Here is a 101,119-nt window from a genome sequence, read left to right on the forward strand (position 1 = left end):
GCCGCCGGGCCACGCCCTGACGGGCCGCCGCCCGGTCGGGCCGCCGCGCCGCGCCCCGACGGGCCCCCCGCACCCGCCACCCCGCGTCCCGGGTCCGCCACCCCACGCCCGGACGGCGGGCCGGCCCGTCCCGGCCCGGTCGTCGGTCCGGGCCCGGGCGGCCCCCGCCCGGCGCGCGCCGACGGACCGCCCGCAGCGCGCGCGGGCGTTCCGCAGGCCACCCCACCGGTACGCGGCGGCTGGCCCGCCGCACCCGAACAGCGTCCCCGCCCCGGCGAGGGTGCCTGGCCCGGCCCGGCGGCCGGGGCGCGCCCCGGCCAGCGGGGGCCCGAGCGACCCCAGCCGGACGCCGCCGGCGCCCCCGTCTCCGGTGCCGGTGGCGGCGCGGCGGCCCGCGCCCAGGCGCCCCGGGCTGCCGGTGCTGGTCAGCAGCCTTCCGGCTGGGCGGCCCCGGGCGCCGAGGCGTCGGCACCCGCCCCCCGAGCCGCCGGCGCCGCCTCCGGACGCCGCACCGTGCCCCGCGAGGGCGCTCGTCGCCCGGCCGACACCGCCGATCCGGCTCGTCGCGGGCCGGCCTTCCCGCCGGACCCGGCCTACCCGAACCCGGTCAGCGGCGGCCCGCGCCCGGACCAGACGCCGGTGAGCGGCGGGCCCCGTCCTCCGACGCCGGTCAGCGGGGCGCCCCGCCCGGACCCGGCGGCCCCCGAGCCCCGTGCCGGCCGGGGTCGCCGCGCCGCCGCGGAGCCGACCGGCGGCGAGGAGCCGGGTGGCGCCGCGCGCCGAGGCGGCCGTGGCGCGGCCGCGGAGCGGCCCACCGGTCGACGCCGCGCCGCCGAACCGGACCAGTCCGTGCCGATGACCGGCAACGCCCCACCCGTGCCGCCGACCGCCCCCGTCTCGGGCGCCGGCGCCACCCCGCCCGGCCCGGTGCCCGCCGGACGGGACTCCGACGGCCGACGCCGGGCGCGCGCCGACGAACCCGGCACCGGACGTCGGGCCACCCCGCCCGGCGGTACGCCCCGCGGCGACCGGCCGGAACGGCCGGCGGACTGGCTGCGCCAGGCCGGCCGGACCTCGCACACCGATCCGGCACTGCCGACCCTCGACCGCTCGACCCCGGCCGGCCGTACCGCCGTGCCCCCGGGCACGCCGGCTCCCGGCCGTCGTGGTGGCCCCGCCCCGGTGGGTCGGGCCCGCCCCGGTGCCGAGCCACCCGCCCCGCCCCGCGATGGCGTACCCGGTCAGCCGGGTCCGGCACGGGGAACAGCCCGACCGGGCGCGGTCCCGCCGGTGTCCGGCCCGATCTCCGCCCGGCCGGACGGAGCGGACCCGCACCCCGACGGCACCACCACCGCCCGGGGCCCGCGTGCCGACGGTCCGCACCCCACCGGGGGTGCCCGGGCCGAGGGGGCCGCACCCGTCCGGGGTCCCCGTGGCGACGGCCCGCACCCCGGCCGGGGTGCGCGTCCCGCCGGCCCGGAGGCCGGTGCCCGGGGGGCCGCCCCCATCCGGGGCGGGCGCCCCGGCGCGTCCCCGGCCGGCACCGGCCCGGTGGCCGGGCCCCGTCCCGTCGTCCCCGAACAGCAGCCCGGGGCGCGCCCCGGCGGGCCGGCCCGCGCGGCGGTGCGCCCGGACGGCGCCGGTCCGGGCGTCACCCGAGCGGCGGGCGACGACCCGCGTCGGGGCGGTCCCCAGTCCGAGGCGGGGCCGCGTGCCGGGACCTCGGGCCAGCCGGCGGTGGCCCGCGCGGCCGCCCCGGGCCTGCGCCCCGACGAGCACCCCGACCGGGCCACCGGGCCGCAGCGGCAGGCCGCTCGGCCGGAGCCCGGCGGCACCGGGTCCGCTCCGCCCCGCCCGGGCGAGCCGGTGGGCGTCGCCCGCGCGGCGGCGGTGGTGCCGGCTGGGCCGCGACCGGCCGTCGAGCCGGCCGGCGGTCCGGGGGGGCTCGACGAGGAGGAGCCCGCCGGCGGGCTGCAGGGCGCCCGCTCCGAGCTGCGCCGGCAGATGCGCGAGCGGCGCCGGCTCCGGCTGGGCATCCTGGTGCTGGTCAGCGTGGTGCTGCTCGGCGCGATCCCGCTCTATTTCGGCATCCGTACGCTCAGCCACGATCCGGTCTTCGACACCCTCGACGAGCTGGACGTGCCCGGCTGGGCGGCGGCGCAGACGGTCGACAACGTCAGCGGCAGCCGCTGGTGCCTGCAGGACTGCCGGCTGCGGGAACGCACCGTGGAGTCGGAGCGCGCGCCGGAGGAGACCGCCGGGGTGTACGAGGCCGCGCTGCGCAAGGACGGCTGGGAGCCCTGGCAGGTCAGCCGCTGCCCGGAGCAGAAGGAGAAGGGCCGGTACACCTGCTGGCGCCGCGACGAGCTCACCCTCGACCTGTGGGTACGCGAACCGACCTGCGCGGCGCCGCCGGCCGCCGGGGAGTCGACGGTCCCGCCGTCCACCGAGGCGTCGCCCGCTGCGGGGACGTGTGCCGGCTCGTTGGTGTCGGTGAAGGTCCGCAACGCGATCGACGACGAACGGACCCGGCCGCAGCCGAGCACGGACCCGTCGCTGACCGGTGAGGATCCCTTCCCGACGTTCACCGAGGATCCGCTCCAGGAACTGACACGCTCACCGTCCTGAGCCGGTTTTCATCACGGACGGTAGGGTCTGGGGCTGGCGTGCCCGCCCGCTCCCGCCGGCCCCTCGTGGGCGCGGAGCGACGGCGGGCCCGGAGACGGTCGCGCGTTCCGGACGTTCGTTCCGGAACTCTGCTTGAGGAGGACATGCGTGGATGGTGGACAGATCGCTGCGCTGATCGCGGCCGGCGCGTTCCTGATGCTGGTGCTCGTGCTGGCGGTGCCGATCCTGCGCCTGCGGCACACCGTGGACGCCACGACCCGGATGATCAACGACATCAACGAGCAGACCACCCCGCTGCTGGGGGACGTGACCACCACGGTGAAGAACGTCAACACCGCCCTCGAGCAGGTGCAGACCTCGCTGGACGGGGTGAACCTCCAGCTCGCCAAGGTCGACACCATGACCAGCCACGCGCAGAACGTCACCGCCAACGTGGCGAACCTGGCGACCGTCGTCTCCGCCGCCGCGGCCAACCCGCTGGTCAAGGTGGCCGCCTTCGGGTACGGCGTACGCCGGGCCGCCTCGGCCCGCCGGCACGCCGAGACCGAGCGTGAGGTGCGCGACACCATCAAGCAGCAGCGCCGTGCCGCGCGGCGCGGCAACCGCTGAGCCGGTCGGCGACGAGCCGGAGGGATGAGAGCATGAGGCGACTGTTCTGGCTGGGCATCGGCCTGGCCGTGGGCGTGGTGGTGGTCCGCAAGGCGACCCGCACCGCGCAGGCGTACACCCCGGCCGGAATCGCGAGCGGGCTGTCCGAATCCGCTGGCAGCCTGGTCGAGTCGCTGCGTAGCTTCGTGGAGGACGTACGGGTCGGGATGGCCGAGCGCGAGCAGGAGATCCACGAGGCGTTCGCCCGGGGCGAGGCGTTCGACGACCAGTTCGCCGAGCTGCGGGAGGCCCCGCGCATCGGCGACCGAGAAATCTTTCCGGAGGAACACCAGCGATGAAGACGGCGGAGATCAAGCGGCGGTACCTCGCCCACTTCGAGGCGAACGGACACACCGTGGTGCCGTCCGCTCCGCTGCCCGCCATCAGCGACCCGAACCTGCTGTTCGTCAACGCCGGCATGGTGCAGTTCGTCCCCTACTTCCTCGGGCAGCAGACCCCGTCGTACCGGCGGGCGGTCAGCGTGCAGAAGTGCATCCGTACCCCGGACATCGACGAGGTCGGCAAGACCAGCCGGCACGGCACGTTCTTCCAGATGAACGGCAACTTCTCCTTCGGTGACTACTTCAAGGACGGCGCGATCCCGCTCGCCTGGGAGCTGGTCACCAAGCCGGTCGCCGAGGGCGGCTACGGGCTGGACCCGGAGCGGATCTGGCCGACGGTCTACCTCGACGACGACGAGGCGTTCCAGATCTGGCGCTCGGTGGGCGTGCCGGCGGAGCGGATCGTCCGGCGGGGCAAGGCCGACAACTTCTGGTCGATGGGCATTCCCGGCCCGTGCGGCCCCTGCTCCGAGCTGTTCTACGACCGCGGTCCGGAGTACGGCCGCGAGGGCGGCCCGGCGGTCGACGAGGACCGCTACATGGAGTTCTGGAACCTCGTCTTCATGCAGTACGAGCGGGGCCCGGGCACCGGCAAGGAGAACTTCCCGATCCTGGGCGACCTGCCGGCGAAGAACATCGACACCGGCATGGGCCTGGAGCGGATGGCCTCCATCCTCCAGGGCGTCGACAACCTTTACGAGATCGACGAGGTCCGGCCGATCCTCGACCGGGCGGCCGAGCTGACCGGCAAGCGGTACGGCGCCCAGTCCGGGCACGTGGCCAGCGAGTCGCACCCCGACGACGTGCGCCTGCGGGTGGTCGCCGACCACGTGCGGACCGCGCTGATGCTGATCGGCGACGGGGTGACCCCGACCAACGAGGGCCGCGGGTACGTGCTGCGGCGGATCATGCGCCGGGCGATCCGGGCGGTGCGCCTGCTGGGCTACCAGGACCGGGCGATGCCCGAGCTGCTGCCGGTGGCCCGGGACTGCATGTCCCCGTCGTACCCGGAGCTGGCGGAGGAGTTCGACCGGATCTCGCAGTACGCGTACGCCGAGGAGGACGCCTTCCTGGCCACGCTGCGCGCCGGCACCACGATCCTGGACACCGCCATCGCCGAGACGAAGTCGGCCGGCAAGCCGGCCCTCTCCGGCGACAAGGCGTTCCAGCTGCACGACACCTACGGCTTCCCGATCGACCTGACCCTGGAGATCGCCGCCGAGCAGGGCCTGCAGGTGGACGCCGACGGCTTCCGCCGGCTGATGGCCGACCAGCGCAACCGGGCCAAGGCCGACGCGCAGGCCCGCAAGACCGGGCACACCGACGTGTCGGCGTACCGGTCGGTGCTGGACGCGGGCGGGGCGGTCGAGTTCACCGGCTACACCGAGCTGAACCGGGAGTCCCGGGTCCGCGCGGTGCTCGCCGACGGCGCCCAGGTGGGCGCGGCGGTCGAGGGCGACACGATCGAGCTGGTGCTGGACACCACCCCGTTCTACGCCGAGGGCGGTGGCCAGCAGCCGGACCAGGGCCTGATCACCGTCGGTGGCGGCCAGGTCGAGGTCTTCGACGTGCAGCAGCCGGTGCCGGGGCTGATCGTGCACCGGGCCAGGGTGCTGCGCGGCGAGGTGCGCGCCGGGGAGACCGGGTACGCGGAGATCGACGTGAGCCGGCGGCGGGCGATCTCCCGCTCGCACACCGCGACCCACCTGGTGCACCAGACGATGCGCAACTTCCTCGGCGAGTCGGCGACCCAGGCGGGTTCGCTGAACGCGCCGGGCCGGCTGCGGTTCGACTTCAACACTCCGACCGGGGTGGCGCCGAGCGTGCTGCACGACGTGGAGCAGCAGGTCAACGAGGTGCTCCTGGCGGACCTGGAGGTGCACGCCTTCACCACCACCCAGGAGGAGGCGCGCCGGATCGGCGCGATGGCGCTCTTCGGCGAGAAGTACGGCGAGCGGGTCCGGGTCGTCGAGGTCGGCGACTACGCCCGGGAGCTGTGCGGCGGCACCCACGTGGCCCGCTCGGCGCAGCTCGGCCTCGTCAAGATCCTCTCCGAGGCGTCGGTGGGCTCGGGCGTGCGCCGGATCGAGGCGTTGGTCGGCATGGACGCGTTCGGCTTCCTGGCCCGCGAGCACCTGCTGGTCTCCCGGCTGGCGGAGCTGTTCCGGGTGCCCGGCGACCAGGTGGCCGACCGGGTCGAGCAGACCGTGACGCAGCTGCGCGACGCGGAGAAGGAGCTGGAGAAGCTCCGGGCCCAGCTGGTGCTGGGCGGCGCCGCGGCGCTCGCCGGGCAGGCGAAGGACGTCCGGGGTGTGGCGTACGTCGGCACCGAGGCGCCGGAGGGCGCGGCCGGCAACGACGTGCGGACCCTGGCCCAGGAGATCCGCGGCAAGATCGACCCGGCCCGGCCGGCGGTGGTGGCCGTGGCGGCCCGCGCCAACGGCAAGGCGTCCCTGGTGGTGGCCGTGAACGCGGCGGCGCGGGGTCGCGGGCTCGCGGCCAACGACCTGGTCAAGGCGGCGTTCTCCGGCCGCGGCGGGGGCAGCCCGGACGTCGCCCAGGGTGGCGGCCTGCCGGCGGCGGAAGCGCCGAACCTGCTGCTCACCGTCGAGAAGGCGATCGCCGAGGCGTGATCACGCACGATGGAACCCAGGGTGGACCGACCCGGTCCGCCCTGGCTCGTTCCGCCGGGGAAGTGGTCCGCCGTGGGTGAGTTGACCCGGGGCGTCCGGCTCGGCGTGGACGTGGGGCAGGTCCGGGTCGGGGTGGCCCGGTCGGACCCGCACGGCGTCCTGGCCACCCCGCTGGTCACCCTCGCCCGGGACCTGACGGCGGCGCCCGACGCGGTGCCCAGCGACATGACGCAACTGGCGCAGCTGGTCGCCGAGCACGAGGCGGTGGAGGTCGTACTGGGCCTTCCGGTCAACCTCGCCGGTAAGCTCGGTCCGGCGGCGCGCCACGTGACGGCGTACGCGGACCGTTTGGCCGATGTAATAGCGCCGGTTCCGGTGACGCTCACCGACGAGAGGATGTCGACCGTCGTCGCGTCTCGTAGGCTGGCGGAGCGAGGCGTCCGGGGAAAGCGCCAACGCGCGGTGGTGGACCAGGCCGCCGCGGTCGAGATCCTGCAGAGCTGGCTGGAAGCGCAGCGGAGGCGGACGGAATGATCGACGATCTGGACCTCGGGTTCGACGAGCCGGAGAGGGGTGAGAAGGGCCGGCACCGACGCGGCTTCGTCGAGAAGCGCAAAGGCAGGTCCGGCGGCCGGGGGAAGACCATCTTCGCCCTGCTGATGGCGCTCGTCCTGTTGGGTGGCATCGGCGGCGGCGCCTTCTACGGCTTCGACCGGGTCCAGAACTACTTCGTCACCCCCGACTACGACGGCGCCGGCACCGGCGAGGCGATGGTCGAGGTGAAGCAGGGCGCGCTGATCGCCGACATCGGCGACACCCTCGTCGCCGCCGACGTGGTGAAGAGCACCAAGGCCTTCATCGAGGCGGCCGAGGCGAACGCGCTCAGCAAGAACATCCAGCCCGGCCTGTACAAGGTGCGCAAGCAGATGAGCGCCGAAAAGGCGCTGGCCATGCTGCTCGACCGGAAGAACAAGATCACCAACCAGGTGACCGTCCCCGAGGGGCGCACCGCCAAGGACACCTACAAGCTGCTCTCCGACAAGACCAAGATCCCGGTCAAGGAGTTCGAGGCCGCCGCCAAGGACCCGGAGGCGCTCGGCGTGCCGGACTTCTGGTTCGTCCGCAGGGACGGCAAGAAGGTCACCAAGTCCATCGAGGGCTTCCTCTACCCGGACACCTACGAGATCGCGCCGAACGCGACCGCCGAGGGCATCCTCAAGGACATGGTCAACAACTTCCTCACCGTCACCGAGGCGATGAAGTTCGCCGAGCAGGTCCAGGAGAAGCGGGGCGGGATCAGCCCGTACGAGGCGCTGATCGTCGCCTCGATGGCGCAGGCGGAGGCGGGCAACGCCGACGACCTCGGCAAGATCGCCCGGGTCGCCTACAACCGCGCCTACACGGGCAAGTTCCCGTGCAGCTGCCTGGAGTTCGACGTGTCGGTGAACTACTACTGGCAGCTCACCGGCAAGAAGACCAAGGCGTCGAAGGACATGACCACCGCGGAGATCCGCGACCCGAAGAACCCGTACAGCACCCACGCCCACCCCGGCCTGACCCCGACCCCGATCAACAATCCGGGCAAGCAGGCGTTGCAGGGGGCGATGGACCCGCCGGAGGGCGGCTGGCTCTTCTTCGTCGCGATCGACAAGCAGGGGCATTCCGCCTTCGCCTCCACCAACGCCGAGCACGACCGCAACGTCGCGAAGGCGAAGGAGAACGGCGTCCTCTGAGCGGCGAGGCGGTGAGCGGGAGGAGTGACGTGACGGTGCACAGGGCCGCGGTGCTCGGTAAGCCGATCGCGCACTCGCTCTCCCCGGTGATCCACAACGCCGGCTACGCCGCCGCCGGGCTCACCGGGTGGTCGTACACCCGGGTGGAGTGCGCGGCGGCGGAGTTGCCGGCCCTGGTCGCCGGCCTTGGCCCCGAATGGGCCGGGTTGTCGGTGACCATGCCCGGCAAGGAAGCGGCGCTCGCGGTGGCTGACGCCGTCTCGCCGGTCGCCGCCGCCGTCGGTGCCGCCAACACCCTGGTACGCCGTCCCGACGGCTCCTGGTACGCCGACAACACCGACGTCAGCGGCATGGTCGAGGTGCTGACCTCGGCCGGGGTGGCCCCGGGCGGCACGGTGACCGTGCTCGGCGCCGGCGGTACCGCCCGCGCGGCGCTGGCCGCGGCGGCCCGGCTCGGCGCGGCCGCGGTGACCGTGGTGGCCCGCCGGGCGGCGGCGGTCGACGAGCTGCGACCGGTCGCCGGCGCGCTCAGGGTGCCCCTGACCGGCGCCGACTGGGCGGAAGCCGCCGCGCACGCCGGGGCCGACGTGGTCGTCTCTACCGTGCCGAAGGGCGTGGCCGACCCGCTGGCCGGCGAGATCCGCTGGCGGCCCTCGACGGTGCTGTTCGACGCCCTCTACGACCCCTGGCCGACCCCGCTGGCCGCGTCGGCGCTCGCCGCCGGTGCCCGGGTGGTCTCCGGGCTGGACCTGCTGCTGGCCCAGGCGGTCGGCCAGTTCGAGCAGTTCACCGGCGTGCCCGCCCCCCGGGCGGCGATGGCCAGGGCGCTGGCCGCGCACCGGACCGGGATTTCTTAGCTGCCGGTTAATTCGGCGCGGCAACCGGACGTCCGACGGACGACGAGCGTCAGGCGTCGATACGCTGCTGCCGGTAATCGTCGCCCACACGGGGAGTGTCCCTTGAGCCGGCACGGACTCCACCGCGCAGCATCCCGCCTCGGCGCGCGCCGCACGGCCGTCGTCCTGGGTGTCCTGAGCGCCGGCATGGTGGCGGGCGTGGTGGCCACGATGATGCCGCTGGTGGCGGCGGAGGTGCCCCCGCTCGTCGTGGCCGCGGCGGCGGACACCACCGCCACCCAGGTCCCGCAGGACGGGGACAACGGCGTCAAGACCACCCTGGCCAGCTGCCCCCGGCTCTGCGACGGCAACCGCACCGGCGAGCGGAACGCGCTGGTCGAGTTCGCGGTGCGCGACCTGCCGGCCGACGCGGTCGACGTCCGCGCCACCCTGCGGGTGCACGCCTGGCAGCCGTTCTCCTCCCGGGTGCACGCCCACCGGGCCTTCGGTACCGCCGCCGGCACCGGCGCCTGGTCGCTGCGGCCCGAGCTCGGGCCGGCGTTGTCCAGCGTCGAGCGGGTCGGCCAGGGCTTCAACGAGTGGGACGTGTCCGGCTCGGTCATCGGCAACGGCCGGTTCGCCTTCGCCCTGACCCAGGAGACCTGGAACACCCGGATCTACTGGGCGTCCCGGGAGAACGTCAAGGTGGCCATTCGGCCGCAGCTGGTGCTGCGCTACGGACGCGGCGGCCGGCCCGCGCCGACCCGGACGACCGCGGCGCCGAGCCCGATCGCGACCACCGCCGCCCCCGCGCCGTCGCCGAGCCGTACCGCGTTGCCCACCCCGAGCCGGACCGCCCCGAGCCCGCCGCCGAGCACCACCGCGCCCGTCCCGTCGCCGACCACCCGCCCGGGCGAGCAGGTGCCCGGCTGGCGGCTCGTCTGGTCCGACGAGTTCGACGGCGCCGGCGTGGACCGGTCGAAGTGGAACCTGCGCGACGACGAGGGACGCGACATCGACCGGGGCTGCAACGTGGACGACCCGGACAACACCGTCGTCGCCGGCGGTGTGCTGACCCTGCGCGCTCAGCGGGAAACCGCGGTGTGCAGCTCGCAGACCCGTGAGTACACGCAGAGCTACCTCGACACCATCGGCCGGGCGTCGTTCCGGTACGGCCGGTTCGAGGTGCGCGCCCAGTCGCCCAACGGGCCCACCGGCTCGAAGGGCCTGTGGCCGGCGTTCTGGCTGCGCCCGGACGACGGCGGCCGGGGCGAGATCGACGTGGTGGAGCTGCCCGGCGGCGGCGCGTTCTACCAGGCCGCCACCTTCGGCATCTTCTCCGACTACACCCCGGTCAAGCAGGACCAGCGGTACCCCTTCCCGACCGGCTACCCGGGCGACGGCTTCCACACGTACACCACCGAGTGGGAGCCGGACGGGATCCGCTGGTACGTCGACGGCCGGCTGGTCTGGCAGCGCGACCGGGCGACCACGCCCTGGTTCGACGAGGTCTTCCACAAGCCGTACAACCTGCGGTTGAACTTCCAGGTGGGCGGCTGGCTGGGCGACCCGGACGCGGCGACCCGCTTCCCGGCCGACTTCCGGGTCGACCACGTCCGCGTCTGGCAGCGCTGACCGCGGCCACCGGCACCACGCCGCCCGGCGGGCTCGCAGCCCGTCGGGCGGTGCCTTGCCCCCGGGCCCTATCGTGTCCGCCAGCGCGGACCGGTGGCAGGTGCGGGCGGACGGGAGACGGCATGGCGGCGCACCGGGCGGACGATCCCCGCGAACGCTCCGACGGCATCGGCTGGGTGAGCCGGGCGATCTTCGGCGACCCCCGGTTGTGGCTGGACGTCTCCGCCGCCCCGCCCCCACCCGGGCATCGCGTCGCCGCCCGCTACGCGCTGGTGCCGTCCGCGGCGCGGGCGAAGTTCCTGCTGCCGTTGGCCTCCCGGCGGGTCGGGGCCGCCTCGACGCTGGCGTACAACGCGCTGCGGCCACCCCGGGTACGGGCCAACCGGCTCGCCGTCGGCGTGCTGGCCGGGCTCGGCGCCACCGGGCTGGCCCGGATGCCGGTGCTGACGGTCGCCGTGCCGGCCGGGGCCGAGGAGACCGAGCTGCTGCTCGCCGCCCACCTGGGCCGACTGGCCGGCCAGCCGCTGCACGCGGCGATCGGCATCCGGCCGCCGGACCCGCACCACAAGCCGACCTTGCAACTCTTCGACGACCGGGGCGCGGCCCGCGGGTACGCGAAGATCGGCTGGAACGACGCCACCCGGGCGATGGTGGCGGCGGAGGCCGTCGCGCTGCGCGAGCTGCCCCGTGACGGCGGCGACTTCCCGGACGTGCCCCGGTTGCTGCGCGAGCTGCGCTGGGGCGACCTGGCGGTGACCCTGGTCGAGCCGATGCCCGCCCGGGTCCGCCGGCTGCCGCAGCCGCAGCGTCCCGAGGTGGCCGCCATGCTGGCGGTGGCCCGCCGGGGTGGCCCGGCGGCCGCCCCCCGCCCGCTGCGCGGTTCGCCGTTCCTGGCCGACCTCCTGGCACGCGCCGAACGGGCCGGCGGTCCCGTCGTCGACGCGGTCGCCGCGCTCGTCGCCCGCGACGGTGACACCACACTGGAGTTCGGCCACTGGCACGGCGACTGGGTGCCCTGGAACCTCGGCCGCCACGGCGGCCGGTTGGTCGCCTGGGACTGGGAGAACAGTGGCGCGCACCGCCCGGTCGGGTTCGACCTGGCCCACCAGGGGTTCCAGAGCGCGCTGTCGCTGGGCGGCCGGCCGGTGCCGGCGGCCGCCGCCGAGATAGTCGCGGTGCTTCAGCGGCACGGCGAGGCGCTCGGGCTGGACGCGACCCGCCGCCGGCTCGTCGCCGACGCGTACCTCGTCGAACTGTGGCTGCGTACGGCGGAGCTGGCCGCCGGGGGCGGCGGCTGGAGCGACCGGCTGCACCCCGCGCTGCTGCACGTCCTCGTCGAGCGGCTGTCCGACGGGATTGGTTGATCGGGGCGGCGACCGTCGGGGAGGCGACCGGCAAACCCGGGGAAAAGCCGCGTGAACCAACTGCTCACTACCGCTCATCGGAAGCGGTCCTCTAGGGTGTCACCACCCGATCACCACCTGCCGGCGACGGCGTGGTCGATCCTGCCCGGCGTGGGGGCGCCGCCGGGCTCCGGTGTGGGGGGCCGGCGATGGGCCGGCGTGGCAGGGGGACGGATGGCAACGGCAGGCGACGTCGGGCGCGGGGCCGCCCGGCGGACGGTGGTCGGCGGGTCTACCGGCCGACGGAACGGCGGCGACCGACGATGACGCTCATCTACGCGCTGGGGCTGCTGGCGGTGCTGGTGCCCGCGGTGCTGACGCCGGTGGCGGCGACCCGCTGGGCGCCGCTGGTCCGCGACGGTCGGGCGGCGCACCGGCTGCGGGTGGCGGTGGCCGGGCTGACCGACGCGTTCGGCCGGACCGGGGCCGCGCTGGTCGTGCTGCTCGCCGGCTGCGCCGCGGTGGTGGCGATCTGCTGGCCGCTGGGGGAGGCGCTGTCCCGCCTCGAACCGCACGTCGACCATCCGGTCTTCGACTACGTGCACGCCCGACGGGTCGACACCTGGGCGGAGCTGAACTCCTTCTACACCGCGCTCGGTGACCGGTACCCGCTCAAGTGGGTCACCGGCGTGGCGACGCTGGTCTTCGTCGTGCTGTGGCGGCGCCGTCGGTGGTGGGTTCCGCTGCTCGTGCTGCCCCTGCAGTTCGTCGTCGAGCAGTACGTCCAGGCCATTCTGGCGACGATGGTCGACCGGGGCCACCCCCCGACCGACCTGGGAACCTACCCGTCGGGCGGCTGCGCGCGGATCATGATGACCTTCGGCACCATCGCCGTGCTGGCGATGCTGACCTGGCGCCTGCCGCGCGGCGTCCGGGTGGCCCTGATGGCCCTGGTGGTGACGCTGGTCAGCCTGGAGGGCTACACGCGGATCTACGCCGAGAAGCACTGGCTGACCGACGTGCTCGGCGGCTGGATCTTCGCCGCCCTGCTGTTCGCGGTGGCGGCGCTGGCGGTGCTCGTCGCCGAGGGTCGGGTCCGGCCGCCGGCACCGTCCGACGTGACCACCCCGGCGACCCGTGACCGCGTCACGACCGCCACCTGAGCACGAGCCCCGACGCCGCACCCGTCGCGCGGCGGCGGGAACGCCCGATCCACCACTCCTCACCACGGAAGCTGGCACCGACGTGACCACCCTTCTCGTCGCCTCCACCGGTGGACACCTCGCCGAACTGCACGACCTGGCCCCCCGGCTCGGTGTGCAGGACGACTGCGTCTGGGCCACCTTCGACTCGCCGCAGAGCCGGTCGCTGCTCGACGGCCAGGAGGTCATCCACGTGCCGCCGGCCACCACCCGGGACGCGGTGGGCGCCCTGCGCGACCTGCTCGCGGCCCGCCGGGTGCTCGGCGGCGGACGGTTCCGGCAGGTGATCAGCACCGGCGCCAGCGTGGCCATGTCGTTCTTCCTGCCCGCCGTCCGCCACGGCGTGGCCTGCCACTACATCGAGAGCGCCACCCGCACCGAGGGGCCCTCGCTCACCGGACGGCTGGTCGCCCGGGTGCCCCGTACCCGGCTCTACACCCAGTACCCGGGCTGGGCCGCCGGCCGGTGGACCTACGGCGGCTCCATCTTCGACACCTACCTCGCCACCCGGCGGACGACGCCTCGACCGGTGTCGCGGATCGTGGTCGCTCTCGGCACCCACGACCGGTTCGGGTTCCACCGGCTGCTGCGTCGCCTGGTCGACGTCCTTCCGCCGGAGGCGGAGGTCCTGTGGCAGGTCGGCTCGACGGTCGTTCCGAAGATGCCCGCCGGCGCCCGCCGCCAGGTGCCGTACGCCGAGATGCAGCAGGCCATGCGGGAGGCGGACGTAGTCGTCACGCACGCCGGGGTCGGCTCGGCGCTGGCCGCGATGCGCGCCGGGCACCGCGCGGTCTACGTGCCCCGTCGGCGCCGGCACGGCGAGCACGTCGACGACCACCAGGTCGCGATGGCCCGCGAACTGGACCGCCGCGGGTTGGTGCTGGCCCGGGAGGCCGACGAGATCACCGTCGACGACCTGGCCGAGGCGGCATCGTGGACGGTCGGCGCGAGCGGCGCGCCGGCTCCGTTCCGGTGGACGACGTGACGCCCGGCCCGGTCGGGACGTCCACCGGTCGAGGCGCGATCCTCGTCCACCGTGGGCGGTGCCGCCGCGACCCGGACGACGGGACCGGACCGAGCCGCCGTCGGAGCGGACCGGTCGGTTGATGGTGCGACAAATCGGAACACAGCAAGCTACGCAGGATCTCACTTCATCATTGGGGGCGCCCGTGCTGCTCAGAACGTCGTCTCGATCGCGCCGGGGGCCGGCGCTGCGGCGGTGGCTCGCCGCGCTCGCCGCGGCGGTGCTGGCCGTCGGCCTGCTGGCGGCACCCGCCCAGGCGGACGGCCTGCCGCCGGTGCCCATGACCCTCACCTCGGCGAACCCGGCCGACAACATCCCGCACGCGCAGAACGGCGACGTGAAGGCCTTCGCCGAGATTGGCACCACGGTCTACGTCGGTGGCTCGTTCACCTCGATCAAGGCGGCCGGCGACGCGAGCTGGACGGCCCGCAGCTACCTGTTCGCGTACGACCGGGTCAGCGGGGCGCTGAAGGCCGGGTTCGCGCCCGTGCTGGACGGCGCGGTGCACGCGCTGGCCGCCAGCCCGGACGGCAAGCTCATCGTCGGCGGCGCGTTCGGCACGGTCAACGGCGTGGCCCGCAAGAACCTGGTCGAGCTGGACCCGACCACCGGCGCCACCGTCGCCTCCTGGGTCGGCCGCAGCGACGGCGGACTCGTCCGGCGCACCGTCGTGCTCGGCAACAAGCTCTACATCGCCGGGGCCTTCCACTGGGTCAACGGCACCCAGCACTCGCTGCTGGCCCGGCTGGACGCCACCACCGGCGCCATCGACCCGACCTTCCAGATCGACGCCAGCGTCGCGCGCAGCAGCGCCGAGCTGGTCTGGGGCCTCGCCGTCGCGCCGGACGGCAGAACCCTGGTCGCGGTGGGCAACTTCACCCAGGTCAACGGGCAGGCGCGCAACCAGGTGGTGGTCGTCGAGAACCTGACCGGCACGCCGGCCGTCGCCAACTGGAGCACCCAGCGGTACGTGGCGCCCTGCTACAACGGCTTCCCGTTCTACGCCCGTGACGTCGACTTCTCCGACGACGGCAGATACTTCGTGATCATCGCGGACGGCGGCCGGGCCGACGGGGCGTACTGCGACGCGATCGCCCGGTTCGAGACCGCGACCCGGGGCGCCGCCATCGACGGCACCTGGGTCAACTACACCGGCACCGACTCGGTGACCTCGGTCGAGGTGGCCGACAACGTGGTCTACGTCGGCGGGCACTTCCGCTGGCTGAACAACGCCAACGGCAACGACTCGGCCGGCGCCGGGGCGATCAACCGGTTCGGCCTGGGCGCGCTGGACCCGATCAACGGCCTGCCGCTGGTGTGGAACCCGACCCGCTCGGGCGCGCCGGCCGGCACCACCGACTGGGGCCCCATCCTGTGGGAGCTGTGGCGGGGCAGCAACGGCCTGCTCGCCGGCTTCGACAACGACGGGCTCGGCAACGAGTACCACGGCCGGATGGGGCTGTTCCCGCTGGCGGGTGGCCGGACGATCCCGGCGGTCAACGCGCCGTCGGCCGCTTCGGGCTACCTCTACGTCGGCACCGCCGACGGCCAGGCCACCAAGGTGCCGTTCGACGGCACCACCCTGGGCACCCCGGTGGCCAGCAGCCAGCCGAACCTCACCGCGGCGGGCGCGGCGTTCTCCGTCGGCAACAAGCTCTACTGGTCGAAGACCGACGCGAGCGCGCCGAACGGCAGCTACCTGGACGTGTCGATCTTCTCGGGCGGCTCGGTGGGCGCGCCCTGGATCAGCAGCGGCTACAACAACTGGTTCAAGGCCGCCACCATGAGCGGGGCGTTCTACCTCGACGGCCGGATGTACTACACCAAGGCCGGTACGAACAAGCTGTTCTACCGCTACCTGGAGCCGGACGGCTACATCGTCGGCTGCACCGAGTTCACGCTGCCCAGCCTGAACCTCGCCTGGGGCAACGTCCGGGGCATGGCCTGGGTGAACGGCAAGATCGTGTACGGCAACACCGACGGTTCGCTGCGGGCCGTCCCGTTCGACGAGACGGCCGTCGACGGCACCGCCTCGGTCCAACTCGCGCCCGCCTCGGCCGGCGTGAACTGGTCCAGCCGGACGCTGTTCTTCGCCACCTCCTGACCCGATCCGGTTCCGGGCGGTCCGCCGGTGTCCCCGTGACACCGGCGGACCGCCCGTACCGCAGGGGGCCGGTCGGCTGTCGACCGCGGGTGAACGGTCGGCGACAATGAGACGACCCACCGGCCCGGCGCGGTCGTCACCCGGCCGGTGCCGGCCACCCCTTCCTCATCGCGCAAGGACCTGACCTGATGGACGTGACCGACGTCGCTTCCGCCCGGCAACGCCCGGTCGGCCTCGTCGAGCTGGCCCGCATCCCGCTGCGGCGGTGGCGGATCGTGCTCGCCTCCGCGGCGCTGGTGCTGGCGGCCGTGCTGGCCTACCTGTTCGTGCTGCCGGCCACCTACACCGCGACCACGGCCGTGGTGGTCCGGCCGGTGGTGACCGACCCGTTCTCGGTGCCGTCCGGCGGCGCCGACCGCGCGGTGAACATGACGGCCGAGAGCGGGATCGCCACCAGCAACGACGTCATCGACAAGGTCGCCGGCATCACCGGGCGGGACACCAAGGAGGTGGCCGACGCCCTGGAGGTGGAGACCCCGGTCGGTGGGCAGGTGATGCGCTTCAGCTACGCCGGGCACAGCGAGCGGGAGGCGGTGGACGGCGCGAACGGCGCCGCCGAGTCGTACCTGGAACTGCGCAAGGGCATGTACGAGAACCAGCGCGCCGCGGTGCTCAAGTCGTACGACGACACGATCGACCTGGTCACCGCCCAGCGCACGACGACGCAGCGGTCACTGCCGGCCAACCAGAGCTCCAGCAACCCGTCCCCGCGCACCAGCGCCCTGCTGGACCAGCTGCGGGCGCTCAACGACCAGCTCGCCACCCTCGCCGAACAGCGGTCCAAGGTGGCCTCCGCCGACCTGAGCCCCGGCTCGGTGACCAGCGCCGCCCGTACCCCGGTGCCCTCCAGCCGGGACGCGGCGCCGCTGCTCCTGGTCGCCGGCCTGCTCGGCGGGCTGCTCCTCGGCGGGCTGGTGGCCTTCGTCCGGGAGTCCCTGGACCGCCGGGTGCGCACCGCCGCCGAGGCCGCCGCGACGATCGGCGCGCCGCTGCTCGGCACGGTGCACTGCCGCCGGGGCGGGCAGCCGGACGAGTCGGACCTGCGCTACCTCGTGCTGGCCCTGGGCCGCTGGGTCGACGGGCCCCAGCGGACCCCGCTGGTGGTGCTCTCCTCGGCGACCGACGAGGGCCGCGAGCAGATCACCGCCGGGCTCGCCGCGGTGCTGGCCACCGCCGGGCACGACGTACGCCTCGGCGTCACGCCGGAGAGCCTGGACCGGATCCGTCCGCTGATGCTGGACGCGCAGCGCCGCAACCCGCCGGTGGAGCCGGCCCGTTCCCGCCCGCTGCCCCGTCCCCGCCCGGTGCCCGCCACCACCCCGGCGACGACGGGCGCCGCCGGGCCGGAGGACACCGCCGTGATCCCGGCGGTCCGCAAGCCCCGACCGTTCCCCACCTCCGCCGAGGCGAAGAACGGCGCGGTCTACCGTTCCACCACCACCGGAGAGGACAAGACGGAGATCATCCCGACCGCCCGGCCGGCTGCCGCCGGCGCGGCGACCGACGGCCAGGAGCTGCGCATCGGCACCGGCAAGGTCCGCCTCGTCGACCTGGACGGCGCCGCCTCGGAGGGGCTCACCGTGCTGGACGCGCCGCCCGCGCTGCACGACGAGCGCGGGGTCCGGGCCGCCCGGGAGGGCCGGGCGCTGCTGGTCGCGGCCCGGGACCGGACCCGGACTTCTCAGCTGACCCAGCTGGTGGACCGGCTGCGCGCCGTCGGGGTGGAGCCGGTCGGATTCGTGCTGACGGGAGACGGCCGTGACTGACCGCGACCAGCCGGGCGCCGCAGCGGCGTACCCGCCGGTGACCGTGGTGGTGGCCACCCGGGACCGGCCGGGGCTGCTGGAGCGGGCCGTCCGGGCGGTGCTCGACCAGGACTACCCCGGGCCGGTCGAGTGCCTGGTGGTGTACGACCACACCGAGATCCGCCCGCTCGACCTGGCCGTGCCGGCCGGGCGCACCCTGCGGTACGTCACCAACACGCACCGGCGCGGACTGCCCGGCGGCCGCAACGCCGGCGTGGACGAGGCGACCAGCGACCTCATCGCGTTCTGCGACGACGACGACTTCTGGCTGCCGACCAAGCTCGCCCGGCAGGTGGAGCTGCTGGCGGCCCGCCCCGACGCCGCCGCCGCGAGCTGCGGCATCCGGCTGGAGGGCCCGGGCATCGCCAAGGAGCGGCGACTGGACACCGCCGAGGTCGGCCTGCCCGACTTCGTCGAGGACCGGGTGATGGAGGTGCACTCCAGCACCATCCTGGTCCGGCGGTCCACCTGGGACGCGGTCGGCCCGGTCGACGAGGAGCTGCCGGGCGGCTACGGCGAGGACTACGAGTGGCTGCTGCGGGTGGCCGCGCACGGCCCGGTGGTGATCGTGCCGGAGGTGCTGGTGGTGGTGGACTGGCACGGCGGGTCGTTCTTCTTCGGCCGCTGGGCGATGATCGTCGACGCCACCCGCTACCTGCTCGCCAAGCACCCCGAGCTGGCCGGCAGCCGGACCGGGCTGGCCCGCCTGCACGGCCAGATCGCCTTCGCGCTCGCCTCCGGGCGGCGGCGCCGGGAGGCGCTGCGCGAGCTGGGCCGGGTGGTCCGGCTCAACCCCCGCGAGAAGCGGGTGCTGGTGACCGTGCCGGTGGTGCTCGGCCTGCTCTCCGGGGAGCGGGTGCTCCGGTTGGCCCAGCGCCGGGGCCGGGGTGTCTGACCGGCGGCCCGGGGCGACCGCGCCGCCGCTGCCCGTCTGGCCGCTGACGGCCATGTTCGCCCTGGTGCCGCTCTGGTGGGCGCTGGGCGCGTTCTACCTCGGCTGGTCGGTCTTCGGGGTGGTGCTGCTCGCCCTGCTGGTCACCCGCGGCCGGGTCGCGCTGCCTCCCGGCAGCGCCGGCTGGCTGGTCTTCCTCACCCTGGTGCTGCTCAGCGCCACCCGGCTGGACCGGGTCACCGCCTACCTCACCTTCGGGCTGCGCTTCGGCTTCCTGGCGACCGCACTGGTGGTCTGCGTGTACGTGCACACCCTGGTCCGCGAGGGCGCTCGGTGGGACCGGGTGCTGCGTCCGCTGGGCTGGTACTGGCTGGGGGTGGTGGCGCTGGGCTGGCTGGCCGTGCTGATGCCCACCTTCGCCCTGACCACCCCGGTGGAGATGGCCCTGCCGCACAGCATCTCGGGGGAGCGGTTCATCCAGGCGCTGACCCACGTCCGGGCCAACGAGTTCAACCCGCAGTCGCGCACCCCGATCTACCGCACCGCGGCGCCGTACCCGTACACCAACAACTGGGGCACCGCGTACGCGTTGCTGGTGCCCTGCGTGCTGGCGTACCTGACCTCGGTGCGTACCGGGCGGTTCCGGGTGGCGCTGTGGGTGTCGCTGCCGCTGTCGGTGGTGCCGGCGTTCCTGACGCTCAACCGGGGCATGTTCCTCGGCCTCGGCGCCGGCCTGCTCTACCTGGGCCTGCGCGCCCTGGTCCGGGGCAACGCCCGGCTGATCGTCTCGATCGGTGGGCTGGTCGTGCTGGTCTGGGTGGTCAGCCTGGTCGTCCCGGTGCAGGAGATGATCGACGCCCGGGTCAGCAGCACCGACACCAACGTCGACCGGATGGACCTGTACGTGCGGACCTGGCAGGCGGTCGAACGCTCGCCGCTGCTCGGGTACGGCGCGCCGAAGAGCGTGGACACCACCCTCGCCGAGGAGCCGCTGGGCACCCAGGGCCTCATCTGGCAGATCCTGTACAGCCACGGCATCCCCGCGCTGGTGGTCTTCCTCGGCTGGCTGGTGCTGGTGGCCCGGCGGCTGGCCGCCGCGGTCTCGCCGGCCGGGCACTGGCTGAGCACCGTTCCGGTGATCGCGCTGGTGGTCATCCCGGTCTACGCCTACATCGACCCGAACCTGTCGGTGATCTTCTTCGCGGTCGGGGCGGGGTTGGCGGCGGTCGGCGGGCCGGTCAACCGGGCGTCGACCGGCCCGTCCACCATGGCCCAACCGGTGCCGCTCGCACCCTGGCGTACCCGGGGGGTCGGCCGGGCTTCCGTGCCCGCGCCGCCGGTACCCCCGCCCGCGCCGCAGCCGGCGACGGGGGTGGCCGCCGTCCCGCTGCGCATGCCGGAACCGCTGGCTCCGCTTTCCGCGCCGGCCGTCCCGGCCCCGAGCGGCGCGCCGGTCGTCCCGGCGCCGCGATCCGCGCCGGCCACCCCTCCCGCGCCGGTCCCGGGCCCGAGCGCCGCGCCGGTCGTGCCGGCGCCGCGATCCGCGACCGCCCCGCCCGCGTCGACCGCCGCACCGTCGACGGCGGCGGACGCCACGAGCGCCGTGCCCGCGCCCCGGGCCGCGACCGCCCCGCCTCCTGCGCCGGCTACGACGGCCGGCACCGCCGTGCCCGCGCCCCGGGCCGCGACCACCCCGCCTCCCGCGCCGGCCCCGACCGTCCCGGCGGCATCCGAGGCGGCCGGGCCGCCGGCGGCCGACCCGGACCGGCCGGTCGCGGACGCGCCACGCCAGGGAGGGACGGCATGACCGATCGGGGTACGCGGCCGACCGGCGCGGCCGCCACGGCCGTCGCGGACGCCGGTGGGTCGGCCGGCGAGCGGGAGGTACGCCGCAGCACGCGCAGCGGGATGATCGGGCTGGCCGGCGCGGCGGTCAACGGACTGCTGGGCTTCGTACTGACCGTGGTGATCGTCCGCGGGTTGGGGCCGGCCGGTTCCGGCGCGATGTTCACCGCGATCGGCGTGGTAGCGATCATGGGCGTGCTCTGCTGCGCCGGCGCCGACACCGCGCTGGTCTGGGCCCTGCCTCGACGCCGGACGGGTCGCGACGGTGACGCCGCCCGGCTGCTGCCCGTCGCCCTGCTCCCCGCGCTGCTGTTCACCGTGGTCGTGGCGATGACCGGCGTGGCCCTCTCCGGGGCGCTCGCGCCGGTGCTGTTCGACCCGGGCACGCGCGAGGGCGCCGGCCTGCTCCGGCTGGCCTTCGCCGGCCTGCCGTTCGTGGTGGCGACCACGGTGCTGCTGGCCGCCGTGCGGGCCGTGCGCCCGGTCGCCGCCCTGGTGGCGGTGCAGTACGTCTTCGTGCCGGCGGCCCGCCCGGCCCTGGTGTCGGCGGCGCTGCTCGCCGGCGCGGGGGTGACGGTGGCCTTCGCCGGCTGGCTCGCCCCGATCGCCGTGGCCGTGCTGGTCTGCGTGGCGCTGCTGGCCCGGCCGCTCGGCCTGGGGGCCGGCGCCACGCTGCGCCCGGTCGGCGCGGACTGGCGGACGCTGTGGGGCTTCGCGCTGCCCCGGGCCGCCTCGGCGACCATCGACGCCAGCAGCATGTGGCTGACGGTGCTGCTCACCGCCGCGCTCGCCGACCAGGCCGAGGCCGGCATCATCGGCGCGGTCGGCCGCTACGCCCTGGCGGGCCTGCTGATCATGCAGGGCCTGCGGGTGGCCGTCGCGCCCCAGTTGTCCCGGCTGCTCGGCCAGGGGCGTACCGGCGAGGCGGCCCTGGTCTACCGGCGGATCACCGCGGTGATCATCGCGTTCTCCTGGCCCGGCTACCTGCTGCTGGCGGTCTTCGCGCCCGGTTTCCTGCGGCTGTTCGGCGCGGAGTTCACCGCCGGCGCCGCCGCCATGGTCGTGCTCGCCGGGGCGATGATGGTCAACTCCGGGACCGGGATCGTGCAGACGCTGCTGCTGATGAGCGGCAGCAGCGGGCGGCACCTGCTGGCCGCCGCCACCGGGCTGCTGCTCAACGTGGCGCTGGCCGTGCTGCTGATCCCGCCGCACGGGGCGCTCGGCGCGGCGGTGGCCTGGACGGTCGGCATCGTGGCGGAGAACGTCATCGCGACGGTGGCCGCCCGCCGAGTGGTCGGCGAGGCGCTGATCACCCGCTCGGTGCTGCGCGCCGCGGCCGCCGCCGGCAGCGCCACCGCCGTGCTGGCCACGGCCGGCGCGGCCGTCGCCGGCCGGGGCGTGGCCGGCCTGTTCCTCACCCTCGGGGTCGCGGTGCTGCTCGGCGTCGCGCTGCTGCTGCATCCGGGGGTACGCCGACGGGCGCGGGCGACGGCGCCGACCCTGCTCGGCCGCGGGCCGAGCTGACGAGGAGGACGAGATGACGATGCGGGACAGGGTCAAGGCGCTGGTGCCGGCCCCGGTGCGGACCGGGGTGCGCACCTCGCTGGTCCGCTACGGGGAGCGCACCAGCGACCGGCGCCCGCTGCCGGACTTCCTCATCATCGGCACCAAGCGCGGCGGCACCACCTCGCTCTGGCGCTACCTGCTGGAGCATCCGCTGGTGCCCCGGCTCTTCCCGGCGTGGAACACCAAGACCTCGCACTACTTCGAGGACACCTTCGCCCGAGGCGAGACCTGGTACCGCTCGCACTTTCCGACCCTGCGGCAGCGGCGGGCGCTGGAACGCCGGCACGGCGGCCCGACCCGGGTGGGGGAGGCCGCGCCGCTGTACATGTTCCACCCCCAGTCGCCGGGGCGGGTGGCGGACCTGATCCCCGCCGTGAAGCTGATCGTGCTGCTGCGCGACCCGGTGGAGCGGGCGTACTCGCACTGGAAGGAACGGCGGACCGAGGGCGTGGAGCCGCTGGACTTCGCCGAGGCGCTGGCCCGGGAGGAGGAGCGGACGGCGGGGGAGCGGGAGAAGCTGCTCGCCGACCCGACGTACGTCAGCACCGCCTACGACTGGTACACCTACCGGGCCCGGGGCCGCTACCTGGAGCACCTGGAGCCGTGGCTGGACCGCTTCGACCGCGGGCAGTTGCTGATCCTGCCCAGCGAGACGCTGTACCGCGAGCCCGCCGCCACCTACGCCCAGGTGCTGGACTTCCTGGGCCTGCCGGCCCACCAGCTCGACCGGTACGAGGTCTTCAACGACCGGCGCAGCAGCGCGATGGACCGGTCGGTCCGCGACGAGCTGACCCGGTACTACGCGCCGTACAACGAGGCCCTGGCCGGCCGGCTGGGCATGACCTTCGACTGGGGGAGCTGACCGTGGCGAGCGGGACCCGGACCAACGACGACAACCCGACGGCACGCCCCCGGAGTTCCCTGAACGCGCTGCGCTTCCGCCTGGTCGACTCCCCGGACTCGTACGGCGCGAAGCGCCGGGCGAAGCGGGCGCTCTGGCTGTCGGAGACGTTCCCCGACCTCGCCCGGATGTCCGTGCTCGACCTCGGCGGCCGGGTCGACAGCTGGTCGACGGCGCCGGTACGCCCGAAGCACGTGCACGTGGTCAACCTGGAGCCGCTGCCGGCGGAGCTGCCCGACTGGGTGGAGGCCGACCACGCCGACGCCTGCGAGCTGCCCCCGGCCATCCTGAGCCGCCGCTACGACCTGGTGTTCAGCAACAGCGTGCTGGAGCACGTGGGCGGGCACGAGCGGCGCCGCCGGATGGCCGAGGCGATCCGGACCCTCGCCCCCCGGCACTGGGTGCAGACCCCGTACCGGTACTTCCCGGTGGAGCCGCACTGGGTGGCGCCCGGCATGCAGTTCCTGCCGGTGCCGGCCCGGGTGGCGGTGGCCCGCAAGTGGCCGCTGGCCTACACCCCGGGCAAGTCCTGGGACCAGGCCATGAAGCAGGTGCTCACCACCGAGCTGATCGGTCGGGCCGAGATGCGCTACCTCTTCCCCGACTCGACCATCCGGGCCGAGCGGATGCTCGGCCTGACCAAGTCGATCATCGCGGTCCGGACGGCCTGACCGGCCACCGGTGACCCGCCCGGCGGACGTCCGCGTCCGCAGGGCGGGACGCGCCGGGCGGCACGCCGGGGCGGCGACCGACCGTGACAGACTGAGCGCTGTGTTGCGCTGGCTGACTGCAGGTGAATCCCACGGACCCGCCCTCGTCGCGATGCTCGAGGGGGTGCCCGCCGGGATCGAGGTGACCACCCGGGAGATCTCCGACGAGCTGGCCCGGCGCCGGCTCGGCTACGGCCGGGGCGCCCGGATGTCGTTCGAGCGGGACGAGGTCGAGGTCATCGGCGGCCTGCGGCACGGCGTCACGCTGGGCAGCCCGGTCGCCATCCGGGTCGGCAACTCCGAGTGGCCGAAGTGGCAGACCGTGATGGCCGCCGACCCGGTGGACCCCGACGAGCTGGCCAGGCAGGCCCGCAACGCCCCGCTGACCCGCCCCCGGCCCGGCCACGCCGACCTGGCCGGCATGCAGAAGTACGGCCACACCGACGCGCGGCCGATCCTGGAGCGGGCCAGCGCGCGGGAGACCGCCGCGCGGGTGGCCGTCGGCACGGTGGCCAAGGCGCTGGTGAAGCAGGCCCTCGGCATCGAGATCGTCTCGCACGTGGTGGAGCTCGGCCCGGTCGCCGCCAAGCCGGGCCTGCGGCCCCGCCCGGAGGACGCCGAGCGGATCGACGCCGACCCGCTGCGCTGCCTGGACCCGGAGGCGAGCGCCCGGATGGTCGCCGAGGTCGACGCCGCGAAGAAGGCCGCCGACACGCTCGGCGGCGTGGTCGAGGTGCTGGCGTACGGGGTGCCGCCGGGCCTGGGCAGCCACGTGCAGTGGGACCGCAAGCTCGACGCCCGGCTGGCCACCGCGCTGATGTCCATCCAGGCCATCAAGGGCGTGGAGATCGGCGACGGCTGGCAGCAGGCCCGCTCCCGCGGCTCCGAGGCGCACGACGAGATCATGCCCACCGCCACCGGCGTCCGCCGGGTCACCGACCGGGCCGGCGGCCTGGAGGGCGGCATCACCACCGGTGAGCCGCTGCGGGTGAAGGCCGCGATGAAGCCGATCTCCTCGCTGAACCGGGCGCTGGCCACGGTCGACGTGACCACCGGCGAACCGGCCACCGCCATCAACCAGCGCTCCGACGTCTGCGCCGTGCCGGCCGCCGCCGTGGTCGCCGAGGCGATGGTGGCGCTGGTGCTGGCCGAGGCGGCCACCGAGAAGTTCGGCGGCGACTCGGTGGCGGAGATCCGCCGCAACCTCGCCGGATACCTCGACGCGCTGGTGATCCGGTGACCGGCCGGGCGGCGGCGGGACGGAGCGTGCTCCGGTGACGAAGCCGCTCTGCGTGCTGGTCGGGGCGCCCGGCTCCGGCAAGACCACCGTCGGCGAGGAGCTGGCGGCGCTGCTCGGGGTCGACTTCCGGGACACCGACGCCGACATCGAGCGGATGGCCGGCAAGCCGATCCCGGAGATCTTCATCGACGAGGGGGAGGCGCACTTCCGTACCCTCGAACGGGCGGCGGTGGCGGCGGCGCTGGCCTCGCACGGCGGGGTGCTCGCCCTCGGCGGCGGCGCGGTCCTCGCCGAGGAGAACCGCGCCGCGCTGGTCGGGCACACCGTGGTGCACCTGTCGGTGGAGCTGCCCGACGCGGTGAAGCGGGTCGGGCTCGGCGCCGGCCGGCCACTGCTCGCGATCAACCCGCGGGCCACCCTCAAGCACCTGATGGACCAGCGCCGCCCGCTCTACGCCGAGGTGGCGACCGCGACGGTGGTGACCGACGGGCGTACCCCGCCGGAGCTGGCCGCCGAGATCGTCGCCCTGCTCAAGCCCTGACCCGACCGGCTGCCGGCGGTCAGCCCCGGGCGATGGTGTCGAGCAGGTCGGCCAGGGCCTTCGGCTCGCTCAGCATCGGCCAGTGACCGGTCGGCAGGCCGTGCAGCTCGGCGCCGGTGAGACCGGCGAAGAACGGGTGACCCTCGGCGATCATCGCGGCGGCCACCTCCACCGGGAAGGTGCACGCCACCAGCGCGGTCGGCACCGGCCGCCCCCCGGTACGCCGCACCGGGTCGGTCGCCGCGCCCAGCGGGTGTCCGGTGGACCGGCGCCGCAGCAGCGTCAGCGCGCCGTCGTCCAGACCAGCCAGGTTCTGCGGGTCCTCGGCCGGCTCCCAGGCCGGCGGCGGCAGCAGGTGCCCGTCGCCGATCCGCGCGCGCAGCCGCTCCTGCTCCTCCGGCGGGTTGACGTCGAACTGGGACATGCCGTCGGGCAGCGGCCCGCTCTCCACGTAGACCACCCGGGCGATCCGGTCCGGCATCCGGTCGGCCGCCTGGGTCACCGGCATCCCGCCGCCGGAGTGCCCGACCAGCACCACGTCGCGCAGCTCCTCCGCCTCGATGAGCGCGGTGAGGTCGGTGGTGTGCGTCTCCAGGCCCACCTCCGGGCCGGCCAGGTGGGCCCGGTCGGCCACCCCGGTCAGCGTCACCGCGTACACGTCGTGGCCGCGCCCGCGCAGGTCGGCGGTCACCTCCCGCCACGCCCAGCCGCCCAACCAGAACCCCGGCACCAGCACGAACGTCGCCATCTCGAACCTCCCTCGTCTCGATGTCCATGGACACCGTAGGCTCGAATCCGGACAGTTCCCGCCCGGTATTGCGAGGTGGCCCGTGTCACATCCCGCCGGCCGGGTGCTCGCGATGCTCGAACTGCTGCAGAGCCACCACCGGCTCACCGGTGTCGACCTGGCCGACCGGCTGCGGGTCGACGAGCGCACCGTGCGCCGGTACGCCGCCACCCTGGTCGACCTCGGCATTCCGGTGACCGCCGAGCGGGGCCGGTACGGCGGCTACCGGCTGCGTCCCGGCTACAAGCTGCCGCCGCTGATGCTCACCGACGACGAGGCGGTCGCGGTGCTGCTCGGCCTGGTCGCGGCGGAACGGCTGGGGCTGGGCACCGAGGAGCCGGCCACCGCCACCGCCCTGGCCAAGATCCGGCGGGTGCTGCCGGCTCCCCTCGCGGAGCGGCTCGCCGCCGTCCAGGACCACCTCGGCTTCACGCTGCGCCGCGCCGATCCAGCGCTGCGCCCGGCCACCGGCACGCTGCTCACCCTCGGCGCGGCGGCTCGGCAGCGGCGGCGGGTGACGCTGGACTACCGCTCCTGGCGGGGTGACCCGTCGCGGCGGCAGCTCGACCCGTACGGGCTGGTCTTCCACGCCGGCCGCTGGTACGTCACCGGTCACGACCACCTCCGAAACGAGGTACGCACCTTCCGGCTGGACCGGATCGGCGCGGTCAGCACCGACCAGGAGACCTTCGCCGTGCCGGACGAATTCGACCCGGTGGCCCAGGTGACCCGCTCGCTGGCCGGCGTGCCGTACGCGCACTCCGTCGAGGTGCTGCTGGAGACCGATCTGGTAACCGCCCGACGCCGCGTCCCGCCCAGCGTCGGCGACCTGACCGAGGCCGCCGACGGGGTGCTGCTGCGGACCCGCGCCGAGCACCTGGACGGGATGGCGCAGCTGCTCGCCGGGCTCGGCTGGCCGTTCACCGTGCTCCGGCCGGACGCGCTGCGCGACGCCGTCCGCGCCCACGCGACCCGGCTGGCCGGCTGGGCCGACCGGCCCGGGCCCGCCCCACCGTCCGCCTGACGAACGACGGGAAGCGGCGAAGCCGGCGGCGGCCGGGACCGGTGGCGCCGCCGCCAGGGGCCGGCGGACGGGGTCCCGGTTCAGGCCGGCGACGGCACCGGCTCGGACCCCGCGCGCCGGACCACCGGCCGCCAGGTGACCAGCAGGGCGAGGGCGAGCAGGAGCTCGGCCAGGTCGCCGCCGTAGTACATCAGCGTCGCCGCCGCCCGCAGTTGCGCCACCGGCGCGGCGGTGTCGACCAGGCCGGCGTACATGAGCTGGGCCAGCGCGGCGTGCGCGGTCACCGACAACCCCAGCACGACCAGCCGCAGCGGCACCTCGGGGCGGTGCGGCCCCGGGTCGGGGCCGGCGATCGCCCAGGTGAAGAGGTACCCGCTGGCCAGGAAGTGCAGCAGCACCAGGCCGTGCAGCCCCGGGTGGGCCAGGGTGGCCCGGTACAGCGGGGTCAGGTGCAGCAGGTAGAGCCCGCCGGCGGTGAGCAGCAGGCCGGTGACCGGGTGGGCGGCCACCCGCGGGACCGGGTGGCGCAGCACCCGCAGCGCCGCCCGCCCGATGTCGCGACGTACCGTGCGCAGCGCGAGGGTGCCGGGTGCGCCGAGCACCAGCCCGAGCGGCGCCAGCATCCCGACCAGCAGGTGCCGCCACATGTGTCCGACCAGGTCGTGGCCGGGCAGCACCGCGGCCACCGCGAGCAGCGCCGCGCCCGCACCGAAGCTCGCGGTACGCCAGTGGCTCCAGCCGCCGCGCCCCGGGTCGCGCTGGCGCAGCGCCGCGGCCAGGTAGACCCAGAAGACCAGCAGCGGTACGAGCAGCAGCGGGCCGACTCCGTCGCCGTGCTGCCCGGTCATCGCCGGTCGGCGCAGGTGTCCACCGTGCCGGCCCGGCGCTGTACCGCCCAGCCGACGGCGATCAGCGCCGCGCCGAACAGCAGGAAGCCGACGTCCCAGGCCGTCTGGTGGGGGCCGCCGTGCACGTGGTGGATGCCCAGCAGGTGGTGGTCGACGATCCCCTCGACCAGGTTGAACAGGCCCCAGCCCACCAGCGCCCAGCCCCACAGCGCCGGGGAGCGCCAGAGCCGGCCGCGGGACCGGGTCACCCGGGCGTAGAGCAGGGCCAGCCCGGTGAGCACCGCCACCCAGGTGACCACGTGGAAGATGCCGTCCCAGAGGGTGTTCATCTGCAGGCCGGGGACGGTGTCCACCGGGTACGCCCGGATCCCGACGTTGTCGGTGTCGGTGCTGCTGAGCAGGTGGTGCCACTGGAGCACCTGGTGCAGGACGATGCCGTCGGCGAAGCCGCCGAGCCCGACGCCGAGGATGGTGGCGGGCAGCCGGATGTCGGCACCGTCGATGGTCGTGGTGGCCATGGGAACCTCCGCCGTCGTGGGCCGGGTCCGCTTCGCCCCACGTCCGGCCGTTACGAGCTGAACGTACCGGGTGGGCGGCAATGTCGCTTGCCACCAGGTGGACGAGCGCCGTCGCGGCGGTGCCGGCTGCACTAGGCTGCCCTGCGATGGACGAGGTGACCCGGATTCCGGTCGGCGGCGAGCGGCCGTACGACGTGCTCGTGGGACGAGACCTGCTCGATCCGCCGCCGCGGCTGCTGCCCGGCGCCGAGCGGGTCGCGCTGCTGTTCGCGCCGCCGCTCAAGGACCTGGCCGACACGCTGGCCGAACGGCTGCGCGCGGTCGGCGTGACCCCGCTGCCGATCGAGGTGCCCGACGCCGAGGCGGGCAAGCGGATCGAGGTGGCCGCCGACTGCTGGGAGCGGCTGGGCGCGGCCGGGTTCACCCGTAGCGACGCGGTGGTCGGGGTGGGCGGGGGAGCGGTGACCGACCTGGCCGGCTTCGTCGCCGCCTGCTGGCTGCGCGGAGTGCGCTGGGTGCCGGTGGCGACCTCCCTGCTCGGCATGGTGGACGCGGCGGTCGGTGGCAAGACCGGCGTGAACACCGCCGCCGGCAAGAACCTGGTCGGCGCGTTCCACCCGCCGGCCGGCGTGCTCTGCGACCTGGCGACGCTGGACAGCCTGCCCCCGGCCGACCTGGCCGCCGGGCTGGCCGAGGTGGTCAAGTGCGGTTTCATCGCCGACCCGGTGATCCTCGACCTGGTCGAGCGGGACCCGGCCGCCGCCGTCGACCCGACCGGCCCGGTGGCCCGGGAGCTGATCGAGCGGGCGATCCGGGTGAAGGCCGACGTGGTCTCCGGCGACCTGCGCGAGTCCGGGGTGCGCGAGGTGCTCAACTACGGCCACACCCTGGCGCACGCGATCGAGAAGGTGGAGGGCTACCGCTGGCGGCACGGGCACGCCGTCGCGGTGGGCACCGTCTTCGCCGGCGCCCTGGCCCGGCTGGCCGGCCGGCTCGACGCCGCCACCGCCGAACGGCACCGCACGGTGCTGGCCGCGCTCGGCCTGCCCACCAGCTACCCGGCGGACGCCTGGCCTGACCTGCTGGCCGCGATGCGGGTGGACAAGAAGGCCCGGGGCAGCACCCTGCGCTTCGTGGTGCTCGACGGCCTGGCCCGGCCGGCGATCCTCGAGGGCCCGGACGACGAGCTGCTGCACGCCGCCTACCGGGAGATCGCCTCGTGAGGGTGTACGTGCTGAACGGGCCGAACCTGGGCCGGCTCGGCACCCGGCAGGTCGACGTGTACGGCGTGACCAGCTACGCCGACCTGGTGACGCTCTGTGTCGACACCGGCCGCGAGTTGGGGCTGGACGTGACCGTCCGGCAGACCGACGCTGAGCACGAGCTGCTGGGCTGGCTGCACCAGGCGGCCGACGAGCAGGCGGCGGTGGTGCTCAACCCGGCCGCCTGGTCGCACTACTCGATCGCCGTCCGGGACGCCTGCGCGATGCTGCGTGGGCCGCTGGTGGAGGTGCACATCTCCAACATCCACGCCCGGGAGGAGTTCCGGCACCACTCCGTGGTCTCCGCGGTGGCGACCGGGGTGATCTGCGGCCTGGGCGTCGACGGCTACCGCCTCGCCCTGCGCCACCTGGCCACCCGCCTCGGCGCGACCGGCTGAGCGTCGCCGTCGCAGGGCGCCCGACCGGCCGGCCGCCCCTGGCGACGGCGCCGCACGCCACCGTCGCGCTGCCGGGTCGCAGCGTGACCGGCGGCACGATCGCTGTCGACGGCCGGGCCCGCCGCGCCCGGCGCGCCGTCGTTGACGATCACGACCGGGAGGGCGGCGTCGGCCGGGCCGGGAGGGGGTCGGCCGGCGGCGGAGTCGCCGGTTGGACACAACTAGTAGACTTGCCAGGTCTGTCCGCCAATTGATGATCAAGGCAGGAAATGGCATCCACCAACGACCTCAAGAACGGCCTGGTACTCAACCTCGACGGGGAGCTCTGGGCCGTCGTCGAGTTCCAGCACGTCAAGCCCGGTAAGGGTGGGGCGTTCGTCCGCACGACGCTGAAGAACGTGCTGTCCGGCAAGGTCGTCGACAAGACCTTCAACGCGGGCACCAAGGTCGAGACCGCGACCGTCGACAAGCGCACCATGCAGTACCTGTACGCCGACGGCGAGGACTACGTCTTCATGGATCTGGAGACGTTCGACCAGATCACCGTCCCCGGCGGCACCGTCGGCGAGGCGGCCAACTACCTCCTCCCCGAGGCCGAGGCGACCGTCGCCACCCACGAGGGTGTCCCGCTCTACATCGAGCTGCCGACCTCGGTCGTGCTCGAGGTCACCTACACCGAGCCGGGCCTGCAGGGCGACCGGTCGACCGGCGGCAACAAGCCGGCCACCGTCGAGACCGGCGCCACCGTGCAGGTGCCGCTCTTCATCACCACCGGCGAGAAGATCAAGGTCGACACCCGCGACGGCCGTTACCTCGGCCGAGCCTGATGGCCGAGGGTCCCAAGCAGCAGATGCCGTCGCGCCGCAAGGCGCGCAAGCGGGCGCTGGACGTGCTCTACGAGGCCGACCTGCGTGACCGGCCCCCGGTCGAGGTGCTCGCCGGCTACGTGGAGCGGATCGAGAAGCCGCGGCCGGAGCACCTGGGTTACGCGGTCGGCCTGGTCGAGGGGGTCGCCGCCCACCTCGACCGGATCGACGAGGTGATCGCCAGCTACGCCGAGGGGTGGACGCTGGACCGGATGCCGGTGGTCGACCGCAACCTCGCCCGCATCGCGGTCTACGAGCTGCTCTACGTCGACGAGATCGACGACGCGGTGGCGATCAGCGAGGCGGTGGAGCTGGCCCGGCAGATGTCGACCGACGACTCGCCGCGCTTTCTCAACGGCATCCTCGGCCGGATCGCCGAGTACGCCACCCGCTGATCCGGGTCGCCGGCCCTCCGCCGCCGGCCGCACCCGATCACCCGATCACGCAGAAAAGGGCCCGTGCCGGACGGCACGGGCCCTTTTCTGCGAACAGTGGATCAGGACGCGAAGAACGCCCGCGGGTCGGCGACCAGCACACCGTGCTCGGTGAGCCGCTCGATCAGGCCCGACGGCGAGGCGTCGTACACGATGGCGAGGGCGCGCAGGTCGTCGGCGCGGATCGAGAGCACCCGGCCGTTGTAGTCGCCACGCTGCTGCTGGATGGCGCGGGCGTACCGGGCGACGTAGGCGAGGTCCTCGGAGGCCTCGTCGTAGAGCCGCTCCAGGTCCAGGACGATCTTGCTGGTGGGCTCGTGCCGCACCCCGCTGCCGTCGGGCAGCAGCTCCGAGACGGGAACGCGGTAGAAGTCGGCCAGCTCCGCCAGGCGGGACACGGTGACGGCCCGGTCGCCGCGCTCGTACGAGCCGACCACCACGGCCTTCCACCGCCCGTTCGACTTCTCCTCCACACCCTGCAGGGACAGGCCCTGCTGCTGGCGGATGGAGCGCAGGCGGGCGCCCAGCGACTTGGCGTATTCAGAGGGCATTCGGACACTCCCAGTGCTGCTTTGGGGTTCTCCCAGCGATCGCTACGGAGCGTGACGGTACGGGGATTGCGACACGTGGTCAAGTGGTCGTGTCCTTACAGTTGGGGAGCGCGGGGGGACTTATCCCCATTTCACCGTCCTGATCCGGGGATCAGTGGGTGCCGAGGGCCGTGCCGGTGACCGCTGGTAACGTGGCATGAAGCCCCGGTCCGGGCCGTTCGCGATCCGACCGGAGTCCCCAGACGTCCTTTAACGACCCGTCCCGTGAGGCGGGGAAGGAGGTCCGCCGTGGCCTGCCCACCGGCTGCCCCATCGTCGCTGCCGCGACAACCCTCGGTGAAGGTGATCCTCGCCAGTGCCGACGTCCAGCGCGTCGTCGACCGGATCGCCCACCAGATCCTGGAGAAGACCCAGGGCGCCGCCGACACCGTCCTGCTCGGCATACCCACTCGCGGAGCTCCGCTCGCGCGGCGGCTCGCCGCCCGGATCAGCACCTTCGAGGACGTCGACGTCCCGGTCGGGGTGCTCGACATCACTCTCTACCGCGACGACCTGCGCCGACACGCCACCCGCGCGGTCGGCCCGACCCAGCTCCCGCCGGGCGGCATCGACGGCAAGCGGGTCATCCTCGTCGACGACGTGCTCTTCTCCGGCCGCACCGTCCGGGCCGCGCTCGACGCGCTCAACGACGTCGGCCGGCCGGCCAGCGTGCAGCTCGCCGTCCTGGTCGACCGCGGCCACCGCGAGCTGCCGATCCGCGCCGACTACGTCGGCAAGAACATCCCGACCGCGCTCACCGAGAGCGTCAAGGTCACCCTCGCCGAGACCGACGGTGCCGACGAGGTCAAGCTCTTCGGGGGTACCACCTCATGATCCGGCACCTGCTCTCCGGGGCCGACCTGGACGCGGCCACCGCCACCCAGATCCTCGACACCGCGGCCGAGATGGCCACCGTCGCCGGCCGGGAGGTCAAGAAGCTCCCCGCGCTGCGCGGCCGGACCGTGGTGAACCTCTTCTACGAGGACTCCACCCGGACCCGGATCTCCTTCGAGGCGGCCGCCAAGCGGCTCAGCGCCGACGTGATCAACTTCTCGGCCAAGGGCTCCAGCGTGGCCAAGGGGGAGAGCCTGAAGGACACCGCGCTCACCCTCCAGGCGATGGGGGCCGACGCGGTGGTCGTCCGGCACCCCGCCTCGGGCGCGCCGCACCGGCTGGCCAACTGGGTGGACGGGTCGGTGGTCAACGCCGGCGACGGCACCCACGAGCACCCCACCCAGGCGCTGCTCGACGCGTACACGATGCGCTCCCGGCTGGGCCGGCTCGCCGGCCTGCACGTCGCGGTGGTCGGGGACGTGCTGCACTCCCGGGTGGCCCGCTCCAACGTGCTGCTGCTCTCCACCCTCGGCGCCAAGGTCACCCTGGTCGGCCCGCCGACGCTGATCCCGGTGCACATCGGCCAGGCGCTGGCGCCCGGCACCGACGTCTCCTACGACCTGGACGCGGTGCTGCCACAGTCGGACGTGGTGATGATGCTGCGGGTGCAGCGGGAGCGGATGAACGACTCCTACTTCCCCTCCGCCCGCGAGTACGCCCGCCGCTACGGCCTGGACGGCCCGCGCATGCGCCGGCTGCCCGAGCACGCGATCGTCATGCACCCCGGCCCGATGAACCGGGGCATGGAGATCACGCCCGAGGTCGCCGACTCGCCCCGCTCCACCATCGTCGAACAGGTCGCCAACGGGGTCTCCGTGCGGATGGCCGTCCTCTACCTGCTGCTCGGGGGGAACCACCTGTGAGCTCGTACCTGATCCGCAACGTGAGCGTCGTCGGCGCCGCGCCGACCGACCTGCTGATCCGCGACGGCGTCGTCGCCGAGACCGGCGCCGGGCTTACCGCGCCGGAGGCCACCGTCGTCGACGGCACCGGGCTGGTCGCCCTGCCCGGCCTGGTCGACCTGCACACCCACCTGCGCGAGCCGGGCCGGGAGGACGCCGAGACGGTCGAGTCCGGCTCCCGCGCGGCTGCGCTCGGCGGCTACACCGCCGTCTGCGCGATGGCCAACACCTCCCCGGTCGCCGACACCGCCGGCGTGGTCGAGCAGGTCTGGCGGCTGGGCCGCGAGGCCGGACTGGTCGACGTGCAGCCGATCGGCGCGGTCACCGTCGGGCTGGCCGGCGAGCGGCTGGCCGAGCTGGGCGCGATGGCCGACTCCGCCGCCCGGGTCCGGATCTTCTCCGACGACGGGTTCTGCGTCGCCGACCCCAAGCTGATGCGCCGGGCCCTGGAGTACGTCAAGGCGTTCGACGGGATCGTCGCCCAGCACGCCGAGGAGCCCCGGCTCACCGAGGGCGCGCAGATGCACGAGGGTGAGGTCTCCACCCGGCTCGGGCTCACCGGCTGGCCGGCGGTCGCCGAGGAGGCGATCATCGCCCGGGACGTGCTGCTCGCCGAGCACGTCGGCAGCCGGCTGCACGTCTGCCACGTCTCCACCGCCGGCAGCGTCGAGGTGCTGCGCCAGGCCAAGGCGCGCGGGGTGCGGGTGACCGCCGAGGTGACCCCGCACCACCTGCTGCTGACCGACGACAAGGCGTCCACCTACGACCCGGTCTACAAGGTCAACCCGCCGCTGCGCACGGCCACCGACATCGCCGCGCTGCGGGCCGCGCTGGCCGAGGGCGTCATCGACGTCGTCGCCACCGACCACGCCCCGCACGCGGTGGAGGACAAGGAGTGCGAGTGGGCGTACGCCCGGCCGGGGATGCTCGGCCTGGAGACGGCGCTCTCGATCGCCCTGGACGTGTTCGGGCCGCAGTGGGACCTGATCGCCGAGCGGATGTCGCGTACCCCGGCCCGGATCGCCGGGCTCGACGGGCACGGCCTCGACCCGGCGCCCGGCGTGCCGGCCAACCTCACCCTGGTCGACCCGGCCGCCCGTCGGGTGATCGAGCCCGCGGAGCTGGCCAGCCGCAGTCGTAACACCCCGTACGCCCGCATGACGCTGCCGGGTCGCATCGTGGCGACCTTCCTGCGTGGCGAGCCGACGGTCCTGGACGGAAAGGCTGTCAAGTAATGGCTAAGCGCAGGCCCGCGATCCTCGTTCTCGAGGACGGGCGCACGTTCCACGGCGAGGCGTACGGCAGCGTCGGGGAGACCTTCGGCGAGGCGGTCTTCAACACCGGCATGACCGGTTACCAGGAGACCCTGACCGACCCCTCGTACCACCGGCAGGTGGTGGTGCAGACCGCGCCGCACATCGGCAACACCGGCGTCAACGCCGAGGACGACGAGTCCGGCCGGATCTGGGTCGCCGGGTACGTGGTGCGCGACCCCGCCCGGATCGGCTCCAACTGGCGCGCCACCGGCGGGCTGGAGGACCGGCTCGCCGCCGAGGGTGTGGTCGGCATCGCCGGCGTGGACACCCGGGCGCTGACCCGGCACCTGCGCGAGCGTGGCGCGATGCGGGTCGGCATCTCCAGCGTCGACGACGACCCGCGCGCCCTGCTGGCCCGGGTCCGCCAGTCGCCGCAGATGGTCGGCGCGGACCTCTCCGCCGAGGTGACCACCGCCGAGCCGTACGTCGTCGAGGCGGTCGGCCCGCACCGGTTCACCGTGGCCGCGCTCGACCTGGGCATCAAGCGCAACGTGCCGCGGCGGCTCGCCGCGCGCGGGGTCACCACCCACGTGCTGCCGGCCGGCTCCACCATCGACGACCTGCTGGCCACCGGCGCGGACGCGGTCTTCCTCTCGCCCGGCCCCGGCGACCCGGCCACCGCCGAGGGGCCGGTCGCGCTGGCCCGGGAGGTGCTGCGCCGCGAGGTGCCGCTGTTCGGCATCTGCTTCGGCAGCCAGATCCTCGGCCGGGCGCTGGGCTTCGGCACCTACAAGCTCGGCTACGGCCACCGAGGGATCAACCAGCCGGTGCTCGACCGGGCCACCGGCAAGGTCGAGGTGACCAGCCACAACCACGGCTTCGCGGTCGACGTGTCGGGCCGCGAACAGGAGCTCAGCGCCGTGCAGGCGCCGGGCCGAAGGCCCGGCGTGGTGGTCCCCGACCAGGTGATCGAGACCGAGTTCGGGGGCGTGCAGGTGTCGCACGTCTGCCTCAATGACAACGTGGTCGAGGGGCTGCGGGCCAGGGACGTGCCCGCCTTCACCGTTCAGTACCACCCGGAGGCGGCGGCCGGCCCGCATGACGCGGACTACCTGTTCGACCGCTTCGCCGAGCTCATCGAAGGCGGGAAGAATGCCTAAGCGCACCGACCTCAAGCACATCCTGGTGATCGGCTCCGGACCGATCGTCATCGGGCAGGCCTGCGAGTTCGACTACTCCGGCACCCAGGCGTGCCGGGTGCTGCGCAGCGAGGGCATCCGGGTCAGCCTGGTCAACTCCAACCCGGCGACGATCATGACGGACCCCGAGTTCGCCGACGCCACGTACGTCGAGCCGATCACCCCGGAGTTCGTCGAGCTGGTCATCGCCAAGGAACGCCCGGACGCCCTGCTGCCCACCCTCGGCGGGCAGACCGCGCTGAACACCGCGGTCGCCCTGCACGAGGCCGGCGTGCTGGACAAGTACGGCGTGGAGCTGATCGGCGCCAACATCGACGCGATCAACCGCGGCGAGGACCGGCAGCTGTTCAAGGACATCGTCGCCAAGGCCGGCGCCCGGCTCGGCGTCGAGGACCCGACCGGCCTGGTGCCGCGCTCCCGGGTCTGCCACTCGATGGCCGAGGTCGAGGCCACCGCCGCCGAGCTGGGCCTGCCGGTGGTGATCCGGCCGTCGTTCACCATGGGCGGCCTGGGCTCCGGCATGGCGCACAGCGACGAGGACCTGCACCGCATCGCCGGGGCCGGCCTGGCCGCCAGCCCGGTGCACGAGGTGCTCATCGAGGAGAGCGTGCTCGGCTGGAAGGAGTACGAGCTCGAACTGATGCGCGACCGCCACGACAACGTGGTGGTGGTCTGCTCGATCGAGAACGTCGACCCGATGGGCGTGCACACCGGCGACAGCGTCACCGTCGCCCCGGCCATGACGCTCACCGACCGGGAGTACCAGCGCCTGCGCGACCTGGGCATCGCGGTGCTGCGCGAGGTCGGGGTGGACACCGGCGGCTGCAACATCCAGTTCGCGGTCAACCCGGCCGACGGCCGGATCGTCGTGATCGAGATGAACCCCCGGGTGTCCCGCTCCTCGGCGCTGGCCTCCAAGGCCACCGGCTTCCCGATCGCGAAGATCGCCGCGAAGCTGGCCATCGGCTACACCCTGGACGAGATCCCCAACGACATCACCCTGAAGACTCCGGCGGCGTTCGAGCCGACGCTGGACTACGTGGTGGTGAAGATCCCCCGGTTCGCGTTCGAGAAGTTCCCCGGCGCCGACCCGGAGCTGACCACCACCATGAAGTCGGTCGGCGAGGCGATGAGCCTCGGCCGGAACTTCACCGAGGCGCTCAACAAGGCGATGCGCTCCATGGAAACTGCATCAGCCGGTTTCTGGACTGTGCCGGATCCGCGGGGAGCGACGGTGGAGAACACCCTCGCCGCGCTGCGGATGCCGCACGACGGCCGGCTCTACACGGTGGAGCGGGCGCTGCGGCTGGGCGCCACCATCGCCGAGGTCGCCGCGGCGTCCGGCGGGATGGACCCCTGGTTCCTGGACCAGATCGCCGGCCTGGTCGAGCTGCGCGCGGAGATCGTGGACGCCCCGGTGCTCGACGCCGAGCTGCTGCGCCGGGCCAAGCGGGCCGGCCTCTCCGACCGGCAGCTGGCCGCGTTGCGCCCGGAGCTGGCCGCCGAGGACGGCGTACGCACCCTGCGGCACCGGCTCGACGTGCGGCCGGTCTACAAGACGGTGGACACCTGCGCCGCCGAGTTCGAGGCGACCACTCCCTACCACTACTCGACCTACGACCAGGAGACCGAGGTCGCGCCCTCGGACCGGCCCAAGGTGCTCATCCTGGGCTCCGGGCCGAACCGGATCGGCCAGGGCATCGAGTTCGACTACTCCTGTGTGCACGCGGTCATGGCCCTGCGGGGGGTCGGCTACGAGACCGTCATGGTCAACTGCAACCCGGAGACGGTCTCCACCGACTACGACACCGCCGACCGGCTCTACTTCGAGCCGCTGACCTTCGAGGACGTGCTGGAGGTCTGGCACGCGGAGGACTCGTCGGGCAAGGCGGCCGGCGGCCCGGGCGTGGTCGGCGTGATCGTGCAGCTCGGCGGGCAGACCCCGCTGGGGCTGGCGCAGCGGCTCAAGAACGCCGGGGTGCCGGTGGTCGGCACCTCCCCGGAGTCGATCCACCTGGCCGAGGAGCGCGGCGCGTTCGGCGCGGTGCTGGCCCGGGCCGGGCTGCGCGCCCCGGCGCACGGCATGGCCACCTCGTACGACGAGGCGAAGGCGATCGCCGACGAGATCGGCTACCCGGTGCTGGTCCGGCCGTCGTACGTGCTCGGCGGGCGGGGCATGGAGATCGTCTACGACGACGCCACGCTGCGCGACTACATCGGCCGGGCCACCGACATCTCCCCGGACCACCCGGTGCTGGTCGACCGCTTCCTCGACGACGCCATCGAGATCGACGTGGACGCGCTCTGCGACGCCGACGGCGAGGTCTACCTCGGCGGCGTGATGGAGCACATCGAGGAGGCCGGCATCCACTCCGGCGACTCGTCCTGCGCGCTGCCGCCGATCACCCTGGCCGGCTCGCACCTGACCCAGGTGCGCCGCTACACCGAGGCGATCGCCCGGGGAGTGGGCGTCAAGGGCCTGCTCAACGTCCAGTACGCCCTCAAGGACGACATGCTCTACGTGCTGGAGGCCAACCCCCGGGCGTCCCGGACGGTCCCGTTCGTCTCCAAGGCCACGGCGGTGCCGCTGGCCAAGGCGGCGGCCCGGATCGCGCTCGGCGCCACCATCGCCGAGCTGCGCGCCGAGGGGCTGCTGCCGCCGACCGGGGACGGCGGCGTGATGCCGGCGGACGCCCCGATCGCGGTCAAGGAGGCGGTGCTGCCGTTCAAGCGGTTCCGCACCCCGTCCGGCAAGGGCATCGACTCGCTGCTCGGCCCGGAGATGAAGTCCACCGGCGAGGTGATGGGCATCGACACCAACTTCGGGCACGCCTTCGCCAAGAGCCAGTCGGCCGCGTACGGGTCGCTGCCCACCGGCGGCCGGATCTTCGTCTCGGTCGCCAACCGGGACAAGCGCGGCATGATCTTCCCGATCAAGCGGCTGGCGGACCTGGGCTTCGAGATCGTCGCCACCACCGGCACCGCCGAGGTGCTGCGCCGGCACGGCATCGCCTGCGAGCAGATCCGCAAGCACTACGAGTCGGGCGAGGGGGAGGACGCGGTGTCGATGATCCTCGGCGGCGACGTGGCCCTGGTGGTCAACACGCCGCAGGGCTCCGGCGCGAGCGCCCGCTCGGACGGCTACGAGATCCGCAGCGCCGCCGTCACGGCGGACATCCCCTGCATCACCACCGTCCCCGGCGCCGCCGCGGCCGTCATGGGCATCGAGGCCCGCATCCGCGGCGACATGCAGGTCCGCCCCCTCCAGGAGCTCCACGCCGCCCTGCGAGCCGGCGAATGACCCGCTCCGTCCCCGCGTCGATCATGAAGTTGTCGCCCCGACCCGCCACCGGCAGTGGCGACAACTTCATGATCACCGAGCCGGGGGGAGGCGGGGCGTGATCTTCGAGAGGGTGGTGCGGCCGCAGTTGTTCCGGGTGGGGGGCGGGGACGCCGAGGCGGCGCACGAGTGGACGTTGCGGCGGTTGGCGGCGCTCTCGCGGCGGCCGGCGGCGTTGGCGGCGGTGCGGGCGCGGTACCAGGTGCGGGCGCCGCGCACGGTGTTCGGGGTCGAGTTCCCGAATCCGGTGGGGCTGGCGGCGGGGATGGACAAGAACGGCGTGGCCCTGCCGGCCTGGCCAGCGCTGGGCTTCGGCTTCGTCGAGGTCGGCACGGTCACCGCGCAGGCCCAGCCGGGCAACCCCCGGCCCCGGCTGTTCCGGCTGCGCGACAGCGAGGCCGTGGTCAACCGGATGGGCTTCAACAACGCCGGCGCCGAGGCCCTGGCGGCCCGGCTGGCGGCGCTGCCCCGCCCGATCGGGGCGCCGCTGGGCATCTCGCTGGGCAAGTCCAAGGTGACCCCGCTGGCCGACGCGGTCGAGGACTACCTGGCCTCGTACCGGGCGCTGCGGGAGCACGGCGACTACTTCGCGGTCAACGTCTCCTCGCCGAACACCCCCGGCCTGCGCTCGTTGCAGGACAAGTCGCACCTGGACGCGCTGCTGGCGGCGCTGGTGGGGGAGAAGCCGGTGCTGGTGAAGATCGCACCGGACCTGACCGAGCCGGCCATCGCCGAGCTGCTGGAGGTCTGCCTGGCCCGGGGCGCCGCCGGGGTGATCGCCACCAACACCACCCTGGCCCGCGACGGGCTCGCCCCGGCCGACGCGGCGCGGGGCGCGGAGACCGGCGGGCTCTCCGGCCGCCCGCTGGCCGCCCGGGCCCGCGAGGTGGTCGCGTTCGTACACCGGGAGACCGGCGGCCGGCTGCCGGTGGTCGGTGTCGGCGGCATCCTCGACCCGGACGACGCCGCCCGGATGTTCGACGCCGGGGCCAGCCTGATCCAGCTCTACACCGGCTTCATCTACCGGGGCCCCGGTCTGGTCCGGGCCGCGGCCCGCGGCTCGGCGGGCGCCACCGCGCCGGTGCCGGCCGGGTGACACCTCCCGGCCGGGCAACCCTCGACGGTACGGAGGAGAGCGTGTGACGCCCGAGGAGATCCTGGCCGCCGACCGGGCCCACGTCTGGCACCCGTACGCGGCGCTGCCCCCGGCCCACCCGCCGTACGTGGTCCAGAGCGCCCAGGGCGTCCGGCTGCGGCTGGCCGACGGCCGGGAACTGGTCGACGGGATGTCGTCCTGGTGGGCGGCGATCCACGGCTACCGGCACCCGGTGCTCGACGCGGCGGTCACCGACCAGCTCGGCCGGATGAGCCACGTGATGTTCGGCGGGCTCACCCACGAGCCCGCCGTGCGGCTGGCGCGGACGCTGGTCGAGCTGGCCCCGGCCGGGCTGGAGCACGTCTTCCTGGCCGACTCCGGCTCGGTCAGCGTCGAGGTGGCCGTCAAGATGTGCCTGCAGTACCAGCGGGCCACCGGCCGGCCCGAACGCCGCCGGCTGGGCACCTGGCGGGGCGGCTACCACGGCGACACGTTCCACCCGATGAGCGTCTGCGACCCGGAGGGCGGCATGCACCACCTCTGGGGCGACGTGCTGCCCCGGCAGGTCTTCGCGCCGGTCCCGCCCGGCGGCTTCGACGACCCGCCCGACCCGGCGTACGTGGCGGCGCTGACCGACGCGGTGGAGCGGCACGCCGACGAACTGGCCGCGGTCATCGTCGAGCCGGTGGTGCAGGGCGCGGGCGGGATGCGCTTCCACCACCCGGAGTACCTGCGGGTGCTGCGCGAGGTGACCCGGGCGCACGGGGTGCTGCTGGTCTTCGACGAGATCGCCACCGGCTTCGGCCGTACCGGCGCCATGTTCGCCGCCGAGCACGCCGGGGTGAGCCCGGACGTGCTCTGCGTCGGCAAGGCGCTGACCGGCGGGTACCTCACCCTGGCCGCCGCGCTGTGCACCCCGCGGGTCGCTCGGGGCATCTCCGCCGACGGGGTGCTGGCGCACGGCCCCACCTTCATGGGCAACCCGCTGGCCTGCGCGGTCGCCAACGCGTCGCTGGAGCTGCTGCGGGCCGGCGACTGGGCCACCCAGGTCGCCCGGGTCGGCGCGGGCCTGCGGGCCGGCCTGGAGCCGCTGCGCGGCGCGTCCGGGGTGGCGGACGTGCGGGTGCTGGGCGCGATCGGCGTGGTGCAGCTCGACCACGAGGTGGACATCGCGGCGGCGACGGCCGCCGCCGTGGCGCAGGGCGTCTGGCTGCGCCCGTTCCGGGACCTGGTCTACACCATGCCGCCGTACGTGACCGACGACGCCGACCTGGCCCGCATCGCGGCCGGGATCGCCGCGGCGGTGAAGGCCGGCTGAGCCGGCGGGCAGGACGAGGCCGGCTGAGCCGGCGGGCAGGACGGGGCCGGCACCGGCCGGCCACCGAGCGCGAGCGTGAGGAGAGGAATGCCGATGGAGAGTTTCGGGGCCCGGCTGCACCGCGCCGTCGCCGAGCGGGGGCCGCTCTGCGTGGGCATCGACCCGCATCCCGGGCTGCTGGCCCGCTGGGGGTTGCCGGACGACGTCGACGGGTTGGACCGGTTCGCGCGCACCGTCGTGGGAGCGCTTGCGGACCGCGTCGCGGTGGTCAAGCCCCAGTCGGCCTTTTTCGAGCGGTTCGGTGCCCGAGGTGTCGGAATTCTTGAGTCAACTATCCGACAGTTACGAGATTGTGGCGCGCTCGTTCTCCTGGACGTGAAGCGCGGCGACATCGGCTCGACCGTCGCCGCGTACGCCTCGGCCTACCTCGACCCGTCCGGTCCGCTGCACGTCGACGCGGTCACCGCGAGCCCCTACCTGGGGGTCGGATCGCTGGCCCCGATGTTCGAGCTGGCGGCCACCCACGGCGGTGGCGTCTTCGTGCTGGCGCTCACCTCCAACCCGGAGGGAGCCGCGGTCCAGCGCGCCCGTACGGCCGACGGGCGCACCGTCGCGCAGACTGTCATCGACGAGATTTCGCAGCTCAACAGGGGTGCGGAGCCGATCGGCAGCTTCGGGCTGGTGGTCGGCGCGACGATCGGCGACACCGGTCACGACCTGTCCAAGGTGAACGGGCCACTGCTCGCCCCGGGGCTCGGCGCGCAGGGCGCGACGGCTGCGGACCTGCGGACGGTCTTCGGCTCCAGCCTGTCGTCGGTGCTGCCGTCGTACTCCCGCGAGGTGCTGAACGCCGGCCCGGACGAGGCCGCTCTGCGGGCCGCCGTGGACCGCGTGCTGGCCGACTGTCGGGACGTTCTGGCTGACTGACGGCTCGGTCACTTTTTCCGATCTTGGCGCGCCCACGTTGCCGAAACCGCCCGCGACCGCTAGTTTTCCCCGCGCTGGGAACCACGGACCCCTTTGGTTGCCAGCGACACCACGTTTCACAGAGCGGCGGTGCGCCCCGCCCGCCGCGATAGGGACCTGAGGAGAACTGGTGCCGCTCCCGTCACTGACCCCCGAGCAGCGCGCTGCCGCGCTGGAGAAGGCCGCGGAGATCCGCAAGGCCCGTGCTGAGCTGAAGGAGCAGCTCAAGCAGGGCAAGACCACCCTTGCCGCCGTCCTCGAGCGGGCCGAGTCCGACGACGTCGTCGGCAAGCTGAAGGTTTCGGCCGTCCTGCAGGCGATGCCGGGCATCGGCAAGATCCGGGCTACCCAGATCATGGAGAAGCTCAAGATCGCCGACAGCCGTCGCCTGCGCGGGCTCGGCGAGCAGCAGCGCAAGGCTCTGCTTGGAGAGTTCGCCGCCAACTGAACGCCGCAACGTGTAGAAACAAGCGGTGAGCACGGATGACGAGGCGCGCCCGGCGGCTCGGCTCACTGTCCTGACGGGGCCCTCGGGCGCCGCGCGGGAGAGTGTCGTCGAGCTGGTCCGGGCGCGTTCTCCGTCCGTGTGGGTGCCGGTGCCGGTGACCACCCGGCCCCGTCGCCCCGACGAGGTCGACGGCGTCGACCGGCGCTTCGTGGACCCGGTCGGCTTCGACCGGATGGTCGCCGCGGGCGAGCTGCTGGAGTGGTCGCGGATCGGCGGGCACCGCCGGGGCACGCCCCGCGAGCCGCTGCGGTCCCGGCTGGCCGACGGCCGGCCGGTGCTGCTCCCGCTCGACCTGCCCGGCGCGCTCGCCGTCCGGGAGGCCCTGCCGGACGTCCGGCTGGTCCTGCTGACGCCTCCGGGCCACCGTCCGGACCCGGCGGTCCTCGCGGCCGTCGGACACACCGTGGTCCACGACCTCACCGAGCGGGTCGTGGCCGAACTGGTAGGCTTGCTCGGTTCTTCCTATCTGGCTCCCGCCCAGCCGCGACTGCGCGGTTGAGCGACCAGCCGCGCTCGCGCGGACACTTCAGACGCAGAGGGTATTTCGTGGGATCCATCGCCAACCCCGAGGGCATCACCAACCCGCCGATCGACGAGCTCCTCGAGAAGACCACCTCGAAGTACGCGCTGGTGATCTTCGCCGCCAAGCGTGCCCGCCAGGTCAACGCCTACTACAGCCAGCTCGGTGAGGGCCTGCTGGAGTACGTCGGCCCGCTCGTGGAGACCACCCCGCAGGAGAAGCCGCTCTCGATCGCGATGCGCGAGATCAACGCGGGCCTGCTCACCGCCGAGCCGACCGACCAGCCGTAACACCCGCTCCGCCGATGCCCGCCGAGATCGTCCTCGGGGTCGGCGGCGGCATCGCCGCCTACAAGGCGTGTGAGCTGCTGCGGCTCTTCACCGAGTCGGGCCACCGGGTCCGGGTCGTGCCGACCGCGTCGGCGCTCCGTTTCATCGGGGCGCCGACCTGGGCGGCGCTCTCCGGCCAGCCGGTCGCCGACGACGTCTGGTCCGACGTGCACGAGGTGCCGCACGTCCGGCTCGGCCAGCGGGCCGACCTGGTGGTGGTCGCGCCGGCGACGGCCGACCTGCTCGCCAAGGCGGCCCACGGCCTCGCCGACGACCTGCTCACCAACACGCTGCTCACCGCGCGCTGTCCGGTGGTGCTCGCCCCGGCGATGCACACCGAGATGTGGGAGCACCCGGCCACCGTCGCCAACGTCGCGACGCTGCGCTCGCGCGGCGTACGGGTGATCGAACCGGCGGTCGGCCGGCTCACCGGCGCCGACACCGGCAAGGGGCGGCTGCCCGACCCGGCCGAGATCTTCGCCGTCGCCCGCCGCGCCCTGGCCCGCGGCCTGGACGCCCCCGCCGACCTGGTCGGCCGGCACGTCCTGGTGACTGCCGGCGGCACCCGCGAACCACTGGACCCGGTCCGCTTTCTCGGCAACCGCTCCTCCGGCAAGCAGGGGTACGCCTTCGCCCGCGCGGCCGTCGCCCGAGGCGCCCGCGTCACCCTGGTCGCGGCGAACGTCGCCCTGCCCGACCCGGCCGGGGTCGACCTGGTCCGGGTGGGCACCACCGAGGAACTGCGCAAGGCCACCCTGGAGGCCGCCGCCGACGCCGACGTCGTGGTGATGGCCGCCGCGCCCGCCGACTTCCGGCCGGCGACCTACGCCCCCGGCAAGATCAAGAAGTCGGAGGACGGCAGCGCGCCGACCATCGCGCTGGTCACCAACCCCGACATCGCCGCGGAGCTGGGGCGGCAGCGCCGCCCGGAGCAGCTGCTGGTCGTCTTCGCCGCCGAGACCGGCGACGCCGAGGCCAACGGCCGGGCCAAGCTCGCCCGCAAGCGGGCCGACCTGATCGTCATCAACGAGGTGGGCGTGGACAAGGTCTTCGGGGCCGAGACCAACGCGGCCACCGTGGTGGGCGCGGACGGCAGCGTGACCACCCTCCCGGAACAGTCCAAGGAAGACCTGGCCGACCGGGTCTGGGACCTCGTGGTGACCCGGCTGGCCGCGTTGTCCTGAACGCTGGTCACTTTCGCGTTGGCTGCGGCACCCTGGAACCGGGTGACTAAACTGCCGCGGAGCGACCTTTCCAGAGAGACTCAAGTGCTTAGGAGTGCCGTGACACGTCTTTTCACGTCCGAATCGGTCACGGAGGGCCACCCGGACAAGATCGCCGACCAGATCAGCGACGGCATCCTGGACGCCCTGCTGGCCAAGGACCCGCACAGCCGTGTCGCGGTGGAGACCCTGATCACCACCGGGCAGGTGCACGTCGCGGGCGAGGTGACGACCAAGGCGTACGCCGACATCCCGACGATCGTCCGGGAGACCATCCTCGAGATCGGGTACGACTCGTCGAAGAAGGGCTTCGACGGCGCCTCCTGCGGCGTCAGCGTCTCGATCGGCGGCCAGTCCGCCGACATCGCCCAGGGTGTGGACAACGCCTTCGAGCTGCGTACCGGTGCGTCGGAGAGCGCGCTCGACGCGCAGGGCGCCGGCGATCAGGGCATGATGTTCGGCTTCGCCTGCTCGGAGACCCCTGAGCTGATGCCGCTGCCGATCGCGCTGGCGCACCGGCTGGCCCGCCGGCTGGCCGCCGTGCGCAAGGACGGCACCATCCCCTACCTGCGGCCCGACGGCAAGACCCAGGTCACCATCGAGTACGACGGCCTGCGTCCGGTCCGGCTCAACACCGTGGTCGTGTCCAGCCAGCACGCCGCGGACATCTCGCTGGACTCGCTGCTCACCCCGGACGTGCGCGACCACGTCATCGCCCCCGAGCTGGAGAGCCTCGGCCTGGACACCGAGGGCTACCGGCTGCTGGTCAACCCCACGGGCCGGTTCGAGATCGGTGGCCCGATGGGCGACGCCGGGCTCACCGGCCGCAAGATCATCGTCGACACCTACGGCGGGTACGCCCGGCACGGCGGCGGCGCGTTCTCCGGCAAGGACCCGTCGAAGGTGGACCGGTCGGCCGCGTACGCGATGCGCTGGGTGGCCAAGAACGTGGTGGCCGCCGGCCTCGCCGAGCGCTGCGAGGCGCAGGTCGCCTACGCGATCGGCAAGGCCCACCCGGTCAGCCTGTTCATCGAGACCTTCGGCACCGAGACCGTGCCGGTCGCCTCGATCGAGAAGGCCGTCACCGAGGTCTTCGACCTCCGCCCGGCCGCCATCATCCGGGACCTCAACCTGCTCCGCCCGATCTACCAGCAGACCGCCGCGTACGGCCACTTCGGCCGCGAGCTGCCGGACCTGACCTGGGAGAGCACCGACCGGGCCGCCGACCTCAAGTCGGTAGCGGGAGCCTGACCGGCACCAGGCGCAGCGACCGGCGGCCCGCCGAGGGGTCGCCGGTCGCTCGTGTCTGCGTCGACGTGCCGCTGCCGCACCTCGACCGCCCGTTCGACTACCTGGTCCCCGCCGAGCTGGACGCCGACGCCGTGCCCGGGGTGCGGGTGAAGGTGCGCTTCGCCGGGCAACTGGTCGACGGCTGGCTGCTGGACCGCGCCGACGGCTCCGGGCACACCGGCCGGCTGGCGTACCTGGAGAAGGTGGTCTCCCCGGAGCCGGTGCTGGCGCCGGAGATCGCCCGGCTGGCCCGGGCCGTCGCGGACCGGTACGCCGGCAGCCTCGCCGACGTGCTCCGGCTCGCCGTCCCGCCCCGCCACGCCCGGGTCGAGAAGGACCTGCGCGCCCAGCCGCCGACCGCCGCCGCCGACACTCCGGCCGCCGACACCGCCACGACGTCCGGTGAGGTCAGCGCGGCCCCGGCCACCGAGGCCCCGCCGACGAACGTGGTCGCCGCCGCGGCCCCGCCGCCGTCCGCCGGGGTCGCCGCCTCGCCGCCCACGACCGGACCCCTCGGGACCGCCGCTGCTCCGGCCACGACGGGATCAACCGGGGCGACCGCCGCACCGGCCTCGACCGGGCCGACCGGGGCCGCCGCGGCACCGGACGCGGCTGAGCCGAGCGGCGCACCGGCCGCGCCCGCCGTCGACCCGCGCGGCTGGCGGGACTACCCGGCCGGCCCGGCGTTCCTGCGCGCGCTCGCCGACGGCCGCCCGCCCCGCGCCGTCTGGTCGGCGCTGGCCGGGGAGGACTGGGCCGCCCGGTACGCCGACGCCGTCGCCGCGACCGTCGCCGGGGGCCGGGGCGCCGTCGTCGTGGTCGCCGACGCCCGGGACCTGGACCGGCTGGACGCCGCGCTGACCGACATCCTGGGCCCGGACCGGCACGTCTGCCTCTCCGCCGCGCTCGGCCCGGCCCGCCGCTACCGGGCCTTCCTCACCGCCCGGCGCGGTACGGCACCCGTGGTGATCGGCACGCGGGCGGCGATGTTCGCCCCGGTCGACCGGCTCGGTCTGGTGGCGATCTGGGACGACGGTGACGACCTGCACGCCGAGCCCCGGGCCCCGTACCCGCACGCCCGGGACGTGCTGCTCACCCGGGCCCAGCTCGCCGGGGCCGCCGCGCTGGTCGGCGGGTACACCCGGACCGCCGAGGCGCAGTTGCTGGTGGAGACCGGCTGGGCCCGCGAGGTGGTCGCCGACCGGGCGACCCTGCGGGCGCGTACCCCGAGCATCGCGCCGACCGGCGACGACCCGCAGCTGGCCCGCGACCCCGGCGCGGCCACGGCCCGGCTGCCCAGCCTGGCCTGGACCACCGCCCGGGACACCCTGCGCGCGGACGCCCCGGTGCTGGTGCAGGTGCCGCGCCGGGGCTACCTGCCCTCGATCTCCTGCGCGGACTGCCGCACCCCGGCCCGCTGCCCGCACTGCGCCGGCCCGCTGGCGCTGCCCTCCGCCGAGGGCATCCCCGCCTGCCGCTGGTGCGGCCGGGTCGCCGCCGCGTACGCCTGCCCGGAGTGCGGCGGTCGGCGGCTGCGCGCGGCCGTCACCGGCGCCCGGCGCACCGCCGAGGAGCTGGGCCGCGCCTTTCCCGGCGTGCCGGTACGCACCTCGGGCCGGGAGGAGGTACTGGCCGGCGTGCCCGGCGGCGCTGGCCTGGTGATCGCCACCCCGGGCGCCGAGCCGCTGGCCGAGGGGGGCTACGGCGCGGTGCTGCTGCTGGACTCCTGGGCCCTGCTCACCCGGGCCGACCTGCGCGCCGGCGAGGAGACGCTGCGCCGCTGGCTGAGCGCGGCCGCGCTGGCCCGGCCGGCGTCGGCGGGCGGGCGGGTGGTGGTGGTCGCCGACGGCGCGCTGGCGCCGGTGCAGGCCCTGCTGCGCTGGGACCCGGCCTGGTTCGCCGCCCGGGAGCTGGCCGAGCGGCGGGAGCTGGGCTTCCCGCCGGCGACGAAGATGGCCAGCGTGACCGGTCCGGCGGTCGCGGTGGCCGACCTGCTGGCGGAGGCCCGGCTGCCCGACGGGGCGGAGGTGCTCGGCCCGGTCCCGGCCGACGGCGACCGGGAGCGGATGCTGGTGCGGGTGCCCCGGGCCCGGGCCGCCGCCCTGGCCGAGGCGCTGCACACCGCCGCCGGGGTGCGCAGCGCCCGCAAGGCCGCCGACCCGGTCCGCCTCCAGGTCGACCCGCTCAGCCTCTTCTGACCGGCCGTGATCCGCGGCACCGGCCGGGCGCGACCCGGCTCGGAGCGGGTACCGTCGCACACCTCGTCCGGCAAACCGGTGGCGGCGAAGTGATAACATCGCCCGTCATGCCCGGGCGCACGGATGGCGCGACGATGGCGGAGCGCGTCGATCCGACGCCATATCGATGATGTCAATCAGCCGGTGATCAGGGGTGGACCAGTCGTGACCGTTCGTCAATCGATCGTCTTCAACGGGGACCTCGGCAGCGGCAAGAGCACCGTCTCCGTCGAGATCGCCAAGCGGCTGGGGCTGCGCCGGGTCAGCGTCGGCGACCTCTACCGGCAGATGGCGCAGGAGCGGCAGATGACCGCCCTCCAGCTCAACCTGCACGCCGAGCTGGACCAGGCCGTGGACGGCTACGTCGACCAGCTCCAGCGGGACATCGCCGCCTCCGGCGAGTCGCTGGTCATGGACTCCCGGCTGGCCTGGCACTTCTTCACCGACGCGCTCAAGGTACACATGATCACCGAGCCGGGCGAGGCGGCCCGCCGGGTGCTGCTGCGTCCCTCCGGCCCGGCCGAGAGCTACACCTCGCTGGAGGAGGCCAAGGCCAAGCTCCGGGAGCGCAGCGAGAGCGAGCGGAACCGGTTCATCCTCCGCTACGGCGTGGACAAGGCCCGGCTGCGCAACTACGACCTGGTCTGCGACACCACCCGGGCCCCGGCGCCCGAAGTGATCCAGCACATCGTCGACGCGTACGAGGGCCGGCTCGGCGCCGAGGTGCTGCGCGACGCCCCGCCGCTGCTGCTGCTCGACCCGGCCCGGGTCTACCCGACCGAGGACATCACCACCCTGCGCGGGCTCTGGGACTCGGAGTTCGTCGGCGACGTGGCCGGGGCCGGCGACGAGGCCCTGGAGCCGCTGCGGATCGGCTACACCGGCGAGTACTTCTTCGTCGTCGACGGGCACCGCCGGCTCAGCGCCGCCCTGCAGAACGGCTTCAACCTGGTCCCCGCCCAGCTGGTCGCCGAGGTGGACGAGCCGGTCGTCGGCGGGCTCAGCGCGGTGGACTTCTTCGCCGCCCAGGTCCGTCCGAGCACCGTCTACGACTGGGAGGCCGCGCACGGCATCCAGCTCCCGCTGCCCGAGCACGCCCTGCTCGGCGGCGCCGCGGTGCTGGCGGGGGAGCCCGGCGCCGGCGCCTGAGCCTCGCCCCGATCGCCGGCGGGCCGGCGGTCGGTCGCGCGGGGTCGCCGGGCAGCGCCCGGACGCGCATGATGGAGCCTCCGACGCATCGACGCGGGAGGCCGGTCATGGACGCAGCCGAGGCGCTCGCCCTGCTCATGTCGCCGCAGGGGCGCATCGACCCGTACCCCACGTACGAGCGGCTGCGCCGGTACGGGCCGGTGGTCCAGGCCGGGCCGGTGTTCTACGTCGTCACCGGCTACGCCGAGGCCGACGAGATCCTGCGCGACTCCCGGTTCGGGGTGATGGACGACGCGCTGCGCGACCAGTTCCTCCCCGGCTGGCGGGACAGCCCGGCCGTCGCGTCGATCTCCCGGTCGATGCTGCGCACCAACCCGCCCGACCACAGCCGGATGCGGCAGCTCGCGGCCGGCGCCTTCACCCCGCGCCGGATCGCCGCCATGCGCGACGTGGTCCAGGCGCAGGCCGACGAGCTGGTCGACGCGATGCTGGAGCGGGCCCGCGCCGGTGAGCCCGTCGACTTCCTGGCCGAGTTCGCGTACCCGCTGCCGGTGGGGGTGATCTGTGCGCTGCTCGGCGTGCCGGCGGCCGACCGGCCGCTGTTCCGGCGCTGGGCCGCCGACCTGACCGGGGTGCTGGAGCCGGAGATCACCACCGAGGAGCTGGCGGTCGCCGACCGGGGCGCCACCGAGCTGCGCGACTACTTCGCCGCGCTGGTCCGGGCCCGCCGGGCCGCGCCCGCCGACGACCTGACCACCGCCCTGGTCCAGGTGCACGACGCCGACGGCGACCGGCTCTCCGGCGAGGAGCTGCTGGCCAACCTGGTGGTGCTGCTGGTCGCCGGCTTCGAGACCACCACCAACCTGCTCGGCAACGGCCTCGTGGTGCTGCTGGACCACCCGCGCGCGGCCGACGCGCTGCGCGAGCATCCGGAGTTCGCCCCCGGGTACGTCGACGAGCTGCTGCGCTACGACTCGCCGGTGCAGCTCACGACCCGGATCAACGAGACGCCGGTGCGCTGCGGCGGGGTCGAGCTGCCGGCGGGCAGCTGGGCGTTGCTGCTGCTCGGCGCGGCGAACCGGGATCCCCGGCGGTACCCCGAGCCGCAGCGGTTCGACCCGTGGCGCCCGCAGGTCCACCCGCTGTCGTTCGGGGCCGGGCCGCACTACTGCCTGGGCGCCGGGCTGGCCCGGCTGGAGGCGCAGGTCGCCTTCCCGCTGCTGCTGCGCCGGCTGCCCGGCCTCGCCCTGGCCGGCCGGCCCCGGCACCGGACCCGGCTCACCCTGCGCGGCTACGAGACCCTGCCGGTGATCATCGACACGGAGTCGGCGGCGGCGCATCGCGGTACGCCGGCCGGGGCGGCCCCCGGCACTCCGTAGACTGGTACGGCATTCGTCCGTACAGCCGAAGGAGCCACACCGCGTGACCGTCCAGCCCATCCGTCTGTTCGGGGACCCGGTGCTGCGCACGCCGGCCGATCCGGTCGTCGATTTCGACACCGAGCTGCGTAGGCTCATCGCCGACCTCACCGACACGATGCGGGAGCAGAGCGGCGCCGGCCTGGCCGCGCCCCAGCTCGGTGTGGGCCTGCGGGTGTTCACCTTCGACGTGGACGACGTGCTCGGGCACCTGGTCAACCCGGTGCTGGAGTTCCCCGACGAGGAGGAGCAGGACGGCCCGGAGGGCTGCCTGTCCATCCCCGGGCTCTACTTCGACACGAAGCGCCGGCAGAACGTCATCGCCAAGGGCTTCAACGGCTACGGCGACCCGATGCAGATCGTCGGCACCGGGCTGATGGCCCGCTGCGTGCAGCACGAGACCGACCACCTCGACGGGGTGCTCTTCGTCGACCGGCTGGACCCGGCCGGGCGCAAGGAGGCCATGAAGGCCATCCGCCAGGCCGAGTGGTACGACCCGGCCGCCCCGCCCACGGTCAAGCTCAACCCGCACGCCTCCGGCAGCCCCTTCGGTCTGGGGCGGTGAGGCGGATGCGTCTGATCTTCGCCGGCACGCCGGCCGTCGCCGTTCCCGCCCTGGACGCCGTCGCCGCCTCCGGGCACGAGCTGCTGGCCGTGGTCACCCGCCCCGACGCCCCGGCCGGGCGCGGTCGCGGCCTGGTCCGCTCGCCGGTCGGCGCCTGGGCCGACGAGCGCGGGATCGAGGTGCTGACCCCGGCGAAGCCCCGCGAGCCGGAGTTCCTCGACCGGCTGCGCGAGCTGGCGCCGGACTGCGTGCCCGTGGTCGCGTACGGCGCGCTGGTGCCGCCGGTGGCCCTGCAGATCCCCCGGCACGGCTGGATCAACCTGCACTTCTCGCTGCTGCCCGCCTGGCGCGGCGCGGCCCCGGTGCAGCAGGCCGTGCTGCACGGCGACGAGCTGACCGGCGCGAGCGTCTTCCAGCTCGAACAGGGCCTCGACACCGGCCCGGTCTACGGCACCCTCACCGACGAGATCCGGCCGACCGACACCTCCGGCGACCTGCTGGAGCGCCTCGCGCACTCCGGCGCGGGCCTGCTGGTGGCCGTCCTCGACGCGATCGAGGCCGGGACGGCCCGGGCCGAGCCGCAGCCCGCGGACGGGGTGTCCCTGGCCCCGAAGCTGACCGTGGAGGACGCCCGGGTGCGCTGGACCGATCCCGCCTTCGCCGTCGACCGGCGGATCCGGGCCTGCACGCCGGCCCCCGGGCCGTGGACGACCTTCCGGGGCGACCGGGTCAAGCTCGGCCCGGTGACCCCGGTCGGCAACGGCCCCGAGTTGAAGCCGGGAGAGCTGCTGGTGGAGAAGTCCCGGGTGCTGGCCGGCACCGCGACCGTGCCGGTGCAGCTCGGTGAGGTGCGCGCGGCGGGCAAGAAGGCGATGCCGGCGACCGACTGGGCGCGCGGCGTCCGGGTCGGCGCCGGCGAGGTGCTCGCGTGAGCACCCCCGCGGACCGTCCCGACAGCTCCCGTTCCGACCGCCCTCGCGACGACCGGTCCGCCGGGCGGGCCGACGGCTCCCGCGGTGACCGGTTCGACCGGTCCGCGCCCCGGCGCTCCGACGCGCCGCGCGGCGACCGTCTGACCGGCGGCGGTTACCGCGGCGACCGCCCGACGAGCGGCGGTTACCGCGGCGACCGCCCGACCGGCGGCCGCCCCGGCTTCGACCGGCGCGGCGGCCGTCCCGCCCGCCCGGCCGTCGACCTGCCCCGGTACGCCGCCTACCAGGCCATCGCGGCGGTGCACCGGGACGACGCGTACGCCAACCTGGTGCTCCCGTCGATCCTGCGCGAGGAGGGGCTGGTCGGGCGGGACGCCGCCTTCGCCACCGAGCTGACCTACGGCACGCTGCGGCACACCGGCACCCTGGACGCGATCATCACCGACGCCGCCGGGCGGGAGGTCGAGCGGATCGACCCGCCGGCCCGCGACGCGCTGCGGCTCGGGGCGTACCAGCTGCTGCACACCCGGGTGCCGGCGCACGCGGCGGTCTCCTCGACCGTCGACCTGGTCCGCTCGGTCGTGCCGGGCGCCGCCGGCTTCGCCAACGCGGTGCTTAGGGAGATCGCCGGCCGGGACGTTGACGCCTGGGTGGCCAAGCTCGCCCCGCCGATGGAGACCGACCCGGTCGGCCACCTGGCGCTGGCGTACAGCCATCCGCAGTGGATCGTGCGGGCCTTCGCCGAGGCGCTCGGCGGAGACCTGGGGGAGACCGCCCGGCTGCTGATCGAGGACAACGAGCGACCCCCGGTGCACCTGTGCGCCCGGCCCGGCCTGGCCGACCCGGTGGAGCTGGCCGACGAGGTGGGTGGCGCCCCCGGCGCCTTCTCGCCGTACGCGGTCTACCTCTCCGGGGGCGCGCCGGGTGACCTGCCGGCGCTGGCGCAGGGGCGCGCGCACGTGCAGGACGAGGGCTCGCAGCTGGTGGCGAACGCGCTGGCCGTCGCGCCGCTGGACGGCCCGGACGGGCGCTGGCTCGACCTGTGCGCCGGCCCCGGCGGCAAGTCCGGCCTGCTCGGCGCGATCGCCGCGCAGCGTGGCGCCCGGCTGACCGCCGTGGAGGTCTCCGAGCACCGCGCCCGGCTGGTCGAGCAGGCCACCCGGGGCCTGCCGGTGACCGTGCTGCACACCGACGGCCGCACGGTCGGCGCGGACCCGCAGCTGCCCGAGGGGCATTTCGACCGGGTGCTGGTGGACGCCCCGTGCACCGGCCTGGGCTCGCTGCGCCGCCGGCCGGAGTCGCGCTGGCGGCGTCAGCCGTCGGACCTGCCGCCGCTGACCCGGTTGCAGCGCGAACTGCTCACCGCGGCCCTGCGCGCGGCCCGTCCCGGCGGCCTGGTCGCGTACGTCACCTGCTCCCCGCACGTGGTGGAGACGCACGTGACGGTGACCGAGGCGGCCCGGCGCGCCGAGGTGCCGGCGGACTTCGTCGACGCCCGTACGCTGCTGCCGGCCGGCATGCCGGGGCTGGGCGACGGCCCGACGGTGCAGCTCTGGCCGCATCGGCACGGCACGGACGCGATGTTCCTGGCGGTGCTGCGCCGCGGCTGAGCGGCGGGCGGCGCAGCGGTACGGGGGCGGGGCGGAGCACGGCAGGGCCGCCCCGCCGCCGGCTCAGTGGACCGGCAGGCCCCGGGTGCCGACGCCCTTGAGCGAACGGGTCAGGGTGCGGTCGCTGACCCACGCGAAGCACTGCACCCCGCGGTTGCCGTCGCGCCACTCGCGCTCCAGCGGGTGGTAGAAGATCGAGCCGGCGCGGAACCGCACGTTGCCGTCGTTCGGCACCCCGGTGTACCTCGCCAGCACGCCGAGGCATCCCTGGTGGACCCGCCCGTCGCCCTTGGTGACCTGGGCGTAGCTGAGGCCGGTGGCCGGCCAGACGCCGACGAACTCGGCGTGGTGCCGCGCCGTGCAGGAGACCGGCTTCATCGCCTCGACGTCGTCACCGTCGACCCTTGGTTCGAAGCAGCGCAGCCGCAGGTCGGTGTCGCGGGTCAGGGCGCCCTTCAGGCTGCCGGTACGGGGGGTGGCCCGGGCCTCGTCGACGCTCTCGACCTCGGTCAGGTCGCAGCGGAACCAGCGGGCCCCACCCGTCCACGCCGCCGGTGAGGGGAAGACGACGGCGAGGCCGAGCCGGCCGGAGCGCCAGTCGGCGCCCACCGCCCGCCGGACCTCCCGGTCACACTCGGCGCGGGCGGCGAGCATCGCGCCGGTGCCGCCGGCCGGGGGAGTGGAGCGCCGGGCGTCGGCGCCGGTGAAGGTGCCCACGTGCATCGTCTCGGCCCGGTGCGACCGGGCGCAGTCGACGGGGCGGTAGCCGCTGAGGTAGCCGACGTCCTGCACCCCGGCGTGGCAGACGCCCGCGGCGGGGACGAAGCCCTGCGGCGCGGCGAGGGCCGGCCAGTCGTCGGCGAGGTCCGCGTCCACCCCGGCGGTGGCGCCGCACCCGGTCAGCGCCAGCAGCGCCGCGCCGCCCACGGCGACCGCCGTCCACCACCGCCGCATCGCACCCGACCTTTCGCCGACCGTGACCGTGGCGCCCGCCGAGCGGGTGTCACGGTGCGGCAGCTTACGGCACCGGGCCTCAGATGGCGGGGAGTCCCTTCGGGCCGGCGCCGCGCATCGAGCGGGTCAGCTTCCGGTCGTCGCTCCACAGGAAACAGCGGATGCCGCGGTCGCCCTCCTCCCACTCCCGCTGCGACGGCGGGTAGAAGATCGACCCGGCCCGGTACGGCAGGTCGGCGTTGTTCGGCACGGCCGCGAAGTTGGCGATCAGCGCCATGCAGCGCCGGTGCACCTCCTGGTTGGCCCGGCCGAACTCCGCCCAGGTCATGTCCCGTTCGAGGTAGACCCCGACGAACTCGGCCCGGTGCGGCTCAGAGCAGAGCACCGGCGCCATGTAGTTGAGGTTGTCACCGATCAGCTTGGGGTCGAAGCAGCGGTGGGTGAGCGGGTTGTCGCCGATCATCGCGCCGCGCAGGCTGCCGGTGCGGTTGACCGGGCGGGTGTTGTCGATGCTGTCGGTCTCGCTCAGGTCGCAGCGGAACCAGCGGGCGCCGCCGTTCCACGCCGGTACGGAGGGCAGCGCGATGTTCATGGTGAGCCGGGCCGAGTGCCAGTCGCCCCCGAGCACCTCGCGGGCCCGCTGGTCGCACTCGGCGCGGGCGGGGCGCAGCGCCGGGGAGCCCGGCTCGGGGCGCGGCCCGGCCGCCGCGTCGTCGGTGAAGGTCCCGACGTGGATCGCCTCGGCCAGGTGGCTGCGGGCGCAGTCCACCGTGTCGTACGTGCCCGCCTGGACCACCGCCGTGATCCGGGGCAGGCAGGCGTCCGTGGCGGGCACGAACATCCGCGGTGCGGGCAGGTCCGGCCAGTCGTCGGCCAGGTCGCCGTCGGGCCGGTGCTGCGGGACGCAGCCGCTCATCGCCATCGTCGCCGCGCCGGCCAGCGCCAGCGCCACGAGCCACCGTCGCATCGTCCGCCCTTTCCGGGAGATGACGGCCGGTCCTCGCGGCCCACGCGGAGTTGTGGTTCCGCGGGACGTGCAGCACGGCCGACCGTCTCTGATGGAGTGTTGCCGCCTTTCCGTCGGGCGGCCAGTCGCGGCCGGCCGTCCGTCCGGTTTTGCGTTGCGTGGAGCCCAATCTTGCACCAGCGGTCACTCCTGGGTCACAGGGCGTTCCCGGGGGGCCGCGATGCCCGCGGCAGGTGGCCGCATTCGTACACTGACCCCGTGACCGTACCGCCGCCGATCGTCGCGCCCAGCATCCTCGCCGCCGATTTCGCCCGCCTCGCCGACGAGGTCCGTGCCGTGGAGAACGCCGCGGACTGGCTGCACGTCGACGTGATGGACAACCACTTCGTGCCCAACCTGACCATCGGCCTGCCCGTGGTGCAGAGCCTGCGCGCGGTGACCCGGATCCCGTTCGACGTGCACCTCATGATCGAGGACCCACGTCGGTGGGCCCCCGGTTACGCCGACGCCGGCGCGTACAACGTCACCTTCCACGCCGAGGCCTGCGACGACCCGGTCGCGCTGGCCAAGGACCTCCGCTCGGCCGGTGCCAAGGCCGGGCTGGCCATCGACCGGGACACCCCGATCGAGCCGTACCTGGAGCTGCTGCCCAGCTTCGACACTCTGCTGATCATGACGATCAAGGCCGGCTTCGGCGGGCAGCGGTTCATCCCGCAGCTGCTGGAGAAGGTCCGCGCGGCCCGCCGCCACGTCGACACCGGCCACCTGGAGCTGCGCATCGAGGTCGACGGCGGGATCGCCGCCGACACCATCGAGCAAGCCGCGGCGGCCGGTGCGGACGCCTTCGTCGCCGGCACCGCCGTCTACGGGGCGGCCGACCCGGCCGAGGCGGTGCGCCGCCTGCGGGGGCTCGCGGAGCGCGCGGCTCCCGGAGCCTGACGTGGACCCGGCCGGCGATCGACCCGACGTCATCCTGGTCGTCGACGACGACGAGGACATCGCCCGCTTCGTCGAGTTCAACCTGCGGCTGCACGGCTTCGAGGTGCTGCACGCCGGCGACGGCCAGGAGGCGCTCGAGATGATCGAGCGGCACCGGCCCGACCTGGCCGTGGTGGACCTGATGATGCCCCGGATCGACGGGCTGGAGCTGACCCGCCGGCTGCGCGCCGACCCGATGACCTCCGCCCTGCCGGTGATCATGTTGACCGCCAAGGGGATGACCGTGGACAAGGTGCACGGCCTCAGCGCCGGCGCCGACGACTACCTGGTCAAGCCCTTCGACACCGCCGAGCTGGTGGCCCGGGTCAGCTCCACGCTGCGCCGCAACAAGGAGTTCCGGGAGGTCTCCCCGCTGACCGGGCTGCCCGGCAACAGCCGGATCCGCCGGGAGATCAGCGACCGGGTCCGCAGCGGCGTCGACTACGCCGTCGGCTACATCGACATCGACCGGTTCAAGAGCGTCAACGACCGGTACGGCTTCGTCCGCGGCGACGAGTTCATCTCCGCGCTGGCCCGCAGCCTGCACCGGGCGGTGGTCTCGATCGGGCTGCCGCCGGCCTTCCTCGGCCACGTCGGCGGCGACGACTTCGTCGTCGTCTGCACCCCGGAACAGGTCCGGCCGTTGACCTTCCGGGCGGTGGAGGACTTCGAGAAGGCCGCCGACAAGCTCTACGACCCGGCCGACGCCGAGCGCGGCTACGTCGAGCTGAAGGATCGCCGGGGCAACGTGCGCAAGGCGCACCTGGTCACCCTCTCCATCGGGGTCTCCCTCTCCGACGCCCGGAAGCGCTTCACCGACCCGCTCGCCGCGATCGCGGTCGCCTCGGAGATGAAAACCGTCGCCAAGAGCCAGCCCGGTTCGTACGTGGCGGTGGACCGGCGGCGCGCTGACGGGGTGTGAGCTAGCCCGCGTGCAGTGGCGTACGGGCCGGGGGAACGTGTAAGACTTCCCATGTACCCACCACGCGCTGGCGGGGCTCGGTGAAATTCCGAACCGGCGGTGATCCACGGTCCGACCGTGGTAAGCCCGCGACCCGGACGGCTCAGGCCGCCCGGTGGACCTGGTGAGAATCCGGGGCCGACGGTTGGGAGCGGGAAGGTTTCCGCACCCAGAAAGTCCGGATGGGAGACAGCGCGCGGGACGGGGCGGGCCTGCGTGGGCTGGACTCCAGCCGCTGCGTGGGCTCCCCGGGGGCGGCCGTGCCGTTCCCCGGCTCCGCCGCCGCCTGCCCGCGGCTCCTCCCGTACCGCCCGCGCGCGGCCCGGCGAGTTGAGAGGGCAGAGCCATGGCCGGCGTCTCCGTCGACGAGGCGATGCGTCGCGCCGTCACGCTGGCGGCTCGCGGCCTCGGCACCACCAGCCCCAACCCGGTCGTCGGCTGCGTCCTGCTCGATTCGGACGGCAGGGTCGTCGGGGAGGGATTCCACGCGTACGCGGGCGGACCGCACGCCGAGATCGTCGCGCTCGCCCAGGCCGGTGAGCGTGCCCGGGGCGGCACCGCCGTGGTCACCCTCGAACCCTGTGATCACACCGGCCGCACCGGCCCCTGCAGTCTCGCGCTGGTCCAGGCCGGCGTGGCCCGGGTGGTGATCGCCGTGCCCGACCCCAACCCGGTCGCCTCCGGCGGCGCCGCCACCCTGCGGGCCGCCGGCATCCAGGTCGAGCTCGGGGTACGCGGGCCGGAGGCCGAGGCCGGCAACATCGCCTGGCTGACCTCGATGCGCCGCGGCTGGCCGTACGTCATCTGGAAGTTCGCCGCGACGCTCGACGGCCGGTCGGCGGCGGCCGACGGCACCAGCATGTGGATCACGTCCGAGGCGGCCCGCATCGACGTGCACGCGCTGCGCGGCACGGTCGACGCGGTGCTCGCCGGGGTGGGCACCGTGCTCGCCGACGACCCCCGGCTCACCGCCCGCAACCTGCGCGACGGCACCCTGGCCATCCGGCAGCCGCTGCGGGTGGTGGTGGACAGCTCCGGGCGTACCCCCGCCGGGGCCCGGGTCCGCGACGGCGCCGCCCGGACGTGGATCGCCACCGCGGCGGAGGTCGGGGCCGGCCCGGACGGCCGGGTCGACCTGCCGGCGCTGCTGGCCGAGCTGCACCGCCGCGGCGTGCGCGCCGCGCTGCTGGAGGGCGGCCCCCGGCTGGCCGGCGCGTTCCTCGCCGCCGGCCTGGTCGACAAGGTCGTCGGGTACGTCGCGCCGAAGCTGCTCGGCGCGGGCCGGACCGCACTGGTCGACGCCGGCGTGACGACCATCGCCGATGCGATCGACCTGGAGATCACCGACGTTACGCAGGTCGGTCCCGACCTGCGGATCACCGCGCTGCCCCGGAAGATGGAGGCCTGACATGTTCACCGGCATCGTCGAGGAGTTGGGCGAGGTCGTCCGCGTCACGGACACCGGGGGTGACTCCGCGCTGGTCGCCGTCCGCGGCCCGCTGGTCACCTCCGACGCCCGGCACGGCGACTCCATCGCGGTCAACGGCGTCTGTCTCACGGTCGTGGACGTCGAGGAGGGTGTCTTCACCGCCGACGTGATGGGGGAGACGCTGCGCCGCTCCGCGCTCGGCGCGCTGCGGGTGGGCGACCCGGTCAACCTGGAGCGGGCCGCCGCGCTCAACAGCCGGCTCGGCGGGCACATCGTGCAGGGCCACGTCGACGGGGTGGGCGAGATCGTCGCCCGGGAGCCCGCCGCGCAGTGGGAGACGGTCCGCTTCCGGCTCCCCGCCGACCTCGCCCGGTACGTGGTGGAGAAGGGCTCGATCACCATCGACGGCGTCTCGCTGACCGTGGCCGCGGTCGGCGACGACTGGTTCGCCGTCGGGCTGATCCCCACCACGCTGAAGCTGACCACGCTCGGCGGCAAGGGCGTCGGCGACCCGGTCAACCTGGAGGTCGACGTGCTGGCCAAGTACGTCGAGCGCCTCCTCGGCGACCGCCTCGCCGGCGGCGGCCTGCCCGGCGGGCCCGCGGGTGGTGGGCGCTGATGGGCCCGCTCGGCTGGCTGCTCGAGGCCCAGCTCGAGATCGCCGGCTCGCCGGTGCTGGTCCGGGAGATCGTCGGCAACGTCTTCGGGCTGGCCTCCGCGCTGCTCGGGCTGCGCCGGCTGGTCTGGGCCTGGCCGGTCGGCATGATCGGGAACGCGCTGCTGTTCACCGTCTTCCTCGGCGGCGTCTTCGCCACCCCGCAGGCGCACGATCTCTACGGCCAGGCCGGCCGACAGATCTTCTTCTTCTCGGTGAGCGTCTACGGCTGGTGGCGTTGGTCGCGCAACCGCCGGCAGGGCGACGACCAGCCGGCCGTCAGCCCGCACTGGGCCACCGGCCGGGAACGGCTCGGCCTGCTGCTGGCCGCCGCCGTCGGCGTCGCCGCCGGGTACCCGGTGCTCGCCGCGCTCGGCTCCTGGGGCCCGCTGCCGGACGCCTGGATCCTGACCGGCAGCCTGCTCGCCACGTACGGCATGGCCCGCGGCTGGGTCGAGTTCTGGCTGATCTGGATCGCCGTCGACGCGGTCGGCGTGCCGCTGCTGCTGCGCGGCGGTTTCTACCCGTCGGCAGCCATGTACCTGTTCTACGGCGCGTTCTGCGTCTGGGGTCTCGCCGCCTGGTGGCGGACCTCGCGGGCCGCCCGGGCGGCCGCGCCGCCGATCCCGTCCACCTACTCGGAGGCCGTCGCATGAGCGAGCGCAGCGAGCGAATCATCAGGTCCAGTGCGGTGGTGCCGCACGGCGGCACGGAGCGAAGCGGAGTGCCGGCATGAGCACCTTCGCCAGCATCGAGCAGGCGGTGGCGGACATCGCCGCCGGCCGGCCGGTCGTCGTGGTCGACGACGAGTCCCGGGAGAACGAGGGCGACCTGATCTTCGCCGCCGAACTGGCCACGCCGGAGCTGGTGGCGTTCATGGTCCGCTGGACCTCCGGCTACATCTGCGTGTCGCTGACCGAGTCGGAGTGCGACCGGCTGGACCTGCCGCCGATGCACCACACCAACCAGGACCGGCGCGGCACCGCGTACACGGTGACGGTCGACGCCCGGGAGGGGATCGGCACCGGCATCTCGGCCGCCGACCGGTCGCACACCATCCGGCTGCTCGCCGACCCGGGCACCGACCCGACCGACCTGTCCCGCCCCGGGCACGTGGTGCCGCTGCGCGCCCGGGAGGGCGGGGTGCTGCGCCGCCCCGGGCACACCGAGGCGGCCGTCGACCTGACCCGGCTGGCCGGGCTGCGTCCCGCCGGCGTGCTCTGCGAGCTGGTCAACGAGGACGGCACCATGATGCGGGTGCCCGACCTGGAGAAGTTCTGTGCCGAGCACGCCTTGACCCTGGTGACCATCGCCGACCTGGTGGCGTACCGGCGGCGGCACGAGAAGCAGGTGGAGCAGGTCGCCGACGCTCGGATGCCCACCCCGTACGGGGTGTTCCGGGCGCTGGGCTACCGCGCCGAGCACGACCCGGCCGAGCACGTCGCCCTGGTCTACGGGGAGCTCGGTGACGGGCAGGACGTGCTGGTGCGGGTGCACTCGGAGTGCCTGACCGGGGACGTCTTCGGCTCGCTGCGCTGCGACTGCGGCCCGCAGCTCCAGGCGTCCCTGGCCCGGGTCGCCCGGGAGGGCCGGGGCGTGGTGCTCTACGTGCGCGGGCACGAGGGGCGCGGCATCGGGCTGCTGCACAAGCTCCAGGCGTACCAGCTCCAGGACCTGGGCCGGGACACCGTGGACGCCAACCTCGACCTGGGGCTGCCCGCCGACGCCCGCGACTACGGCACCGGCGCGCAGATCCTCTACGACCTGGGTGTGCGCTCGATGCGGCTGCTGACCAACAACCCGGCCAAGCGGGCCGGGCTGGAGGGGTACGGCCTGACCATCACCGGCCGCGAGGGGCTGCCCATCCGGCCGCACCCGGAGAACGTGCGATACCTGCGGACCAAGCGGGACCGGATGGGGCACCTGCTGGACGAACTGGACGAGGTGACCGAGGCCCCGATGGGCCGCCCGGTCCCCGGCGACGAGATCGGAGCGTAGACATGGCGGGATTCGGCGAGCCCGGGGTGACCACGGTGGACGCCGCCGGGCTGACCGTGGGCGTGGTGGCCGCGCGCTGGCACGCCGACCTGACCGACCACATGCTCGACCGGGCGGTGGCGGCGGCCGAGGCGTGCGGGGCCCGGTCGGTGGTCGCTCGGGTGGCCGGCTCGGTGGAGCTGCCGGTGGTGGCCCAGGCCCTGGCCCGGCGCTGCGACGTGGTGGTCGCCCTCGGCGTGGTGGTCCGGGGCGCCACCGCGCACTTCGACTACGTCTGCCGGTCGGTGACCGACGGCCTCACCCGCGTCGCCCTCGACGAGGGGAAGCCGGTGGCGCACGGGGTGCTCACCGTGGAGACGATCGAGCAGGCCCGCGACCGGGCCGGGCTGCCCGGCTCGGCGGAGGACAAGGGGTGGGCGGCCACCGTGGCGGCCCTCGACGCCGCGCTGGCCATCCGGGACGTGGCCGCCGCCAACGGCCACCGGCTCGGCTTCGGCCGCTGATCGACTCCGTTCCGCCGAGGTGGCGGTGTCCGAGGCATCCGGACACCGCCACCTCGGCGTTCCGGAGTGGCTCTGCCCGGAAGGTGACACGGCCGGACCCGGTGCGCGAGGTATCGCCCGGTGACTGGAAGAATCGGATCCCGTGAAGACGTTCGAGGAGTTGTTCGCCGAGCTGCAGGCCAAGGCCGCCGCCGGCACCCCGGGCTCGGGCACGGTCGCCGCCCTGGAGAAGGGCGTGCACTTCATCGGCAAGAAGGTCGTCGAGGAGGCGGCCGAGTCGTGGATGGCCGCCGAGCACGAGGGGCCGGAGCGGACCGCCGAGGAGATCTCCCAGCTGCTCTACCAGGTCCAGGTGCTGATGCTCGCCAGCGGTCTCGAGCTCAAGGACGTCTACCGACATTTGTGAGTGCGCCCCGTCGTTGATCACGTTCGATCGAAGGAGCACTCCGTCATGCTGCGTGTCGCCGTACCGAACAAGGGCGCCCTGGCCGAGAAGGCCGCCGAGATGCTGCGCGAGGCGGGCTACCGCCAGCGCACCGACCCGAAGGACCTCGTCTGCCGGGACGAGCCCAACGACATCGAGTTCTTCTACCTGCGTCCCAAGGACATCGCCACCTACGTCGGCTCCGGTGACCTCGACGTCGGGATCACCGGCCGCGACCTGCTGATCGACTCCGGCGCCCCGGCCGAGGAGGTGATGGACCTGGCCTTCGCCCGGGCCACCTTCCGCTTCGCCGCCCGCCCGGAGGACGTCCACTCGGTGCAGGAGCTGGGCGGGCACCGGATCGCCACCGCGTACCCCGGGCTGGTCGACCGGTACCTCGGCGAGCTGGGGGTCAAGGCCGACGTGATCCGGCTGGACGGGGCGGTGGAGAACGCCATCCGGCTCGGCGTCGCCGACGTGGTCGCCGACGTGGTGGAGACCGGGGCCACCCTGCGCCAGGCCGGCCTGGTGGTCTTCGGCGACCCGCTGCTGCGCTCCTCGGCGGTGCTGGTCCGCCGCGCCGGCGCCCCGACCCACCCGCAGGCCGAGCAGTTGCTGCGCCGCCTGCACGGGGTGCTGGTCGCCCGCCGCTACGTCATGCTCGCCTACGACGTGCCGGCCGGCCTGCTGGACCGGGCCAGTTCGCTCACCCCGGGCATCGAGTCGCCGACGGTGTCCCCGCTGCACCGGGAGGGCTGGGTCGCCGTGCAGGCGATGGTGCTCCGCGACGACGTGCACCGGATCATGGACGAGCTGTACGACCTCGGCGCCCGCGCCATCCTGGTCACCAACATCCACGCCTGCCGGCTGTGAGGTCGCCGCCGCCGACGGCCGCGCTGGCCCTGGTCGTGCTCGGCGGGGTGGCGTCGGCCGCCCAGGGGGCGGCGAACGCCGAGCTGGGCGAGCGGGTCGGCAACCCCGTGCTCGGGGCGGTGGTCAACAACGCCGGTGGCACGCTGCTGATCCTGGTCGGGTTGCTGGTCCTGCCGTCGATGCGGACCGGGCTCGCCGTGCTGCGCCGGTCCCGGCTGCCGTGGTGGTGCTACCTGGGTGGGCTCGGCGGGGCGGTGATCATCGTGATCGGCACGTACGTCGTGCCGGTGCTCGGGGTGGCCGTCTTCACCATCGCCCAGGTCGCCGGGGGCAGTCTCGGCGGCCTCGCGGTGGACCGGGCCGGACTCGCCCCGGTGGGCCGGCTCGCGCTCACCCCGTCCCGGGTGGTCGGCGCCCTGCTCGGCACGGCGGCGGTGGGGCTCGCCCAGCTGGGTCAGCCCCTGGGCGAGCTGGCCGTCGGCCTGGTCCTGCTCGCCGTGCTGGGCGGGCTGGCGGTCGCCGTGCAGTCCGCGCTGAACGGCCGGGTGGCCGCGGCGGGCACCGCCGCGGCCAGCACCGCGGTGAACTTCGCCGTCAGCACGCCGGCCGTGCTGGCCGTCGCGGCGCTCGCCGGCGCGTTCACCGTGGCCCGGCCCGACTGGCCACCCGCCTGGTACCTGTACACCGGCGGACTGCTCGGGGTCGGCATCGTGGCCAGCCTGCTGGTCGGCGTGCGGGCGCTGGGTGTGCTGCGGACCGGTCTGGCGTTGGTCGCCGGCCAGCTCGGCGGAGGACTGCTGCTGGACCTGCTGCTGCCCGGTGGGCCGGGGCTGCGCTGGCCCGTCCTGGCCGGCGCGGTGCTCACGCTGGTCGCCTCGGTGGTCGCCGGCCAGCAGCGGCGTCCGGCGGCCCGGACGGCCTCGGCGCCCGCCGTCACCCGGTCGGTGCCGGCGGCGCGGTCGACCCCGGAGGATCCGGCGGGACGGCAGCGGCGGGACTCCGCGTACGCCGACCGGCCCGCTCCGCCGGCCGGCTGACACCACCCTGCGGTCGGGTGACGTGAGCGCCGGCCGGGTCCGTGTGGCGGCGGACCACGGCCGGTGACCGGGTGGCAGACTGGTGGGGTGAGCGATACCGAGCTGATCCGCCTCAAGCCCCGTCGCATCCGGGTGGTCTGCTGGGCCTCGGCGGCCGCCGTCCTGGTGGTCTTCAGCCTGGTGGCGACCTCGCTCTCCGGCTCCACCGGCGACGGCTACGGCACCTTCCAGCGCGGCGACCAGCTCGCCATGGTCGGCCTGGGCGTCTTCGGCGCGCTGGCGATCCTGCTCTTCACCCGGCCCCGGGTCGAGGCGGACGCCCGGGGCGTGCGGGTGCGCAACGTGATCGGCTCGTACGAGCTGCCCTGGGAGGTCGTCCGCCGGGTGCGTTTCGACCGGGGCGCCCCCTGGGCCAGCCTGGAGCTGCACGACGACGACCTGCTCCCGATGGTCGCCCTCCAGGCGGCCGACGAGGAGATCGCGGTCGAGGGGGTCCGGGCGCTGCGCCGACTGCACCAGGCCCACCTGGCCGCGTCGGCCGCCGGCCAGACGAGTCGCTGAGCCCCCGGTCACACCCGCGCTGACCTGCGAGCCCGGTTTGGGGATGCCTGGGGCGAGGGTGTAGTGTTGCCGAGTCGACCAGACTGCCCCCGTTCCGACGTGCGGGCGGTCTTGAAGCGGAGCGCCTGCTCCCACCCGAGTCGCCCCTGACGGTGGCCGGGTCCGGTCCCCGGTTCCGGGCACGTCCCGGTCCCGGATGCGCGATCATGTGATCGTGCCGACCGGTCGAGCGGGCCCTGGCATGCGCCAGGGCCTTCTGCTTTCCGGCGGCCCCCACCCGGGGGCCCATGGGGTCGCCACACGCAGGACACTCGACTCGAGGAGGCCCCATCAGCGTCGAACCACGCGTGAACGAGCAGATCCGGGCACGTGAGGTCCGACTGGTCGGCCCTGAGGGTGAGCAGGTGGGCATCGTCCCACTGGAGCGCGCCCTGCAGCTGGCCGCGGACGTCGACCTGGACCTGGTCGAGGTTGCGCCGATGGCGCGCCCGCCGGTGTGCAAGCTCATGGACTTCGGCAAGTTCAAGTACGAGAGCGCACTGAAGGCGCGCGAAGCGCGGCGTAACCAGCAGCAGACCGTCATCAAGGAGATGAAGCTCCGGCCGAAGATCGACCCGCACGACTACGAGACCAAGAAGGGTCACGTGGTGCGGTTCCTCAAGGCGGGCGACAAGGTCAAGGTGACGATCATGTTCCGCGGTCGCGAGCAGAGCCGCCCGGAGCTGGGTTACCGGCTCCTGCGCCGGCTCGAGTCCGAGATCACGGACCTGGGCTACGTCGAGGCCGCTCCGAAGCAGGACGGTCGAAACATGATCATGGTTCTCGCTCCGCACCGGGCCGTCAAGGCCTCCGCGGTCGCCGCCACGGCGTCCCGCGGCGGGCCCCGGGACCGGGCCGATGAGTCCGCCCCGGAAGCCGGTGAGGTCGCGGCGACCGGCGAGACCGCAGCAGCCGGCGAGACCGGCGCAGTCGCCGACCACACCGGCGAGTAACAGGGAGAGACGTTCCACATGCCGAAGATGAAGAGCCACACGGGTATGGGCAAGCGGGTCAAGGTGACCGGCAAGGGCAAGATCGTTGCCCAGCAGGCCGGCCTTCGCCACAACCTGGAGAAGAAGCCCTCCCGCCAGACCCGGCGGCTGACCGGCACGGTCGTGCTGGCCAAGGCCGAAGTCAAGCGCATCAAGAAGCTGCTCGGCCGCTGACGCGCGCCACCTGAACCGAAGAAGGAGTTGAGATGGCACGCGTCAAGCGGGCTGTGAACGCCCAGAAGAAGCGTCGTACCCTGCTGGAGACCGCGAGTGGTTACCGCGGTCAGCGCTCCCGGCTGTACCGCAAGGCCAAGGAGCAGGTGCTGCACTCGATGCAGTACGCCTACCGGGACCGTCGTGACCGCAAGGGCGACTTCCGGCAGCTCTGGATCCAGCGCATCAACGCTGGCGCCCGGGCCAACGGCATGACCTACAACCGGCTGATCCAGGGCCTGCGCCTGGCCGGCATCGAGGTCGACCGCAAGATCCTGGCCGACCTGGCCGTCAACGACGCCGCGGCGTTCGCCGCGATCGTCGAGCTGGCCCGCGCCGCCGTGGCGGCCGAGGGCACCGGTGGCGCCGCGGCCCAGGCCGCCTGATCCACCCGCAGCAGGTCGAGGCGTCTCCCATGCAGTCACCATCGCGCGGGAGGCGCCTCGACGCTGTCTCCGGCCCGTTCACCCCGCGTACCCCCAGGGTGGTCGCCGCCCGCCGGCTGCAGCGCCGCCGGGACCGCGAGGCCACCGGCCGGTTCCTGGCCGAGGGCCCGCAGGCGGTCCGCGAGGCCCTCGCCCGCGCCGGCACGGTCACCGAACTCTTCGGTACGCCGGCCGCCCTCGACCGGTACGCCGACCTGGCGGCGACCGCCGCCCGGGCCGACGTACCCGTCTCCGAGGTGACCGACGAGGCCCTGGCGGCGCTCGCCGAGACCGTCGCCCCGCAGGGGCTGGTCGCCGTCTGCCGGCACCTCGACGTCCCGCTGGAGACCGCCCTCGACCGGGCCCCCCGCCTGGTCGCGGTGCTCGCCGAGATCCGCGACCCGGGCAACGCCGGCACCGTGCTGCGCACCGCCGACGCGGCCGGCGCGGGCGCGGTGATCTTCGCCGGCGACGCCGTCGACCCGTACAACGGCAAGTGCGTGCGGGCCTCCGCCGGCAGCCTCTTCCACGTCGACGTGGTCCGCGCCACCGAACCCCGCGCGGTGGTCGAAGCGCTACATACCGCCGGGCTCTCGATTTTCGCTACCACCGGGTACGGCGACAGCGACCTCGACGATCTCATCGACTACGGGCGGCTCGCCGCCCCCACCGCCTGGCTGTTCGGCTCCGAGGCGCACGGCCTGTCCGAGGAGCTGACCGCCGCCGCCGACGCCCGGGTCAGGGTGCCGCTGCACGGCCGCGCCGAGAGCCTGAACCTGGCTGCGGCCGCCGCCGTCTGCCTGTACGCTTCAGCCAGAGCACTGCGCTGACCTCGTCACGCGCGCTACTGAGCACAGGGGAGTCGTCCGCATGGTGAACGCGTCACGGCGTTCGTTTAGCCAGCCCGCCGGTGTCGGCGGGCGGCGGGCCTGACCCCTTCCTCCCGCGTAACTCCCACCGGCGGGCTGCGGCACAGCCGCGCGTCCGTAGACTCGCCTAGCCGCCCGTGAGGGCCGGCGCCGCCGTGAGGGAGTGCCCGTACGCCATGAGCTACCGCAACGATCCGTACGACCCGAAGCAGGTCGCCCTGCTGGACCCGGCCGCCCTGGCCGAGGCCGTCGCCGCCGCCGAGAAGGCGTTCGCCACCGCCGCCGACCCGGACGCGCTGACCGCGCTGCGCCCCGCGCACCTCGGGGACCGGGCCCCGGTCTCGCTCGCGCGCCGGGAGATCGGCGCGCTGCCGCCGGCCGCGAAGTCCGACGCGGGCAAGCGGGTCAACGAGGCCCGCCGGGCGATCGAGAGCGCCTACGCCGCCCGCCAGGAGGTGCTGGAGCGCGAGCAGGCCGCCCGGGTGCTGGTCGAGGAGCGGGTCGACGTGACCCTGCCGTACGACCGGCACCCCCGGGGCGCCCGCCACCCGTTGAGCACCCTGATGGAGCAGATCAGCGACCTGTTCGTCGGGATGGGCTACGAGGTGGCCGAGGGCCCCGAGGTCGAGCTGGAGTGGACCAACTTCGACGCGCTGAACATCCCCGCCGACCACCCGGCGCGGGGCCTGATGGACACCTTCCACATCGCACCGCCGGACGGCGCGGAGAGCTCCGGCCTGGTGCTGCGCACCCACACCTCGCCGGTGCAGGCGCGCACCATGCTGACCCGCAAGCCGCCGATCTACGTGGTCGTGCCCGGCCGGGTCTACCGCACCGACGAGCTGGACGCCACCCACGCGCCGGTCTTCCACCAGGTCGAGGGTCTGGTGGTGGACAAGGGCATCACCATGGCGCACCTGCGCGGCACGCTCGACCACTTCGCCCGGGCGATGTTCGGCGAGGGCGCGAAGACCCGCTTCCGGCCGCACTACTTCCCGTTCACCGAGCCGTCGGCCGAGTTCGACGTCTGGTTCCCGGAGCACCGGGACGGGCCGCGCTGGGTGGAGTGGGGCGGCTGCGGCATGGTCAACCCGCGGGTGCTGCGCGCCTGCGGCATCGACCCGGAGGTCTACTCCGGATTCGCGTTCGGCATGGGCATCGACCGCACCGTGATGTTCCGGCACGGGGTCAGCGACATGCGGGACATGGCCGAGGGCGACGTGCGGTTCACCCGCGCGTTCGGGGTCGGGGCGTAGGCGATGCGGGTACGAGTCACGGGAACGGTGGTCTGAAGTCATGCGAGTTTCTGTCAGTTGGCTGCGGGAGTACGTCGACCTCCCCGCCGACCTGCCCACCGGCGACCTGGAGCAGGCCCTGGTCGACCTCGGCATCGAGGTCGACTCCGTGGTGGACCTGCGGGAGACCGTCACCGGTGCGCTGGTGGTCGGCGAGGTCCTGGAGATCGAGGAGCTGACCGGCTTCAAGAAGCCGATCCGGTTCTGCCGGGTCGACGTCGGCGCCGCCAACGGCACCGGCGAGCCGCAGGAGATCGTCTGCGGGGCGCGCAACTTCGCCCAGGGCGACCGGGTGGTGGTGATCCTCCCCGGTGGCGTGCTGCCGGGTGACTTCGTCATCGGCGCGCGCAAGACCTACGGGCGCAACTCCGCCGGCATGATCTGCTCCGCGAGGGAGCTGGGCCTGGGTGACGACCACTCCGGCATCATCGTGCTGCCCCCGGACACCCCGGCCAAGCCGGGCGACGACGCGCGGCCCGTCGTGGGGCTCGACGACGTCGTGGTCGAGCTGGACATCACCCCCGACCGGGGGTACGCGCTGAGCGTGCGCGGCCTCGCCCGCGAGCTGGGGCACGCCCTCGGCGTACCGTTCCGTGACCCGGGCCTGGCGCCCGCGCCCGGCGGCACCGCCGAGCCGGCGTACCCGGTCGAGGTGCGCGACACGGTCGGCTGCGACCGGTTCGCCGCGCGGCTGGTGCGGGGCGTCGACCCCACCGCCGAGACGCCCGGCTGGATGTCGCGGCGGCTCACCGTCGCCGGCGTGCGCAGCATCTCGCTGCCGGTCGACATCACCAACTACGTGATGCTCGAACTCGGCCAGCCGATGCACGCCTTCGACGCCGAGCGGATCAGCGGCCCGCTGGTGGTCCGCCGCGCCGAGGCGGGGGAGAAGCTGACCACCCTGGACGGGGTGGCCCGCACCCTGACCGCCGAGGACATGGTCATCTGCGACGACACCGGGCCGATCTCGCTCGCCGCGGTGATGGGCGGCGAGACCAGCGAGGTCGTCGACGGCACCACCGACGTGCTCTTCGAGGCCGCCCACTGGGACCCGGTGATGGTCGGGCGCACCGCCCGCCGGCACCGGCTGTTCAGCGAGGCGGCGAAGCGCTGGGAGCGGGGCGTCGACCCGGCCCTGCCGCTGGTCGCCCTGGAGCGGGCGGTGCGGCTGCTCACCGAGCACGCCGGTGGCACCGTCGGCGAGCAGATCCTGGACATCGACCACGTCCGGCCGGTGCGGCCGGTCGTCCTCCCGGCCGACCTGCCGTCGCGGCGGGTCGGGGTGGCGTACTCCCCGGAACGGGTGGTCGCCCTGCTGGAGCAGGTCGGCTGCACCGTCGTCCGGGGCGCCGACCGGCTGTCCGAGGACCCGGGCGAGGTCGGCGTGGCCGCCGGTGCCGGCGACGTGCTCACCGTGACCCCGCCGACCTGGCGACCCGACCTCACCGACCCGGCCGACCTGGTCGAGGAGGTGGTCCGCCTCGACGGGTACGACCGGGTGCCGTCCGTGCTGCCCACCGCGCCCGCCGGGCGTGGCCTCACCTGGCAGCAGCGCCGCCGCCGGGCGGTGGCCCGCGCGCTGGCCGAGCGCGGCCACGTCGAGGTGCTGGCCCACCCGTTCACCGCACCGGAGCTCGCCGACCAGCTCGGCCTGCTCGCCGACGACCCGCGCCGGGCGGCGGTCCGGCTGGCCAACCCGCTCTCCGAGGAGGAGCCGGTGCTGCGGACCACGCTGCTCGGCCCGCTGCTCGGCATCCTCAAGCGCAACCTGGGCCGGGGCCAGCGCGACCTCTCCATCTACGAGATCGGGACGGTCTTCCATCCGCGCCCCGGTGCCGGCACCCCGCCGGCGATGGGCGTGGACCGGCGGCCCACCGAGGCGGAGTTCGCCGCCGCCGACGCGGTGGTGCCGTACCAGCCGCGGCACGTCGCGGTCGTGCTGGCCGGCGACATCGACCCGGCCGGTTGGTGGGGCCCGGGGCGGGCGGCCGGCTGGGCGGACGCGGTCGAGGCCGGCCGGGTGGTGCTCGCCGCCGCCGACATCCCCGCGGACCGGATCGAGGTGCGGGCCGTCGAGTACGCGCCCTGGCACCCGGGGCGCTGCGCGGAGCTGCTGGTCGACGGGGCGATCGTCGGTCACGCCGGCGAGCTGCACCCGGCCGTGGTGGCGGCACTGGAGCTGCCCCGCCGCACCAGCGCCATGGAGCTGGACCTGGACGCGTTGCCGGCCCCGCCGGTCGCGCCCGCGCCGACCGTGTCCGGCTTCCCGCCGGCGCTGATCGACGTGGCGCTGGTGCTGGACGAGTCGGTACCCGCGGCCCAGGTGGAGCAGGCGCTGGTCGAGGGCGCCGGCGAGCTGCTGGAGAGCGTCCGGCTCTTCGACGTGTACGCCTCGGAGCAGCTCGGCGCGGGTCGCCGGTCGCTGGCGTACAAGCTCTCCTTCCGGGCCCCCGACCGGACGCTGACCGTGGAGGAGGCGGTGGCCGCCCGGGACGCGGCCGTCGCCCTCGCGGCGCAGCGGTTCGGCGCCACGCTGCGCGGCGCCTGACCGGTGCCGCTCCTCGGCTGGCTGGTGGTGGCCGGCGCGCTCGCGTCGGCCGCCGCCGGACTGTGGTGGCGCCCGCCCGGTGACGAGCCCAGGCTGGTCGAGGAGGGCCGCCTGTAGCCCCTGCCCGTTGTCGTCCCGCCCGGCCCGGTTCGCGTCCCGCGACCCGGGCCGGGCGTTTTGCTGTCCGGTGACCGGAGTCACGATCACATGCCCATGCAATGGGGCGTATGAACTTGCAGTGAGGGGTTCGGACTGTTAGCCTCCTCTGCATAGTCATGCGGAGGTGAGTATGGGCATTCGAGTCGCGGTCGCCGGGGCGAGCGGATACGCCGGGGGTGAGCTGCTGCGCCTGGTCGCCGGGCACCCCGAGTTCGACCTCGTCGCCGCCACCGCTCATTCCCAGGCGGGCCAGCCCGTCAGCGCCGTACACCCGCAGCTCGCCGGCCTCGATCTGACGCTCACGGCGACCGACCCGGCGGCCCTGGCCGACGCGGACCTGGTCTTCCTGGCCCTGCCGCACGGCGAGTCGGCCGCCCTCGCCGCCGCCCTGCCGGCGACGGTCAAGGTGGTCGACCTCGGCGCCGACCACCGGCTGCACGACCCCGACGCCTGGGCCCGCTACTACGGCGGCCCGCACGCCGGCGCGTGGACCTACGGCCTGCCCGAGCTGCCCGGCCAGCGGGCGGCGATCGCCGCGGCGACCCGGGTGGCCAGCACCGGCTGCTACGCCGTGGCCACCACCCTCGCCCTGGCCCCGCTGATCGCCGCCGGCGCGGTCTTCCCCGCCGACGTGGTGGTGGTCGCCGCCTCCGGCACCTCCGGCGCCGGCCGGACCGCCAAGGCCCACCTGCTCGGCAGCGAGGTGATGGGCGACCTGTCGCCCTACAAGGTCGGCGCGCACCAGCACGTGCCGGAGATCAAGCAGGCCACCGGCGCGACCAGCCTCTCCTTCACCCCGGTGCTCGCGCCCATGCCACGCGGCATCCTCGCCACCGTCACCGCGGTGCCGACCGGCGACGCCGATCCGCGCGACGTGCTGCTCCGGGCGTACGCGGACGCGCCGTTCGTGCACGTCCTGCCCGAGGGCGCCTGGCCGCACACCGCTGCCACGGCCGGCGCGAACTCCTGCCACCTCCAGGCGGGCGTCGACGTCGACTCCGGCCGGGTCATCGTGGTCAGCGCGATCGACAACCTCGGCAAGGGCGCCGCCGGCCAGGCCGTGCAGTGCGCCAACCTCATGCTCGGCCTGCCCGAGACCACCGGCCTGACGACCTTCGGGGTGGCACCGTGAGCGCGAGGAGTGCAGCGAAGCGGAGCCCCGCAGTCGCGAACGAAAGGGTCGCACCGTGACCGTCACCACCCCCCGGGGATTTCGGGCGGCGGGGATCGCCGCCGGGCTCAAGACCAGCGGCGCCGCCGACCTCGCCCTCGTCGTCAACGACGGTCCCGACGCCGGGATCGCCGGCGTCTTCACCGCCAACCGGGTCAAGGCGGCACCGGTGCTCTGGACCCAGCAGGTCGTCCGGGGCGGCGTGGTCCGCGCCGTGGTGCTCAACTCCGGCGGCGCCAACGCCTGCACCGGCCCGGCCGGCTTCCAGGACACCCACGCCACCGCCGAGCACACCGCCGCCGCGCTGACCTCGGTCAGCCCCCGGCTGATGCTCGGTGCCGGCGAGGTCGCGGTCTGCTCCACCGGCCTGATCGGCGAGCGGCTGCCGATGCAGAAGCTGCTGCCCGGCGTGCGCAGCGCCATCCGGGGGCTCGGCCGCGACGGCGGCACGGCGGCCGCCGAGGCGATCATGACCACCGACACCCGCCCCAAGACCACGGTCGCCCGGGGCAGTGGCTGGACCGTCGGCGGCATGGCGAAGGGCGCCGGCATGCTCGCCCCGGCCATGGCCACCATGCTCTGCGTGCTCACCACCGACGCGGTCGCCGGGCCGGAGGCGCTCGACGCCGCGCTGCGGGCCGCCACCTCGGTCACCTTCGACCGGATCGACTCCGACGGCTGCATGTCGACCAACGACACGGTGCTGCTGCTGTCCAGCGGTGCGTCCGGCGTCGAGCCCACCGCCGCGGAGCTGACCGCCGCGGTCATCGCCGCCTGCCATGACCTGGCCCAGCAGCTCATCGCCGACGCCGAGGGCGCGACCAAGCAGATCGCGATCGAGGTGGTCGGCGCCGCGAGCGAGGCCGACGCGGTCGAGGTGGGCCGGTCGGTGGCCCGGAACAACCTGGTGAAGACCGCGCTGTTCGGCAACGACCCGAACTGGGGGCGGATCCTCGCCGCCGTGGGCACCACCGCCGCCGCGTTCGAGCCGGACGGCGTCGACGTCGCGGTCAACGGCGTCTGGGTGTGCCGCTCCGGCGCCGCCGCCGAGGACCGCGCCAAGGTCGACCTGTCCGGCCGGGACGTCACCATCCGGATCGACCTGCACGCCGGCTCCTCGGCCGCGACGATCTGGACCAACGACCTGTCGCACGCGTACGTGCACGAGAACTCGGCGTACTCCTCATGAGCCTCACCGCCGACCTCACCCGGGCCCAGGTCAAGGCCGAGACGCTGATCGAGGCCCTGCCCTGGCTGGCCCGCTTCTCCGGCGCATGCGTCGTGGTCAAGTACGGCGGCAACGCCATGGTCGACCCGGCGCTCCAGCGCGCCTTCGCCGCCGACATGGTCTTCCTCCGCTACGCCGGCCTCAAGCCGGTCGTCGTGCACGGCGGCGGCCCGCAGATCTCCGCCATGCTCGGGCGGCTCGGCATCGCCAGCGAGTTCCGGGGCGGCCTGCGGGTCACCACCCCCGAGGCGATGGACGTCGTCCGGATGGTGCTGGTCGGGCAGGTCGGCCGGGAACTGGTCGGGCTGATCAACGCGTACGGCCCGTTCGCCGTCGGCCTCTCCGGCGAGGACGCCGGGTTGTTCACCGCCGTCCGCCGGCCCGCGTACGTCGACGGGCAGCCGGTGGACGTCGGGCAGGTCGGCGACGTGGAGTCGGTCGACGTCTCGGCGGTGACCGACCTGATCGCGGCCGGCCGGATCCCGGTCATCTCGACCGTCGCGCCGGACGCCGACGGGGTGCTGCACAACCTCAACGCCGACACCGCCGCCGCCGCGCTCGCCGTCGCCCTCGACGCCCGCAAGCTGGTCGTGCTCACCGACGTGGCCGGCCTGTACGCCGACTGGCCGGACACCACCAGCCTGGTCAGCGAGATCACCGACGACGAGCTGGCGAAGCTGCTGCCGTCCCTGGAGTCGGGGATGGTCCCGAAGATGGAGGCCTGCCTGCGGGCGGTGCGCGGGGGCGTACCCGCCGCGCACGTCGTCGACGGCCGGGTCGCCCACTCCACGCTGCTGGAGGTCTTCACCTCGGAAGGATTCGGCACGATGGTGGTTCCCGCATGAGCACGCTGGTCGAACGCTGGGGCCAGGCCCTGATGGACAACTACGGCACGCCGCCGCTGGCGCTCGTCTCCGGCTCCGGCGCCGTCGTGGTCGACGAGGCCGGCCGGGAGTACGTCGACCTGCTCGGCGGCATCGCGGTCAACGCCCTCGGCCACGCCCACCCGGCCGTGGTGGCCGCCGTCTCCCGGCAGGTCGCCACCCTGGGCCACGTCTCCAACCTGTTCGTCGCCGAGCCCCCGGTGGCCCTGGCGGAGCTGCTGCTGGCCCTCGCCGGCCGGCCCGGCCGGGTGTTCTTCGCCAACTCCGGCGCGGAGGCCAACGAGGCGGCGTTCAAGCTCTCCCGGCTCACCGGCCGGCGCCACGTGGTGGCGGCCCGGGGCGGCTTCCACGGCCGGACCATGGGGGCCCTCGCGCTCACCGGGCAGCCCGCCAAGGCCGACCCGTTCCGCCCGCTGCCCGGCGAGGTCACCCATGTGGAGTACGGCGACAGCGCCGCCCTCGACGCGGCCGTCAGCGACGCGACCGCCATGGTGATCCTGGAGCCGATCCAGGGTGAGAACGGCGTCGTCGTGCCGCCCGCCGGCTACCTGGCCGACGCGCGGCGGATCACCGCCCGGCACGGCGCCCTGCTGGTCCTGGACGAGGTGCAGACCGGGATCGGCCGCACCGGGCACTGGTTCGCCCACCAGGCCGACGGGATCGAGCCGGACGTGGTGACCCTGGCCAAGGGGCTCGGGGGCGGGCTGCCCATCGGGGCCTGCCTCGCCTTCGGCCGAGCCGGGGAGCTGCTCGCCCCCGGCTCGCACGGCACCACCTTCGGCGGCAACCCGGTCAGCTGCGCGGCCGCCCTGGCGGTGGTCGCCACCATCGCCAGCGAGGGGCTGCTCGACCACGTCAAGCGGACCGGCGAACGGCTGCGCCGGGGCGTCGAGGCGCTCGGCCACCCGCTGGTCGCCGAGGTCCGGGGCGCCGGCCTGCTGCTCGGGATCGTGCTCACCGCCCCGGCCTCCGGCCCGGTCACCGCCGCCCTGCGCGAGGCGGGCTTCCTGGTCAACCCGGTGCAGCCGGACGTGGTCCGGCTCGCCCCGCCGCTGATCCTCACCGCCGACCAGGTGGACGCGTTCCTGGCCGCCCTCCCCGCCGCCCTCGACACGGCGGCGCCCGCCGACACGGCGGTGCCGGCCGCCACGGCGGCGCCCGCCGACCTCGCGCCGGCCGCCGGCGCCCCGACCACGACCAGCGCCACGGAGGTCACCGCATGATCCGGCACTTCCTGCGCGACGACGACCTGGCCCCGGCCGAGCAGTCCACCGTGCTCGACCTGGCCGCCCGGATGAAGGCCGACCGGTTCGCGTACACGCCGCTGGCCGGGCCACGGTCGGTGGCGGTGCTCTTCGACAAGCAGAGCCTGCGCACCCGGATCTCCTTCGACGCCGGCATCGCCGAGCTGGGCGGTCACCCCCTGGTCGTGGACACCCAGGTCACCCACTTCGGGCGGGGCGAGACCCTCGCCGACGCCGGGCGGGTGCTCTCCCGCTACGTCGCCGCGATCGTGCTGCGCACCCACGGCGACGACCGGATCGCCGAGGTCGCCTCGCACGCCACCGTGCCGGTGATCAACGCCCTCACCGACGGCTACCACCCCTGCCAACTGCTGGCCGACCTGCTCACGGTCCGCGAGCACTGCGGGGGCACCCGGGGCCGGACCCTGGCGTACGTCGGAGACGCCGCCAACAACCTGTCGCACTCCTACCTGCTCGCCGGGGCAACCGCCGGGATGCACGTGCGGGTCGCCGGCCCGGCCGGCTTCCAGCCCGACCCCGACGTGGTGGCCCGCGCCGAGAAGATCGCCCTCGGCGCCGGCGGATCGGTCCGGGCGCTGGTCGACCCGGTCGAGGCGGTCCGCGGGGCCGACGTGGTCGCCACCGACACCTGGACCTCGATGGGCCAGGAGGACGACGGGCTGGACCGGATCACCCCGTTCCTGCCGTACCAGGTCAACGACGCGCTGCTGGCCCACGCCGCGGCGGACGTGATCGTGCTGCACTGCCTGCCCGCGCACCGGGGCGAGGAGATCACCGACGAGGTGCTGGACGGGCCGCGCAGCGCGGTCTTCGACCAGGCGGAGAATCGCCTGCACGCCCAGAAGGCGCTGCTGACGTATCTCCTGGAGGCATCCACATGACCGCCCCGCTGACCCGCGCCGCCCGGCACGGCCGCATCGTCGAGCTGATCCGCGACAAGGCCGTCCGGTCGCAGACCGAACTGGCCGACCTGCTCGCCGGCGATGGCATCCAGGTCACCCAGGCCACCCTCTCCCGCGACCTCAAGGAGCTGGGTGCGGTCACCGCGCGCGGCGGCGACGGGCGGCCCGTGTACGTGATCCCCGAGGACGGCCACTGGCCGCTGCGCGACGCCGAGGCCGCCCCGGCCCGGCTGGTCCGGCTGCTGCGCGAGCTGCTCAACGGGGTCGACTCCAGCGGCAACATCGCCGTACTGCGCACCCCACCGGGCGCAGCCCACTACCTGGCCAGCGCGTTGGACCGAGCGGGCCTGCCCGAGATCGTCGGCACCATCGCCGGCGACGACACCATCCTCGTCGTGGCCCGCGAGGCCGTCGGCGGGGCCGCGCTCGGCGACAAGCTCGCCGGGTGGGCCCGCCGGGAAGAACATGTTGAAGGGAGCACCACACCATGACCGAGCGGGTCGTCCTTGCCTACTCCGGAGGTCTCGACACCTCCGTGGCCATTCCGTACCTCGCCGAGCAGACCGGCGCGGAGATCGTCGCGGTGGCCGTCGACGTCGGACAGGGCGGCGAGGACCTCGACGCCATCCGGCAGCGCGCGCTGGACTGCGGCGCCGTGGAGTCCGAGGTGGTCGACGCGCGCGACGAGTTCGCCGCCGACTACTGCCTGCCGGCGATGCGCGCCAACGCCCTCTACATGGACCGCTACCCGCTGGTCTCCGCGCTGTCCCGGCCGCTGATCGTCAAGCACCTGGTGGCCGCGGCCCGCAAGCACGGCGGCACGATCGTCTCGCACGGCTGCACCGGCAAGGGCAACGACCAGGTCCGCTTCGAGGTCGGGCTGGGTGCCCTCGCCCCCGACCTGAAGATCATCGCCCCGGCCCGGGACTTCGCCTGGACCCGGGACAAGGCCATCGCCTTCGCCGAGGAGAAGGGCCTGCCGATCGACGTGTCGGCCAAGTCGCCGTACTCCATCGACCAGAACCTGTGGGGTCGCGCGGTGGAGACCGGCTTCCTGGAGGACATCTGGAACGGTCCCATCGAGGACCTGTACTCCTACACGGCCGACCCGGCCGAGCCGCGCGACGCCGACGAGGTCGTGATCACCTTCGACGCCGGCAACCCGGTCGCCATCGACGGCGAGACCGTCACCCCGTACCAGGCGATCCTGGAGCTGAACCGGCGCGCCGGCGCCCAGGGCGTCGGCCGGCTCGACATGGTCGAGGACCGCCTCGTCGGCATCAAGAGCCGCGAGGTGTACGAGGCCCCCGGCGCGATCGCGCTGATCGCCGCCCATCAGGAGCTGGAGGCGGTCACCGTCGAGCGCGACCTGGCCCGGTTCAAGCGCGGCGTCGACCAGCGCTGGGGCGAGCTGGTTTACGACGGCCTCTGGTTCTCGCCGCTGAAGGACAGCCTGGACGCCTTCATCGACGACGCCCAGCGGCACGTCTCCGGCGAGGTGCGGCTCACCCTGCACGGCGGCCGGGCCACCGTCACCGGCCGGCGCTCCGAGGCCAGCCTCTACGACTTCGGCATGGCCACCTACGACACCGGCGACACCTTCGATCAGTCCCTGGCCAAGGGTTTCGTGCAGCTGTGGGGCCTGCCGAGCAAGATGGCCGCCGCACGCGACGCCCGGCTGGGTGGCTCCTGATCGTGGGAACCACAATGGGCGGGGTGGACGACAAGAGCCTGACCGAGAACAGCGCCGCCACCAACCGGACGAGCCTGTGGGGTGGCCGGTTCGCCGGCGGCCCCGCCGAAGCCCTCGCGCGGCTGTCGGTGAGTGTCCAGTTCGACTGGCGCCTCGCCCCGTACGACATCGCCGGCTCCCGGGCGCACGCCCGGGTGCTGGCCGGCGCGGGCCTGCTCGACCCGGAGGAGCTGGGCCGCATCCTGGCCGCGCTGGACGACCTGGAAGCGGCCTGCGCCTCCGGGCAGTTCCGCCCGACCATCGACGACGAGGACGTGCACACCGCACTCGAGCGCGGCCTGCTGGAGCGGCTCGGCAGCCTCGGCGGCAAGCTGCGCGCCGGGCGGTCCCGCAACGACCAGGTCGCCACCGACCTGCGGCTCTACCTGCGCGACCACGCCCGGGGCGTGGCCGGCCGGCTGGTCGAGCTGGCCGAGGCGCTGGTCGAGCAGGCCGAGCGGCATGTGGACACCGCCGCGCCCGGGATGACCCACCTCCAGCACGCCCAGCCGGTCACCTTCGGGCACTGGCTGCTCGCCCACGTGCAGCCGCTGCTGCGCGACCTGGAGCGGCTGCGTGACTGGGACCACCGGGCCGCGATCAGCCCGCTCGGGGCGGGCGCGCTGGCCGGCTCCGGCCTGCCGCTGGACCCGGTGGCCGTCGCCAAGGAGTTGGGCTTCCGCACGTCCTTCGCCAACTCGATGGACGCCGTCGCCGACCGGGACTTCGTCGCCGAGTTCCTCTTCGTCACCGCGCTGGTCGGGGTGCACCTGTCCCGCCTCGGCGAGGAGGTGGTGCTCTGGACCTCGCACGAGTTCGGCTGGGTGGAGATCGACGACGCCTTCGCCACCGGCTCGTCGATCATGCCGCAGAAGAAGAACGCGGACATCGCCGAGCTGGCCCGGGGCAAGTCCGGCCGCCTCGTCGGCGGGCTGATGAGCGTGCTCACCATGCTCAAGGGCCTGCCGATGACGTACGACCGGGACATGCAGGAGGACAAGGAGCCGGCCTTCGACGCGGTCGACACCCTGGAACTGCTGCTGCCGGCGCTCGCCGGGATGATCTCCACCATGACGGTTCGCGTCGACCGGCTCGTCGCCGCCGCGCCGGTCGGCTTCTCGCTGGCCACCGAGGTGGCCGACTGGCTGGTCCGCAAGGGCGTGCCGTTCCGCGACGCGCACGAGATCACCGGCAAGCTCGTCGCGCTCTGCGTGGCCCGGGACTGCGCCCTGGACGAGGTCTCCGACGACGACCTCGCCACGGTCAGCGAGCACCTGGACCCGAGCGTGCGCGACGTGCTCTCGGTCCGCTCCGCGCTGGCCGCCCGGACCACGCCCGGCTCGACCGGCCCCGGCCCGGTGGCCGACCAGCTCGCCGCCGCCGCGGACAAGCTGGCCGGCTGGCGGGAGTGGGCCAGCGAGCGGGTCGTACCCCGCTGAGGTCGACGGGTCGGCGCGGCGCGACGCCGCGCCGACCCTCACACCGTCGGCCGCTCCCGCTTCGGCAGCTTCGCCACCACCGCCTCGTACGAGCCGTCGACGGCCTCGATCAGCTCGTCGTCCGGGATCGCGCCGTCGAGGCGCAGCGAGTTCCACCCCGACCGCCCGATGTACGCCGACGCCTTCGCGTCGTCCGGGAACCGGTGGACCCACTCGTCGGCGACCTCCCGGTTCGGGCCGCACTTCACGCCGACCCGCGCCTCCCCGTCCGGCGAGCCGAGGAAGGCGAAGATCCGGCTCCCCACCTTCACCACCTCGTCGCCCTCCCAGGGCTGGTCCAGCCGGGCGCCCGGCTTCCCGAGGCAGTACGCCAGCATCTCCTCGCGCGTCATCGCGTCCTCCCGGTGGCAGCGGTCACCGGCACAGTCTCTCCGACCCGTCCAGCCCTGGGACCCCTCCGCGCCGACCGGGCGGTCCCGAAGCCGCCTCCTCGGCGCCGACCGGACGGCCCGGAAGCCCCCTCGGCGCCGGCCTGGCGGCCGGGAAGGCGGGTGGATGGCCGGCAGGAGCGGGCTCGTCCGCCGCCGCTCAGTCGGTGCCGGCGGTGCGGGCGGACACCCGCTCGAAGCGCTGCTTGGCGGCCTGCGCGCTGCCCAGCCCCAGCCCGAACGCGATCGCCTGCCAGGTCATGCCGCGGCCCCGGGCGAGGGTGAGCAGCCCGGCCTCCAGGGTGTCGAGTTCGGCGCGCAGGTGGGGCAGGAGGGTCAACGCCGCCGTCAGGTCGGCCTCGTCGACCGGCTCCTCGCCGGCCTCCCGCTCCGCCCCGCCGGCGGCGAGGGCGGTCACCAGCGCGACCGCCTCGTACGGATCGGCCAGGTACGGATTGGTGTGGCGCCTGCGGCGCGCCTCGGTGCCGGCGTGCCGGGCGGTGATCCGTTCCAGCGCGGCGTAGGTGCGGTGGGCGCGGGCGCGCGCCGCGTCGGGTGCGGTGAAGGCGTCGTCGGTCACGCCTCCAGCAGACCTCACCGCACCAGCCGTGTCAACGGAATCTTTTCAACAATCTGTTGATGGCCGGTCCGGCCCGCTGCACCAGGGCCGCGTACCCGACGCCCAGCGCCAGCGACGCCACCAGGGCCAGCAGCGGCTGGTCGCGCAGGTGCGGGTACACCTGCCAGTGGGTCAGGTAGATGTACAGGGAGCTGCCCGCCAGCACGCCGGCGACCCGGTTCAGCGGACCCAGGCTCGGCACGGTCGGCAGCCAGACCAGCAGCGCGAACCCGGCCACGATCAACGCCTCCCGCTGCGGCTGCCCGAAGAAGCCCGGCACGGTGGCCGCCGCGGCGGCGGTGACCAGCAGCCGCTGCCGTACCCCGTCGGCGCGGGCCGCCGCCCACCCGAGTGCGAAGAGCCAGAACGCCACGATCGCCGTCGGCAGGTCGTACCGGGCGTCCAGGCCGAACACGTCGTAGCGGCTGAGCAGCCCGAGCCCGGCGAGGGTCAGCGGCAGGCCGAACGCGTGGCGGCGTTCCAGCCGGTCCATCGCCGGCACCGCCAGCAGGACGGCCACCGCGACCAGGATGTAGACCAGCGCCTCGACGAACCAGAAGTGCCACTCGGTGCGCCCGTCGTCCGGGCCGACGAGGCTGTTGAGCAGCAGCAGGTTGCTCCACCGGTACTGGTCGGTGAGCACCAGCATCGCCGCGATCCAGGCGGTGGTGGGCAGCACGACCCGGGCCAGGGCGGAGCGGACCTGTCGCAGCCGGTCGGTGCGCCCGGCGCCGGTGAGCAGGAACCGGGCGAAGTTGAAGCCGGCCACCCCGAGCAGGAGGTGCGCGCCGCCGGTGAGGGTGAACATCGGGATGTGCGAGCCGACGACCAGCACGATCGCCACGGCCCGCAGCGCCACGCTGGTCTCCAGCGTCCGCCGGCGGCGCGGCCGCCCGCCGTGCGGCGCGGGCAGCGCCCCGATCGGCAGGGTGTGCCAGTTCGGCGGCAGCTGCCCGAGCACCCGCTCCAGGCGGACCGACATCTCGACGTACGACAGCGAGTCGCCGCCCAGGTCGACGAAGCTGTGTTCCGGGGTCACGTCGGTGCGGTCCAGCACCTCGGCGAAGAGCCGGCACAGGTCGTCGTCGGGGGCCGACGGCGCGGGCGGGGCGGCCGGCCCGGCCGCCAGGTCGCGCAGCGCCGGGTAATCCACCTTGCCGGTGGCCAGCCGGGGCAGCCGCGGCAGCGCCAGCACCCGCACCGCCCGCGGCGGCAGGGCCAGCTCGCCGGCGACCAGCCGGCGGACCCGTGCCGGGTCCACCTCGCCGGCCACCGCCACCAGCAGTTCGTCGTCCGCGCCCAGGCAGGCCGCGTCCACGTCGTGCGCCGCCAGCAACGCCTCCACCCGCTGCGGGTCCACCCGCAGGCCGAGGATCTTGGCGAACCGGCTGCGCCGGCCGACCAGCTCGTACAGGCCGTCCGGGCCGCGGCGGGCCAGGTCGCCGGTGTGCAGCTCGGTCACGGTACGCCCCGACGCCAGGTCGGCCGGGCGCTCGGCGTAGCCGAGCATCACGTTCGGGCCGGCGTACACCAGCTCGCCGACCCCGTCCGGCTGCTCCGGCAGCGCAGCCAGCCGGAACTCGCCGCCCGGCACCGGCACGCCGATCGCCTCCGGTCGGCTGGTCGCCAGGTCCGGCGGCAGGTACGCCATCCGGGCCGTCGCCTCGGTCTGCCCGTACATGACGAACAGATCCCAGCCGCTGCGCCGGCCCAGCTCGGCGAAGCGCACCACCTTCTCCGGCGCCAGCCGGCCGCCGGCGGCGGTCACGTAGCGCAGGTGCGGCAGGTTCATCGCGGCGAAGCCGACCCGGTCCAGCAGGTCGAAGGTGTACGGCACCCCGGCGAAACTGGTCGCCCGGGCCTGGCGGAACAGCTCCCAGAAGCAGTCGTCGGCGACCGAGCGGTCGGTCAGCACCAGCGCGGCGCCCCGGGCGAGGTGGCTGTTCACCACCGACAGGCCGTAGCAGTAGTGCAGCGGCAGGCTGGTCGCCGCCCGGTCGGTCTCCCGCACCCCCAGGTACGCGGCGATCGACTCGGCGTTGGCCTGCAGGTTGGTGTGCGACAGCCGGACCAGCTTCGGCGAGCCGGTCGACCCCGACGTGCTCAGCAGCAGCGCCAGGTCCGGGTGCAGCTCGTGCGCCGACCCGGCCCGCCGCTCGTGCAGCGTCCACGCCCCGTCGACCGGCCCGATCACCACGTCCGGGTCGTACGCCTCGGTCAGCGCCCGCGTCGCCGGGCCGTCGCCGGGCACCAGCAGGACCGGGTGCCCGCCGTGCAGGCCGGCCAGGTAGCCCACCAGGGCGTCGACCGTGTTGGCGCCGGTGACGAGGACCAGTCGCCGCCGCGGACCCAGCCGGCGCGCGGTCTCGGCGACCCGGCCGGCGAGCTCGGCGTACGACAGCACGCCGTCGGCGGTGACCACGGCGGGGCGGTCACCGTGGTCGGCCAGGTCGCGGGCGAAGGGCACCCCGCGCACGGCCGGCAGCAGGTCAGGCGGGTGGGTCACGGGGGCCACTCTAAGGTGAGGCAACCCTAATCAGAAGAACGGGTGGCGAGACACACGGCTGGGTACCGTGGTCGCGTGACCTCCTCCCGCACCGACCTCGCGCCGCTGGCCGACCTGCTGGCCGGGCCGCTGGTGCCCGCCGCGCGCGGGCTGCTCGGCTGCCGGCTCTCCGCCGGTGGCGTCACTGTCCGGATCACCGAGGTCGAGGCGTACGCGGGGACGGCCGGCGACCCCGCCTCGCACGCGCACCGCGGGCGCACCCCGCGCAACGCGGTCATGTTCGGCCCGGCCGGCCACGCCTACGTCTACTTCACCTACGGCATGCACTGGTGCATGAACGTGGTCACCGGCCCCGACGGCGAGGCCGCCGCGGTGCTGCTGCGCGCCGCCGAGGTGGTCGACGGCGTCGAGGTGGCCCGTGCCCGCCGCCCGGCCGTACGCCGGGACGTCGATCTGGCGCGCGGCCCGGCACGGCTCTGCGCGACCCTCGGCATCGACCGCTCGGCGTACGGCCTGGACCTGCTCGGCGACGGCCCGGTCCGGCTGCGGCCGGCGGTGGCGCCGGTGCCGGAGGCGGCGATCTCCGCCGGCCCCCGGGTCGGGGTGACCGGGGCGCACGACGTGCCCTGGCGGTTCTGGATCACCGGCGATCCGACGGTGAGCAGCTACCGGCGGCACGTCCCCCGCGCGCGGGGTTGAGCTTCCCGGCGTGGCCGGGCGATTCTGTCGGGGGGTGTGGCCATAATCACGCCACGCGCTCACCGACGGATCGGAGGACGGTCATGCCCACGCTGCTCGCGATCGGCACCGCCAAGGGGCTCTTCCTCGCCACCAGCCCGGGCGGGCGCGGCTGGGAGGTGACCGGCCCGCACTTCCCGATGACCGGGGTCTACGCCGTCGCCGTCGACCCCCGCACCGGCACGCCCCGGCTGCTCGTCGGGATGACCAGCTCGCACTTCGGGCCGAGCGTCGCCACCAGCGACGATCTCGGTGCCTCCTGGGCCGAGCCGGAGCAGGCGCCGGTCGCGTTCCCGGCCGACACCGGCGCCAGCCTCGGCCGGGTCTGGCAGATCGTTCCCGGCGGCGCGGACGCGCCGGAGGTGGTCTGGGCGGGCACCGAGCCCTCGGCGCTGTTCCGCTCCACCGACGGCGGGCGCAGCTTCACGCTGGTCCGCTCGCTCTGGGAGCACCCGCACCGGGAGCAGTGGGGTGCCGGCTTCGGCGGCCAGGCGGTGCACACCGTGCTGCCGCACCCGCGCGACCCCGACCGGATCCTGGTCGCCATGTCCACCGGCGGGGTCTACCGCTCCGAGGACGCCGGCCGGAGCTGGTCGCCGGGCAACACCGGCATCCGGGCGTACTTCCTGCCCGACGAGTGGCCCGAGTTCGGCCAGTGCGTGCACAAGGTGGCCCGGGACGCGGGCAACCCGGAGCGGCTCTACGCGCAGAACCACCACGGCGTCTACCGTTCCGACGACGACGGCCGCACCTGGACGTCGATCGCCGCCGGCCTGCCCAGCGACTTCGGCTTCCCGATCGTGGCCCACCCGTCGCGCCCCGGCACGGTCTTCACGTTCCCGCTGGTCGCCGACTCCCAGCGGTACCCGGTCGACCACCGGTGCCGGGTGTTCCGCTCGACCGACGCCGGCGACAAGTGGGAGCCGCTGTCGGTGGGGCTGCCGGAGGAGCCGTTCCACCCCTCGGTGCTGCGCGACGCGATGTGCGCCGGCGGGGCGGGCGACGTCTACTTCGGCACCCGCTCCGGCGAGGTCTACGCCAGCCGCGACGACGGCGACTCCTGGTCGTTGGTCGCCGCCCACCTGCCGGACGTGCTCTGCGTCCGGGCGGCGGAGGTCTGACGATGGTCACCGTGCTGGTGCCGGGTCCGCTGCGCGGCGAGGCCGGCGGCGCGAGCCGGCTCACCGTGGAGGCCGCCGGGTCGGTGGGGGCGGTCCTCGACGCGCTCGCCGACTCCTGGCCCCGACTGGCCCGCCGGATCCGCGACGAGCGGGGCGAACTGCGCCGGTACGTCAACGTCTACGTCGACGGGGAGGACTGCCGGCACGCCGGGGGAGTGGCCGCGCCGGTCGCCGACGGGGCCGAGGTGCAGGTGCTGCCCTCGGTGGCCGGCGGCTGACGCCCGACGGGGCAGCCCCCGCGCCCATGATCCGCTAGCATTCGGCGCTCAGCCACGACGGACGGGGGAGCGGCGGCATGGACGCGCACCAGGCGGGTTACCTCGTGGGTCGGCTGGCCTGTCTCGTCGTCCCGCTGCTGCTGATCGTCGGGTTGGTCGTGCTCGGCGTGGTCCTGGCCGTCCGCAAGGGCCGCCCGGCCCCGCCGCCGCACCACCCCGGCGGGTTCCACCCCGCGCCCGGGGCGTATCCCACTCCGCCGTATCCGACCCCGCCGCCGCCCGGCCAGGCCTACCCCGTGCCGGCACCACCACCGCGCCCCGCTCATCCCGGGCCGAAGCCGCATGGTGAGGGGTACCCGCCGCACGGGTGATCGCCGTCGGGAGGGTAGGGATCTCGGAAAGCGCCGCCGCGCGGGTGACCCGGGCCATCCCACGACCCTTCGGCGGCGGAATAGTTGATTCGTCAAATATGTTGTGGGCAGCGTCCGGATGGCCACCGCGGCCCCGGTCTTCCCACGCGAGGAGCTGGTCATGCAGTTCGGAGTCTTCACCGTCGGTGACGTCACGGTCGACCCGACCAACGGTCGGGAACCGACCGAGCATGAGCGGATCAAGGCGATGGTGGCCATCGCGCTGAAGGCCGAGGAGGTCGGCCTCGACGTCTTCGCCACCGGCGAGCACCACAACCCCCCGTTCGTGCCATCGTCGCCCACCACCATGCTGGGCTACATCGCGGCCCGCACCGAGCGGCTGCTGCTCTCCACCTCGACCACGCTGATCACCACCAACGACCCGGTGAAGATCGCCGAGGACTACGCGATGCTCCAGCACCTGGCCGACGGCCGGGTGGACCTGATGATGGGTCGCGGCAACACCGGCCCGGTCTACCCGTGGTTCGGCCAGGACATCCGCAACGGGATCCCGCTGGCCATCGAGAACTACGACCTGCTGCGCCGGCTCTGGCGCGAGGACGTGGTCGACTGGCAGGGCCGCTTCCGTACGCCGCTGCAGTCGTTCACCTCGACGCCGCGCCCGCTCGACGGCGTGCCGCCGTTCGTCTGGCACGGCTCGATCCGCAGCCCGGAGATCGCCGAGCAGGCCGCCTACTACGGCGACGGCTTCTTCGCCAACCACATCTTCTGGCCGAAGGAGCACACCCAGCGGATGGTCGGGCTCTACCGGCAGCGCTTCGCCCACTACGGGCACGGCAGCCCGGAGCAGGCCATCGTCGGCCTCGGCGGGCAGGTGTTCGTCCGGAAGAACTCGCAGGACGCGGTCCGGGAGTTCCGGCCGTACTTCGACAACGCCCCGGTCTACGGGCACGGCCCGTCGCTGGAGGAGTTCAGCCGGGAGACCCCGCTGACCGTGGGCAGCCCGCAGCAGGTCATCGACCGCACGCTGGGCTTCCGCGAGTACGTCGGCGACTACCAGCGGCAGCTGTTCCTTCTCGACCACGCGGGCCTGCCGCTGAAGACCGTCCTGGAGCAGCTCGACATCCTCGGCGAGGAGGTGGTCCCGGTGCTGCGCAAGGAGTTCGAGGCGCTGCGCCCGGCCGGTGTGCCCGACGCGCCCACGCACGCCTCGCTGCTGGCCGCCCGGGACGCCGCCGGCCCGACCGGCGCGGAGACGGCCCGATGACCCGGCGCACCCTGGCCGTGGTCTCGGCCGGCCTCGGCCAGCCCTCCTCGACCCGGCTGCTCGCCGACCAGCTCGCCGCGGCCGCCCGCGACGAGCTGGTCCGGCGCGGCCACGAGGTCGAGCTGCGCACCGTCGAGCTGCGCGACCACGCGCACGACGTGGTGAACAACATGCTCACCGGGTTCCCGTCGGCGGCGCTGCGCGAAGCCCTGGACACGGTGGCCGGCGCGGACGGCATCGTGGCGGTCACGCCGATCTTCAACGCGTCGTACAACGGGCTGTTCAAGTCCTTCTTCGACGTGGTGGAGACCGGCTCGCTGGTCGACCGGCCGGTGCTGATCGCCGCCACCGGCGGCACCGCGCGGCACTCGCTCGCTCTGGAGCACGCCGTCCGCCCGATGTTCAGCTACCTGCGGGCGGTGGTCGTCCCGACGGCGGTCTTCGCCGCCCCGGAGGACTGGTCGGGCAGCGCGGCGGACGGCGCCCTGCGCGGCCGGATCCTGCGCGCGGGCGCGGAGCTGGCCGACCAGGTCGAGCGGCGACCGCCGTCGACCGGCCCGGTCGACCCGTTCGCCCTCACCACCGACTTCGCGCGGCTGCTCGGCGGCCGGGACGGCTGAGGGTCAGTCCGCCGGGTCGTACGGGTGGGCGACCAGCACCGGGCAGTGCGCGTGCTGCACGACCGTCTGACTGACGGAGCCGAGCAGCAGCCCGGTGAAGCCGCCCCGGCCCCGGGTGCCGATCGCCAGCATCGAGGCCGCACCGCTCGCCTCGACGAGCCCCTGCGCCGCGCCAGCCGCCCGGACCGGGTGCTCGCGCACCACCAGGTCCGGGTGGTCGGCCCGGACGGCGGCGGACGCCCCGGCGAGCAGCCGCACCGCCTCCGCCTGGTACGCGGCCTGCGACTCCTCGACCTCCTCCGGCACCGGGCGGTCCCCGTCCGGCGGGCCGACGTGCACCAGCACCAGCGGCACGTCGCGGCGGGCCGCCTCGTCGGCGGCGTACCCGGCGGCCAGCCCTGCGGGCTCCGAGCCGTCCACCCCGACCACCACCGGCCCGTCCACCGGGATCGGCTGCTCCTCGGGGCGGACCACCAGCACCGGGCAGTGCGCGTGCGCGGCGACCTGGGCGCCGACCGAGCCGAGCAGCAGACCGGCGAAGCCGCCCAGGCCCCGGCTGCCCACCACCACCAGCTCGGCGCGGCGGGATTCCTCGATGAGGGTGGCGCCCGGGCCGCCGGCCACCTGGCGTACCTCGACGGTGAGTCCGGGCCACCGGTCGGTCAGGTCCGCCGCGGTGCGCTCCAGCATCTTTCCCGACTCCTCGGTCGGCGCGGGCAACACCAGGTCGTACGGGTTGAGCGGCACCCCGTAGCCGAGGGGGTGCAGGTAGCCGTGCACCAGGTGCAGCGGCCGGCGGCGCAGCGCGGCGGCCCGGGCCGCGTGCTCGGCGGCGACCAGGCTGGACGGCGATCCGTCGACGCCCGCCACGACCGGTCGGTTCATCAGCACCCCCACGACTCGTCACCTCATTGTCGACGTACCCGGCGCACGGCTCGGGCATTCGGCGCCGACCCGCGCGCCGCCACCGCCCGTCGGTGCCCGCGCGTCGGCGCCCGGCCGCCGGTCGCGGCCTTTCGGTCGCCAGGGCCGGGACCATCGGCCCTGACGTCGTCGTCCGGCACGGTGTGCAATGGAGTCAGGACACCGAGGTCCCCCGGCCCCGCCGAGGTGAGGAGGACCAGCCCATGACCCCACTGGACATGCTGCGTGAGCACCCGTTCCTGGCCGGCCTGCCGCCGGAGTGGCTGCCCCGGCTGACCGGGTACGCCCGGCCGGTGGCCTGGCATCCCGGCCACCGGCTGTTCCGCGCCGGCCAGCCGGCGGAGCGGTTCTGGCTGGTCCGGGGCGGCGAGGTGGCGCTGGACTTCCCGGTGCCCGGGCGGGGCGACGTCGGCATCGAGATGATCGGTCCGGGCGGGGTGCTGGGCTGGTCCTGGCTCTTCCCGCCGTACCGCTGGCAGTTCGGCGCGGTGGCCGTGCGGCGCACCACGACGGTGGAGTTCACCGCCGCGGGGGTGCGCCGGTTGATGGACTCCGACGACGTGCTCGGCCGGCAGCTCACCACCCGGTTCATGAGCGTGGTGGTGGACCGGCTCCAGGCGTCCCGCGGCCGGCTGCTGGACCTGTACGGCTACCCGACGTCGTCGGCGAGCTGATAGGTCCGCTTCCGCTGCCGGGGGCGTGACGTGCCGGCCGGCCGCCGCCCGCGCCGCCGGCCGATCAGGGTACGCGCGGTGAGCGCCACCGCGACGGCCAGCAGGACGACCGCGAGCGCCTGGCCGAGGAAGGTCCCCACCGCGTACGTCAGGTCCTCGGGCCGGGCCGCCACGGGACCGTCGGCCCACTCGGCCAGTTGTGCGTCCAGCCCCGCCGCCAGCACCAGCCATCCCGCCCCGGCGGCGAGCGGACCGGCCGAGGCCCGGGGCAGCAGGACCGCCAGCGGCACGGTCACCAACAGCGTCACCTGAAGGGCGAGCGCGGCGACCGGGGTGCCGAGCCGGGGGTCCAGTGACGTCCAGACGTCGAGCGCCATCGCGTCCGCGACCCCCAGCCGGGGCAGCGCCAGCACGAGCAGCGCGCCCGACAGGGCCGCCCCGGCCGCCGTGACCAGGGCACTCCGGGTGCTCCGGCGCAGCGTCACCACCAGCAGCGCGAGGGTGGCCAGCGAGAGCACCCCGACCGCCCACGGCGTGCCGGCCACCCGCAGCGCCAGCCGCCCGGTGTCCAGCGGTCCGCACTCCACCGCGTAGTGGTCGCACTCGTACGCCCAGCCGCCCACCCACAGCAGCGTCTCCCAGGCCAGCAGCAGCACGCCGACCCCGACCGGCAGCGCCGGCAGCAGCAGGACCCGGCGACCCACGGAGGTGGTCGGGGCGGCCCGGCGCACCAGCCCGGTCAGCCACCGGCAGAGCAGCACCGCCGCCGCGGCGAGCACGACCAGGCTCGGCAGCAGCGGCCGGCCGTCCGGCCGTGGCTGGTGGACCAGTCCGGCGTAGGGGGCGAGGTACGTCCCGGTGAGCAGTCCCACCCCGAACACCGCCCCGAGCGAGGCGGGCCGCTCCGGACGCCCGGCGAGCTGCCGTCCCCGTACGTCGCGCCAGACGCCGTCGGCCAGGAAGATCGCCGGCTGGATCGCGGCGAGCGCCAGCACGGCGAGCCCACCCCAGAGCACCTCCTCGCCGGCCGGCACGGCCAGCACCTCGTCGGCGACCATCAGCTCGACGAGGAGCTGCGCGTTGGTCAGCGCGACCGCGGTGAACACGCCGCCGGCGAAGAGCTGCCCGAGCGGGAAGGTCAGCGCGGCGGTCGGGTCGGCCAGCGCGGCGAGGCGGGTCGCCACGCTCGGGTGCCGGTCCCACAGCCGCTCCCACAGCCGGCTCGGCAGCCCCCGGGGCGCCTCGGGCCCCTGGTGCAGGGCGACCCGAATGCCGTCCGGATCGCCGCCGGCGGCGCGGACGTCCGCCTGGTGCTCCCGCAGCCGCAGGAACGCGCGGGTGGTCAGCTCGGCGAGGACGGCCAGCACGGTGGCCCGCACCAGCACCCCGAGCGTCTCGCCCGCCGTGGGCGGCTCCGGCGGCCAGACCAGCTGGGCGAGCAGCAGCAGCCCGGTGCCCAGCGCGGTGGCCCGGGTGCTGATCCGCAGCACGGTGGCGAAGCGCAGCCGCAGCAGATCGTGGTTCTGCACGTGCGCCAGCTCGTGCCGGAGCACCGCCTCGAAGACCGCCCGGCCCTCCGGGCCCTTCCCCGCCGTGGCGAGCAGCTCCGGCCCGAGCGCCACGTACGGCTTGTCGCCGGTGCCGCCGGTGAACGCCCGCCGTCCCAGCCGGGTGCCGAGCAGCACCGGGGTCGGCCGGTGCAGGGCGACCGAGGCGAGCACCTCGGCAATCACCTCCTCGGCGGCGCGGAACATGCCCGGTTCCAGCGGCCGGGTGTGGCTTCGCTGCCGCCGGGTCTGCCAGGCGAACAGCACCACGCCGGGCACCGCCATCAGGTTGAAGAAGTTCGACATCCGCACGAACATTTCGCTGCACGGGTGATCGAGCACGTCGCCGAGGCCGCAGCCGGGCCGGGCGAGCACGGTCAGCCCGAAGACGACGGCGAGCAGCACCGCCGAGCTGAACACCAGCGCGGCGAGCGGGAGCAGCAGGAAACCGGTCTCGTCCGGCCGTCCGCGCCAGACCGGGGTAGGGGCGCTCACCGGTCGGGCTCCGGGTCGAGCACCAGGGCCGCGACCACGGCGTCGGCGACGGCCGCGGCGAGGGCCGGTTCGGCGCCCAGCGCGGTGGCCCGGGCGGACGCCACGGCCCGTACCCGGGCCAGCTGCTCCCTGCTCAACTCGGCCGGCGGCGGCGCTGGTCGCCGGCGCAGCGCGCCGAACAGGCCGCGGGTGGCCCGGCCGCCGAGCTGTTCCAGCTCGCCCTCCGCGCCGCGCAGCAGCGCCCCGGTGACGGTGGCGCAGACCAGCGTCACCACCGGCGTCACGGTGGCGACCGCGTCGAGCACCCCGAACTCCAGCCGGCCGCCGTCGGTGGAGGTGTCCACCCCGGTCAGGTACGGCGCGGCCAGCACCTCGAAGGCGGGCAGCTCCTCGGGAGCGAGGCGGGCGACCACGGTACGGGCGAGCGCGGCGGTCCGGTCGACGTCGGCGGGTCTGGGTGACATGCCTCATTGGTAGCGGGTGATGACCACCCGTGCTACGGCAGGCACTGTCCGTTATCCGTCGCCGTCGCCCGTCTGCTCGGCGCGCCGGTGCACGATCAACTCGTCCACCTCCAGCCGGCCGATGCGCAGCTCCCGGATCACGGCTCGACGCACCGCCAGCCGGCTGATCGCCAGCACGCCCAGCGCGGTGGCCCCGCCGGCGAGCGCGGACACCGCCAGCGAACCGGTCGCGGCGGCGCCGATCGCCCGGGCGCCCACCGCCAGCGCGCCGGTCGCCCCCGTGCCGACCACACGCGGACCGGCGACCCCCCGCCGCCCCCGCCGCTCCCACAACCCCCGCATCTGCCGATCCTGCGCGCCCACACCCCGCGCCACCCCGCGGCCACCCCCAGCTCCACCGGCCGGGTGAACCCCCGGCCCGCCCCCCGACCGGGCCAGCCCGATCCGGGCGCACTTTCCCGGAAAGCGTGGCTATCCGACCCCGAACAGCCACGCTTTCCGTGAAAGTGCCGCCCCGCAGGGCGGGCGGGGGGCGGGCGGGGTGGGGGTGTCGGAGGGGGTGCGTATCGTCCGGGGGCGTGACCGTCGACCTCCAGCTGCGCCCGGTGCGCGACGACGACCTGCCCGTGCTCTTCGGCCACCAGCAGGATCCGCTGGCGAACTGGATGGCCGCCTTCGGCCCCGCCGACCCGACCGACCGGGCGGCCTTCGACGCGCACTGGGCGCGGATCCGCGCCGACCCGCGGATCGTGCTCCGCGCCGTCACCGTCGCCGACGAGGTGGTGGGATACGTGAGCGCCTTCCCGGTCGAGGAGCGCACCGAGGTCAGCTACTGGATCGACCCGACCCGCTGGGGCCGGGGGTACGCCACCGCCGCGCTCGCCGCGCTGCTGCGCGAGCTGCCGCAGCGGCCGGTGCACGCCCGCGCCGCCAAGGACAACCGCGCCTCCCTCGCCGTGCTGCACAAGTGCGGCTTCGTCGTGGTCGGCGAGGACTCCGGGTACGCCGCCGGCCGCGGCACGGAGGTGGAGGAATGGGTGCTGGAGCTGCCCGCCGAGGCGGCTGACCAGCGCAACCACTAGTGTCCCCGGGGTGAACTGGCTGGAACTCGTCGGCTGGGCCGGCTCCGCGCTGCTGGTCTGGTCCCTGCTGCAGACGCGCATCCTGCGGCTGCGCGCGCTCAACCTCGTCGGCTGCCTGATCCTCATCGGCTACAACGCCGCCGTGCACGTGTGGCCGATGGTGGGCCTGAACGTGGTGCTCGCCGTGATCAACGTGTGGTACCTGCGGAAGATGCTCGCCACCCGGCACGACGAGGAGACCTACCAGGTGGTCGAGGTGGGTGTGGACGACCAGTTCCTGGCGCACACGCTGCGGGTGCATGCCGCCGACATCACCCGGTTCAACCCCGACTTCCGGTGGGCGGCGCCCGCCGACGAGCGGTCGGCGTTCCTGGTGGTGCGCGCCGACGAGGTGGTCGGCGTGGTGCTCTCGCACGCCGAGCCCGACGGGGTGGCCCAGATCGACCTGGACTACGTCACCCAGCGGTTCCGCGACTTCACCCCGGGGGAGTTCGTCTACCGCCGCAGCAGCCTCTTCACCGACCGGGGCTTCCGCCGGGTGGTCAGCCCGCCCGGCATGGTCGCCCCCTACTACCACCGGCTCGGCTTCCGCCCCGAGGGCGGCTCGTACGTGCTGGACCTGCCGACCTCCACCCCGGCGTAGGTCCGGGCCCGCCCGGAGAGGATTCACCCGGGCCCGCGCTGGGCACTGACAGGCCTACGCCGGCCGGGTCCTCCGTACGGCGGCGTCGGTCACGTGAGGGAGAGAACCGGGCGTGCAGAGCTACTGGAGCCAACTGGCCCTGGTCGGAGTCCTGGTGGTCCTGAACGCGATCTTCGCGGGCAGCGAGATGGCGCTGGTGTCGCTGCGCGACAGCCAGGTGCAGCGGCTGGAACGCGCCAGCCGGGCCGGGCAGGTGCTGGCCCGCCTCGCCAAGGACCCGAACCGGTTCCTCGCCACCATCCAGATCGGCATCACGCTGGCCGGTTTCCTCGCCTCCGCCGCCGCGGCGGTCTCGCTGGCCAAGCCCCTGGTGCCGCTGCTCGGGTTCTTCGGCGGCGCCGCCGAGACGGTCGCCATCGTGGTGGTCACCCTGGCGCTGACCTTCGTCACCCTGGTCTTCGGCGAGCTGGCGCCGAAGCGGATCGCCATGCAGTCCGCCGAGCGGTGGGCGCTGCTGGTGGCCCGCCCGCTGGACCTGCTGGCCACCCTCACCCGGCCGGCCGTCTGGGCCCTCGGCGCCACCAGTGACCTGGTGGTACGCCTGGTCGGGCTCAACCCGAAGCACGAGCCCGAGGAGATCGGCCCGGACGAGCTGCGCGACATCGTCGCCGGCAACCACGGCTTCACCAAGGAGCAGCGCACCATCATCGCCGGCGCGGTGGAGATCGCCGACCGGCAGCTCCGGGCGGTCCTCGTACCCCGGTTGCAGGTCTTCACGCTCGACAGCGGGACCACCGCGGAGGCCGCCCGGCTGCTGCTGGCCGCCACCGGCCACTCCCGGGCCCCGGTGGTCCGGCACGGCGGCCTGGACGACGCGGCCGGCGTGATCCACCTTCGTGACCTGGTCGGCGTCCCCGACGACCGCCCGGTCGACGAGTGCGCCCGCCCACCGATGCTGCTGCCCGACTCGCTGCCGGTGGTGGACGCGCTGCGCCAGTTCAAGGCGGAGCGGCAGCACATCGCCCTGGTGGTGGACGAGCGCGGCGCCGTCGACGGGATCGTCACCCTGGAGGACATCCTCGAGGAGATCGTCGGGGAGATCTACGACGAGACCGACCGGGACGTCCGTTCGGTGCGCACCGAGGCCGACGGGGCGCTGCTGCTGCCGGGCACCTTTCCCGTGCACGACCTGCCGGACATCGGTGTCGAGGTGCCGGCCCGCCCGGCCGGCGACTACACCACCGTCGCCGGCATGGTGCTGGCCTGCCTCGGGCACATTCCCACCGTCGCGGGGGAGAGCGTCACCATCGACGCCTGGGTTCTGGAGGTGTGCGCGATCGACCACCGCGCGATCACCCAGGTTCGGCTGCGCCGCGTCGCCCCGCCCGCCGACGAGAGCACCGACCAGGAGGAGCAGCTCCTGGACGAGGCTCGCAGCTGACCCGACCGGCTGCCGGGCGGCCACCGGCGGGCCGGCCGTCCGCGCCGGCCGGCGGCACGGCGGGGAGCGGGCGTCGGTCGGGCCGCGCGAGCACGTCGGCCGGGCGACACGGTGGAGAGCGGGCGACCGCCGCCGCGCGTGGGCCGGGCCCGGTCGGACCGGCTCAGGATCCCGGGTCGCCGAAGGGGAAGCCGGGCACCGGCGGCAGGAGCTGCACCTGGTCGGCGGGGAGCTGCCGGCTGCTGCGGCTCAGCGCCCGCGCCACCACCCGGATCGCCCACGGCCCCGACGGGTGCCGCTCCGCCCCGATCAACCGCCCCACCACCCGGCTCCACCAGTGCCGGGTGACGATCACGTCGGTCAGCCGCAGCCGGCCGTCCGGGAAGCCCCCGCGCACCACCACGTCCACCACCCGGCCGAGCCGCCGGCCGTGCAGGTCGTACGCGGCGCGGCCGAGCAGCTCACCCGCTCGCACGGTCGGCTCCGGGAATCCGGTCGATCAGGTGCCGGCGCAGCCAGGCCTCCGCCGGCGGCCGGGGCAGCTCGTCCGCGCGGGTGCGCAGTCGTACCGCGCTGTCGATCCGGGCGACCTGGGCGAACGGGATCCGCAGCGGCCGCACGGGCGGGTCGTCGGCCAGCCGGTCGGCGACCGCGACCAGGAACCGGCCGGTCCGCCCGCCGATCCGCCGGGCGAGCGCCGCCTGGCCGGCGAGCAGGAAGGCCACGCACGGGTACCCGTCGGCGTCGACGGCGAACTCCACGTCGTCGACCTTGCCGACCAGCCAGCCGTCGCGGTCCACGATCTGCCGATCCAGCAGCTGCCGACCGACCTGGAGCCTCATCGGCCCATCCCCGTCGTGACGGCGAGCGGGATCGCGGCCACCGACGCCGCCACGATCACCACCAGGAAAACCGCGCCGAGCAGGTTCAGCAGCGGCCCGTTGACCCGGTCGCCCAGGTACGTCCGGTCGTTGGCGACGATCAGGATCGGCAGGTACGTCAGCGGCAGGGCCACCGCGCTGACCACCAGCATGTACTCGGTCAGCCGCACCGGGTCGACCGAGGTGAACAGCACCAGCACCCCGAGCAGCACGCTGACCAGCAGCACGCTGTGGAAGCGGGCCGCGTCCCGGGGGCTGACCCGCTTGCCCCACTGCCAGCCGAAGTACTGCGCCGCCGCGTACGCCGCCGACAGCCCCGTTTCCAGCGCGGCGCCGAAGGTGACCGCGAAGAACGCCAGCGCGGCGATCGCCAGCCCCACCCCGCCGAAGGCGATGACCACCGGCGCGGCCACCTGGTCCAGCGTCGACAGCGTGGTCCCGGTCGGGTGGAAGACCACCGCGGCGGTGGCGACCAGCGACAGGGCGAGGAACCCGCCCACGGGGAAGCCCACCAGCACGCTCGTCCGGGCGTCGGCCAGATCCGCGGCACTCCACTTCTCCTCCACCCCGCCCGAGGAGAAGAAGAACACCTCGTACGGGCTGACCGTGGAGGCGAACAGCGCCACCGCCACGAACCAGTACGCCGCCCAGCCCTGCCCGGCGGCGCCGGGGTGCAGCGCGCCCCGGGCCAGCGCGCCCCAGTCGGTCGGCAGCCGGAACAGCGCCACCGCGAACACCACCAGGGCCAACCCGGCCAGCCCGAAGACCCGCTCCATCAGCTGGAAGCGCATCCGCCACAGCACCAGCCAGACCCCGAACGCGGCCACCGGCACCCACAGCAGATAGCTCACCCGGGAGGCCAGCTGCAGCGCGAGCGCCACCCCACCCAGCTCGGCGGCCAGGGTGAGCACCGTGACCAGGTAGGAGGCGACCAGGTTGAGCAGCGCGACGCGCGGCCCGAGCCGCTCCCGGACCAGGTCGAACACCGCCCGGCCGCTCACCGCCGCGATCCGGCCGGCCATCTCCGCGTACGCGCAGATGCCGATCACCCCGGCCACCAGCACCCAGGCGTGCCCCATGCCGAAGCGGGCGCCCGCCTGGCTCGCCGCCACGAGGTCGCCGATGTCGACGAAGCCGCCGACGGCCGACAGCACGCCGAGCGTGGCGGCCAGCAGCTTCTTCACCTCGGGTACGCGTCGGCCGGCGTCATCGAGGCCGACGATAGCGGCGCGCGGACCCGCTTTCCCGGCAAACCGGGCAGGCCCGGTCGGTCAGCCGGCGGTGAGGTTCTGCAGGCGGACCTGGCCGCGCGAGACCAGCCGGCCCTCCCCGTCGGTGATCTCCACCTGCCAGAGCTGCTGGCTGCGACCCCGGTGCACCGGCGTGCCGACGGCGGTCAGCTCGCCGTCGCGGACCGCGCGGAGGAAGTCCGTCTGGTTGGACACGCCGACCACGGTCCCGCGCCCGCCGAGCCAGATCGACCCGCCGACGCTCGCCGCCGTCTCCACCACCGCGCAGTACACGCCGCCGTGCTGGATGCCGAACGGCTGGTGCAGTTCGGGGCGGACCTCCCAGCGGATGACCACCCGGTCCGGGCCGACCTCGTCCAGCTTCAGCCCGAGCAGGGCGACCAGCCCGCCCGTCAGGTCCGGCATCTCCACGACGTTCCTCCTCGATTCGCGGAGCCGCCAGCCTAGCCAACCGCCGGAACGAGCAAACCCGGTACGGTCCGGTGCCCGGCATGGGGGAGAATCGGTGACCGTGACCGACAGCAACCTCCCGCACGGGCGGGACTCCCTGACCGAAGACCTGCGGTGGCGGGGCCTGATCCAGGACTCGACCGGCCTCGACGAGCTGCGCGAGCTGCTCGACGGCGGGAGCGCCACCTTCTATGTGGGCTTCGATCCGACCGCGCCCAGCCTGCACGTCGGCCACCTCATGCAGGTCGTCACCGCCCGTCGGCTCCAGCTCGCCGGCCACCGCCCGCTGCTGCTGGTCGGCGGGGCGACCGGGCAGATCGGCGACCCGAAGGAGAGCGCCGAGCGGACGCTCAACCCGCCGGAGGTGGTCCACGGTTGGGTCCAGCGCATCCGCGACCAGCTTTCCCCCTTCGTGTCGTACACCGGGGAGAACGCGGCGCAACTGGTCAACAACCTGGACTGGACCGGCGAGATGTCGGTGGTCGAGTTCCTCCGGGACGTCGGCAAGCACTTCCCGGTGAACAAGATGCTCGCCCGGGAGGTGGTCCGGGCGCGGCTGGAGACCGGCATCAGCTTCACCGAGTTCAGCTACCAGCTGCTCCAGGCCAACGACTTCTTCGAACTGCACCGCCGGCACGGCTGCCAGCTCCAGTACGGCGGCTCGGACCAGTGGGGCAACATCACCGCCGGCGTCGACTACGTGCGGCGCCGGGGCGCCGGCCCGGTGGAGGCCTTCACCACCCCGCTGGTGACCCGGTCCGACGGGACGAAGTTCGGCAAGACCGAGGGCGGGGCGGTCTGGCTCGACCCCGAGATGACCAGCCCGTACGCCTTCTACCAGTTCTGGGTGAACGCCGACGACCGGGACGTCACCCGCTACCTGCGCTACTTCAGCTTCCGCTCCCGTGCGGAGATCGAGGCGCTGGAGAAGGAGACCGCCGAGCGGCCGGCCGCCCGGTCGGCCCAGCGGGCCCTCGCGGAGGAGCTGACCACCCTGGTGCACGGCGAGCGGGAGATGGCCCAGGCCGTGGCCGCCAGCCAGGCGCTCTTCGGCCGGGGGTCGCTCGACGAGCTGACGCCCGAGACGCTGCGGGCCGCGCTGACCGAGGCCGGCCTGGTCCATCTGGACGAGCTGCCCGACGTGGCCGGGCTGCTGCGCGACTCCGGGCTGGTGCCGAGTCTCAAGGAGGCGAGGCGGGTGATCGCCGAGGGCGGCGCCTACGTCAACAACACCCGGGTGACCGAGGTGGACGCGACGGTCGCGCCGGAGGACCTGCTGCACGGCCGGTACCTGGTGCTGCGCCGCGGCAAGCGGTCGTTCGCGGGGGTTGAGCTGCGCGGATAGTCGCCGCTTGATGGTGTGACGGGGGACGCGTCCGGCCGAGTTGACGATCAACTCGCCGGGCGCGTAACTTTCTCTCTGCCAGCGCGGAACGGACGAAACAGGCGAAAGGTCTGTTAGGCCGGAGCGCGGGAATGGTTCGGGGGTCGGCCGGGTTGTCTTCCGGTACGAGCCTGGACCGGCTCCCCTGATGGTTTGCGAAAGCCGGTGGGGGGTGTGGGAATGATGCCGGGGTCGGATGGGTTGAGTCCCATGTGAGCTTGGACCGGGCGGTGCCCCGAAGACGCTGCGAGGCGGATTTGGTGGGGCGG

General features: G+C 74.5%; 97 protein-coding genes and 1 riboswitch. Of the genes, 80 read left to right on the plus strand and 17 right to left on the minus strand.

Annotated features, from left to right (window positions below):
- Positions 1-2,004 precede the first annotated feature (2,004 nt).
- From V6U89_RS23075 to V6U89_RS23170, 20 genes are all read left to right on the plus strand, one after another.
- Positions 2,005-2,628, plus strand: a complete 624-nt coding sequence (locus V6U89_RS23075; RefSeq protein WP_334573501.1) for a hypothetical protein — start codon at positions 2,005-2,007, stop codon at positions 2,626-2,628.
- Between the two features lie 147 nt (positions 2,629-2,775).
- The gene (locus V6U89_RS23080) at positions 2,776-3,237 is read left to right on the plus strand and encodes a DUF948 domain-containing protein (RefSeq protein WP_334573427.1); all 462 of its coding nucleotides are present in this window, start codon (positions 2,776-2,778) and stop codon (positions 3,235-3,237) included.
- Between the two features lie 32 nt (positions 3,238-3,269).
- Positions 3,270-3,575 carry a hypothetical protein gene (locus V6U89_RS23085; RefSeq protein ID WP_334573428.1) on the plus strand — a complete coding sequence of 102 codons (306 nt, stop codon included), beginning with the start codon at positions 3,270-3,272 and terminating at the stop codon, positions 3,573-3,575.
- Positions 3,572-6,250 (plus strand): alanine--tRNA ligase, encoded by a 2,679-nt coding sequence (alaS, locus tag V6U89_RS23090; RefSeq protein WP_334573429.1) that lies wholly within the window; start codon positions 3,572-3,574, stop codon positions 6,248-6,250. The genes V6U89_RS23085 and alaS overlap by 4 nt, the downstream gene beginning before the upstream one ends.
- A gap of 72 nt (positions 6,251-6,322) precedes the next feature.
- On the plus strand, positions 6,323-6,784 hold the full coding sequence (gene ruvX / locus V6U89_RS23095; RefSeq protein WP_334573430.1) for a Holliday junction resolvase RuvX: 462 nt from the start codon (positions 6,323-6,325) through the stop codon (positions 6,782-6,784).
- Positions 6,781-7,983 carry an endolytic transglycosylase MltG gene (mltG, locus tag V6U89_RS23100; RefSeq protein ID WP_334573431.1) on the plus strand — a complete coding sequence of 401 codons (1,203 nt, stop codon included), beginning with the start codon at positions 6,781-6,783 and terminating at the stop codon, positions 7,981-7,983. Before ruvX ends, mltG begins: the two co-directional genes overlap by 4 nt.
- Before the next feature lie 29 nt (positions 7,984-8,012).
- On the plus strand, positions 8,013-8,840 hold the full coding sequence (locus V6U89_RS23105; RefSeq protein WP_334573432.1) for a shikimate dehydrogenase: 828 nt from the start codon (positions 8,013-8,015) through the stop codon (positions 8,838-8,840).
- 102 nt (positions 8,841-8,942) lie between these two features.
- Complete coding sequence (locus tag V6U89_RS23110) at positions 8,943-10,454, plus strand: family 16 glycosylhydrolase (RefSeq protein ID WP_334573433.1); 1,512 nt, start codon at positions 8,943-8,945, stop codon at positions 10,452-10,454.
- Between the two features lie 122 nt (positions 10,455-10,576).
- Positions 10,577-11,818: a hypothetical protein gene (locus V6U89_RS23115; RefSeq protein WP_334573434.1), complete on the plus strand. Its 1,242-nt coding sequence runs from the start codon at positions 10,577-10,579 to the stop codon at positions 11,816-11,818.
- 302 nt (positions 11,819-12,120) lie between these two features.
- Complete coding sequence (locus V6U89_RS23120; protein ID WP_334573435.1) at positions 12,121-12,960, plus strand: phosphatase PAP2 family protein; 840 nt, start codon at positions 12,121-12,123, stop codon at positions 12,958-12,960.
- A gap of 82 nt (positions 12,961-13,042) precedes the next feature.
- Positions 13,043-13,984, plus strand: coding sequence for a glycosyltransferase (locus V6U89_RS23125; RefSeq protein WP_334573436.1), 942 nt, complete (start codon positions 13,043-13,045; stop codon positions 13,982-13,984).
- 187 nt (positions 13,985-14,171) lie between these two features.
- On the plus strand, positions 14,172-16,127 hold the full coding sequence (locus V6U89_RS23130; protein WP_442933974.1) for a delta-60 repeat domain-containing protein: 1,956 nt from the start codon (positions 14,172-14,174) through the stop codon (positions 16,125-16,127).
- A gap of 188 nt (positions 16,128-16,315) precedes the next feature.
- The gene (locus V6U89_RS23135) at positions 16,316-17,953 is read left to right on the plus strand and encodes a Wzz/FepE/Etk N-terminal domain-containing protein (RefSeq protein ID WP_334573437.1); all 1,638 of its coding nucleotides are present in this window, start codon (positions 16,316-16,318) and stop codon (positions 17,951-17,953) included.
- Positions 17,946-18,887, plus strand: coding sequence for a glycosyltransferase family 2 protein (locus V6U89_RS23140; protein ID WP_334573438.1), 942 nt, complete (start codon positions 17,946-17,948; stop codon positions 18,885-18,887). The genes V6U89_RS23135 and V6U89_RS23140 overlap by 8 nt, the downstream gene beginning before the upstream one ends.
- Complete coding sequence (locus V6U89_RS23145) at positions 18,880-20,691, plus strand: O-antigen ligase family protein (RefSeq protein ID WP_334573439.1); 1,812 nt, start codon at positions 18,880-18,882, stop codon at positions 20,689-20,691. The genes V6U89_RS23140 and V6U89_RS23145 overlap by 8 nt, the downstream gene beginning before the upstream one ends.
- Complete coding sequence (locus V6U89_RS23150) at positions 20,688-22,253, plus strand: lipopolysaccharide biosynthesis protein (protein ID WP_334573440.1); 1,566 nt, start codon at positions 20,688-20,690, stop codon at positions 22,251-22,253. Before V6U89_RS23145 ends, V6U89_RS23150 begins: the two co-directional genes overlap by 4 nt.
- Before the next feature lie 19 nt (positions 22,254-22,272).
- Positions 22,273-23,157: a sulfotransferase domain-containing protein gene (locus V6U89_RS23155; RefSeq protein ID WP_334573503.1), complete on the plus strand. Its 885-nt coding sequence runs from the start codon at positions 22,273-22,275 to the stop codon at positions 23,155-23,157.
- A 167-nt stretch (positions 23,158-23,324) separates the two neighbouring features.
- Entirely contained in the window at positions 23,325-23,867 is a 543-nt protein-coding gene (locus V6U89_RS23160; protein ID WP_334573504.1) for a class I SAM-dependent methyltransferase, read from the plus strand.
- 100 nt (positions 23,868-23,967) lie between these two features.
- Positions 23,968-25,146, plus strand: a complete 1,179-nt coding sequence (gene aroC, locus V6U89_RS23165) for a chorismate synthase (RefSeq protein ID WP_088962740.1) — start codon at positions 23,968-23,970, stop codon at positions 25,144-25,146.
- Between the two features lie 34 nt (positions 25,147-25,180).
- The gene (locus tag V6U89_RS23170) at positions 25,181-25,687 is read left to right on the plus strand and encodes a shikimate kinase (RefSeq protein ID WP_334573441.1); all 507 of its coding nucleotides are present in this window, start codon (positions 25,181-25,183) and stop codon (positions 25,685-25,687) included.
- Positions 25,688-25,706: 19 nt separating this feature from the next.
- Here V6U89_RS23170 and V6U89_RS23175 read toward each other — a convergent pair whose 3' ends face one another.
- The gene (locus tag V6U89_RS23175; RefSeq protein ID WP_334573442.1) at positions 25,707-26,435 is read right to left on the minus strand and encodes an alpha/beta fold hydrolase; all 729 of its coding nucleotides are present in this window, start codon (positions 26,433-26,435) and stop codon (positions 25,707-25,709) included.
- An 82-nt stretch (positions 26,436-26,517) separates the two neighbouring features.
- Here V6U89_RS23175 and V6U89_RS23180 point away from each other — a divergent pair, with 82 nt between their 5' ends.
- Positions 26,518-27,498, plus strand: a complete 981-nt coding sequence (locus V6U89_RS23180; protein ID WP_334573443.1) for a helix-turn-helix transcriptional regulator — start codon at positions 26,518-26,520, stop codon at positions 27,496-27,498.
- Between the two features lie 80 nt (positions 27,499-27,578).
- On the opposite strand, the gene V6U89_RS23185 is transcribed toward V6U89_RS23180, so the two are convergent.
- Both V6U89_RS23185 and V6U89_RS23190 read right to left on the minus strand, forming a co-directional pair.
- Positions 27,579-28,346, minus strand: coding sequence for a cytochrome c oxidase assembly protein (locus V6U89_RS23185; protein ID WP_334573444.1), 768 nt, complete (start codon positions 28,344-28,346; stop codon positions 27,579-27,581).
- Positions 28,343-28,864 (minus strand): DUF2243 domain-containing protein, encoded by a 522-nt coding sequence (locus tag V6U89_RS23190; protein WP_334573445.1) that lies wholly within the window; start codon positions 28,862-28,864, stop codon positions 28,343-28,345. The genes V6U89_RS23185 and V6U89_RS23190 overlap by 4 nt, the downstream gene beginning before the upstream one ends.
- A 146-nt stretch (positions 28,865-29,010) precedes the next feature.
- Between V6U89_RS23190 and aroB the strand changes: the two genes are divergently transcribed.
- From aroB to nusB, 4 genes are all read left to right on the plus strand, one after another.
- Positions 29,011-30,087: a 3-dehydroquinate synthase gene (gene aroB, locus V6U89_RS23195; RefSeq protein WP_334573446.1), complete on the plus strand. Its 1,077-nt coding sequence runs from the start codon at positions 29,011-29,013 to the stop codon at positions 30,085-30,087.
- On the plus strand, positions 30,084-30,524 hold the full coding sequence (gene aroQ, locus V6U89_RS23200) for a type II 3-dehydroquinate dehydratase (RefSeq protein ID WP_334573447.1): 441 nt from the start codon (positions 30,084-30,086) through the stop codon (positions 30,522-30,524). The genes aroB and aroQ overlap by 4 nt, the downstream gene beginning before the upstream one ends.
- Before the next feature lie 269 nt (positions 30,525-30,793).
- Positions 30,794-31,351, plus strand: a complete 558-nt coding sequence (efp, locus tag V6U89_RS23205; protein WP_334573448.1) for an elongation factor P — start codon at positions 30,794-30,796, stop codon at positions 31,349-31,351.
- A 23-nt stretch (positions 31,352-31,374) separates the two neighbouring features.
- Positions 31,375-31,785, plus strand: a complete 411-nt coding sequence (gene nusB, locus V6U89_RS23210; RefSeq protein WP_280837246.1) for a transcription antitermination factor NusB — start codon at positions 31,375-31,377, stop codon at positions 31,783-31,785.
- 101 nt (positions 31,786-31,886) lie between these two features.
- On the opposite strand, the gene bldD is transcribed toward nusB, so the two are convergent.
- Positions 31,887-32,375 carry a transcriptional regulator BldD gene (bldD, locus tag V6U89_RS23215; RefSeq protein ID WP_013285505.1) on the minus strand — a complete coding sequence of 163 codons (489 nt, stop codon included), beginning with the start codon at positions 32,373-32,375 and terminating at the stop codon, positions 31,887-31,889.
- 288 nt (positions 32,376-32,663) lie between these two features.
- On the opposite strand from bldD, the gene pyrR reads away from it, so the two are divergent.
- From pyrR to V6U89_RS23310, 19 genes are all read left to right on the plus strand, one after another.
- Positions 32,664-33,248 (plus strand): bifunctional pyr operon transcriptional regulator/uracil phosphoribosyltransferase PyrR, encoded by a 585-nt coding sequence (pyrR, locus tag V6U89_RS23220; protein WP_334573449.1) that lies wholly within the window; start codon positions 32,664-32,666, stop codon positions 33,246-33,248.
- Positions 33,245-34,171, plus strand: coding sequence for an aspartate carbamoyltransferase catalytic subunit (locus V6U89_RS23225; RefSeq protein ID WP_179804323.1), 927 nt, complete (start codon positions 33,245-33,247; stop codon positions 34,169-34,171). Before pyrR ends, V6U89_RS23225 begins: the two co-directional genes overlap by 4 nt.
- On the plus strand, positions 34,168-35,445 hold the full coding sequence (locus V6U89_RS23230) for a dihydroorotase (RefSeq protein WP_334573450.1): 1,278 nt from the start codon (positions 34,168-34,170) through the stop codon (positions 35,443-35,445). Before V6U89_RS23225 ends, V6U89_RS23230 begins: the two co-directional genes overlap by 4 nt.
- Positions 35,445-36,626: a glutamine-hydrolyzing carbamoyl-phosphate synthase small subunit gene (gene carA / locus V6U89_RS23235; RefSeq protein ID WP_334573451.1), complete on the plus strand. Its 1,182-nt coding sequence runs from the start codon at positions 35,445-35,447 to the stop codon at positions 36,624-36,626. Before V6U89_RS23230 ends, carA begins: the two co-directional genes overlap by 1 nt.
- Positions 36,619-39,966 (plus strand): carbamoyl-phosphate synthase large subunit, encoded by a 3,348-nt coding sequence (gene carB / locus V6U89_RS23240; RefSeq protein ID WP_334573452.1) that lies wholly within the window; start codon positions 36,619-36,621, stop codon positions 39,964-39,966. Before carA ends, carB begins: the two co-directional genes overlap by 8 nt.
- 97 nt (positions 39,967-40,063) lie before the next feature.
- A complete protein-coding gene (locus V6U89_RS23245) occupies positions 40,064-41,101 on the plus strand; it encodes a quinone-dependent dihydroorotate dehydrogenase (RefSeq protein ID WP_334573453.1) in 1,038 nt (345 codons plus the stop codon).
- A gap of 43 nt (positions 41,102-41,144) precedes the next feature.
- Positions 41,145-42,419, plus strand: coding sequence for an adenosylmethionine--8-amino-7-oxononanoate transaminase (locus V6U89_RS23250; RefSeq protein ID WP_334573454.1), 1,275 nt, complete (start codon positions 41,145-41,147; stop codon positions 42,417-42,419).
- 93 nt (positions 42,420-42,512) lie between these two features.
- Complete coding sequence (gene pyrF / locus V6U89_RS23255) at positions 42,513-43,346, plus strand: orotidine-5'-phosphate decarboxylase (protein WP_334573455.1); 834 nt, start codon at positions 42,513-42,515, stop codon at positions 43,344-43,346.
- Positions 43,347-43,515: 169 nt separating this feature from the next.
- Positions 43,516-43,833 carry an integration host factor, actinobacterial type gene (mihF, locus tag V6U89_RS23260; RefSeq protein ID WP_088962722.1) on the plus strand — a complete coding sequence of 106 codons (318 nt, stop codon included), beginning with the start codon at positions 43,516-43,518 and terminating at the stop codon, positions 43,831-43,833.
- Positions 43,834-43,858: 25 nt separating this feature from the next.
- Complete coding sequence (locus V6U89_RS23265; protein ID WP_334573456.1) at positions 43,859-44,392, plus strand: guanylate kinase; 534 nt, start codon at positions 43,859-43,861, stop codon at positions 44,390-44,392.
- A gap of 47 nt (positions 44,393-44,439) precedes the next feature.
- Positions 44,440-44,703: a DNA-directed RNA polymerase subunit omega gene (rpoZ, locus tag V6U89_RS23270; protein WP_007075826.1), complete on the plus strand. Its 264-nt coding sequence runs from the start codon at positions 44,440-44,442 to the stop codon at positions 44,701-44,703.
- A gap of 14 nt (positions 44,704-44,717) precedes the next feature.
- On the plus strand, positions 44,718-45,926 hold the full coding sequence (coaBC, locus tag V6U89_RS23275) for a bifunctional phosphopantothenoylcysteine decarboxylase/phosphopantothenate--cysteine ligase CoaBC (RefSeq protein ID WP_334573457.1): 1,209 nt from the start codon (positions 44,718-44,720) through the stop codon (positions 45,924-45,926).
- A 99-nt stretch (positions 45,927-46,025) separates the two neighbouring features.
- Complete coding sequence (gene metK / locus V6U89_RS23280; RefSeq protein WP_334573458.1) at positions 46,026-47,216, plus strand: methionine adenosyltransferase; 1,191 nt, start codon at positions 46,026-46,028, stop codon at positions 47,214-47,216.
- 65 nt (positions 47,217-47,281) lie between these two features.
- Entirely contained in the window at positions 47,282-49,453 is a 2,172-nt protein-coding gene (locus V6U89_RS23285) for a primosomal protein N' (RefSeq protein ID WP_334573459.1), read from the plus strand.
- A gap of 204 nt (positions 49,454-49,657) precedes the next feature.
- On the plus strand, positions 49,658-50,641 hold the full coding sequence (locus V6U89_RS23290) for an AAA family ATPase (protein WP_334573460.1): 984 nt from the start codon (positions 49,658-49,660) through the stop codon (positions 50,639-50,641).
- 107 nt (positions 50,642-50,748) lie between these two features.
- Positions 50,749-52,020 carry a cytochrome P450 gene (locus V6U89_RS23295; RefSeq protein ID WP_334573461.1) on the plus strand — a complete coding sequence of 424 codons (1,272 nt, stop codon included), beginning with the start codon at positions 50,749-50,751 and terminating at the stop codon, positions 52,018-52,020.
- Positions 52,021-52,063: 43 nt separating this feature from the next.
- The gene (gene def / locus V6U89_RS23300) at positions 52,064-52,624 is read left to right on the plus strand and encodes a peptide deformylase (RefSeq protein ID WP_280837095.1); all 561 of its coding nucleotides are present in this window, start codon (positions 52,064-52,066) and stop codon (positions 52,622-52,624) included.
- Between the two features lie 5 nt (positions 52,625-52,629).
- Positions 52,630-53,556, plus strand: a complete 927-nt coding sequence (gene fmt, locus V6U89_RS23305) for a methionyl-tRNA formyltransferase (protein ID WP_334573462.1) — start codon at positions 52,630-52,632, stop codon at positions 53,554-53,556.
- A gap of 140 nt (positions 53,557-53,696) precedes the next feature.
- Complete coding sequence (locus V6U89_RS23310; protein WP_334573507.1) at positions 53,697-55,166, plus strand: RsmB/NOP family class I SAM-dependent RNA methyltransferase; 1,470 nt, start codon at positions 53,697-53,699, stop codon at positions 55,164-55,166.
- A gap of 63 nt (positions 55,167-55,229) precedes the next feature.
- Here the strand turns inward: V6U89_RS23310 and V6U89_RS23315 are convergent, their stop codons facing one another.
- Both V6U89_RS23315 and V6U89_RS23320 read right to left on the minus strand, forming a co-directional pair.
- Complete coding sequence (locus V6U89_RS23315; protein ID WP_334573463.1) at positions 55,230-56,120, minus strand: septum formation family protein; 891 nt, start codon at positions 56,118-56,120, stop codon at positions 55,230-55,232.
- Positions 56,121-56,199: 79 nt separating this feature from the next.
- Positions 56,200-57,087: a septum formation family protein gene (locus tag V6U89_RS23320; RefSeq protein ID WP_334573464.1), complete on the minus strand. Its 888-nt coding sequence runs from the start codon at positions 57,085-57,087 to the stop codon at positions 56,200-56,202.
- A 258-nt stretch (positions 57,088-57,345) separates the two neighbouring features.
- Between V6U89_RS23320 and rpe the strand changes: the two genes are divergently transcribed.
- The 25 genes from rpe (at position 57,346) to argH (ending at position 81,667) form a co-directional block, all read left to right on the plus strand.
- Positions 57,346-58,026 (plus strand): ribulose-phosphate 3-epimerase, encoded by a 681-nt coding sequence (gene rpe / locus V6U89_RS23325; protein ID WP_334573465.1) that lies wholly within the window; start codon positions 57,346-57,348, stop codon positions 58,024-58,026.
- 1 nt (position 58,027) lies between these two features.
- Positions 58,028-58,987, plus strand: coding sequence for a response regulator (locus tag V6U89_RS23330; RefSeq protein ID WP_088962710.1), 960 nt, complete (start codon positions 58,028-58,030; stop codon positions 58,985-58,987).
- Positions 58,988-59,049: 62 nt separating this feature from the next.
- A riboswitch (FMN riboswitch) is annotated at positions 59,050-59,224 on the plus strand.
- 148 nt (positions 59,225-59,372) lie between these two features.
- Entirely contained in the window at positions 59,373-60,434 is a 1,062-nt protein-coding gene (ribD, locus tag V6U89_RS23335; RefSeq protein ID WP_334573466.1) for a bifunctional diaminohydroxyphosphoribosylaminopyrimidine deaminase/5-amino-6-(5-phosphoribosylamino)uracil reductase RibD, read from the plus strand.
- Position 60,435: 1 nt separating this feature from the next.
- Entirely contained in the window at positions 60,436-61,074 is a 639-nt protein-coding gene (locus V6U89_RS23340; RefSeq protein ID WP_334573467.1) for a riboflavin synthase, read from the plus strand.
- Positions 61,074-61,766, plus strand: coding sequence for a nicotinamide riboside transporter PnuC (pnuC, locus tag V6U89_RS23345; protein WP_334573468.1), 693 nt, complete (start codon positions 61,074-61,076; stop codon positions 61,764-61,766). The genes V6U89_RS23340 and pnuC overlap by 1 nt, the downstream gene beginning before the upstream one ends.
- 76 nt (positions 61,767-61,842) lie before the next feature.
- Positions 61,843-63,108: a bifunctional 3,4-dihydroxy-2-butanone-4-phosphate synthase/GTP cyclohydrolase II gene (locus tag V6U89_RS23350; protein WP_334573469.1), complete on the plus strand. Its 1,266-nt coding sequence runs from the start codon at positions 61,843-61,845 to the stop codon at positions 63,106-63,108.
- Between the two features lie 2 nt (positions 63,109-63,110).
- Positions 63,111-63,611 carry a 6,7-dimethyl-8-ribityllumazine synthase gene (gene ribH, locus V6U89_RS23355; RefSeq protein ID WP_334573470.1) on the plus strand — a complete coding sequence of 167 codons (501 nt, stop codon included), beginning with the start codon at positions 63,111-63,113 and terminating at the stop codon, positions 63,609-63,611.
- A gap of 142 nt (positions 63,612-63,753) precedes the next feature.
- Positions 63,754-64,017, plus strand: coding sequence for a phosphoribosyl-ATP diphosphatase (locus V6U89_RS23360; protein WP_013732805.1), 264 nt, complete (start codon positions 63,754-63,756; stop codon positions 64,015-64,017).
- Positions 64,018-64,062: 45 nt separating this feature from the next.
- Positions 64,063-64,908 carry an ATP phosphoribosyltransferase gene (gene hisG / locus V6U89_RS23365; protein WP_334573471.1) on the plus strand — a complete coding sequence of 282 codons (846 nt, stop codon included), beginning with the start codon at positions 64,063-64,065 and terminating at the stop codon, positions 64,906-64,908.
- The gene (locus tag V6U89_RS23370) at positions 64,905-65,945 is read left to right on the plus strand and encodes a DMT family transporter (RefSeq protein ID WP_334573472.1); all 1,041 of its coding nucleotides are present in this window, start codon (positions 64,905-64,907) and stop codon (positions 65,943-65,945) included. The genes hisG and V6U89_RS23370 overlap by 4 nt, the downstream gene beginning before the upstream one ends.
- An 87-nt stretch (positions 65,946-66,032) precedes the next feature.
- The gene (locus tag V6U89_RS23375) at positions 66,033-66,506 is read left to right on the plus strand and encodes a PH domain-containing protein (protein WP_334573473.1); all 474 of its coding nucleotides are present in this window, start codon (positions 66,033-66,035) and stop codon (positions 66,504-66,506) included.
- A gap of 347 nt (positions 66,507-66,853) precedes the next feature.
- Positions 66,854-67,498, plus strand: coding sequence for a translation initiation factor IF-3 (infC, locus tag V6U89_RS23380; RefSeq protein WP_334573474.1), 645 nt, complete (start codon positions 66,854-66,856; stop codon positions 67,496-67,498).
- Positions 67,499-67,516: 18 nt separating this feature from the next.
- On the plus strand, positions 67,517-67,711 hold the full coding sequence (gene rpmI / locus V6U89_RS23385) for a 50S ribosomal protein L35 (protein WP_334455516.1): 195 nt from the start codon (positions 67,517-67,519) through the stop codon (positions 67,709-67,711).
- A gap of 32 nt (positions 67,712-67,743) precedes the next feature.
- Positions 67,744-68,136, plus strand: coding sequence for a 50S ribosomal protein L20 (rplT, locus tag V6U89_RS23390; protein WP_030335718.1), 393 nt, complete (start codon positions 67,744-67,746; stop codon positions 68,134-68,136).
- 29 nt (positions 68,137-68,165) lie between these two features.
- Positions 68,166-69,005, plus strand: coding sequence for a TrmH family RNA methyltransferase (locus V6U89_RS23395; RefSeq protein ID WP_334573475.1), 840 nt, complete (start codon positions 68,166-68,168; stop codon positions 69,003-69,005).
- 215 nt (positions 69,006-69,220) lie between these two features.
- The gene (gene pheS / locus V6U89_RS23400) at positions 69,221-70,300 is read left to right on the plus strand and encodes a phenylalanine--tRNA ligase subunit alpha (protein ID WP_334573476.1); all 1,080 of its coding nucleotides are present in this window, start codon (positions 69,221-69,223) and stop codon (positions 70,298-70,300) included.
- Between the two features lie 40 nt (positions 70,301-70,340).
- Positions 70,341-72,887, plus strand: a complete 2,547-nt coding sequence (pheT, locus tag V6U89_RS23405; protein ID WP_334573477.1) for a phenylalanine--tRNA ligase subunit beta — start codon at positions 70,341-70,343, stop codon at positions 72,885-72,887.
- Between the two features lie 289 nt (positions 72,888-73,176).
- Positions 73,177-74,178 (plus strand): N-acetyl-gamma-glutamyl-phosphate reductase, encoded by a 1,002-nt coding sequence (argC, locus tag V6U89_RS23410; RefSeq protein WP_334573478.1) that lies wholly within the window; start codon positions 73,177-73,179, stop codon positions 74,176-74,178.
- Positions 74,179-74,233: 55 nt separating this feature from the next.
- Positions 74,234-75,406, plus strand: coding sequence for a bifunctional glutamate N-acetyltransferase/amino-acid acetyltransferase ArgJ (argJ, locus tag V6U89_RS23415; protein WP_334573479.1), 1,173 nt, complete (start codon positions 74,234-74,236; stop codon positions 75,404-75,406).
- Positions 75,403-76,290, plus strand: a complete 888-nt coding sequence (gene argB / locus V6U89_RS23420) for an acetylglutamate kinase (RefSeq protein WP_334573480.1) — start codon at positions 75,403-75,405, stop codon at positions 76,288-76,290. The genes argJ and argB overlap by 4 nt, the downstream gene beginning before the upstream one ends.
- Complete coding sequence (locus V6U89_RS23425; protein ID WP_334573481.1) at positions 76,287-77,552, plus strand: acetylornithine transaminase; 1,266 nt, start codon at positions 76,287-76,289, stop codon at positions 77,550-77,552. The genes argB and V6U89_RS23425 overlap by 4 nt, the downstream gene beginning before the upstream one ends.
- Positions 77,549-78,475 carry an ornithine carbamoyltransferase gene (gene argF, locus V6U89_RS23430; protein ID WP_334573482.1) on the plus strand — a complete coding sequence of 309 codons (927 nt, stop codon included), beginning with the start codon at positions 77,549-77,551 and terminating at the stop codon, positions 78,473-78,475. Before V6U89_RS23425 ends, argF begins: the two co-directional genes overlap by 4 nt.
- The gene (locus V6U89_RS23435; protein WP_334573483.1) at positions 78,472-78,987 is read left to right on the plus strand and encodes an arginine repressor; all 516 of its coding nucleotides are present in this window, start codon (positions 78,472-78,474) and stop codon (positions 78,985-78,987) included. Before argF ends, V6U89_RS23435 begins: the two co-directional genes overlap by 4 nt.
- Positions 78,984-80,189, plus strand: coding sequence for an argininosuccinate synthase (locus tag V6U89_RS23440; RefSeq protein WP_334573484.1), 1,206 nt, complete (start codon positions 78,984-78,986; stop codon positions 80,187-80,189). The genes V6U89_RS23435 and V6U89_RS23440 overlap by 4 nt, the downstream gene beginning before the upstream one ends.
- 14 nt (positions 80,190-80,203) lie before the next feature.
- Positions 80,204-81,667, plus strand: coding sequence for an argininosuccinate lyase (gene argH / locus V6U89_RS23445; RefSeq protein ID WP_334573509.1), 1,464 nt, complete (start codon positions 80,204-80,206; stop codon positions 81,665-81,667).
- 38 nt (positions 81,668-81,705) lie between these two features.
- On the opposite strand, the gene V6U89_RS23450 is transcribed toward argH, so the two are convergent.
- The 3 genes from V6U89_RS23450 to V6U89_RS23460 form a co-directional block, all read right to left on the minus strand.
- Positions 81,706-82,059 carry an MmcQ/YjbR family DNA-binding protein gene (locus V6U89_RS23450; RefSeq protein ID WP_334573485.1) on the minus strand — a complete coding sequence of 118 codons (354 nt, stop codon included), beginning with the start codon at positions 82,057-82,059 and terminating at the stop codon, positions 81,706-81,708.
- Between the two features lie 196 nt (positions 82,060-82,255).
- A complete protein-coding gene (locus tag V6U89_RS23455) occupies positions 82,256-82,675 on the minus strand; it encodes a DNA-binding protein (RefSeq protein WP_334573486.1) in 420 nt (139 codons plus the stop codon).
- A 31-nt stretch (positions 82,676-82,706) separates the two neighbouring features.
- Positions 82,707-85,220, minus strand: a complete 2,514-nt coding sequence (locus tag V6U89_RS23460) for an AMP-binding protein (RefSeq protein ID WP_334573487.1) — start codon at positions 85,218-85,220, stop codon at positions 82,707-82,709.
- Between the two features lie 75 nt (positions 85,221-85,295).
- On the opposite strand from V6U89_RS23460, the gene V6U89_RS23465 reads away from it, so the two are divergent.
- The 6 genes from V6U89_RS23465 to V6U89_RS23490 all read left to right on the plus strand — a co-directional run bounded on the left by V6U89_RS23465 (position 85,296) and on the right by V6U89_RS23490 (position 89,615).
- On the plus strand, positions 85,296-85,919 hold the full coding sequence (locus V6U89_RS23465; protein WP_334573488.1) for a DNA-3-methyladenine glycosylase: 624 nt from the start codon (positions 85,296-85,298) through the stop codon (positions 85,917-85,919).
- Positions 85,920-86,002: 83 nt separating this feature from the next.
- A complete protein-coding gene (locus V6U89_RS23470; protein WP_334573489.1) occupies positions 86,003-87,079 on the plus strand; it encodes a WD40/YVTN/BNR-like repeat-containing protein in 1,077 nt (358 codons plus the stop codon).
- A gap of 2 nt (positions 87,080-87,081) precedes the next feature.
- On the plus strand, positions 87,082-87,357 hold the full coding sequence (locus V6U89_RS23475) for a ubiquitin-like small modifier protein 1 (RefSeq protein ID WP_088962682.1): 276 nt from the start codon (positions 87,082-87,084) through the stop codon (positions 87,355-87,357).
- 77 nt (positions 87,358-87,434) lie between these two features.
- Entirely contained in the window at positions 87,435-87,728 is a 294-nt protein-coding gene (locus V6U89_RS23480; RefSeq protein WP_334573490.1) for a hypothetical protein, read from the plus strand.
- Positions 87,729-87,888: 160 nt separating this feature from the next.
- The gene (locus tag V6U89_RS23485; RefSeq protein WP_334573511.1) at positions 87,889-88,995 is read left to right on the plus strand and encodes an LLM class flavin-dependent oxidoreductase; all 1,107 of its coding nucleotides are present in this window, start codon (positions 87,889-87,891) and stop codon (positions 88,993-88,995) included.
- The gene (locus V6U89_RS23490; protein WP_334573491.1) at positions 88,992-89,615 is read left to right on the plus strand and encodes an FMN reductase; all 624 of its coding nucleotides are present in this window, start codon (positions 88,992-88,994) and stop codon (positions 89,613-89,615) included. Before V6U89_RS23485 ends, V6U89_RS23490 begins: the two co-directional genes overlap by 4 nt.
- A 3-nt stretch (positions 89,616-89,618) precedes the next feature.
- Here V6U89_RS23490 and V6U89_RS23495 read toward each other — a convergent pair whose 3' ends face one another.
- Entirely contained in the window at positions 89,619-90,506 is an 888-nt protein-coding gene (locus V6U89_RS23495; protein WP_334573513.1) for a universal stress protein, read from the minus strand.
- Positions 90,507-90,742: 236 nt separating this feature from the next.
- Here V6U89_RS23495 and V6U89_RS23500 point away from each other — a divergent pair, with 236 nt between their 5' ends.
- Positions 90,743-91,213, plus strand: a complete 471-nt coding sequence (locus V6U89_RS23500) for a cyclic nucleotide-binding domain-containing protein (RefSeq protein WP_088962678.1) — start codon at positions 90,743-90,745, stop codon at positions 91,211-91,213.
- Here V6U89_RS23500 and V6U89_RS23505 read toward each other — a convergent pair.
- From V6U89_RS23505 to V6U89_RS23515, 3 genes are read right to left on the minus strand one after another with little or no spacing between them, the layout of a single operon-like run.
- Positions 91,189-93,255, minus strand: a complete 2,067-nt coding sequence (locus V6U89_RS23505) for a M48 family metalloprotease (RefSeq protein ID WP_334573492.1) — start codon at positions 93,253-93,255, stop codon at positions 91,189-91,191. The two genes, V6U89_RS23500 and V6U89_RS23505, sit on opposite strands and share 25 nt — an antisense overlap.
- The gene (locus V6U89_RS23510) at positions 93,252-93,719 is read right to left on the minus strand and encodes a hypothetical protein (protein WP_334573493.1); all 468 of its coding nucleotides are present in this window, start codon (positions 93,717-93,719) and stop codon (positions 93,252-93,254) included. The genes V6U89_RS23505 and V6U89_RS23510 overlap by 4 nt, the downstream gene beginning before the upstream one ends.
- 51 nt (positions 93,720-93,770) lie before the next feature.
- Positions 93,771-94,061, minus strand: coding sequence for a hypothetical protein (locus V6U89_RS23515; RefSeq protein ID WP_334573494.1), 291 nt, complete (start codon positions 94,059-94,061; stop codon positions 93,771-93,773).
- A 236-nt stretch (positions 94,062-94,297) separates the two neighbouring features.
- On the opposite strand from V6U89_RS23515, the gene V6U89_RS23520 reads away from it, so the two are divergent.
- From V6U89_RS23520 to V6U89_RS23530, 3 genes are all read left to right on the plus strand, one after another.
- A complete protein-coding gene (locus tag V6U89_RS23520; protein WP_334573495.1) occupies positions 94,298-94,801 on the plus strand; it encodes a GNAT family N-acetyltransferase in 504 nt (167 codons plus the stop codon).
- A 10-nt stretch (positions 94,802-94,811) separates the two neighbouring features.
- Positions 94,812-95,444, plus strand: coding sequence for a hypothetical protein (locus V6U89_RS23525; protein WP_334573496.1), 633 nt, complete (start codon positions 94,812-94,814; stop codon positions 95,442-95,444).
- Between the two features lie 112 nt (positions 95,445-95,556).
- The gene (locus tag V6U89_RS23530; protein WP_334573497.1) at positions 95,557-96,885 is read left to right on the plus strand and encodes a hemolysin family protein; all 1,329 of its coding nucleotides are present in this window, start codon (positions 95,557-95,559) and stop codon (positions 96,883-96,885) included.
- A gap of 163 nt (positions 96,886-97,048) precedes the next feature.
- Here the strand turns inward: V6U89_RS23530 and V6U89_RS23535 are convergent, their stop codons facing one another.
- The 4 genes from V6U89_RS23535 to V6U89_RS23550 all read right to left on the minus strand — a co-directional run bounded on the left by V6U89_RS23535 (position 97,049) and on the right by V6U89_RS23550 (position 99,421).
- A complete protein-coding gene (locus V6U89_RS23535) occupies positions 97,049-97,360 on the minus strand; it encodes a PRC-barrel domain containing protein (RefSeq protein ID WP_334573498.1) in 312 nt (103 codons plus the stop codon).
- Positions 97,347-97,727, minus strand: coding sequence for a hypothetical protein (locus V6U89_RS23540; RefSeq protein ID WP_334573499.1), 381 nt, complete (start codon positions 97,725-97,727; stop codon positions 97,347-97,349). Before V6U89_RS23540 ends, V6U89_RS23535 begins: the two co-directional genes overlap by 14 nt.
- Positions 97,724-98,950 (minus strand): NRAMP family divalent metal transporter, encoded by a 1,227-nt coding sequence (locus V6U89_RS23545; RefSeq protein ID WP_334573500.1) that lies wholly within the window; start codon positions 98,948-98,950, stop codon positions 97,724-97,726. Before V6U89_RS23545 ends, V6U89_RS23540 begins: the two co-directional genes overlap by 4 nt.
- 87 nt (positions 98,951-99,037) lie before the next feature.
- Positions 99,038-99,421, minus strand: coding sequence for a PaaI family thioesterase (locus tag V6U89_RS23550; protein WP_172894699.1), 384 nt, complete (start codon positions 99,419-99,421; stop codon positions 99,038-99,040).
- Between the two features lie 106 nt (positions 99,422-99,527).
- Between V6U89_RS23550 and tyrS the strand changes: the two genes are divergently transcribed.
- Positions 99,528-100,811 (plus strand): tyrosine--tRNA ligase, encoded by a 1,284-nt coding sequence (gene tyrS, locus V6U89_RS23555; protein WP_334573518.1) that lies wholly within the window; start codon positions 99,528-99,530, stop codon positions 100,809-100,811.
- The last annotated feature ends 308 nt before the right edge of the window (positions 100,812-101,119 follow it).

Source organism: Micromonospora sp. CPCC 206171 (genome assembly GCF_036906755.1).
Taxonomy (GTDB): Bacteria; Actinomycetota; Actinomycetes; order Mycobacteriales; family Micromonosporaceae; genus Micromonospora; species Micromonospora purpureochromogenes.

Coding starts and splice junctions, on each gene's coding strand:
- nusB (WP_280837246.1), top strand. CDS start 31,375: ATGCCGTCGCGCCGCAAGGCGCGCAAGCGGGCGCTGGACGTGCTCTAC.
- V6U89_RS23135 (WP_334573437.1), top strand. CDS start 16,316: ATGGACGTGACCGACGTCGCTTCCGCCCGGCAACGCCCGGTCGGCCTC.
- V6U89_RS23510 (WP_334573493.1), bottom strand. CDS start 93,719: ATGTCACCCAGACCCGCCGACGTCGACCGGACCGCCGCGCTCGCCCGT.
- argF (WP_334573482.1), top strand. CDS start 77,549: ATGATCCGGCACTTCCTGCGCGACGACGACCTGGCCCCGGCCGAGCAG.
- aroB (WP_334573446.1), top strand. CDS start 29,011: ATGGACGAGGTGACCCGGATTCCGGTCGGCGGCGAGCGGCCGTACGAC.
- V6U89_RS23395 (WP_334573475.1), top strand. CDS start 68,166: ATGCAGTCACCATCGCGCGGGAGGCGCCTCGACGCTGTCTCCGGCCCG.
- coaBC (WP_334573457.1), top strand. CDS start 44,718: ATGCCCGCCGAGATCGTCCTCGGGGTCGGCGGCGGCATCGCCGCCTAC.
- ribD (WP_334573466.1), top strand. CDS start 59,373: ATGGCCGGCGTCTCCGTCGACGAGGCGATGCGTCGCGCCGTCACGCTG.
- V6U89_RS23225 (WP_179804323.1), top strand. CDS start 33,245: ATGATCCGGCACCTGCTCTCCGGGGCCGACCTGGACGCGGCCACCGCC.
- rpmI (WP_334455516.1), top strand. CDS start 67,517: ATGCCGAAGATGAAGAGCCACACGGGTATGGGCAAGCGGGTCAAGGTG.
- pheS (WP_334573476.1), top strand. CDS start 69,221: ATGAGCTACCGCAACGATCCGTACGACCCGAAGCAGGTCGCCCTGCTG.
- V6U89_RS23425 (WP_334573481.1), top strand. CDS start 76,287: ATGAGCACGCTGGTCGAACGCTGGGGCCAGGCCCTGATGGACAACTAC.
- V6U89_RS23160 (WP_334573504.1), top strand. CDS start 23,325: ATGTCCGTGCTCGACCTCGGCGGCCGGGTCGACAGCTGGTCGACGGCG.
- pnuC (WP_334573468.1), top strand. CDS start 61,074: ATGGGCCCGCTCGGCTGGCTGCTCGAGGCCCAGCTCGAGATCGCCGGC.
- carB (WP_334573452.1), top strand. CDS start 36,619: ATGCCTAAGCGCACCGACCTCAAGCACATCCTGGTGATCGGCTCCGGA.
- alaS (WP_334573429.1), top strand. CDS start 3,572: ATGAAGACGGCGGAGATCAAGCGGCGGTACCTCGCCCACTTCGAGGCG.
- bldD (WP_013285505.1), bottom strand. CDS start 32,375: ATGCCCTCTGAATACGCCAAGTCGCTGGGCGCCCGCCTGCGCTCCATC.
- V6U89_RS23500 (WP_088962678.1), top strand. CDS start 90,743: ATGACCCCACTGGACATGCTGCGTGAGCACCCGTTCCTGGCCGGCCTG.
- V6U89_RS23550 (WP_172894699.1), bottom strand. CDS start 99,421: ATGCCGGACCTGACGGGCGGGCTGGTCGCCCTGCTCGGGCTGAAGCTG.
- mltG (WP_334573431.1), top strand. CDS start 6,781: ATGATCGACGATCTGGACCTCGGGTTCGACGAGCCGGAGAGGGGTGAG.
- rplT (WP_030335718.1), top strand. CDS start 67,744: ATGGCACGCGTCAAGCGGGCTGTGAACGCCCAGAAGAAGCGTCGTACC.
- V6U89_RS23515 (WP_334573494.1), bottom strand. CDS start 94,061: ATGCGGGGGTTGTGGGAGCGGCGGGGGCGGCGGGGGGTCGCCGGTCCG.
- carA (WP_334573451.1), top strand. CDS start 35,445: ATGGCTAAGCGCAGGCCCGCGATCCTCGTTCTCGAGGACGGGCGCACG.
- V6U89_RS23190 (WP_334573445.1), bottom strand. CDS start 28,864: ATGGCCACCACGACCATCGACGGTGCCGACATCCGGCTGCCCGCCACC.
- V6U89_RS23115 (WP_334573434.1), top strand. CDS start 10,577: ATGGCGGCGCACCGGGCGGACGATCCCCGCGAACGCTCCGACGGCATC.
- V6U89_RS23475 (WP_088962682.1), top strand. CDS start 87,082: ATGGTCACCGTGCTGGTGCCGGGTCCGCTGCGCGGCGAGGCCGGCGGC.
- V6U89_RS23450 (WP_334573485.1), bottom strand. CDS start 82,059: ATGACGCGCGAGGAGATGCTGGCGTACTGCCTCGGGAAGCCGGGCGCC.
- V6U89_RS23340 (WP_334573467.1), top strand. CDS start 60,436: ATGTTCACCGGCATCGTCGAGGAGTTGGGCGAGGTCGTCCGCGTCACG.
- pyrF (WP_334573455.1), top strand. CDS start 42,513: ATGGAGAGTTTCGGGGCCCGGCTGCACCGCGCCGTCGCCGAGCGGGGG.
- V6U89_RS23155 (WP_334573503.1), top strand. CDS start 22,273: ATGCGGGACAGGGTCAAGGCGCTGGTGCCGGCCCCGGTGCGGACCGGG.
- V6U89_RS23485 (WP_334573511.1), top strand. CDS start 87,889: ATGCAGTTCGGAGTCTTCACCGTCGGTGACGTCACGGTCGACCCGACC.
- V6U89_RS23185 (WP_334573444.1), bottom strand. CDS start 28,346: ATGACCGGGCAGCACGGCGACGGAGTCGGCCCGCTGCTGCTCGTACCG.
- V6U89_RS23470 (WP_334573489.1), top strand. CDS start 86,003: ATGCCCACGCTGCTCGCGATCGGCACCGCCAAGGGGCTCTTCCTCGCC.
- V6U89_RS23490 (WP_334573491.1), top strand. CDS start 88,992: ATGACCCGGCGCACCCTGGCCGTGGTCTCGGCCGGCCTCGGCCAGCCC.
- V6U89_RS23480 (WP_334573490.1), top strand. CDS start 87,435: ATGGACGCGCACCAGGCGGGTTACCTCGTGGGTCGGCTGGCCTGTCTC.
- argB (WP_334573480.1), top strand. CDS start 75,403: ATGAGCCTCACCGCCGACCTCACCCGGGCCCAGGTCAAGGCCGAGACG.
- V6U89_RS23315 (WP_334573463.1), bottom strand. CDS start 56,120: ATGCGGCGGTGGTGGACGGCGGTCGCCGTGGGCGGCGCGGCGCTGCTG.
- fmt (WP_334573462.1), top strand. CDS start 52,630: ATGCGTCTGATCTTCGCCGGCACGCCGGCCGTCGCCGTTCCCGCCCTG.
- V6U89_RS23540 (WP_334573499.1), bottom strand. CDS start 97,727: ATGAGGCTCCAGGTCGGTCGGCAGCTGCTGGATCGGCAGATCGTGGAC.
- argH (WP_334573509.1), top strand. CDS start 80,204: ATGGGCGGGGTGGACGACAAGAGCCTGACCGAGAACAGCGCCGCCACC.
- V6U89_RS23295 (WP_334573461.1), top strand. CDS start 50,749: ATGGACGCAGCCGAGGCGCTCGCCCTGCTCATGTCGCCGCAGGGGCGC.
- hisG (WP_334573471.1), top strand. CDS start 64,063: ATGCTGCGTGTCGCCGTACCGAACAAGGGCGCCCTGGCCGAGAAGGCC.
- V6U89_RS23320 (WP_334573464.1), bottom strand. CDS start 57,087: ATGCGACGGTGGCTCGTGGCGCTGGCGCTGGCCGGCGCGGCGACGATG.
- V6U89_RS23150 (WP_334573440.1), top strand. CDS start 20,688: ATGACCGATCGGGGTACGCGGCCGACCGGCGCGGCCGCCACGGCCGTC.
- V6U89_RS23120 (WP_334573435.1), top strand. CDS start 12,121: ATGACGCTCATCTACGCGCTGGGGCTGCTGGCGGTGCTGGTGCCCGCG.
- pheT (WP_334573477.1), top strand. CDS start 70,341: ATGCGAGTTTCTGTCAGTTGGCTGCGGGAGTACGTCGACCTCCCCGCC.
- V6U89_RS23440 (WP_334573484.1), top strand. CDS start 78,984: ATGACCGAGCGGGTCGTCCTTGCCTACTCCGGAGGTCTCGACACCTCC.
- argC (WP_334573478.1), top strand. CDS start 73,177: ATGGGCATTCGAGTCGCGGTCGCCGGGGCGAGCGGATACGCCGGGGGT.
- ribH (WP_334573470.1), top strand. CDS start 63,111: ATGGCGGGATTCGGCGAGCCCGGGGTGACCACGGTGGACGCCGCCGGG.
- V6U89_RS23435 (WP_334573483.1), top strand. CDS start 78,472: ATGACCGCCCCGCTGACCCGCGCCGCCCGGCACGGCCGCATCGTCGAG.
- V6U89_RS23085 (WP_334573428.1), top strand. CDS start 3,270: ATGAGGCGACTGTTCTGGCTGGGCATCGGCCTGGCCGTGGGCGTGGTG.
- efp (WP_334573448.1), top strand. CDS start 30,794: ATGGCATCCACCAACGACCTCAAGAACGGCCTGGTACTCAACCTCGAC.
- V6U89_RS23175 (WP_334573442.1), bottom strand. CDS start 26,435: ATGGCGACGTTCGTGCTGGTGCCGGGGTTCTGGTTGGGCGGCTGGGCG.
- V6U89_RS23075 (WP_334573501.1), top strand. CDS start 2,005: ATGCGCGAGCGGCGCCGGCTCCGGCTGGGCATCCTGGTGCTGGTCAGC.
- V6U89_RS23350 (WP_334573469.1), top strand. CDS start 61,843: ATGAGCACCTTCGCCAGCATCGAGCAGGCGGTGGCGGACATCGCCGCC.